This window comes from Pseudomonas sp. R4-15, assembly GCF_055768815.1.
Map to the genome: position 1 here is coordinate 3244967 of NZ_CM147293.1, position 115343 is coordinate 3360309.

Sequence of the window (115343 nt, forward strand, 5' to 3'; positions counted from 1 at the left end):
AGCGCCTCGGCCAGGCGCGGACTGTCCGGGAACAGCGACGCGGTATGGCCGTCGTCGCCCATGCCCAGCACCAGCACGTCGATCGGCAGCGGGAGCTCGCCGAGCGCCTGATCGGCGAGGGTCGCCGCCTCTTCCAGACTGTCGGCAGGTCGATAGAGGCCGAGGAAGCGGGCATTGGCCGCCGCGTTCTGCAACAGGTGGCGGCGCACCAATCCTTCGTTGCTCTGTGCGTCCTCGACCGCCACCCAACGCTCATCGGCCAGACCGACGAGCACTTTCGGCCAGTCCAGCGCCTGACGTGAGAGGCACTCGAAGAACGGGATCGGGCTGCGCCCGCCGGAAACCACCAACTGAGCGTGACCGTGGCTATCGATCGCCGCACGCAGGGCCTGCGCCACCGCATCGGCCATGGCTTCGGCGTGGCGCGCGACGTCAGGCAGGCTGTAGGCGGTCACCCCCAGGGGTAATTCCAGTTCATAGATCGCCATACCAGGACCTCCCCTCTCGACTGATCAGCGCAATCGCCGCCACCGGCCCCCAGGAGCCCGCCACATAGGGACGTGGCAGATCGCCCAGACGGGTCCAGCCTTCGACGAGTTGGTCGCACCACTTCCAGGCGTACTCCACCTCGTCACGCCGGACGAAGAGGTTCTGGTTGCCCTGCATCACTTCCAGCAGCAGACGCTCGTAGGCATCGGGGTTGCGTGCGCTCTTGTAGGTATCGGAAAAATTCAGTTGCAGCGGACCGCTGCGCAGGTGCATGCCCTTGTCCAGCCCCGGCTCCTTGGTCATCACCTGCAGCGAGATGCCCTCGTCCGGCTGCACGCGGATGATCAGGCGGTTGCTGATCAGCGAGCGCTGCTCGGGGGCGAAGATGTAGAACGGTGGCTCGCGGAAATGGATGACGATCTGCGAGACCTTCTGCGCCAGGCGCTTGCCCGTGCGCAGGTAGAACGGCACGCCGGCCCAGCGCCAGTTGCGGATCTCCGCACGCAGCGCGACGAAGGTCTCGGTGGTGCTCTCCGGGTTCGCGCCATTTTCCTCCAGGTAGCCAGGCACCGCCTTGCTGCCAACGTTGCCTGCGATGTACTGGCCGCGCACCACCTGTTGGGAAATCTGTTCGGGCCCCAGCGGCGCGAGCGCCTTGAGCACCTTTACCTTCTCGTCGCGGATATTGTCGGCGGTGAGTTCGCTGGGCGGGTCCATGGCGATCAGACAGAGCAGTTGCAGCAGATGGTTCTGAATCATGTCGCGCAGTTGCCCGGCCTGGTCGAAGTACTCCCAGCGCCCTTCGATGCCAACCGTTTCGGCGACGGTGATCTCCACGTGGGAGATATGGCTGTAATCCCACTGGGTTTCGAACAGGCTGTTGGCGAAGCGCAGCGCAATGAGGTTCTGCACCGTCTCCTTGCCCAGATAATGGTCGATGCGATAGATGCTCGACTCGGGGAAGTAGCGCGCCACCTCGTCATTGATCAGGCGCGAGGACGCCAGGTCGTGACCGATGGGTTTCTCCAGCACCACCCGGGTGTTCTCCACCCGGTTCACCGCAGCGAGGTTCTCGCAGATCGAGCCGAACAGGCTGGCGGCGGTGGCGAAGTAGCCAATCAGGCAATCGCTTTCGCGAACCCGCTCGGCCAGCGCCGGATAGTCCCCGGGATCGCGGAAATCCATGCGCAATGGCTCGATGCGCGCGAGAAAGCGCCGCAATGCAGCGTCCTCGATCTCCTTCTCCGGCACCCGATGCCGCAGTGCCTGCTCGATGCGCTCCACGGCACCCTCGTCGACGTCCCGGGACAACGCCAGCAGGCGTGTGTCGTCATGTACCAGGCCGGCACGATCGAGCTGGTAAAGCGCTGGAAACAGCTTGCGCAGAGCGAGGTCACCCAGGGCGCCGAACAGCGCCAGGACGCAGGGATTCACCTGGATAGCGGGCATGCACGGAACCTCTCTGGACAGGACTCTTGCGGACCAGCATAGCGACTCGGCCCGGTCCACGACAGCATCCGACCGCAGTCTCTGTGCAAGGTGCCCCGCCCGCGCGTTGCGAAGCATAGGTCTAGTCGCGGAGCTTGAGCGCAGCGACGCCCTGCGATTCGCCACGTCAGGGGCCCGCTGGCACGGCCTATAGCCGGGACCCGAGCAGGCGTTACGCAAGGGGAACTCCAGCCGTGCGGCAGCGGCTTAGAGCAGGTGCACCGGGCCTTCAGTGCCAAAGGACAGTTGTCGGTGTTCCTCCGATACGCCCTGTTTCGCCCTCCTGGGCGACACACTTTTGTCATGCCTCGCCGGCCACGACAAAAGTGTGCAAAACCGTTGCCCCGGCGATCCGGCCCCGCCCGCTAGCGCGGACGGGGTTCGTTCACTCCATCGCCGCTCCGGGGGTCGCCGCCAAGGGGCGTCCTGCCCCTTCGCGGCTTTCGCGGCCGTCCTGGCCGCTCAACCCCCTACTCGACGATTCCGTTCACCCGGATCAACGTGTAGTGGTCTACTAACCCCGGACACCTTTTTAGGCGAAGATGATCGCCAGACAGAGGTGTTTGATGAGCAGACCAAGACGTACCTTCACCCCCGAGTTCAAACATGAGGCAGCCTGCCTAGTACTCGATCAGGGCTACAGCTGTGCCGAGGCAGCCCGATCGCTTGATGTGGGCGAAACGGCACTCAGGCGCTGGGTGAGTCAGTTGCAACAGGAGCGTGGCGGTATTACCCCGACAGCCAAGGCTCTCACGGCTGAGCAGCAAACCATTCAGCAGCTCCAGGCGCGGATTAACCGGCTGGAGCTTGAGAAGAAAATCTTAAAGGAGGCTACTGCGCTCTTGATGGCCGAGGAACACGGGCGCAGACGTTGAGTTCGATTCGGCGGCTGACCGCACGCTATCCGGTACATCTGCTGTGCTCGGTGTTTGAGCTCCCTCGATCCTGCTATTACGCCCACCAGGCCCGTCGCCGTCACATCGATGTCCGGCAGGTAGGTTTGCGTAGTCGCATCCATGAACTGTTCAGCCAAAGCCGTCGTTCGGCGGGTAGCCGCAGCATCGTGGCCATGTTGAAGGACGAAGGCACGGAAGTGGGCCGTTTCAAGGTTCGAGGCGTGATGAAAGCGCTGGGATTGGTCAGCAAGCAGCCCGGTGTTCACGTCTATAAGCACGCCAACGTTGAGCGCCCCGACATTCCCAATCGTCTTGCACGCCAATTCACGGTTGCAGCGCCCAACCGCGTCTGGTGCGGCGATATCACCTACATCTGGACACAGGGACGATGGCATTACCTAGCGGTCGTGATGGATTTGTACAGCCGCCGAGCCGTGGGTTGGGCACTTTCGGAGAAGCCAGACGCCGAACTGGTGATCAAGGCACTCGACAAGGCCTATGCCGTGCGTGGACGGCCAAGTGGCGTGCTGTTTCATAGCGACCAAGGTAGCCAATACGCTAGCCGCAGCTTCCGCCAGCGCCTATGGCGCTATCGCATGACACAGAGCATGAGTCGCCGCGGAAACTGCCACGACAACGCACCGATGGAGCGACTGTTTCGCAGCTTGAAAACCGAGTGGGTACCTGCGACGGGGTACCTGAACCAGGCCATGGCTGAGCAGGATATTGGCCGTTACCTCACGCGCTACAACTGGATCAGACCGCATCAACACAACGGCTTTGTGCCGCCTGCGGTTGCAGAGGAACAACTCAATTCTGTGTCCGGGAATTGTTGACCACTACAACGGGGCGCTTCGGCGCCGTCTGCCAGTCCGAGTAAATTGAGTAGGATGGGTTGAGCGCAGCGATACCCATCACGCTGCCACGATGGGTATCGTCGCTACGCTCCTCCACCCATCCTACGGGGCCGAGCCAGAGCAACGCGACCACCGACGGTGCAGCTTGCACCCGGGGCCCCTTCAGTAGGCCGAGTGGAGGCGTTGCGCAGGGGAGTGAGCCGCCAGGAAGGCGGCGAAAGGCCTGTGCGGTCCAGGGATGGACCGTACGGGCCGACCCCCGGAGCAATGCCGGAGCGAGGGAACCCCAGCCGCATAGCGGTTGGGGCCGGATGGTGGGGTCGCCTTCTCTTTGGTTACTTTCTCTTGGCGACTCAAGAGAAAGTGACTCGCCGTGCAAGGCGAAATCGGTAGTCTCACCCGAGGAAAGCGTCGCGCTCCCACGCCCAAGCACAAAACCACAAACCACTCAGCGGCTGGGGCCAGGTGCTGGGGTGCCCTTCTCTTTGGTTACTTTCGCTTGGCCGGGGCGGCCATCCGTACCCAAGAGAAAGTGATTCGCCGTGCCGGGCGAAACCTGTAGTCCCACCCGAGGAAGGCGCCACGCCCCCCCCCCCTCCCAAGCCCAAAACCGCATGCAGCAGCCCCGAAAAACGTGCTGTGGCTCAGGTCACCGGAGCCGGATTGAACAGCACCAGGTCATTGTGCAGGTGATGACGCTCGGCCCAGGTGTGCTTGCGGCCGCTGGCGACGTCCAGATACAGCTGGAAGATCTCCCAACCCATCTGCTCCAGACTGAAGCGGCCGCTGGTGATCTGTCCGGCATCGACGTCGATCAGATCCGGCCAGCGCTCGGCCAGTTGGGTGCGCGTGGCGACCTTGATCACCGGCACCATGGACAACCCATAGGGCGTACCACGGCCGGTGGTGAAGATGTGCAGGTTCATTCCCGCAGCCAGTTGCAAGGTGCCGCAGATGAAGTCGCTGGCCGGTGTGGCGCAGAACCACAGGCCCTTGCCGCGGACCCGCTCGCCCGGCGAGACCACCCCGGCGATCGGGCTGGAGCCGGACTTGGCGATCGAACCCATGGCCTTTTCGACGATGTTGTTCAACCCGCCCTTCTTGTTGCCCGGCGTGGTGTTGGCACTGCGATCGGCCATGCCGCGCGCCAGGTAGGCGTCGTACCAGGCCATTTCGCGAATCAGCGCGTCCGCGATCTCCGGGGTGGCCGCACGCGGCGTGAGCAGGTGGATGCCGTCACGCACTTCGGTGTTCTCGGAGAACATCACCGTGGCGCCGGCGCGAACCAGCAGGTCCGCCGCCACGCCCAGCGCGGGGTTGGCGGTGATGCCGGAGAAGGCATCGCTGCCGCCGCACTGCATGCCCACCACCAGCTCGCTGGCCGGCAGCGTTTCCCGTCGCCGCGTATCGAGCACCTTCAGGCGATCCTCGATCATCTGCATGATCTGCTCGACCATGCCGGCGAAGCCGCTGCCCGAATCCTGCAGACGGAACAGCCAGTCTTCCTCGTCCTGGTTCTGGGTGAGGATGTCGCCATCCATCAGTTGGCTGGCCTGCAGTTTTTCGCACCCCAGGCTGATGACCAGCGCCTGACCACCCAGGTTGGGGTTGCGGCTGATGTTGTAGAGGGTGCGGATCGGCACCACCGCGTCCGGCGCATTGATCGCCACGCCACAGCCATAGCTGTGCGACAGCGGCACCACGTCGTCGACGTTCGGATACCGGGGCAGCAGTTCCTTGCGCACCCGTTCGACCACATGATCGAGCACGCCGACCACGCACTGCACGGTGGTGGTCACGCCGAGGATATTGCGCGTACCGACACTGCCGTCGGCATTGCGGTAACCCTCGAAGGTGTAGCCCTCCAGGGGCTCGCCCGCGCTGGCCTTTACGGTTGCCTTGGGCAGATTGTCCAGTGTCGGCGGCTCGGGCATGCGCAGATGCGCTTCGGTCACCCAGCTACCGGCGGCGATGGCCTTGAGCGCATAACCGATCACCTGGCCGTAGCGCACCACCTCGGCGCCCTCGGGCAGGTCGACCAGCGCCACCTTGTGACTCTGCGGAATTCCCTCGACGGTCGTCAGGCCGTCCTCGAAATGACTGCCAGCCGCCACACCCTGCTCGTTGACCACCACGCCGACGTTGTCGGCCGGATGCAAGCGGATGTAGCGCGGCGAGTCCTGATGGGCGATGAGCTCCAAGATCCACCTCTTGTCTTTCTTGTATCAGGCCAGGCCCGCCACCCTCGCCTGCGCGCAAACGCTGGCGAGCATGGGGGCGAAGGTCACGCGATTATCAGCGCACCATGCACGGACGTTTGTTATCGAAGGTCCAGTTGGGCACCAGGTACTGCATGGCCATGGCGTCGTCACGGGCACCCAGGCCTTTGCTCAAGTACAGCTGGTGGGCGCGCTCGAGGGCATCCCAGTCCAGTTCGACGCCCAGCCCCGGGGTTTTCGGCACCTGTACCAGGCCACCCTCGATGCGCAGCGGGTTGCGGGTGAGGAACTGTCCGTCCTGCCAGATCCAATGGGTATCGATGGCCGTGATCTTACCCGGCGCGGCGGCGGCAACGTGGGTGAACATGGCCAGGGAAATGTCGAAGTGGTTGTTCGAGTGCGAACCCCAGGTCAGACCCCAGTCGTTGCACATCTGCGCGACACGCACCGAGCCGGCCATGGTCCAGAAGTGCGGGTCGGCCAGCGGGATGTCCACCGAGTGCAGCTGAATCGCATGGCCCATCTGCCGCCAGTCGGTGGCGATCATGTTGGTCGCGGTCGGCAGGCCGGTGGCGCGACGGAACTCGGCCATCACCTCACGCCCGGAGTAGCCGTTCTCGGCCCCACAGGGGTCTTCGGCGTAGGCGAGGATGCCGTGCATGTCACGGCACAGGCGAATGGCGTCGGCGAGCAGCCAGCCACCGTTAGGGTCGAGGGTGATGCGTGCCTCGGGGAAGCGTTCGGCGAGGGCGCGGATCGCTTCGATCTCTTCGTCGCCGCGCAATACGCCGCCCTTGAGCTTGAAGTCGTTGAAACCGTAGCGCGCATGCGCGGCCTCGGCCAGACGCACCACGCCCTCGGGGGTCATGGCTTCTTCGTTGCGGACACGGAACCAGGCGTCGTCGGCGTCCAGCTCCTGGCGATAGTCCAGGTCGGTACGCTGGCGATCGCCGACGTAGAACAGGTAGCCGAGCATTTCCACGGCATCGCGCTGCTGGCCTTCGCCGAGCAGTGCGGCGACCGGCACGCCCAGGTGCTGGCCAAGCAGGTCGAGCAGCGCGGCTTCCAGCGCGGTCACCGCGTGGATGGCGATGCGCAGGTCGAACGTCTGCAGACCACGGCCGCCCGAGTCGCGGTCGGCGAAGGCCTTGCGCACGCGATTGAGCAGGTTGTTGTAGTCGCCAATGCATTCGCCGACGAGCAGTGCGCGGGCATCGTCCAGGGTCTGGCGGATGGCTTCGCCACCGGGAACCTCGCCAACGCCGACATGGCCGGCGTCATCCTTGAGGATGAGGATGTTGCGAGTGAAATACGGAGCGTGGGCGCCAGACAGGTTGAGCAGCATGCTGTCCTGGCCAGCGACGGGCACGACGCGCAGTTCGGTGATGCGCGGCGCGCCGGAATAAGCGGTTTGGTTCATCTGTTCCACCTGAATTTGTTATTGGCGTGAAACCGGGTTTGGAGCCTACGCGAACGACAGGCGCTGGCAGAGGCGACGGGCCGACCCGCCGCCTCGACAGGAATCAGCGGACGCCGCTGCGCTTCATCAGCTGAGCGAGCATCGCGTACTCGTCTTCCTTCAGGTCGGTCAGCGGGGCGCGCACCGGGCCTGCGTCGTAGCCGGCGATCTTCGCACCCGCCTTGACGATGGATACCGCGTAACCCTTGCAGCGGTTGCGGATGTCCAGGTACGGCAGGAAGAAGTCGTCGATCAGCTTGCCAACGGTGGCGTGATCCTCCGCGCGGATCGCGCGGTAGAAGTCCATCGCCGTCTGCGGGATGAAGTTGAACACCGCCGAGCTGTACACCGGCACGCCCAGGGCCTTGTAGGCCGCGGCATAGACTTCCGCGGTCGGCAGGCCGCCGAGGTAGGTGAAGCGCTCGCCCAGGCGCCGGCGGACCGACACCATCAGCTCGATGTCGCCCAGGCCGTCCTTGTAGCCGATCAGGTTCGGGCAGCGCTCGGCCAGCGGCTCCAGCAGGTCCGGCGTCAGGCGGCAGACGTTGCGGTTGTACACCACTACGCCAATCTTCACCGATTTGCAGACCTGCTCGACGTGGGCAGCCACGCCTTCCTGGCTCGCTTCGGTCAGGTAGTGCGGCAGCAGCAGCAGGCCCTTGGCGCCCAGGCGCTCGGCTTCCTGCGCCATCTGGATGGCGACGCGGGTCGGGCCGCCGACGCCGGCGAGGATCGGTACGCTGCCGGCGCAGGTGTCCACGGCGGTCTTGATGACCGCGGAATATTCGTCCGGCGCCAGGGAGAAGAATTCACCGGTGCCACCGGCGGCGAACAGCGCGGAGGCACCGAACGGTGCCAGCCATTCGAGACGATTCGCGTAACCGGCCGCGTTGAAATCACCGGCCGCATCGAAGTCGGTCAGCGGGAACGACAGCAGGCCGTCGGAGAGGATGGTCTTGAGTTCTTGTGGGGTCATTGTAAAAGCATCCTAGAAAGGGCACAGGGCAGAAATAATGCGCGCTCACATACGTTATCGTACAACGACATCAGTGCCAAATCCTTTCAATCACTCTCGTCCTCCTCCACTCAGACAGGCCATAGAGCACCAAATGCTCGCAAAGACGACTCACCCAGAGAGTTGACAACCCGCAGACGAGCTGCATAATCGGCCGACGTCATACGACGACATATAAGTATAAGAAGAACCACAGAGACGCCCATGCCGAGACCATCCGCACGCCCTGGCCGCCCCCGTCTGCTGGCCTTCCAGGCACGACTACACGACCATCCCGCGGCCCCCTGTTCCTCGTAAGCCCGTCTCAACACGGACTAGCGAATCGCTGCAGCGCAACACCGAAAATCCCCTCCAAAAACAATATTCAGGAGATTCGACATGGCCTTCACACGCCTACGCCGCGCCCTCGGCGCACTCGCTCTGAGCAGCCTCGCCCTCTCGCCGCTGGCCGCGCACGCCGCGGACTACCCCAGCAAACCCATCCAGGTGATCCTGCCCATCGCCCCCGGTGGGGACACCGACACCAACGCGCGCCTGTTCAACAAATACCTGGAGAAGGAACTGGGTCAGTCGCTGGTCGCGGTCAACGTCGACGGCGGAGGCGGCACCCTCGGCATGCGCCGGGTGATGTCGGCCAAGCCCGATGGCTATACCGCGATGTTCTTCCATGGCGAGGCGATGGTGCCCAAGCTCGCCGGCCTGGTGGATTTCGGCATCGACTCGCTGCAGATGGTGGCGATCGCCCTGGTCGACAACACCACCGTGCTGGCGACCCACAAGGATGCGCCGTTCAAGACCATGCAAGAGCTGGTCGACTATGCCAAGGCCAACCCCGGCAAGGTCGACTTCGGCATGCTCACCGGCGGCTATCCGCACCTGGTCGGCGTCGCCCTGCAGAAGCAGCTGGGCGTGGAGATGAACCTGGTCGACGTCGGCGGTAACGCGGCGAAGATCGTTGCCCTGCGCGGCCACAAGATCAACCTGATCAACGTGCAGTACGGCATCACCAAGGATTACTTCGCGTCCGGCGACTTCATCAACCTGGGCCTGCTCTCGCCCCAACGCAACCCGTTGATCCCGGACGTACCGACCACCGCCGAGGCCGGCTATCCGATGGAGTTCAACAAGTTCTTCTTCTTCGCCATGCCCAAGGGCACGCCGCAGCCGATCGTGGACACCTTCTCCGCCGCGGTCAAACGCGTCGTGGAAAACCCCGAGTACCAGGCAGAAGCCTCCAAGTTCTTCCTCACGCCCACCTACATGGGGCCGAAGGAAGCCTCCGAGTATGCGGACAAGCAATACCACTACTTCGAGCAGTACAAGCAACTGTTCACCGGTCAGTGATCTGCCGACCGCCCCGGTGCGTCCGCGCCCCGGGGCGGTACTCGCGAGGAAGAAATCATGTCCACCCGCAATCGATCGATTCATCCCGATCTGATCACCGGCGCCCTGCTCCTGCTGCTGTCCATCGGCCTGTTCTGGGCCTGCATGAGCGTCAAGGACTTCGCCGCCATCGGTGTCGGTTCCGCCTTCGTGCCTCGCCTGACCGCCGCGTTGCTGGTCATCGTCAGCCTGGTGCTGCTGGCCAATGGCGTGCGCAGCAAGGAAGCCCCCGCCACGACTGACGAACGCCCTGGCGACGAGCAGGTCTTCGGTGGCCTGCCCGCGGTGTTCACCAGCATCGTGCTGATGGCCGGCTATCTGGTGATGCTCGAGCCGCTCGGCTTCGTGCTCGCCTCGATCATCTACGTGTTCCTGCAGATGCTCGTACTGCGCAAGCACGCCGCGCGCCGCTACGTGCTGTTCGCCGCCGCTTCGGTGCTGCCGGCGATCGCCTGCAACTACCTGTTCGTCCATCTTTTCGAAATCAGCCTGCCAGCCGGAATCCTGGGCTGAGGGAGCGCTGCACCCATGCTTACCGAAGGCATTCTCTCCGTACTCAACCTGCAGACGTTGCTGCTGATCACCGGCGGCACCCTGCTGGGCATCATCATCGGCGCCATCCCGGGCCTCACCGTCACCATGGGCGTGGCCCTGTTCCTGCCGGTGACCTTCGCCATGGCCCCAGTGGATGGTCTGTCGCTGCTCATGGGCCTCTATATAGGGGGTACCTCAGGCGGCCTGATCTCGGCGGTGTTGCTGAAGATCCCCGGCACGCCCTCGTCGATCGCCACCACCTTCGACGGCCACCCGATGGCCGCTCGCGGCGAGGCCGGCAAGGCGCTCTCGGTGTCGATCCTGGCATCCTTCCTCGGCGGTATGTTCAGCCTGCTCGTACTGTTCTTCATCGCCCCGCGCCTGGCCGAGGTGGCACTCCAGTTCGGCCCCTACGAATACTTCGCGGTAGCGCTGTTCTCGTTGACGCTGGTGGCCGGCCTGAGTGGCGGCTCGCTGGCACGCGGCATGGGCGCGGCGGCCATCGGCCTCACCGTCGCCTTCGTCGGCATGGCGCCGATCACCGCCTTTCCGCGCTTCACCTTCGGCTGGTCCGAGCTCGATGGCGGCATCGCCCTGCTGCCCGCGCTGATCGGCCTGTTCGCCGTCGCCCAGGTGCTCGAATCCGCCGAGGAGCGCAAGCCCGAGGACAGCGGCCAGGCCGTCTCCTTCAGCCTGCGGCAGATGGGCTTCTCGCTGCGCGCCGGCATGCGCCACTTCGGCAACTGGCTGCGCTCGTCGGTGATCGGCACCGGTATCGGCATCCTTCCGGGCCTGGGTGGCGCGGTGTGCAACATCCTCGCCTACGGCGCGGCGAAGAAGTACTCCAAGCACCCGGAGAAATTCGGCACCGGCATCACCGACGGCCTGGTCGCCAGCGAATCCTCCAACAACGCCTCCACCGGCGGCGCGCTGGTGCCGCTGATGACCCTCGGCATCCCCGGCGACAACACCTCGGCGATCCTCCTGGCCGGCTTCATGATCCACGGCATCACCCCCGGCCCGCTGCTGTTCGAGACCCAGGGCGTGCTGGTCTACGGCATCTTCACCGCCCTGGTGATTTCCAACCTGGTGATGCTCGGCGGCCTGTTCGCCTTCATGCGCGGCTTCGTGCGTATTCTCTCGGTGCCCAAGCACATCCTCCTGCCGCTGATCATGATGCTCTGCGTGGTGGGCGCCTATGGCATCAACAACCGCCTGTTCGACGTGGGCTGCATGCTCGCCTTCGGCGTACTCGGCTGGCTGATGAAGAAGGCGCGGATGCCCACTACCCCGCTGCTCCTGGGTTTCATCCTCGGCCCGATCATCGAGGTCAACCTGCGTCGCGGACTGATGAGCAGCCGCGGCGATTTCCTGCCCTTCATCACCGAACCGATTTCCGGCGTGGTCCTGGCCGCCACGCTGGCCGTGGTGCTGGTGACCGCCTGGCGCGCACTGCGCAAGCCTGCCCCCCGCAAGACCGGCGCCGCGCTCACCCCCGGCAACTGACCCCACCTCAACGGCCCGGCCGCTCCGGGCCTACGCAAGGAGCATTGCGATGAAAGCCAAGATCCTGCAGATGTGCCCGCTCTCCCCCGAACTCGACGCCTCGCTCGCCGCCGAATACGACGTGGTGCACTGGCAAGGCGAGCTGTCCGCAGTGGCCGCGCACGCCGAGCACATCAGCGGCATCGCCACCGCCGCCCCGGTAGGCGTCCCGCGCGACCTGATGGACGCGCTGCCGGCGCTCCAGGTGATTTCCTGCCGTGGCGTCGGCCTCGACAAGATCGACTTGAATCAAGCCCGGCAACGCGGCATCCAGGTCGCCGGCACCTTCGGCACCCTCGCCGACTGCGTCGCGGATACGGCCTTCGCCCTGCTGCTCGACGTCGCCCGTCGTATCACCGACGCGGACCGCTATCTGCGAAGCGGAAAATGGCTCGAGGCCCGCTACCCGCTGACCCATCGCGTCAGTGGCAAGCGCCTGGGCATCCTCGGTCTCGGTCAGATCGGCGAACAGATAGCCCGCCGCGCCAGCGGCTTCGACATGCAGATCGCCTATACCAACCGCAAGCCGGTGACCGGCAGTCACTATCGCTTCGAGCCGTCCCTTCCGGCACTGGCCGAATGGTGCGATTTCCTGGTGGTCTGCGTCAGCGGCTCGCAACAACTGATCACCCGCGAGATCCTCGATGCCCTCGGCCCGAACGGCTACCTGGTGAACGTCGCGCGCGGTGCGGTCGTCGATGAACCGGCGCTGATCGCCGCACTGGCAGAAGACCGCATCGCCGGTGCCGGACTCGACGTGTTCGCGAACGAGCCCCAGGTGCCCGCCGAGCTCATTGCCCTGGACAATGTCGTATTGACGCCACATCTGGCCAGCGGCACCGTGGAAACTCGCAAGGCCATGGAGGATCTGGTGCTGGATAACCTCAAGGCCTTCTTCGCCGAAGGAGCAGTACGCACCCCAGCATAACCTGTTGGCCACCGCCAATCATCGCGGCGGTGGTCACACAATGCTCAAGGACGCGAGCTTCAGGCAACACGCCCCATTCCAGAGCCCTTACGGACGAGAAAAGGGCGAGCATTACGCATTGACAAGGCTATTTCACGGCCCTAACCTGCGCATGTCGTACGACGACATATGACGCTATAAAAACAAGAGCGCAGCCCATGATCGAAACGTCCGTAACCCCGGTTCGTCGGCATGCCATCACCCTCTTGGGAGTGGAGTGCCAGGCATGATCGAACAGAATTTCTCCACCCCGCGGGTCACCCGCATGCGCGTCATCCCGGTCGCCGGCCATGACAGCATGCTGCTCAACCTGTGCGGCGCCCACGCTCCCTACTTCACCCGCAACCTGGTCCTGCTGGACGACGAAACCGGCCGTATCGGCATCGGTGAGGTTCCCGGCGGCGAAGGCATTCGCAAAGCGCTCGAACGCAGCATCCCCCTGGTCGAAGGCCAGCCCATCGGCAGCTTCCAGCGCGTGCTGGAAAAGGTTCGCCGTGGTCTCTCCGGCAGCCAGGCGGGCCCCGCCCACCAGGTCACCAACGAAGCCGAAGCCGCCGTCCTGCGCCAGCCGCACGAAATCAACCTGCGCCTGGACAACGTCATCACCGCCGTCGAAGCCGCACTGCTCGACCTGCTCGGCCAGCACCTGCAGGTTCCGGTAGCCGATCTGCTGGGCAGCGGTCAGCAACGCGACAGCGTGCCGATGCTCGCCTACCTCTTCTACATTGGTGATCGCCAGCGTACCGACCTGCCCTACCTGGCTGGCGAGGGCGACGACTGGTACCGCCTGCGTCACGAGGCGGCAATGACCCCGGATGCCATCGCCCGCCTCGCCGAAGGCGCCCACGCGCGCTATGGCTTCGCCGACTTCAAGCTCAAGGGCGGCGTGATGCACGGCGAGGAAGAGATGCAGGCGATCGCCGCCATCAAGGCCCGCTTCCCCCAGGCCCGCGTCACCCTCGATCCGAACGGTGCCTGGTCGCTCGACGAGTCCATCGCCCTGTGCAAGGGCCAGGGTCACCTGCTGGCCTACGCCGAGGACCCGTGCGGCGCCGAACAAGGCTTTTCCGGCCGCGAGATCATGGCCGAGTTCAAGCGCGCCACCGGCATTCCCACCGCGACCAACATGATCGCCACCGACTGGCGCCAGATGGGCCATGCCCTGCGCCTGGAAGCCGTGGACATCCCCCTCGCCGATCCGCATTTCTGGACCATGCAGGGCGCCGTGCGCCTGGGCCAGGTCTGCGCAGAGTTCGGCCTGACCTGGGGTTCGCATTCCAACAACCATTTCGACGTTTCGCTGGCGATGTTCACCCATGCCGCTGCCGCGGTACCGGGTCGCGTCACCGCCATCGATACGCACTGGATCTGGCAGGAGGGCCAGGAACGCCTGACCCGCGAGCCGCTACAGATCGTCGACGGCCACGTGCGCGTACCCCAGCGCCCCGGCCTGGGCATCGAGCCCGACCTGGACCGCATCCAGTCCGCCCATGAGCTGTACCGACGCGTTGCTGGCGGAGCCCGCGACGATGCCATGGCCATGCAGTATCTCGTTCCGGGTTGGCGTTATGACCCGAAACGACCCAGCCTGGGCCGCTCGCACTGACGCGAGCACCCATAAACCCGGAGACCTCCAATGAAAAGAATGATCCGCGCCTCCCTCCTCTCTGTTTTCATGGGTGCCGCCACCTTCGGCGCCGCCTCCTCTGCTTCAGCTGACGCCAGCAACTGGCCCAACCGCCCGATCCAGGTCGTGGTCATCGCCAACCCGGGCGGCGACACCGACTTCAACGCGCGCATGATGGCCAAGTACTTCAACAAGATTACCGGCAAGACCATGGTGGTCACCAACGTCGCCGGCGGCGGCGGCACCCTGGCTGCCGAGCAGGTCAAAGGCTCCGCGGCCGACGGCAACACCATCCTTTTCACCCACACCGGCCAGTTGATCGTCAACGAGGTGGCGGGCCTGACCAAGGATGGCTATGACGCCTTCGACATTTCATGCATCGCCGGGGTCGACAAGGGCGCCGTGTTCGTCACCTCCAAGCAGTCCGGCATCGACTCGCTGAAAGGGCTCATCGACAAGGCCAAGGCCAAGCCGGAAAGCGTCACCTACGGCACCGAGATGGGCAGCTTCTCGCACATCCAGGGCCTGATGTTCGAAAAACTCGCGGGCGTGAAACTGAAGATGGTCGACGCCGGTACCGTGTCCGAGAAAGTCGTCGCTCTGCTGGGTGGCCGTATCGACATGGGTGCCATCAGCTACGGTTCGGTGCAGGACTACGTCAACGGCGGCCAGATGTTCGCCCTGGGCCAGCCCAACGCCGAGCGCAACGCCCTGCTGGGTGATATCCCCACCTTCAAGGAACAGGGCGTCGACTTCACCATCGACAAGCCCTACGTGGTGGCCTTCCCGAAAGGCACCGATCCGCAGATCGTCTCCAAGATGGCCGACATCATGAAGCAGATCACCGAGGATCCGGAATATGCCGCGGAACTGAAGAAGTCCTTCAAGCAGCCGGTCGCCTACTACGGCACCAAGGATGCGATCGCGGTGCTCGAGAAGACGCGCGAAGACTTCATGCAGTTCAAAGACGAGCTGCGTCAGTCCAAGTAACGCTTCGTCGGCCGGCCCCGGAGGGGTCGGCCGACGTTCGGACCATCACGTGAGGTTTCATGATGGCTACCAGCAAGAACCGGGAATTGTTCATCGGCGTGGTCATGCTCGGCATCGGCCTGGCCTATCTGGCGATGACGTTCCAACTGCCCCAGCATGACGGCATCGACGCATCCTTCCTGCCCTACCTGCTGTCGGTGACCCTGTGCCTGCTCGGTGCAGTGCACCTGCTGACCGTCTTCAAGGCCCCGCAGGCCCTCGAAGGCGCCGGCGAAGAAAGCGAGACGGGCGCCCGCCCCGACCTCAAGACCGTACTCAAGACCCTCGCCCTGGTGGTGGTCTACATCGCCCTGATGCCCTATGTGGGCTTCCCGATCATGACCGTGGTCTACCTCTATCTGCAGTTCCTGGTGCTGACACCCGCCGACCAGCGTCCCCGCCACCTGCTCTACGCGGTGATCGCCGTGGCGACCGCGGCGGTGATCTACGTACTGTTCCGTGAAGCCTTCGACCTCATGCTGCCGTCCGGCCTGCTGGACTTCTAGGAGCGCAGACCATGCTCGACCTCTTGCAAGCAGGCTTCGGGGCGGTCTTTTCCGTCCAGATCCTCATCCTCATCTTCGTCGGCGTCGCTGTCGGTATCGTCTTCGGCGCCGTTCCCGGCCTCTCCGCCACCATGGCGGTGGCCCTGTGCCTGCCGCTGACCTTCACCATGGGCCCGCACGCCGGCCTGGCGCTGCTGGTGGCTCTGTTCATCGGTGCCACCTCCGGTGGCCTGATCTCGGCGATCCTGCTGAAGATTCCCGGCACGCCCTCCTCGATCGCCACGGTGTTCGACGGCGGCCCGCTGATGGAACAAGGCCAGGGAGTCAAAGCCCTCGGCATCGGTATTGTGTTCTCCTTCCTGGGCACCATTTTCAGTATCGGCGCGCTGATGTTCATCGCCCCGCAGTTGGCCAAGGTCGCTCTGAGCTTCGGCCCCCACGAGTACTTCGCCATCGCGGTGTTCTCGCTGACGCTGATCGCCACCCTCTCGACCGGCTCGATGGTCAAGGGCCTGTTCGCCGGCGCCTTGGGCGTGGCCGTCTCCACCGTCGGCATCGCCCCGGTGGAAGCGGTGCGACGCTTCACCTTCGACTTCGCCGAACTCAACGGCGGCTTCGCCATGCTCACCGTGATGATCGGCATGTTCGCCGTCGCCGAGGTGATCAAGGTCGCCGAGAGTGGACGGCATGCCAATCAGGGTCCGGTGGGCTCGGTGAGCATGAAGAACATCAAGGGCTTCGGCTTCTCGATGCGCGAATTCCGCGAGCAGATCCCCAACGCCACCCGCTCGGCCTTCATCGGGCTGGGTATCGGCATCCTTCCGGGGATCGGCGCCGGCACCTCCAACCTGGTGTCGTACATCATCTCCAAGAAGCGCGCGAAGAATCCCGAGACCTACGGCAAGGGCAACATCGGTGGCGTGGTTGCCAGCGAAACCGCCAACAACGCCGGTATCGGTGGCGCCATGCTGCCGCTGATGACCCTCGGCATCCCGGGCGACACCACCACCGCGATCATGCTCGGCGGCTTCCTGATCCACGGCATCCAGCCGGGTCCGCTGCTGTTCATCACCCAGGGCCCGCTGGTGTACACCATCTTCGCGGCACTGATCGTCGCCACCGTGGTGATGCTGTTCCTGGAGTTCTACGGCCTGCGCATCTTCATCAAGCTGCTCGACGTGCCCAAGCACATCCTGCTGCCGATCATCCTGGTGCTCTGCGTCGTCGGCGCCTTCGGCCTCTCCAGCCGCATGTTCGACGTCTGGTCGATCCTGATCTTCGGTCTGCTCGGCTATGCCTTCGTCAAAGGCGGCATTCCCCCGGCACCCTTCATCATCGGCTTCATCCTCGGGCCGATGGCGGAGACCAACCTGCGTCGCGGGCTGATGCTGTCGGACGGCAACTTCGGTGCCTTCCTGACCAACCCCATCGCCGCGGTGTTCCTCGGCATGGCGGTGCTGTTCATCCTCTGGCACGTGTACAGCGCGCTGAAGACCCGCAAGGGCGAAATGGACCAGTTGTTGCGGACCTGATCTGCAGAGCCTGCAGGACTCGTGGGAAGCCCCGGCCATTGGTCGGGGCTTTTTCGTTGGGCCTGCTTGCCCTGGGATTGGCGCAGGAGCGCCAGGCCGTCGGGCCGCAAAGGTTGAGCACAGCGATACCGTCACGTTCGCCACGATGGGTATCGTCGCTGCGCTTCTCTTCCTACGGGTTGGGCGGAGCCCAGTGCCGATGGCAACGTGAGAACGCAAGAGCCATGCGTGTAACGTTTTCTTTACAGCGCAACGATTTCCTTACGCAATCACGACAACACCCGTCGTTATTGGCTTAGCGCCCCGCTAACCACCCTCAACACGCCCTACTGTAACGATAACGTTCCACATGCGAGCAGCAGGCATCGCCCGAATAAATGCCAAGCTATTGATTTATAAAGATAATTAAATCATGGCAACGCTTTTGCAATCCCTGCGCATCCGCGTTCATAGCGAACGCATGGCTGTCATAACGATCCACCAGGAGTACCCATGAGCGAGTTGCGCTTCACCGCCGAACATGAATGGCTGCGTCAGGACGAGGACGGTCTGATCACCGTCGGCATCACCGACCACGCCCAGGACGCCCTCGGCGATGTGGTCTACGTGCAACTGCCGGAGCTGCGCGCCTATGCCGCCGAGGAAGAAGTCGCGGTGATCGAATCGGTGAAAGCCGCCAGCAACATTGTCATGCCGCTGGAAGGTGAAATCGTCGAAGTGAACGGCGAGCTGGAAGGCCAGCCGGAGCTGGTCAATCAGTCGCCGGAAGACACCGCCTGGTTCTTCCGCTTCCGTCCGGTCGACGCCGGCGCGCTGGCTACACTGCTGGATGCCGACGCCTACCAGAAACTGCTCGCATCCCACTGAGGAGCCGTCATGACCGAACGCACCGCACTGGGCACCACCAACGAATTCATCGCCCGCCACATCGGCCCGCGCGAGGCGGATATCGCCGCCATGCTGGACACCCTCGGCCAGCCTTCCCTGGAAGCGCTGATCGATGCCGTGATCCCCTCCAGCATCAAAGGCAGCAGCGTCCTCGACCTGCCCGCCGGCCTCGGTGAGGCCGAAGCACTGGCCAAGCTCAAGGCCATCGCTGGGCAGAACCGTACCCTGCGCACCTTCATCGGCCAGGGCTACTACGGCACCCACACGCCGGCGCCGATCCTGCGCAACCTGCTGGAAAACCCCGCCTGGTACACCGCCTACACGCCCTACCAGCCGGAAATTTCCCAGGGTCGCCTGGAAGCGCTGCTGAACTTCCAGACGCTGATCGCCGACCTCACCGCTCTGCCGATCTCCAATGCCTCGCTGCTCGACGAAGCCACCGCCGCCGCCGAGGCGATGACCTTCTGCAAGCGCCTGTCGAAGAACAAGGGCGCCTTCCGCTTCTTCGCCTCCGAGCGCTGCCTGCCGCAGACCCTCGACGTGCTGCGCACCCGTGCCGAGCCGCTGGGCATCGCCGTGGTGGTGGGTGACGAGTTCGCCATCAGCGAAAGCGACGCCGCCGACTACTTCGGCGCACTGCTGCAGTACCCCGCCGCCGACGGCGAGGTTTGCGAACTGGCCCAGGTGGTCGAACGCTTCCACGGCGCCAACGCGCTGGTGGCTGTCGCCGCCGACCTGCTGGCGCTGACCCTGCTGACCCCGCCCGGCGAATTCGGTGCCGACGTGGTCATCGGTACCGCGCAGCGCTTCGGCGTACCGCTGGGCTTCGGTGGCCCGCACGCCGCCTACTTCGCCACCCGCGACGCCTACAAGCGTGACATGCCCGGCCGCCTGGTCGGCCTGTCGATCGACCGTCACGGCAAGCCGGCCCTGCGCCTGGCCATGCAGACCCGCGAGCAGCACATCCGCCGCGAGAAGGCCACCAGCAACATCTGCACCGCGCAGGTCCTGCTGGCCAACATCGCCAGCATGTACGCCGTCTACCACGGCCCGCAGGGGCTGACCCAGATTGCCAAGCGCGTACACCGGCTGACCGCCATCCTCGCCGCCGGCCTGGCCAAGCTGGGCGTCGCCGCCGAGCAGTCGAGCTTCTTCGACACCCTGACCTTCGCCACCGGCGCGCGCACCAGCGAGCTGCATGCCAAGGCCGAAGCCGCCGGCATCAATCTGCGCGCGATCAGCACCGAGCGCCTGGGCCTGTCGCTGGACGAGACCAGCACCGTCGCCGACGTCGAAGCCCTCTGGGCGCTGTTTGCCAGCGACGGCCAGGCGCTGCCGAGCGTCGATGCGCTGGCTGACGTGGCCGACGCCCTGCCCGCCGCGCTGCGCCGGCAGAGCGCCTTCCTCGCCCACGAAGTGTTCAACCGCTACCACTCCGAGACCGAGCTGATGCGCTACCTGCGCAAGCTCGCCGACAAGGACCTGGCGCTGGACCGCAGCATGATCCCGCTGGGCTCCTGCACCATGAAGCTGAACGCCGCTAGCGAGATGATCCCGATCACCTGGGCGGAATTCGGCAACCTGCACCCGTTCGCCCCGAAAGCCCAGGCAGCCGGCTACCAGCAACTGTGCGATGAGCTGGAAGCCATGCTCTGCTCGGCCACCGGCTACGACGCCGTGTCGCTGCAGCCGAACGCCGGCTCCCAGGGCGAATACGCAGGCCTGCTGGCGATCCGCGCCTACCACATCAGCCGTGGTGACAAGGATCGCGACATCTGCCTGATTCCCGCCTCCGCCCACGGCACCAACCCGGCGACCGCCAGCATGGCCGGCATGCGTGTGGTGGTGGTGGCCTGTGACGCCCGTGGCAACGTGGACGTGGCCGACCTGCGCGCCAAGGCCGAACAGCACGCCGACAAGCTGGCCGCGCTGATGATCACCTATCCGTCCACCCACGGGGTGTTCGAGGAAGCGATCCGCGACATCTGCGCCATCATCCACCAGCACGGCGGCCAGGTGTACATCGACGGCGCCAACATGAACGCCATGGTCGGCCTCTGCGCCCCGGGCAAGTTCGGCGGCGACGTGTCCCACCTGAACCTGCACAAGACCTTCTGCATCCCCCATGGCGGCGGCGGCCCCGGCGTCGGCCCGATCGGCGTGAAGTCGCACCTGGTGCCCTTCCTGCCTGGCCACGGCGCCATGGAGAAAAAGACCGGCGCGGTCAGCGCGGCGCCGTTCGGCAGCGCAAGCATCCTGCCGATCTCCTGGATGTACATGCAGATGATGGGCGGCGAAGGCCTCAAGCGTGCCTCGCAGCTGGCCATCCTCAACGCCAACTACATCGCCCGTCGCCTGGAAGAGCACTACCCGGTGCTCTACAGCGGCCACAACGGCCTGGTCGCGCACGAGTGCATCCTCGACCTGCGTCCGCTCAAGGACAGCAGCGGCATCAGCGTCGACGACGTCGCCAAGCGCCTGATCGACTTCGGCTTCCACGCGCCGACCATGTCCTTCCCGGTGCCCGGCACACTGATGATCGAGCCGACCGAGAGCGAATCCCGCGAAGAGCTGGATCGCTTCTGTGAGGCGATGATCGCCATCCGCGAGGAAATCCGCGCCATCGAGCGTGGCGAGGCCGATGCCAACGACAACCCACTGAAGAACGCCCCGCACACCGCGGCGGAGCTGGTCGGCGAGTGGAACCACGGCTACGGCCGCGAGCAGGCGGTGTACCCGGTCGCCAGCCTGGTGGACGGCAAGTACTGGCCGCCGGTCGGTCGCGTGGACAACGTCTACGGTGACCGTAACCTGGTCTGCGCCTGCCCCTCCATCGAGGCGTACCAGGAAGCCTGAGTGCCTGGCGGGCCGCCTGCGGCCCGCTTCCCACCGACTGCCGGCGAGTGCCCTTCATGTCCCTGAGCGTCTTCGACCTGTTCAAGATCGGTATCGGTCCTTCCAGTTCGCACACCGTCGGCCCGATGCTCGCTGCGGCGCGCTTCGCCGAAGGCTTGCGCCGTGAAGGGCTGCTCGACGCCACGTCCAGCGTACGGGTCGAGCTCTATGGCTCGCTCGGCGCCACCGGCAAGGGTCACGGCAGCGACACCGCCGTGCTGCTCGGCCTGGAAGGCGAACATCCCGATCAGGTGGATACCCGCAGCATTCCCGCGCAGCTCGCACGCATCCGCAGCGAAAAGCGCCTGAACCTGCTGGGCAGCCACGCCATCGGCTTCTGCGAGCGCGAGCACCTGGCGCTGATCCGCAAGCCGCTGCCCTACCATCCCAACGGCATGATCTTCCGCGCCTTCGACGCGGCGGGCCTGCAGATTCGCAGCCGCGAGTACTACTCGGTGGGCGGCGGCTTCGTGGTCGACGACGATGCGGCCGGCGCCGACCGTCTCAAGGAAGACCGCACGCCCCTGGCCCTGCCCTTCACCACCGCCGCCGAACTGCTTGGCCATTGTCGGGCCGAAGGCTTGTCGATCAGCCAGGTGATGCTCACCAACGAGCGCGCCTGGCGACCGGAAGCCGAGACCCGCGAAGGCCTGCTGCGCATCTGGCAGGTGATGCAGGACTGCGTCGAGGCCGGCTGCCACAACGAAGGCACCATGCCCGGCGGGCTCAAGGTCAAGCGGCGCGCCGCCGGCCTCTACCGGCAGTTGTGCCGGCACCCCGAAGCCAACCTGCGTGATTCGCTGAACGTGCTCGACTGGGTCAACCTCTACGCCCTCGCGGTGAACGAGGAAAACGCCAGCGGCGGCCGCGTGGTGACCGCACCGACCAATGGCGCCGCCGGCATCGTCCCGGCGGTGCTGCACTACTACAGCCGCTTCATCAACGGCGCCAACGAAGACGGCGTGGTGCGCTTCCTGCTCACCGCCGCCGCCATCGGCATTCTCTACAAGGAGAACGCCTCGATCTCCGGCGCCGAAGTCGGCTGCCAGGGCGAAGTCGGCGTGGCCTGCTCGATGGCCGCCGGGGCGCTCTGCGAAGTGCTCGGCGGCAGCGCCGAGCAGGTGGAGAACGCCGCCGAGATCGGCATGGAACACAACCTAGGACTGACCTGCGATCCCATCGGCGGCCTGGTGCAGGTGCCCTGCATCGAGCGCAACGCGATGGGCTCGGTGAAGGCCATCAACGCCGCGCGCATGGCGCTGCGTGGCGACGGCCAGCACTTCGTGTCGCTCGACAAGGTGATCCGCACCATGCGCCAGACCGGCGCCGACATGAAGAGCAAATACAAGGAAACCGCCCGCGGTGGGCTGGCGGTGAACATCATCGAATGCTGACAGAGCCGGCCACCGGCCGTCTCGCAAGGAGACCCAATGAGCGACGAAACCCTTCTGCAAACGCCCCTGCACGCCCTGCATCTGGAACTGGGCGCGAAGATGGTGCCCTTCGCCGGCTACGCGATGCCGGTGCAGTACCCGCTGGGGGTGATGAAGGAACACCTGCACACCCGCGAGCAGGCCGGCCTGTTCGACGTCTCGCACATGGGCCAGATCATCCTGCGCGGCAGCGATGCAGGCGCGACGCTGGAAACCCTGGTGCCGGTGGACATCATCGACCTGCCCATCGGCATGCAGCGCTACGCGCTGTTCACCGACGCCAACGGCGGCATCCTCGACGACCTGATGGTCGCCCGCCTGGCCGACGACACGCTGTTCCTGGTGGTCAACGCCGCCTGCAAGGAACAGGACCTGGCACACCTCGAGGCGCAGATCGGCGAGCGCTGCCAGATCGAAAGCCTGTTCGAATCCCGCGCGCTGCTCGCCCTGCAGGGTCCGAAGGCGGTCGACGCCCTGACGCGCCTGGCGCCGGACGTTGCCGGCATGACCTTCATGCAGTTCCGCGCCGTCAGCATCGACGGCATCGACTGCTACGTCAGCCGCTCCGGCTACACCGGCGAGGACGGCTTCGAGATCTCCGTGCCGACCGACAAGGCCGAGCAACTGGCGCGCGCCCTGCTGGCGCAGCCGGAAGTTCAGCCCATCGGCCTCGGCGCCCGTGACTCGCTGCGCCTGGAAGCCGGCCTGTGCCTCTACGGCCACGACATGAGTACCGCCACCACCCCGGTGGAGGCGAGCCTGCTGTGGGCCATCTCCAAGGTGCGCCGGCAGGGCGGCGCCCGCGAAGGCGGCTTCCCCGGCGCGGCCCAGGTGTTCGCCCAGCAGGCCGCAGGCGTCGCGCGCAAACGCGTCGGCCTGCTGCCGCAGGAACGCGTGCCGGTGCGTGAAGGCGCCGAGATCGTCGACGCCGACGGTCAGGTGATCGGCCTGGTCGGCAGCGGCGGCTTCGGTCCGAGCCTCGGCGGCCCGGTCGCCATGGGTTACCTCGACAGCGCCCACGCCGCAGTGGACAGCGAAGTCTGGGCCATCGTGCGCGGCAAGCGCGTGCCGATGAAGGTCGCCAAGACCCCCTTCGTGCCGCAGCGCTACTACCGCGGTTGAGCCCTCCCCCCGACGCCGCCCCGCCGCGGGCGGCGTCACAGCGCCTCGCCGGCGTCCAGCCGGGCCAGCAGGCGCTCTCCCCAATCCCACAGCGCACTACGCTTTTCCTCGCTCATGCGCTGCAGCGAGCGATAGATCAGCGTCATGCGCGGGTTGTGCTCGAGTTCGGCGCGCTGGCGCATGACGAAGTGCCAGTACAAGGCATTGAACGGGCAGGCGCGGGCGCCGGTGGACTCCTTCACCCGGTAGTGGCAACCGTCGCAGTAATCGGACATCCGCTTGATGTAGCTGCCGCTGGCGCAATACGGCTTGGAGCCCAGGTAACCGCCATCGGCGTGCATCACCATGCCTAGCGTGTTGGGCAGTTCGACCCAGTCGTAGGCATCGGTGTAGACCGCCAGGTACCAACTGCAGATCTGCTCCGGAACGATGCCCGCAAGCAGCGCGAAGTTGCCGGTAATCATCAGCCGCTGGATATGGTGGGCGTAACCCAATTGCAGCGTCTGGCCAATGCTTTCGGCCATGCAGCGCATGCGCGTCTGCCCGGTCCAGTAGAACGCCGGTAGCGCACGGCGGTTACCGAAGCCGTTGAGCTGGGCATATTCCGGCATGCGCAGCCAGTAGATGCCACGCACGTATTCGCGCCAGCCGAGCAGTTGGCGGATGAACCCTTCGGCGGCGTTGAGCGGAACCTCACCCTGCAGGCAGGCGGCCTCGACGTCTGCGCAGAGCTGGCGAACGTCAAGCAGGCCGAGGTTCAGCGCAGCGCTGATCCGCGCATGGAACAGGTAGGGCTCTCCCGTGGCCATGGCGTCCTGGTAGTCGCCGAAGTCCACCAGCCCGTGCGCGAGGAAATACCTCCAGAGCCGCTGCGCCTGCTCGGCGGTCACCGGCAGGTCGAACGCCTCCAGCGAACCGTAGTGATCGGCGAAGCGCCGGGCGACCAACGCCAGCACCTGCTCGGTAATGGCATCCGCTGCGAATCCCAGGGGCTCGGGTAGCGCCTGACCGGCCGGCAGCGGTTTGCGATTCTGCGCATCGAGGTTCCACTGGCCACCTCGCGGACTACCGTCAGCCTCCAACAGCAATCCGCTGCGTCGGCGCATTTCCCGGTAGAAGAATTCCATGCGCAACTGATTGCGCTCGTCGGCCCAGCGCACGAAGGCCTCGCGGCTGCAGAAGAAGCGTGTGTCCGCGTACCACACCTGTGCCAGCGACATCTGCCGCAAGGCCTGTTCCAGACGCCACTCGCCACACTCGCACAGATGCACCTCGCGGACGTCCAGCTCGCTGGCGACTGCCTCGATCTGCGCCGCCAGGCTGCCCTGGTTGTCCGCATCCTCGAGTTCGACATAGCGCACCCGCCACCCCTGCTCGCGCAGTTGCTCGGCAAAGTGACGCATGGCGCTGAACACCAGCGCCAGCTTGCGCGGATGATGCGGTACGTAGGTGGCCTCTTCCTGCACTTCGGCCATCAGCAACCAGTCCTGGTTTTTATCCAGGCCCTGAAGACTGGCCAGGTCCAGACTCAGTTGGTCACCGAGCACCACGCCCAGGCGCGGCGCCCTGCTCACCAGGTTTCATCCTGGCCGAACGGTAGCCGTAGCGACGCCACCGGGTGCTCGCGATGGCCACACATCTCGTCGTGCGCCACCTGCTGAACCAGTACGCAGGGCACTCGCGGCAAGTCCTTGAGCAACGCCCGCGCCTCGGTGCTCGAACGCAGGCGCAGCGACTCGCCACGAGCATCGGTGACGCCCTGCAAACGCTCGCCGCGGCGTACCTGGAGGATGTACAGACCACCCTCCAGCGAATGCAGCTGCAACTCATCGACCTCACCCTGCTGCAGTAGGCGAGTCAGTTCTTCGAGACTGGGCATGGGCTGACTCCAGATAGTTTCTGCAGCCAATGATAGTTATACAAGATTATTTATTTGTATAGGTTTTAAAGCGCCTGCGGACACGAGGATGCGACCACCGGCCGGATGAAATCCCGGCATCCCATTCGCCCACGCGTAGATTGCTCGACGATTATCCACTCACATCCAAAACGCACCATAAACGCGCATATTCTCGCTTGAAGAACCCTTGCTACCCTTGGAAAACGGCCAGTAAAGGCAGCAGAGCGCTCAGGCCCGTTCCTTGCTTTAAATTTATTGACCTGAAAGTCAGAAAATATTGACTAGAAAGTCAGCCAACCCTAGATTGGCGACCGTTTGCCGCAGCCCGATGACCTGGAGATCGCGCTTGATCGAATTCCTCCTCAACCAGACCCTCCGCCAGGAGCGCGATCTGGATCCGAACCTGACCGTGCTGGAATACCTGCGCAGCCACCAGGGCAAGACCGGCACCAAGGAAGGCTGCGCCTCCGGCGATTGCGGCGCCTGCACCGTGGTGCTCGGCGAGCTCGACGGCGAGCGCATTCGCTATCGCAGCATCAACTCCTGCCTGACCTTCGTCGCCGCGCTGCACGGCAAGCAGCTGATCAGCGTCGAGGACCTCAAGCACCAGGGTCGCCTGCACAGCGTGCAGCAGGCGATGGTCGACCAGCACGGCTCGCAGTGCGGCTTCTGCACCCCCGGTTTCGTCATGAGCCTGTTCGCCCTGCAGAAGAACGCGCCCTTCCATGACGCCGCCAAGACCCACGAGGCGCTGGCCGGCAACCTCTGCCGCTGCACCGGCTACCGGCCGATCCTCGCCGCCGCCGAGCAGGCGTGCTGTGGTGGCGCGAGCGATCAGTTCGATGCCACCGAGGCGCGCACCGTGGCCCAGCTCAAGGCCATCGCCAGCGGCCCGCGCGAGATCGCCGCCGGCGACAAGCGCTGCCTGATTCCTGAATCCATCGACGAACTGGCCACACTCTACGCCGCCAATCCGGAAGCCCGGCTGTTCGCCGGCGGCACCGACCTGGCGCTGGAAGTCACCCAGTTCCACCGGCCGCTGCCGCTGACTATCTACCTGGGCCGCGTCGAGGCCCTCAAGCGCATCACGCTGACCGACGAAGCGCTGGAAATCGGCGCCGCCGCCTCGCTGGCCGACTGCCACGCGGCGCTGGCTGCCGAGTACGCGGACTTCGGCGAATTGCTGGAGCGCTTCGCCTCGTTGCAAATCCGCAACCAGGGCACCCTGGGCGGCAACATCGGCAACGCCTCGCCGATCGGCGACACCCCGCCGCTACTGATCGCCCTCGGCGCACGCCTGGTGATGCGCCAGGGCGAGCGGCGCCGCGAGCTGCCGGTGCAGGACTACTTCATCGACTACAAGGTCACCGCCCGCGAGCCCGGCGAGTTCATCGAGAAGATCATCGTGCCGCGTGCGACCAATGGCGCGCTGTTCCGCGCCTACAAGGTGTCGAAACGACTGGACGACGACATTTCCGCGGTGTGCATGGCCATCGCCCTGCGCCTGGACGCCGGCAAGGTCGCTGAGGTCCGCGTGGCCTTCGGCGGCATGGCGGCGATTCCCAAGCGCGCCGCCGGCTGCGAGGCGGCGCTGCTCGGTGCCCAATGGAGCGCCGCCGGCATCGAAGCCGCCTGCGCCGCGTTGGCCGAGGACTTCACCCCGCTCTCGGATTTTCGCGCCAGTCGCGAATACCGCCTGCTGGTGGCGCAGAACCTGCTGCGCAAGTGCCTCGTCGAAACCACCACCCCAGCCATCGAAACCCGGGTGACCCAGCATGCATAAGCCGCAAGCCTCCCAGGCCGAAATGGCCGCCCGCTTCGCCGAAGGCCTGGTCTCCGGCGTTGGCCGCAGCGTCAAGCACGAGAGCGCGCCCAAGCACGTCTCCGGCGAGGCGCAATACATCGACGACCGCCTGGAATTCCCCAACCAGTTGCACGTCTATGCCCGCACCAGCGAGCGCGCCCACGCACGGGTGACACGCATCGACACGACGCCCTGCTACGCCTTTCCCGGCGTGACCATCGCCATCACCGCCCAGGACGTGCCCGGCCAATTGGACATCGGCCCGCTGGTGGGTGGCGATCCGCTGCTCTGCGACGGTTTGGTGGAGTTCGTCGGCCAGCCGGTGCTGGCGGTGGCCGCCGACAGCCTGGAAACCGCCCGCGCCGCGGCCATGGCGGCGATCGTCGAGTACGAGGACCTGGAGCCGGTGCTCGACGTGGTGCAGGCGTTCCGCAACAAGCACTTCGTGCGTGACAGCCACACCCAGCGCATCGGCGATGCCGATGCCGCCCTGGCCGGCGCCAGCCACCGTCTGCAGGGCAACCTGCACATCGGCGGCCAGGAGCACTTCTACCTGGAGACGCAGGTCGCCTCGGTGATGCCCACCGAAGACGGCGGGATGATCGTCTACAGCTCCACGCAGAACCCCACCGAGGTGCAGAAGCTGGTCGCCGAGGTGCTCGGCGTGCCGATGAACAAGGTGCTGGTGGACATGCGCCGGATGGGCGGCGGCTTCGGCGGCAAGGAAACCCAGGCGGCCAGCCCGGCGTGCCTCTGCGCGGTGGTCGCGCACCTCACCGGGCGTCCGACCAAGATGCGTCTGCCGCGCAACGAAGACATGCAGATGACCGGCAAGCGCCACCCGTTCTACGTCGAGTACGACGTCGGCTTCGACGACGACGGCCGCCTGCAGGGCATCCGCCTGGAGCTCGCCGGCAACTGCGGCTACTCGCCAGACCTCTCGGACTCCATCGTCGACCGTGCGATGTTCCATGCCGACAACGCCTATTTCCTCGGCAACGCCGAGGTCAACGGCCACCGCTGCAAGACCAACACCGCGTCGAACACCGCCTATCGCGGCTTCGGCGGCCCGCAGGGCATGGTCGCCATCGAGGAAGTGATGGACGTCATCGCCCGCCACCTGGGCAAGGACCCGCTGGCGGTGCGCAAGGCCAACTACTACGGCGCCACCGAGCGCAACGTCACCCACTACCACCAGACCGTGGAGCACAACCTGCTCGACGAGATGACCGCCGAGCTGGAACAGAGCGCCGAATACGCCCGCCGTCGCGAGGAAATCCGCGCCTTCAACGCGCAAAGCCCGGTGTTGAAGAAAGGCCTGGCGCTGACCCCGGTGAAATTCGGCATCAGCTTCACCGCCAGCTTCCTCAACCAGGCCGGCGCGCTGATCCACCTCTACACCGACGGCAGCATCCACCTGAACCACGGCGGCACCGAGATGGGCCAGGGCCTCAACACCAAGGTCGCCCAGGTGGTCGCCGAGGTATTCAGCGTCGACATCGAGCGCATCCAGATCACCGCGACCAACACCGAGAAGGTGCCGAACACCTCGCCGACCGCCGCCAGCAGCGGCGCGGACCTCAACGGCATGGCCGCGCGCAACGCCGCGCAGACGCTCAAGGACCGGCTGATCGAATTCGCCGCCCGGCACTACGGCGTGTACGCCGAGGACATCGCCTTCGGCAACGGCCAGGTGCGTGTGCGCGAGCGCTACCTGAGCTTCGACGAACTGGTGCAGCAGGCCTATTTCGGCCAGGTCTCGCTGTCCGCCACCGGCTTCTACCGCACGCCGAAGATCTTCTACGACCGCAGCCAGGCGCGCGGCCGGCCGTTCTACTACTTCGCCTTCGGTGCCGCCTGCTGTGAAGTGCTGGTGGACACCCTGACCGGCGAATACAAGATGCTGCGTACCGACATCCTCCACGACGTCGGCGACTCGCTGAACCCGGCCATCGACATCGGCCAGGTGGAAGGCGGCTTCGTCCAGGGGCTGGGCTGGCTGACCTGCGAGGAACTGGTGTGGAACGACAAGGGCCGGCTGATGACCGCCGGTCCGGCCAGCTACAAGATCCCGGCGGTCGCCGACATGCCGGCGGACCTGCGGGTGAAGCTGGTGGAGAAACGCAAGAACCCCGAAGACACGGTGTTCCACTCCAAGGCCGTGGGCGAGCCGCCGTTCATGCTCGGCATCGCCGCCTGGTGCGCGATCAAGGACGCCGTGGCGAGCCTGGCCGACTACCGCGTACAGCCGAACATCGACGCACCGGCCACCCCCGAGCGCGTGCTCTGGGGTGTCGAGCAGATGCGCGCGGCCCGGCGCGAGCAGAGCGCGGCCAGCGCCAGCCCCGCCGTGACGGAAGCCTGAGGGAGGATCGCCCATGAGCAACACCGGCTGGATCAACGCCCTCGCCGACCTGCAGCAGCAGGGCGAGCCCTGTGTGCTGGTGACCATCGTCGAGGAAAAGGGCTCCACTCCGCGCAATGCCGGCTCGAAGATGGTGGTCACCCGCGAGCGCCTGTTCGAGACCATCGGCGGCGGCCATCTGGAATACAAGGCAATGCAGATCGCCCGCGAGATGCTCGCCGAGCGCAGCCAGCAGACGCGCCTGGAACGCTTCTCCCTCGGCGCCAGCCTCGGCCAGTGCTGTGGCGGCGCCACCGTGCTGCTGTTCGAGCCGATGGGCCAGCCGCAGGCGCATATCGCGGTGTTCGGCGCCGGTCACGTGGGCCGCGCGCTGGTACCGCTGCTCGCCGCGCTACCGTGCAAGGTGCGCTGGATAGATTCGCGCGAGGCGGAGTTTCCCGAGATCATTCCCGCCGGCGTCGAGCGTGTGCTGGAGGAAGAACCGGTGGACCAGGTCGGTGAAATGCCGCCGGGCAGCTACTTCATCGTGATGACCCACAACCATGCGCTGGACCTGGAGCTAACCGCAGCGATCCTCGCCCGTGACGACCACGCCTACTTCGGCCTGATCGGCTCGAAGACCAAGCGCGCCAAGTTCGAACACCGCCTGCGCGATCGTGGCGTCAGCGGCGAAAGCCTGGCGCGCATGCGCTGCCCCATGGGCCTGCCAGAGGTGAAGGGCAAGCTGCCGATGGAGATCGCGCTGTCCATTGCCGGCGAAATCGTCGCCCACTACAACGCCCACTTCGGCGAGCAGGCCGAGCCGGTCACCCGACTGCTGCCTGCCTCGCGTCGCAACCACGCCTGACGAGAACCCCGATGCTCCACGCCTACCGTGCCGCCCTGCTCCACTGCCTCGCCGACCCCGCCCAGGTTCCCGCCGAAGAGGCCTATGCGTATTTCGAAGACGGCCTGCTGGTGGTCGAGGACGGCAAGGTCCTCGCCGCCGGAGACGCCGCCGAGCTGCTGCCGCGCTACCCCGAGCTCGCCGTCAGCGAGTACCCCGACGCGCTGATCACCCCCGGCTTCATCGACACCCACATCCACTACCCGCAGCTGGGCGTGATCGGTTCCTACGGCACCCAGTTGCTGGAGTGGCTGGAGACCTACACCTTCCCCGCCGAAGGCCGCTTCGCCGATGCCGAGCACGCCCGCGAGATCGCCGAGCGCTTCCTTGACGAACTGCTGCGCAACGGCACCACCACCGCACTGGTGTTCGGCACCGTGCACCCGCAATCGGTCGACGCCTTCTTCGAAGCCGCGCTCGCGCGCGACCTGCGGATGATCGCCGGCAAGGTGCTGATGGACCGCAACGCCCCGGACTACCTCACCGACACCCCGGAATCCGGCTACGCCGACAGCCGTGCACTGATCGAGCGTTGGCACGGCAAAGGCCGCCTGCACTACGCCGTCACCCCGCGCTTCGCGCCCACCAGCAGCCCCGAGCAACTGGAACTGGCCGGCAAACTGTTCGGCGAGTTCCCCGACCTGTACATGCACACCCACCTCTCCGAAAACCTCAAGGAGATCGAGTGGGTCAAGGCGTTGTTCCCCGAGCGCAAGGGCTACCTGGACGTCTACGACCACCACAAGCTGATCGGCCCGCGCGCGGTGTTCGCCCACGGCGTGCACCTGTGCGACGAGGAATGCGCACGCCTGGGCGAGACCGGCTCTGCGGTGGCCTTCTGCCCAACCTCGAACCTGTTCATCGGCAGCGGCCTGTTCGACCTGCCGCGCGTGGAAGGCTTCGGCGTACGGGTCGGCCTGGGCACCGACGTTGGCGGCGGCACCAGCTTCTCCCAGCTGACCACCCTGTCCGAGGCCTACAAGGTGCTGCAGCTGCAGGGCAAGAACCTCGATCCGTTCAAGGCGCTCTATCTCGCCACCTTAGGCGGCGCCCGCGCGCTCTACCTGGACGAACGCATCGGCAACTTCGAAGCGGGCAAGGACGCGGACTTCGTGGTCCTCGACTACCAGGCCACGCCGCTGATGAAGTACCGCCTGGGCCAGGCGCGCAGCCTCAAGGAACGACTCTTCGCCCTGATGATGCTCGGCGACGACCGCGCGGTGAAGGAAACCTTCGCCGCCGGCCGTTCGGTGCATCGTCGCGACGCCTGAGGGTTACCGGGGACTGACTGACGTGTTGTAGCGCCCCCTCTCCCCAACCCCTCTCCCGCAAGGGGCGAGGGGCTATTCGTGCGGGACTTCCTAGCCACGCTCGACGTAGCGCCGGGAGAGATCTGGGGAGAGAGTGGGCCTCGCCGTGCCTGTACCGAGTCGATGCTATCCATATGCCACACCATCAACGCCACCGTGAGCTCCCGCGAGGGGATAGGGGCTGTTGCTGTCCAGACAGGTGCCACACGTCATGCCGACCGCGGACTGCCCCCTCTCCCTCGACGGGAGAGGGCCGGGGAGAGGGTGAGCCTCGTCCGCTCGTAGCGGCTGGGAATACAAAGGTGTGGCTAGTCGCCCGTCGGCAACAGGTGCGAAAACACCGCCGCCAGATCTGGCTGGCCCGACTCGCCTTCCAGTTCCAGCTTGCCGTCGATGCTATCCATATGCTGCATCATTAGCGCCACTGCGCGCTCGCGGTCATGTGCGGCGATCGCGTCGAGCAGTTGGCCGTGTTCGTCCTCCGAGCAATGGGCGCCGCCACGTTGCTCGAACAGGGCGATGATCAGCGAGCTCTGCGACACCAGGCTGCGCATGAAGCCGATCAGCGGCTGGTTGCCCGCGGCTTCGGCCAGCTTGATGTGGAACTCGCCGGACAGGCGAATCCCCGTGCCACGATCACCGCGTTCGAAGCAGGCGTGTTCGGCGTCGACCATGCGGCGCAAGTCCGCCAATTGCGTCGGGGTGGCGTTTTCGCAGGCCAGCTCGGTGATCGCGCGCTCGGCCATGCGCCGGGCATGGAAGATCTGCCGCGCCTCGGCGGCGCTCGGGCTGGCGACCATCGCACCCCGGTTGGGGCGCAGCTGCACCACGCCCTCGTGGGCCAGGCGCGACAGCGCGCGCCGGATCACCGTGCGACTGACGCCGAAGATGCCGCCCAGGGCTTCTTCGCTGAGCTTGGTTCCGGGCGCCAGGCGTTGTTCGAGGATGGCATCGAAGATATGGCCATAGACGGCCTCGTCGCCGTTGCCGGTGCGCTTGATCGGTTTGACGGGCTGCATCGCTAGGATCGATTGGTCGGGTGGTTGAAATAGTGTACACAGACGGCGTGCCGATCGTCCGCAAGCACGGGTTGATCCAGCGCAAGGCAGCAGCTATCGCACAGCGATCTGTATACACTTCCTTTTTTCTTCATCGAGCGCTTCATCATGCCCCTGGAAACCTGGCTACTGTTCGCCGGCACCGCCCTGGTCGTGATCCTGATTCCCGGCCCCCTGTCGCTGCTGATGGTCGCCAACAGCCTGGAGCATGGCGTCGCCCGCGCCTGGCCGGGGTTCCTGGGTGGGGTCAGCGCCTCGCTCTGCCTGCTCTGCGCCTCGGCGCTGGGCATGGGCGCGCTGCTGCTCGCCTCGGAACAATTGTTCGCCGGGCTCAAGCTGCTCGGCGCGCTCTACCTGTTCTATCTCGCCTGGCAGAGCTGGCGTCAGTCGCGACGCCCTTCCCTGCCGCCACGGGCGCCCAGCCAGGCGCTGCCACGGCGGCACGCGGCGATGTACTGGAAAGCCTTCGCGCTGGGCGCCAGCAACCCCAAGGACATCCTCTTCTTCGCTGCCCTACTGCCGCAGTTCATCAGCGCCCAGTTGCCCTTCCTTCCCCAACTGGGGCTGATGATTCTCACCTGGGTGGTGCTCGACCTGGCCTGCAAGCTGGCCTACGGCCTGGGCGCCCAGAGTGCGTCCGGCTGGCTACGCGCCGGCCGCGGGCAGACCTGGTTCCAGCGCATCAGCGCGGCGCTGTTCGGCGGAGCGGGCCTGGCGGCATTGCTCAGCCGCTGAGCGCCCCAGGGCTGGGCGTCTTCCACCCCAACGCCCCATCGCAGGGCAATAACCGGCGCTAGCTGCCACGATAGGTCGAGTAGCTGTAGGGCGAGATCAGCAGCGGCACGTGGTAGTGAGCCTGGTTTTCGTCGATGCCAAAGCGTAGAACCACGACGTCGAGAAAGGCCGGCTCGCCCAGCGTCACACCACTGGCGCGGAAGTAGTCGCCGGCGTGGAAGTGCAACTGGTAGGTCCCCGTACGATAGGCCTCCCCCTCCAGCAAGGGGGCGTCACAGCGGCCATCGGCGTTGGTCTGCGCCTGGATCAGCGGCAGCAGCGTATCGCCCTCGACACGAAACAGCTCGACGCGAATGTCGCGCCCCGGCTGCCCACGCGAAGCATCGAGGACGTGTGTGGTGAGTCGGCCCATGGGCTCTCCTGGTCGGGTTGGTTGGAACAGAAGCGGAAAAGCGCTTCTGGAATGAGCGACTTGAATGCAAAGTCCTGACCGTTCAGGCAGGTTTTTTGCTACACCCGGTCAGCATGAGGAGAAAGCCTGCTAGCCGCAACAAGTGTTCGCAAATCTTTTTTTGTTTTGTATACACTTTCACCTCCCCATCGTTCTGCCGAGGATCAGCCGTGACCGCCGAATACCCCCGCGACCTGATCGGTTACGCCGACCAGCCGCCCCATCCACACTGGCCGGGCGAAGCCAATATCGCGCTGTCCTTCGTACTCAACTACGAAGAAGGCGGCGAGCGTTGCATTCTCCACGGCGATCCGGAATCCGAGGCGTTCCTTTCGGAGATGGTCGCCGCCCAGCCGCTGCGTGGCGAGCGCAACATGAGCATGGAGTCGCTCTACGAATACGGTAGCCGCGCCGGCGTGTGGCGCCTGCTCAAGCTGTTCGAAAAGAGCGGCATTCCGCTGACCATCTTCGCCGTGGCGATGGCCGCGCAGCGTCACCCGCAGGTGATCCGCGCGATGGCCGCGGCCGGTCACGAGATCTGCAGCCATGGCCTGCGCTGGATCGACTACCAGTACGCCGACGAAGCCACCGAACGCGCGCACATGGCCGAAGCCGTGCGCATTCTCACCGAGATCGTCGGCGAGCGCCCGCTGGGCTGGTACACCGGTCGCACCGGGCCGAACACCCGCCGCCTGGCGCGCGAGGAAGGCGGCTTCCTCTACGACTCCGATACCTACGACGACGACCTGCCCTACTGGGACCCGCAAAGCAGCGCGGACAAGCCGCATCTGGTGATTCCCTACACCCTGGACACCAATGACATGCGCTTCACCCAGGTGCAGGGCTTCAACAGCGGCGACGACTTCTTCACCTACCTCAAAGACGCCTTCGACGTGCTCTATGCCGAAGGTGCCGAAGGCGCACCGAAGATGCTTTCCATCGGCATGCACTGCCGCCTGCTCGGTCGCCCGGCACGCCTGGCCGCGCTGGCACGCTTCATCGACTACGTGAAGGGCCACGACAAGGTCTGGTTCGCGCGCCGCGTGGACATCGCCCGCCACTGGCACGAGACCCATCCTTACCAGGGAGCCTCGGCATGAGCGAATTCCGCACCCTGCGCCCCTCGCAACTCGATCGGGACGCGTTCGTCGCCGCCTTCGCCGACGTCTACGAGCACTCGCCCTGGGTTGCCGAGCGCACCTTCGATCAGGGCGTGGAAGCCGGCTTCGACGAAGTCGAGGTGCTGCACGCACGCATGGCCGCGGTGCTCTTTGCCGCCCGTCGCGAGGAACAGCTGGCGCTGATCAACGCCCACCCGGACCTCGCCGGCAAGGCGGCCGTACGCGGTGAGTTGACCGCCGCCTCCACGTCGGAGCAGGCCGGCGCGGGCATCCATGAGTGCACCCCGGAAGAGTTCGCTCGCTTCACCGAACTCAACGACGCCTACAAGGCGAAGTTCGGTTTCCCCTTCATCATGGCGGTGAAGGGCAGCAACCGGCACCAGATCCTCGCCGCCTTCGAAGAACGCATCCACCACACGCCCGAACAGGAATTCGATCGGGCGCTCAACGAAATCAACAAGATCGCGCTGTTCCGCCTGCAGGCGCTGTAACCGCCGGAGACCCCGATGAAAGCCTACGCTGCTCCCTTCGAGAAATACGTCAACCTGGCCGACGCCCGCCTGGGCACCAAGGCCATCTACGTCACCGATGACTGGTTCGCCGCCGTCGACCGCATGCTGCAACCCGAAGAACCGGTGTTCAAGGAAGGCGTGTTCGACGACAACGGCAAATGGATGGACGGCTGGGAATCGCGCCGCAAGCGCTTCGAGGGCTACGACCACGCGGTGCTGCGCCTGGGCGTGCCGGGCTCGATCAAGGGCGTGGACATCGACACCCGCCACTTCACCGGCAACTTCCCACCGTCCGCCTCGCTGGAGGCCTGCTTCGTCGCCGACGGCCAGGACCCGAGCGACGTCACCGAATGGATCGAAGTGCTGCCAGCCGTGACGCTGCAGGGCAACAGCCATCACTACCACGAACTCGACGACGCGCGTCCCTGGACTCACCTGCGCTTCAACATCTACCCCGACGGCGGCGTGGCGCGCCTGCGCGTCTACGGCATTCCGTTCCGTGACTGGAGCGCGGTGCCGTCCGGCGAGACCCTGGACCTGGCCGCCGCCCTCAACGGCGGTCGCGCACTGGCCTGCTCGAACGAACACTTCGGCCGCATGAGCAACATCCTCAACCCGAACCGTGGCGTGAACATGGGCGACGGCTGGGAAACCGCGCGCCGTCGCACGCCCGGCAACGACTGGGTGATCGTCGCCCTCGGCCATCCGGGCGAGATCGAGCGCATCGTCGTCGACACCCTGCACTTCAAGGGCAACTACCCGGACAGCTGCTCGATCCAGGCGGCCTTCGTCAAGGGCGGCACCGACGCGCAGATCGAGACCCAGAGCCTGTTCTGGCGCGAACTGCTGCCGAGCCAGAAGCTGTCGATGAGCCAGGAGCACGCGTTCTCCGAGCAGATCGCCCAACTCGGCCCGATCACCCACGTGCGCCTGAACATCTTCCCCGACGGCGGCGTCAGTCGCCTGCGCCTGTTCGGCAAGCCGGCCCGCTGAAATCGAGACAAGAGCATGCGCAAACTGACCATCGAGCCGTTGAGCAAGGCCGCCTTCGCCCCCTTCGGCGACGTCATCGAGACCGCGGGCAGCGACTACTTCATGATCAACAACGGCTCTACCCGGCGCTATCACAAGCTCGCGGCGGTGCAGACCGCGCAGCCGGAGGACCAGGCGATCATCAGCATCTTCGCCGCCGCAAAGCTGGAGATGCCGCTGACCGTGCGCATGCTCGAACGTCATCCGCTGGGCAGCCAGGCGTTCGTGCCGCTGCTCGGCAACCCGTTCCTGATCGTGGTCGCCCCCTTGGGTGAGACCCCCGATCCGGAGCACGTCCGCGCCTTCGTCAGCGACGGCAGGCAGGGCGTCAATTACCACCGCGGCGTCTGGCACCACCCGGTGCTGACGATCGAAAAGCGGGATGAATTCCTGGTGGTCGATCGCAGCGGTTCTGGCAACAACTGCGACGAATACTTCTTTGCGGAGGATGCCCTGCTGCTCCTCGACCCCAGTGACCTAGAAGCGGCCAAAACAGGCCGACAGGAGTAACACTACGTGGAAGCCCACTTGATCGAATGGCTGAACCTGGCCGTTCGCTGGACGCACATGATCGTCGGGATCGCCTGGATCGGCGCATCCTTCTACTTCGTCTGGCTGGAAAACCACCTCGACCGCCGCGACCCCCGCGAAGGTCTCTCCGGAGACCTCTGGGCGATCCACGGCGGCGGCATCTACCACCTGGAAAAGTACAAGCTCGCCCCACCGAAAATGCCGGAGACGCTGCACTGGTTCAAATGGGAGGCCTACAGCACCTGGCTTTCCGGCGTAGCGCTGCTCACGGTGGTCTACTACCTCAACCCCAGCCTCTACCTGATCGCCCCGGGCAGCGGCCTGACACCCGCCACCGCGGTGGCGACCGGCCTGGCCTCGCTGGTCGTCGGCTGGTTCGTCTACGACGGCCTCTGCAATTCGCCGCTGGGCCGTCGCCCGACCTTACTGGCGGTGATACTCTTCGCCCTGATCGTGCTCGCCTCCTGGGGCTACACCCAGGTGTTCAGCGGTCGTGGCGCCTACATCCATGTCGGCGCGCTGATCGGCAGCATCATGGTCGGCAACGTGTTCCGCGTGATCATGCCGGCGCAGCGCGCGCTGGTCGCTGCCATCGAGGCCGGCCGGGAACCCGATCCGGCGCTGCCGGCCAAGGGCCTGCTGCGCTCGCGGCACAACAACTACTTCACCCTGCCGGTGCTGTTCATCATGATCAGCAACCACTTCCCGAGCACCTACGGTAGCCAGTGGAACTGGGCGATCCTCGCCGCGCTGGCCGCGCTGTCGCTGCTGGTGCGCCACTACTTCAACACCCGCCATGCCACCAGCCGCTTCACCTGGGCACTGCCGGTAGCCGCGCTGGGCCTGCTCTGCCTGGCCTTCGTCACCGCGCCCAAGGCACCCGCTCCGGCACCCCAGCCGGTAGCGACCGAAGCCCCGGCACAGACCGCTGCCGGCGCGGCCGCCGCAACGGCCCCCAGCGTACCCGCCAGCGGCAACGGCGCGCCGGACTTCGCGACGATCAACCGCATCATTCATGATCGCTGCACCGCCTGCCATGCCGCCAAGCCCACCGGCAACCTGTTCGCCACGGCACCCGCCGGCGTGATGTTCGACACACCGGAGCAGATCAAGGCCCTGGCGCCCAAGATCCACGCCCAGGCCGTCGCCGCACCGATCATGCCGCTCGGCAACATCACCGGCATGACCCAGGAAGAGCGTGACCAGCTCGGCGCCTGGATCGACGCGGGTGCGCAGATCCCCTGAGGTCCAGCGCCTGCCCGGCAGGACCGGGCAGGCGCCAAGCGGCACTCCCAGGGATTGCAAAAGGCCACTACACTGGCCAGCAGACAGGCTCCCGGACTGCCGCGATGTTCGACCTCACCAGCAAACTGATGCGCAACGTCATCGGCCAGCAGAACGGCGTGTTTCAGCTGCGCCAGCAAACTGCGCAGCGCAGTGCCAGCAGCAGTCAGGGAAGCAGTGACGGCGACGCCAAGATCGAGGCGTTGCGCGAATTGATCAGCGACCTGCAGGAGCAACTGCGCCAGGCACGCATGGAATTGCGTCGCGCAAAGAACGGCCAGCAGAACGACGCGTCCCAATCGCGTGTACAGAATGCCCTGGCCCGCATCAACGGACTGAATGCCTCGCTGCAAATGGCCTACGGGCAGATGCTCATGGCGCTCCGCAAGGGGGGCTCTAGCGGCGCTCTCCTGGACACCAGGGCCTGAATCGGACCCACGGCCTTCCCCCCTGCGCGCAACAATCCCCCACGACTGGATTCCCCTCGAACGGCCAGCAGCGCTGCGCGCCTGGATCGACGCCGGCGCGCAGATTCCGTAACCAGTCGGTGACAATCGGGTAACCAGCCGGCTACCCGATCGCGTGCGCTGGAGTCGCCACGCGGTGCATGCTATCGGCACCCCGAAGGAGAGCCACGATGATCAGCCTCAACACCAGCGTCGCGAGCAGCACGGTCAGCACTGCCAGCACCACCAGCAGCGCCACGTCCACGGACGAAAGCAGCGATACCTCGACCGACGCGACCAGCACCGCCGCGACCGCCAGCAGCAGCGAGCAGAGTGCTTCCGCCAGCGCCGCCGGGGGCGCTGGTGGCAGTTCATCGTCCAGCAGCGATGACAGCGACGAAACCGTCGAAGAGCTGCGCAAGCAGATCGCCGAACTGCAGAAAGAACTGCAGAAGGCCCAGCAGGAACTCAAGGCCGCGCAGCAGCAGGCCGATTCCGACGACAAGGCCGCCCAGGCCCGCGTACAGTCCGCCTCCGCCCAGGTTTCGAGCATCAGCGCGGCCCTGCAGACCGCCAGTTCGCAACTCGTCGAAGCCCTGTCCGAGTCCGGCAGCAGCACCAGCGGCAGCCTGGTCAGCACCTCGGCCTGATTTGTGCCAGGCGCGCCCGCTGGCGCGCCGTCATTCCGCGCTCAGCAATCCCACCACCTGGGCCTCGTCGAACGGCCAGCAGAGTTCGGCGCCGGTATCGCAACGGCGCAACACCGGAATCGACAGGCCATACTGCTCCACCCACTCCTCGCGCTCGGCGATATCCACCAGTTCCACCAGCAGGCCATGCTCGACGAAGGGCATGAGCAGCGCCTCGGCCTGTTCGCAGAGATGGCAACCAAGGGTGCCGAGTAGCTGGCATTCGGGCAGCGAGGTGTTCACGACGATTCTTCTTTCAGGGCGGTGGACTGGCTGAATTCTAGTCCAGGCGAGCAGCCTGCGGCGATTGAACCTTGCCTGGGGCCAGGGTTCGTAATAATCATTGTCCAGACCTATCAAGGAGCCATCGTATGCCCACCAAGACCAAGAGCGCCGACCTGGAACTCGACCCCGCCGCACAGGTGGATGTCGAGGCGCACAAGCGCAATCTCGCCGAGGCCCGCGAAGCCCTGGCGGCGGAATTCAACACCCTGATCGCCGACACCGAGCGCCTTTTGCAGCACACCAAGGACGTCGCCGATGCCGGAGCGGACGAACTGCGCCTGCGCATCAACGACAACATCGCCCGCGCCAAGGTCATGCTCGCCGAAGGCCAGAACAGCTGCGCCGAGAAAGGCCAGGCAGCGATCCAGGCCACCGAAGACTACGTGCACGCCAAGCCTTGGCAGGCCCTGGGCATCGCCGCAGGCGTCGGCTTCCTGCTGGGCATGCTTTCCGGGCGTCGCTGACGCCCATTTGGGAGATTTCATGGATTCGAACCAGGACAACCGTCCGCCCAAGCCCTCCATTTCCAAGCTCGGCGGCGCTGCCATGGGGCTGCTGCAGGGCCATATCGAGCTGATCGGCATCGAGTTCCAGGAAGAGAAGTCACGCACCTTCCGCCTGTTCATCTGCTGCGCCGTGGCGCTGTTCTTCGGGCTGCTGCTGCTGATCTGCCTGTCGGCGACGATCATGATCCTCTGCTGGGAAAACCATCGCATGAGCGCAGCGATAGGCCTCTGTCTGTTCTACGGGTTGGGCCTGCTGCTCGCCGCGCTGCAGGCTGGCAAGCTCGCCGGACAGATGCGCTCGCCGTTCGAGGCGACCCTCGAGGAACTCAACCGTAATCGGGAGCGCCTGCTACCATGAGCGAACCCTTGTCCAATGCCGCGCGCCTGGCGACACGCAAGGAACTGGTGCGCCTACGCATGGAAATGCACCGACAACAGCTGCATTACCATGCACAGCCGGTAGTGCGCCCGCTGGCCCGCGTGACCGGCTGGTTCTCCCATGACGACAACGACGAGTCCTCGCACAGCAGTACCCCGATGCTGCTGGCGGCAGGTGTGCTTCTGGGGCTGTTCGGCAAACGCCTGGGAAAAGTCGGCAAGTTGGCACGATTGGCGCTGACGGCCTATCCACTGCTCGTACGTCTCAGGGGTCATCGCGGTCACTGAAACGTAAGCGTCATGTAGTGTTACCGACAGGCATGGCCGGCTTCTTGCTTGCCCTTTTGGGAACCATCTAGGAGTCGTCCATGACGTGCCAGATCCCCGGTCGGTCGACCCTCGAGTCGTCCACGGAAGCACTCTTGACGGATGGAGAAACCGTAGCGGTCTTTCAGCCTTTCATCGATACCGCCACTGGATTGATCGCAGGCGTCGAAGTACTCGGCCGCCTGCGTGACCCATTCGGCAACCTGCATTCGGTGGGACCGCTCTTCACCGATCCACGGCTATCGCCCAGCAAACTGCGCCGCCTCGATCGGGAAATCCGTGAATGCGCCCTCGCCCGCATCGGCGAGACGCATCCCGACTGGTTCATCAGCCTGAACATTTCGCCACGCTGGATCAGCCGCCTGCGCCCCGAACAGCCGCTGCCGAGCCTCAAGCAACTCAAGCGTTTCGGCGTTCCGCCGCAGCGCATCGTCTTCGAAATCACCGAACTGGGCGGCGCCAGCGGGCGCCTGCCGGGTGTGGTACGACGTTACCGCGAAGCCGGCGCGCGCATCGCCATCGACGACTTCGGCGCCGGCTATTCCCAGCTGGACCGGGTACTCGCCCTGCAGCCGGACATCCTCAAGCTGGACATGCAGCTGTTCAAGGCCGCGGCCCGTGGCGGGCCGAGCGGCGAGGTGGTGAAGGCCCTCGCGCAGATGGCCGAGAAGACCGGCTGCTGGATCATCGCCGAAGGCGTGGAAACCGAGGCCGAGCTCGACTTCGCCCTGGAGTGTGGCGCGCGCTACGTGCAGGGCTTCCTGTTCGCCCGCCCCAGCGAGCAGTTCTACCCGGTGGATGCCTTCGTCGAACGCTTCGCGCGTTTGCGTGATCGCTACGTGCAGACCAAGCTCAGCGAGCGCGCAGGACTCATCGAACTACGCCGCCAGCTCGGCGAACTGATCCGCCAGGCCCGCAGCCTGATCGACGCCGGACGTTCGCTCAGGGAAATGCCGGCGCCCTACAAGTATCCCTGGCTGCTGCGCCTCTACCAGTGCGACCGCCATGGCACCCAGATCACCCCCAACCTGGAGTGGCGCAACGGCGCCTGGCGCGAGGATGACCGCTTCCTCAACCACAACTGGTCCTGGCGCCCGTACTTCTACCAGTTGCTCGCCGAGGGCTGGGAAGAGCGGCGCCTGAGCCTTTCCGGTCAGTATCGCGACGCCAGCACCAACCAGTACTGCATGACCGCAGGGCAATTCGTCGATGCCGGCAATCGCCTGCTGCTGCTGGATATCGACACGATGCAACTGTAGCCCCCCCTCTCCCCAACCCCTCTCCCACGAGGGGCGACGGGCTATTCCGGGAAGCCCGGGAACCCGGCTAACGCCCAGTCCGAGTCACGCGCCCTGACCGCCTGCCCATCATGAACGCCCGCACCAACACCCCCTCTCCCCTCGCGGGAGAGGGGGTTCCCCCGAATTATGCGGCATCCACTCAGCAGACTTGATCGCACCCCAACAAAGCGGGGAAGCTAGCCCTCCCTCCCGGCAATTCAGCGAGAGCCGACTTGGACTGGCATACCCTCCTTACCCGTGAACGTCTCGGCAAGCCGCTGCATAGCACCGACGAACTCGGTCGCAGCCCGTTCCACAAGGACCACGACAGGGTCATCTTCTCCGGCGCCTTCCGCCGCCTCGGGCGCAAGACGCAGGTCCATCCGGTCAGCAGCAACGATCACATCCACACGCGCCTGACCCACTCGCTGGAGGTCAGTTGCGTCGGCCGTTCGCTGGGCATGCGTGTCGGCGAGATGCTGCGTGGCGAGTTGCCCGACTGGTGCGGCGCCGAAGACTTGGGCATGGTCGTGCAGTCCGCCTGCCTGGCCCACGACATCGGCAACCCGCCGTTCGGCCATTACGGTGAAGACGCCATCCGCCACTGGTTCCGCCAGGCTGCCGGACGTGGCTGGCTGGACGACATGAGCGATGCCGAACGCGCCGACCTGCTCAACTTCGAGGGCAACGCCCAGGGTTTTCGCGTACTCACCCAGCTCGAATACCACCAATTCGACGGCGGCATGCGGCTGACCTACGCCACCCTCGGTGCCTACCTCAAATACCCGTGGACCGCGCGACACGCCGAGGGCCCCGGCTACAAGAAGCACAAGTTCGGCTGCTACCAGCACGAACTGCCGGTGCTCGAGCAGGTCGCCAGCCGCCTCGGCCTACCGCAACTGGACAGCGATCGCTGGGCACGCCATCCGCTGGTCTACCTGATGGAGGCCGCCGATGACATCTGCTACGGGCTGATCGACCTGGAAGACGGTGTCGAAATGGAGTTGCTCGACTACGCGGAAGTCGAGGCCCTGCTGTTCGACCTGGTCGGCGACGACATTCCCGAGACCTATCGCCTGCTCGGCCCGCGGGATTCGCGCCGACGCAAGTTGGCGATCCTGCGCGGCAAGGCCATCGAACACCTGACCAACGCCGCAGCCTCCGCCTTCTACGCTCAGCGCGAAACCCTGCTGCGGGGCGAGCTGAGCGGCGATCTGGTGGCGCACATGCACGGCCCGGCGCAGCGTTGCGTGCAGCAGGCCAAGGCCCTGGCGCGGGAGAAGATCTTCCACGACAAGCGCAAGACGCTGCATGAAATCGGCGCCTACACCACGCTGGAAGTGCTGCTCAACGCCTTTTGCGGCGCCGCACTGGAGCAACGTCGCGGCGGCGAGCTATCGTTCAAGAACCGGCGCATCCTCGACCTGCTGGCGCATTACGCGCCGGAGCCGGACTGGTCCACCTACCGTTCGATCCTGCGCACCATCGACTTCATCGCCGGGATGACCGACAGCTACGCCACGCAAATGGCCAGGGAGATGACCGGCGGTTAAGAAACCATAGGCGCCTACGCCGGTCCCATTGGGCAGCAATAGAAAAGGAAGCCGTAGATGTCTAGGGTCTGTTGTCGTTTCGTTCACGGCCGCGCCGGCGCCTGTTTTGGCGCGAGACAAGGCGCGAGTCGCAGGGCTTACCGGGGTAAGTCCAAGACGAGCAACGCCGTATCGCGCCAAAACAGGCACCGGCCCGTAGGGTTGTGCCAGAAATGGCCTGCGCCGTCGTTACAGGCTTTGCCAAGGGAATGACCATTGGCTGCAGCCTGCGCCTAACCGCAGGCCATTTCTGGCGACAACGCGGCTCGCGAACGAAACGACAACAGACCCTAGGGAATCGCACGCATGCCATCAGCGTTAAGACGCCTGTCCGGCTGGACGCCCGGCGCACCGGCCTGGGGCCCGGCGGCGATCGCCGGACTGGGCTGCGCACTGCCGCTGCTGCTGGGCCTGTTCAGCGGCCATCCGGGATTCCTCTGGGCCACCGTCGGCGCCTTCCAGGCCTCGCTGGGCAATCCGCTGCATCGCTTCGGCATGCTGCGCATGCTGCTGATCACCGCATTGGGCGCCGCGGCCGCCGGCATCGGCTTCTGGGCGGCCAGCCACCAGGCCTGGACCAGCCTGCTCGCCTTCGCCGCCGCCGGCCTGCTGCTCGCCTGGCTGCAACGCTTCGGCAAGGAGGCCGGCAAGCTCGGCCTGGGCATCGCGGTCTGCCTATGCCTCGGCCAGGGCCAGTACGGTGTCGCCAGCCTGCGTAATCCAGCCGCGGTCACCACGCTGTTCGCCCTAGGCGGCCTTTGGGTCTGCCTGCTCGCCTTCGGCCTGCGCGGCCTGCATGGCCTGCGCATGTGGCCACGGATGCCTCGCACGCTTGGCCTTCTGCGCGCGCTGGGACGCCACGCGCGGCGCCTGCCACAGCGCCAGTGGCAGTTGCACGCCCTCGGTTGCCTGATCGGTTGCGGCCTGGGTGGCCTGATCGTGCACCTCGCTGAGTTGCCGCGTGGTTACTGGCTGACCCTCACCGTGTTCACCACGCTGCAGGCGGAATGGCGCAACAGTCTCTCGCGCACGCTGCAGGCGGCGCTGGCCAGTCTGGTCGCCGCGGCGCTCCTAGTCGCGCTGGGCAACGCCCTGGGTGAACCGCATCTGCTGGTGATGGTGATGCTGCCGCTGATCTACCTGGCGCGCGCCTTCCAGGCCAACCATTACGGGCTGTTCGTCGCCCAGAGCACCTGCTGCTTCCTGCTCCTCGCCGAGAGCCTCGCCCATGACTGGCAGCTCCCCGGGGAACGCCTGCTCAACGCCCTCTACGGCGCCGCCGTGGCGCTGCTGGTCGCGGCGCTGATTCGCCTCGCCAAGCGCCGCCTGGAGCGGCGCTCGGTACCACTGGCGGGCGAATGAAGGGCAGCAACCCCGGCGCGTTTGCGGCATAATCCAAAGCCTCGCTCGACCCCGCGTGCGGCACCATCGACGGCCCCGCGAGTCGAACGTCTCCATACTTTGCGCCAGTCATCGGAGTCCGGATGTCCAGCCGCAACCCCCGCTTCAGCTCGTCCCTGTCCCGCCTGCTCTGCCACGCCCTGCTCGCCCTGCCCCTGACCTTCGCCAGCCTGCCGTCGTTTGCCGACGACCCGCTGCCGGCGAGCGTGCAGAAAGCGCTGAAGGCCGCGAAGATCGAAGAGAGCGCACTCTCGGTCGCGGCCATCCCGCTGACCGGGCCCGGCAAGCCGCTATTCCACAACGCCGACGTCTCGGTTAACCCCGCCTCGACCATGAAGCTGGTGACCACCTACGCCGCGCTGGAGAACCTCGGCCCCAACTACCAGTGGCGCACCGAGTTCTATGGCGACGGTCCGGTGGAGGACGGCACCCTGCACGGCAACCTCTACCTCGAGGGCGGCGGCGATCCCAAGTTGAACATGGAGAAGCTCTGGCTGCTGCTGCGCGATCTGCGCGCCAACGGCGTGCTGCATGTCACCGGCGACCTGGTGCTGGATCGTAGCTACTTCCATCAGCCGAGCCTGCCGGAGTTCGACGACGATGGCGACGACGACAACAAGCCCTACCTGGTCAAGCCCGACTCGCTGCTGGTCAATCTCAAGGCCCTGCGCTTCGTCGCCCGCAACGACGCCGGCAAGCTCAGCGTGGTGGTCGAACCGCCGATCGCCAGCGTTCGCATCGACAACCAGCTGCAACCGGCGCCACGCGGCAAATGCCCGGCCTACCCCGAAGTGGTCTACAACCCGGTCAAGGAGCCCGGCGGCTACCGCGTCGCGGTGACCGGCAAGCTGGCCCCAGGCTGCAGCTCGCAAACCTATCTCTCGCTGCTCGACCCGGCGAGCTACGCCGCCGGCGCCGTCCGCGCGATCTTCCAGGAGCTGGGCGGCAGCATCGCCGGTGGCGACCGCGCCGGCAGCGTACCCAAGGACGCCAACCTGCTGGTAAGGGCCTTCTCCCCCGATCTCGCGGAGATCATTCGCGACATCAACAAGTACAGCAACAACACCATGGCCCGGCAGCTGTTCCTCAGCCTGGGCGCCGCCCAGCGCAACGATGCCGATCCGGACGACGGCAAGGCCGCCCAGCGCGTCGTGCGCCAGTGGCTGGCACAGAAAGGCATCACCGCGCCACACCTGGTCATGGAGAACGGCTCCGGACTGTCCCGCGATGAACGCGTCAGCACGCGGGAAATGGCTACCTTGCTGCGCGCCGCCTGGCACAGCCGCTACGCCGCCGAGTTCATCTCGTCGCTGCCGATCGTCGCCATCGATGGCACCATGCGCAAACGCCTGCACGGCACGCCGATGGTCGGCGAAGCGCACATCAAGACCGGCACGCTGAACAACGTGCGCGCCATCGCCGGCTTCACCCGCGACCGCAACGGCGACACCTGGGCGGTGGTCGCGATCCTCAACCATCCGCGCCCCTGGGGCGCCTCGGCGCTGCTCGACCAGATGCTGCTGGCGCTCTACCAGCAGCCCAAGCGCACGCAATGACCGATCAGCAGAGGAGCGCCACATGAACGCACTGGCCGCGCTACGCGAACGCCTGAAGGCCCGGCAACTCGACGCCTGCCTGGTGCTCAGCGCCGATCCGCACCTGAGCGAATACCTGCCGGAGCACTGGCAGGTGCGGCGCTTTCTTTCCGGTTTCGATGGCTCCGCTGGCGAGCTGCTGGTGACCGCCGACTTCGCCGGCTTGTGGGTCGACAGCCGCTACTGGAGCGCCGCCGAACGCCAGCTCGAAGGCAGCGGCATCCGCATGATGAAGCTGCAGCCCGGCAGCACCCCGGTCGCCTGGGCCGCCGAGCACCTGTCCGAGGGCACCCGGCTGGCGGTGGACGGCCGCACGCTGTCACTGGACACCGCCCGGCGCCTGGGCGACACGCTGCGGCCCAAGGGTATCGAACTGCTGGAAGACTTCGACCCCGCCGAAGGGCTGTGGAACGACCGGCCACCCTTGCCGGAAGCGCCGGTCTACGCCCACGATGCGCCCTTCGCCAGCGAGTCCCGCGCCCAGAAGCTCGCGCGCCTGCGCGCACGCATGGCCGAGAAAGGCTGCCAGTGGCACCTGATCTCGGCACTGGACGATCTCGCCTGGCTGCTCAACCTGCGTGGCAGCGACGTCGAGTTCAACCCAGTATTCCTCGCCCATGCCCTGGTTGGCCAGGACGAGTTTCGCCTCTTCGCCAACCCGAGCAAATTCGATCTCGCCCTGCGCCAGCAATTGGCCGAGGACGGCGTGCAGTTGCTGCCCTACGAAGCCGCTGCCGACAGCCTCGCCTCGCTGCCCGCCGGTAGCCGTCTGCTGGTCGATCCGCTGCGCGTCACCCGCGCCCTGCTCGCCGGCCTGGGCGAAGGCGTGGAGCGCGTCGACGCGCACAGCCCCTGCCAACTGTTCAAGGCAAGCAAGAGCGACGCCGATGCCGCTCACATGCGTCAGGCGATGGAACAGGACGGCGCTGCGCTCTGCGAATTCTTCACCTGGTTCGACGAGACCATCGCCCAACGCCCGATCAGCGAGTTGGAAGTCGCCGAACGCCTGCGCGAACTGCGCGCCAGGCGCCCGGACTTCGTCGGCCTGAGCTTCGCCACCATCGCCGGCTTCAACGCCAACGGCGCCCTGCCGCACTACCGCGCCACCGAAGCCAGCCACTCGCAGATCGAAGGCGACGGCCTGCTGCTGATCGACTCCGGCGGCCAGTACCTCGGTGGCACCACCGACATCACCCGCATGGTCCCGGTGGGCCACCCCAGCGCCGCGCAAAAGCGCGATTGCACGTTGGTGCTCAAGGGCGTCATCGGCCTGTCCCGCGCGCGCTACCCCGAAGGTATTTCCGCACCGTTGCTCGACGCCCTCGCCCGCGCGCCCCTGTGGGCCGAAGGACTGGATTTCGGGCACGGTACCGGACATGGCGTGGGCTATTTCCTCAACGTCCACGAAGGCCCGCAGAGCATCGCCTTCCGCGCGCCGGTCACCCCCGAGCGGGCCATGCGCAAGGGCATGATCACCTCCATCGAGCCCGGACTGTATCGCGAAGGGGAATGGGGGGTGCGCATCGAGAACCTGGTGCTCAACGTCGAGGCCGCCGAGGGCTTCCTCGCCTTCGAGACCCTGACCCTCTGCCCGATCGACACCCGCTGCCTGGAACCGGCACTGCTCGAACCCCACGAGCGCGCCTGGCTGGATGCCTACCACCGCGAGGTTCGCCAACGCCTCAGCCCGCTGCTGGAAGGCGCGGCGCTGGCCTGGCTGACTGAACGCACGCAAGCGCTGGGCTGAGCGATACGGCGACGGGGCGGGCTCACGGGCTTGCCTTTCTTCACGGCTCCCCCTCTCCCGCGAGGGGAGAGGGAGCGTTCGTGTCCAGACCGGCGACATGGGTAACAGCGCAGCGGCCGAACTTCACGCCGAAAAAACCTCGGGGGTATGAAGACCGCGTGCTGGGGTTCATCACGGGGCTCCCCCTCTCCCCGGCCCTCTCCCGCGAGGGGAGAGGGAGAGTTCGTGTCCAGACCGGCGAGATCGGTAACAGCGCCGTGGCCGAACTTCACGCCGAAAAAACCTCGGGGGTATGAAGACCGCGTGCTGGGGTTCATCACGGGGCTCCCCCCTCTCCCCGGCCCTCTCCCGCGAGGGGAGAGGGAGCGTTTGTGCCCAGACCGGCGACATGGGTAACAGCGCAGTGGCCGAACTTCACGCCGAAAAAACCTCGGGGGTATGAAGGCCGCGTGCTGGGGTTCATCACGGGCTCCCCCCTCTCCCCGGTCCTCTCCCGCGAGGGGAGAGGGAGAGTTTGTGCCCAGACCGGCGAGATTGGTAACAGCGCCGTCGCCGAATATCACCCGAAAAGCCCTCGGGGGCATGAAGGCCGCGTGCTGTGGTTCATCACGGGCTCCCCCTCTCCCCAGCCCTCTCCCGCGAGGGGAGAGGGAGCGTTCGTGCGGTATTGATTGGCAGCGTGCGCTCGGGCGCTACTCTGCATCAACCTCGATTGATGCCCGCATACCCATTCTGCCGGTGTGATTTGTGGTTGCATACCGTGCTGGATTGCTTGGCAGCGCAGCAGCTGGGGCGGTCTGGTCTGCCATCTATCGCAACGGCTTGCACGGTTAGCCCCTCTCCCCCCGCGGGAGAGGGGTTGGGGAGAGGGGGAGCCCGGCCTATTGCCTCACCAACCGCCGGTTTTCCCAAACCATCGGCGCACTGCTGCGACAGGGATTGATGTCCAGCCCGCCGCGACGCACGTAGCGCGCCGACACGCTCAGGTGCTCGGGCTCCAGCAGTGCCAGCAGATCGAGATAGATGCGCTCGACGCACTGCTCATGGAAGTCCTGATGCTGGCGAAAGCCGATCAGATAACGCAGGAAACTAGCGTGGTCCAACTGCTTGCCCCGGTAGCTCACCGCCAGGGAGCCCCAGTCAGGCTGGCCGGTCACCGGGCAGTTGGATTTGAGCAGGTGACTATGGAAGGCGTCGTCGACGACCTCGAGCGAGGCCAGGCTCAGCAGCTCGGCGCGCGGTGCGGCGTGTTCATCGATCGTCACGTCCAGGTCGTCGATGCAGACACCCGGCAAGCCCACGAACCCTTCCGCCGCCACCTCGTCGAGGGCACGCAGGCGTACTCCGACCGGAGCGCCCGCGGCGTTCGACAAGTCCTTGGCAAGGGTGCGTTCCAGCTCCTCGCTCGTTGCGTACACCGTCTGGTTCAGCGAGTTCAGGTAGAGCTTGAACGACTTGGACTCGATGATGTTCGGCGAGTCGGCCGGGATCGCGAACTCACCGATCGCCACCACCGGCTTGCCCGAAGGCAGCAGCCAGGAGAGTTCGTAGCAGTTCCAGAAGTCCACGCCATGGTAGGGCAGGTTTCCGACCTGCAGTCCCAGCTCGGTCCATTTCGGCAGCCGCGCGATGGGGAACAACAGTTCGGGGCTGTAGTGGGCGACGTATTCGCTGGACTTGCCCAGCGGCGAATGGACGGCAGGATGGGACATGGGCGGACTCTGTTGCAAAAACGGCGGCGCAGTATAAAGGACGTCGAGGCCCGCTGCCGCCTCACCCGCCCGACGTACACAGCGAGCGACCGGGCTAGCTCGGCAGCTCGGCGATCAGACGCCGGACCAGTTGCCGCGCCGCGCGATAGTCGAGCGCCGCGATGCGTGCGGTGAGCTCGGCGTAAAGCGTGCTGTAGGCGGCCGGCAAACGCTCGCGCAACGTCCGTGCAGTATCGCTGGCCGCTAGATTGGCGCTCTCCAGCTCGCTGGCAAGACGCTGCAACAGCACCTGCAGGTCCTCGTCTGAGACTTCCGCGGAGGGCTTGGGAGTCTGCGCCTCAGCCCCGGCGAAACGCTGCGACAGCAAAACCAGGCTCTGCTGCAACAGGTCCATCAGCTCGCCTTTCCAGTCGGCCACGCCCAGCTCGGCGAGAACGGCCTTGTCATGTCGGCGCAGGCCTTGCTCCAGCACACCGGCGCGGCGCGACAAGGCTACCGCGCCCGCAGTCGCGGCACTGCCCTTGATTGCATGCAGCGCAGCACGTGCAGGCTCGGCCTCTCCGGCGGAGCAGGCTTCCTCGAGACGTTCGAGCAGCAGTTTCACATCGTGCCCGAGGCTCGGCAGGGCCGACGCGATCAATCCGCGATCACCGCCGAAGCGCGCCAGCATCGCATCCTGGGGTTCCAGCAGATCGTCAGCCGTATCGTCCTGAACCGCAGCCACAGGCGCCGGAGCCTCACTGGGCGCAGCGACGTGACCAGTCCAGCGCAGGATCTTCTCGACCATTTTTTCCAGGTCAACCGGCTTGCCCAGGTGATCATCCATGCCCGCGGCCAGACATGCCTGGCGATCGCTTTCGGAAACGTTGGCGGTCATCGCCACGATCGGCAGGGTCGCGTAGCGCTTCTGCTCGCGAATCCTGCGCGTCGCCTGCAAGCCATCGATGTCCGGCATCTGCATGTCCATCAACACCAGGTCGAAGGGATCCGCATTGCTTTGCAGTACCTTGCGAACACCAATCTCGCCCCCTTCGGCGAGCTCGACTCGCGCTCCCTCACCGGCGAGCAGGGCCTGGGCGACCTGGCGATTGAGCTGGTTATCCTCGACCAGCAACAGGTGCAGCCCCTGCAAACGGCGCTTGGCCGGTGCCTGCTCGGCTTCGCTCGGCAGATTGCCGGTGAGCGCGCGCTCCACGCAGTCACGCAACTGCTCCGGAGTCACCGGCTTGCTGAGAAACGCCGAGAAGGCAGGTTCAGTCTCGAACTGCGCATCGGCCAGTACCTCACGACCGAACGCGCTGACCATCACCACCACCGGCGGCTTGTCATGACCGGGCAGGCTACGCAGGCGCCGCGCGGTCGCCAGGCCGTCGAGGCCGGGCATCTGCCAGTCCATCAGCAACACGTCGTAGGGGCGCCCCGCCTGGCGCGCGCGCTCGACCATCTCCAGGGCGGCCAGCCCGGAGTCGCAGCTGTCCACCCGCCAACCGAGCGCGGCGGCGGTACGGCAGAGCACGTCGGCGGAGGCTGCATTGTCCTCCACCACCATCAACCGCAAGACCTGTTCGGAGGGCTCGCAAAGCAGTTCGTCGGGAGTCTCGCAGCCCAGCTCGATATCGAACCAGAAGCGGCTGCCCTCCCCCGGCCGGCTCCGCAGCTCCAGGCTTCCCCCCATCAGCTCGACGAGGCGCTGGCAGATCACCAGCCCCAACCCGGTACCGCCAAAACGGCGGCGGGTCGAGGCTTCGGCCTGGGTGAAGCCCTCGAAGATGCGCTGGCGTTGTTCGGGATCGATACCGATCCCCGAGTCGGTTACCGAGAAACGCAGGCGCACACGGTTTCCCTCCAGTTCGAGACGCTGTACGGCGACCACCACCTGACCGCGTAGGGTGAACTTCAGCGCATTGCCGGCGAGATTCACCAAGACCTGCTTCAGGCGCAGGCCATCGCCGAGCAGGGTGCGCGGCACCCGCGGATCCAGGTCGAACATCACCTCGACCGGCTTCTCGCCCTGGTTGCCGGAGAGAATCACGCCGAGCTGGCGCATCAGGTCTTCTAGCTCGAAGGCATGCACGTCGAGTTGCAGCTTGCCGGCCTCGATCTTGGAGTAGTCGAGGATGTCGTTGAGCAGCTCCAGCAAGGCCCAGGCCGCCTGTCGCGACTTGTCCACGTAGTCGCGCTGCAGCGTATCCAGGCGCGTGCGCTGCAGCAGTTGCAGCATGCCCAGCACGGCGTTCATCGGCGTGCGAATCTCGTGGCTCATGTTGGCGAGGAACGACGACTTCGCCGCACTCGCCTCGTCCGCCGCCTGGCGCGCGCGCTGCAGGTAGCGGGCCTGCTCCTGCTGCTCGCTGACGTCCAGGTTGATGCCGGTCAGGCGCACCGCCTTGCCGTGTTCATCACGCTCCACACGGGCGCCGGCCTTGACGTAGCGAACCTCGTCGTCGTCGGGCAGCAGAATGCGGAAGGTCGGCGTGAAGGGCAGATCGTGCTCGATCAGCCCTTGCAGGGCCGCCTCAGTGCTCGCGACGTCATCCGGATGCAGCCGCTCGCGCCAATGCTCGTAGCGCAGTTGCGGAGCCAGCGCCGGATCCAGCCGGTACAGCTCGAACATCCGCGCATTGAATACCAGCGCGCCATCCGCCAGTTCCCAGGCCCAGATCCCCAGCTCCGCCGCCTCGGCTGCCAGCAACAGGTGGTCTCGAACCTCCAGCAGCTCGCGGCGCTGATGCTCCTGCTCCGTGATGTCGATGACCACGCAGACGAAGAGGCGCTCGCCCGCTTCGTCCATCGCACCGATGGAAACCCGTGCAGGGAAATCACTGCCGTCTCGCCGACGCCCGGTCAGCGCCCAACTGTCGCTATCCCCAGGACGGGCATGGGCGACGAAGTGCCCTGGCCCGCTCTCCGCTTCGCTCCAGGCGGACGGCAATAACCGTTCGATGGGCTGGCCGATGGCTTCCTCGCGGGCATAGCCGAAAACCCGGCTGCCGGCGGGGTTGATCGACTGAACCACGCCTGCCGCGTCCAGGCTGAGCACCGGATCGACCACGGTGTCGAGGATCGCCCGCGTCAACGCCAGGCTGGTCGCCAGGCGCTGCTCGTAAACCTGGCGTTCGGAAAGATCGACGATGATGCCGAGGATACCCAGCGGGCGCCCCTGGCCATCGGCGATGGGCGACTCCACCAGGCTCACCGTCACCAGGCTGCCATCCTTGCGCCGCAGCAGGCGCTGGTCGGCAGAGGCGCCCGCATCGCTGGCGATGAAATCACTGGCGCGTAGGCGCCCCACCGCCTCTTCCGCGCTATAACCCAGCATCCGCTCGGCGCCCGGGTTGAAGATGTGCACGAGGCCTTGCGCATCGGTGCTGTAGATACCCAACTCACGGGTCGACTGCAGGACGCCGGAAAGCAGCTGGTCCAGCTGCGTCAGCTCCTCGGTCCGGCGAGTGACCTCCTGCTCCAGACTCGATGCCAGCGCGCGCATCTGCTCGGATTCGGCCTTCTGCTCGGTGATGTCGCGCACCGTGCTGGACATGCCGACGATGCCCCCGTGCTCGTCGTGGATCGGCGAGCCACTGAGTGAAACCGCAAACACCCGGCCATCGCGGGTACGTGCTCGGCCCTCGACCTCGGCGAGTGTTTCTCCTGCTGCAACCCGCTGACGCAAGCGTGCCTCGGCCGCCTGCTCTTCCGGCGGCAGGATCAGATCCGCCAACGCTCGCCCGACCGCCTCATCGGCGGAATAGCCGAACAGCAACTCGGCGCCACGGTTCCAGCCGATGACACGACCTTCCAGATCCTCACCGATGATGCAATCCGAGGAATGCTCGACCAGGCTGCCCAGTTGCAGTCGCGCGCGCTGTATCTGCCGCTGCTGCGCCCGACTGACAGTGAGCGTGCCAGCCAACAGCGCCAGCAGCAGGCTGGCCAGCGCACCGCCACCCGCCAGCAGCATCGGCGGCACGAGATTGAGTTGCGCGATGAACGCCGGCGTCGCTTCCATCTGCAGGCGCCAGCGCCTGCCGAGTACATCGATATCCTGGCTGTGATCACTGCGGAAGCTGCCCTGCTCGCCGCCGCCACTGGTATAGAAAGGCTGCTCGCTGGCGGGATTGGTGATGTCGCTGATCGCCACGTGCACGCGGCGCTGGCTGAGCTGCAGGCTGTCCAGCACCTCGCCCATCATCAGGGCCGCATAGGTCCAGCCGAACAGTGCCTGGCGCCGCCCGGCAATGCTGTCCGGGACTTCGATGGTGCGATACACCGGCAACAGGATGAGGAACGACTGGTGCATCGCCCCCTTGGCCTGGACCAGCGTGATCGGCCCACTCAGACGTACCTCGCCACTGTCCATCGCGGACTGGGCGGCATTGCGCCGATTAGCCTCGGAGGCAATGTCCAACCCCAGCGCCGGCGCATTGACCGTCAGCGGCTCGACATACTGGATGACGAAATGCTCATCGGCGGAGGGCCCCAGGCCATGCACGTTGAAGTCCGGCGCATCGTCACGGCGCACGCGCTCGATGAAGGCCGCCAGATCCTCGGGCATCACCCGGCGAATGAAGCCGAAGCCGCGCGCGCCCGGAAACTCCCGCGCCAGATCGCGGGTACGGCTGTAGCGGCGAAACAGATCGCGGGTGATCTCCTCCTCACCGGCAACGAGGACCGCTCCCCGGGCGCCCCGCAGGCCATACTGGTAGAGCGTCACCCGCTCGGCGATAGCCGCAGCCAGGCGCTCGCCAGTCAAGTCCAGCGCGTCGGAGAGCTGGCGTTTGTTGAAGCCGGCCAAGCCCCAGGTCGCGATGGCGGTACACAACAACCCGACGATCAAGAACAATCCCGCGCTGCGCCGGAATCCGGGCGCAGAGATCGGCAGCTTCATTCCCCTGCTCCATCCAGGCTGAAGCGCTGCAGGAAGCGCCCCATGTCATCGAAGGTCATTGGCCGGCAGTAAAGGAAGCCCTGCATCACCTCGCATCCCTTACGCAGCAATTCATCGGCCTCGGCCTGCAATTCCACACCCTCCGCGACGGCCTCCATCCCCAACGCCTTCGCCAAACCGATGATCGCGTCGATGATTGCGCTTTCGCGCGGACCGTCGAGCATGTCGGTGACGAAGCTGCGGTCGATCTTCAGCACGTCCACGGGGAAGCGCTTGAGGTAGGCCAGGCTCGAATAGCCGGTGCCAAAATCGTCGATGGACAGGCGCACGCCCAGCTGCTTGAGCTCCAGCAGCATGCCCATGGTCAACTCCACGTCCTGCGCCAGCACGCCTTCGGTGATCTCCAACTCGAGGCATTCGGCCGGCAACGAGGTGTCCGCCAGAACCTGGCGAATCGCCGTCAGCAGGCTGTTGTCGCGGAACTGCACGGCGGAGATGTTCACGCTAACCTTCTGCTCCACGCCCTGTCCGCGCCAGCGCATCAGGTCCTCGCAGGCGCGGCGCAACACGAACTGACCGATCGGCAGGATCAGCCCACTCGCCTCGGCCTGCGGAATGAACTCGCCGGGGCTGACCAATTCGCCCTGCAGGTCGCGCCAGCGCACCAGGGCTTCCAGACCATTCACGCAACCGTTCCGCACATCGACCTTGGCCTGGTAGAAGACCTCGAAGCGCTTGCTGTCCAACGCCTCGCGCAATTGCTGCTCCAGGCGATAGCGATCACGAATATCGCGCTCGATGGACTGGCAGAAGAAGCCATAGCTGAAGCGCCCGCGCTCCTTGCTCTTGTACATTGCCGCCTCGGCATGCCGGTAGAGCGAGGACAGGTCCTGGCTGTCATCCGGAAACACACCGACGCCGATGCTTGCGGTGAGGTCGTAGCGGTTCTCGCCAACCTGGTAAGGCTTGCCGATTTCCTCGAGCAGGTTCTCCGCACAGCGATGCAGGAACTCGAAGTCCTCCACCTCCGGCAGCAATACGACGAACTCGTCGCCGCCCAGACGGCTCACGGTATCCACCGGCCGCACCGCGTGGCGCAGGCGCCAGGCCACGGTCTTGAGCAGGGCATCGCCGACCGCGTGGCCGAGGCTGTCGTTGAGCGCCTTGAAGTTGTCCATGTCGACCAGCAGCATGGCCACGCGGTGCCCATGTTCGAGCGCCTGCCGCGTCGCCTGCTCGGTGCGGTCCTGCAGCAGGACCTTGTTCGGCAACTGGGTCAGAGAATCGTAGTGCGCCAGGCGCGTGGCTTCACGACGCAAGGCCACGTGAGTCTTCACCCGCTCGCGGATGATCGGCAGGTTGAGCGGCTTCTGCAGGAAGTCCACCGCGCCATGTTGCAACGCCTTGAGCTCGTATTCGGGGCCCTGGTGGACGGTGACGAAGATCACCGCGGTATCGCAAATATTCGGATCACGCTTGATGCTGCGGCATACCCAGTAGCCATCCAGGCCGGGGAGTTCGACATCGAGCAGCACGACGTCCGAACGACACTGCCGTGCCAGCGTGAGCGCCGACTGCGCATCGGTAGCGAAATGCACCGAGCCCAACCCCGCCACCGCCTCGCGGAGGATCTGGATATCGGCGGTTATGTCATCGACGATCAGGATGGAGGGCGTGTAGTTGAACATCTAAACCCCAGGCACAAACGCGAATGACAGTGGAATTCGCGCTCCTGCGGTATCTGCGCATCCTGCGCGACCGATGCCCGGAGGCCCGCAATTCCGAAAGCGGACGGCATCGTGCCATCCCCCACCTATTTCATAGTCGCTGATATGCAGGAGCGTCAAGGCAACCTGCCTGCCGAATGCGTGGGGCGCGGGGAATGACCAGCGATAGCGGATCCCCCTCTCCCCAACCCCTCTCCCGCGAGGGGAAAGGGGCTTTTGGGTGTCGCTCCGAATTTCGAGCGCTTCGCCTGCACCGCGGCCACAAACGCCCGTCTCTCGGGACGAGTGCCTTACGGGAATCCGGAGATGAATGTGATGGTCCTTGCGCGATGACAGCGAAAACGTCCCTTTCCCTTCACGGGAGAGGGCGGGTTCATGCACGGCAGTCTCGGCAAACCGCCCCCTCTCCCTTCACGGGAGAGGGACGGGGAGAGGGTGATCCACGTCTGTGCCCCGCCATCGCGGCACAGGCGTCTGAGGACCGAGCCCATCACTCGCGGGCAATGCCAAGCCAATAGGCAGCTAGCGCCGCGAGCCTGCGTAATGCACCTGCTCAGGCTCCGCCCTCAACGCAGCGCTAACGCGCTCGCGCTGGGGTTGGGTAAGCGCCATGCCGAGCTTCTGCTGCAACGCACGCCGCGACACCTGCTCGGCGGGCGTGCCGAGTGCGCGGAAATAGCTATCGATAGCCTGAGCCAGGCGCGCGTCGGTGATGGTCTCCAAAAACATGCAGGCCTCCCGTGGCCAAGTGACTTCCTGTTTTTGGAATCTTAGCCAAGCAACCCGGTTCGCTCCATTCGTCGAGACGGGCGGCTGTCGAGACACCGTCAGTCGAGCACCTTGACCGGCATGCCCTCCTCCAGCACGCCCTCGCCGTCAGCGATCAGGTTCTGCCCGAAGTACACCTGGCCGTCCTGCTTGCGGAAGCGTGCGAGGGTGGTCAGCGGTTCCAGGTCGGGGCTGCGTTCGCCGCTGTCCGGGTCGAGGGTGACGATCGCGCAGCGCGAGCAGGGCTTGGCCACTCGGAACACCAGGTCACCGATCTGCAGACTCCGCCAGCCGTCCTCGGCGAACGCCTGGTCACCATCGATGACCAGGTTGGGACGAAAGCGCCGCATGTCCAGTTCACGTCCGACCCGCGCATTGAGGTCGGCCAGCGACGCCTGGCTGGCGAGCAGCAGCGGGAAGCCATCGGCGAAGGCGACCCGATCCTCCGGCCGTGCATAGTCTGGGTCCACCGGGCGCTGGCTGGGCAACGGCATGTGTACCAGGCGACAGCTACGCCCCAGCCAGTCGCTCAGCCACTGGGCCGCGGCATCGCCGGCATCCGGGACCTGCAGGAGATCGCGCCAGACACTTACGCCGCGTGCCTCGGCGCCCACTTCCGGCACCGCCACCTGCACCTCGCCAGCCGCTTCAGCGAACAGCCGCAGGGCGCCATCGGCCTGCTCCTGGACCTTCAGGCCCGTCATCTTCGACAGCTGCCGCTGCGTCAGGAAGCGCCCGCTGGCGGCGTCCACAACCATCCATCGGCGGTCCCCCGTCAGCCCCAGGGCGCCCACCGGCGAACGCGACAAGCGCTCACCAGCGGCCGATTTGACGGGATAACGGTAGAGGGCGACGAGCTTCATCGAGAGCACTTCCAGCTGATTGAAGAGCCGGCAGCATAGCGGTCCCAACGCCGGGGTGCACCCGTGAGACGCTAACCCGCGAGTAGCGGCGATTCCGCCGGCAGGTGCATGCGCAGCGCACCCGGGCGGACTTCGATACGCAGCTTGCGGGTGGTCAGCGGCTCACCGTCGAGGTTCAGGTGCAGATCGTCGGGGGTTTCCACCTCGACCCACGGCAGCCGCGCGGAGAGGGTTACCGCTTCCATCCCACGCATCCCGCCGTTCACCAGGGTCGCCAGGGTCTCCACCGCGTCCTTGGGTTCCGGGAGGATGCACAGGTCGAGCAGGCCATCGTCGATGTGTGCCCCTGGGCAGAGCATGTGTCCGCCGCCGGCCTGGCGGCCGTTACCGATGCCCAGCACCAGGAAATACCCTTCCCACTCGAAATCCGGGCCACGAAAGCGGCCGAATGCCGAAGTCATCTCCGAGAAGCGGGTAAGCCCGGTGAGCAGATAGGCGCCGCCACCGAGGGTGCGCTTGAGCTCCTCCGGCGTCTGCACGGTGATCTTGGTGCCGAAGCCGCCCGTGGCCATATTGACGAACAACTGGCCTTGGGCATCGCCCAGGTCCACCGCTACCGGCGGCTGTTCCACCAATGCGAGGGCCTTGTCCAGCTCCAGCGGCAGCCCCGCGGAATGGGCGAAATCGTTGGCGGCACCCAGCGGCAACACCGCCAGGCTCGCGTCATGGCCACTGTGATGCAGCGCGTTGGCGACTTCGCTGACGGTCCCGTCGCCGCCGCCGGCGATGACCACCGGATAATCTTCGCGCTGTGCCTCACGCACCAGGCGCTCGGCGTCACCCGGCTCCCAGGTCAGGCGTACCGCCAGATCCCAACCGGCCTTGCGCCGCTCGCCCACCAGCGCGCGCACGTCGTCGTTGCCGGCCTGCTTGCCGTTGAGGATGAGAAAAGCCCGGGGAGCGGTCATCGCAAGGTCTCTGTCTGAGCTGTCCATCGGATCGGACGGCCTGGCAAAAGTTCGCCCGCTCCCGGCCCAGGGTTTCGTCAGCGGGCGTTTGAATATATGATTCGCTTACATTTCATATACGGAGCCTCACAATGGGCATCGTCAAGATATCCGACGACATGCACGAGAGCCTGCGCGTAGCCAGCGTGGCGCTGAGCCGCTCGATCAACGCCCAGGCCGAGCACTGGCTGCGCATCGGCATGCTCGCCGAACTGCACCCGGATCTGGATCACCGCGCCCTTTCTCGCCTGCTGGTCGAAGAACAGCGGCAAGGCGGCCTGTCGCTCGAACGCCTGTGCCGCGATAGCGTGGCCGGAGGCGCGCATGCCTAAACGCATCACCCTGCACTCCCCGCAGCAGGTCGCCAAATCCCGCGAAGCGGGCAAGCTGGCCGCCGACGTGCTGGCGATGATCAGCGAATACGTGCAGCCGGGCGTGACCAGCGACGAGCTCGACCGTCGCTGCAACGAGTACATCGTCAAGGTGCAGAAGACCATTCCGGCGAACGTTGGCTACCACGGTTTTCCCAAGACCATCTGCGCCTCGGTCGACGAGGTGATCTGCCACGGCATTCCCTCCGCCAAACCGCTGGCCGAGGGCAGCATCCTCAACATCGACGTCGCGATCATCAAGGACGGCTGGTACGGCGACACCAGTCGCATGTATTACCTCGGCACGCCCTCGGACGAAGCGCGCAAACTGGTGGAAACCACCTACGCAGCGATGTGCGCCGGCATCCGCGCAGTGCGCCCGGACGCTACGCTCGGCGACATCGGCCATGCCATTCAGCAGGTCGCCGAGGGGGAAGGTTTCTCGGTGGTCCAGGAGTATTGCGGACACGGAATCGGCACCGTCTACCACGACGATCCTCAAGTGCTGCACTTCGGCCGTTCCGGCCTGGGCCTGCGCCTGAAGCCGGGGATGATCTTCACCATCGAACCCATGCTCAACGCCGGCGCCCGCCACAGCCGCACCCTCGCCGACGGCTGGACGGTGGTCACCCGCGACCGCTCGCTCTCGGCACAGTGGGAACACATGGTCACCGTGACCGACGACGGCTTCGAAGTCCTCACGCCCTGGCCAGACGAAATTCCCGGGCTCACCGCGATCCGCTGATCCGCTAGTCCAGACGCTTCTCGCCCGGGTCCTTGCCCTCGGGCGAGTAGTGTTCGATCACCGCGTTCATCTCGGCACCGAACAGCAACACCGCGGACGAGATGTAGAAGTACAGCATCAGCACGATCACCGCCCCGATGCCGCCGTACAGCGCGTTGTAGTTGGCGAAGTTCTGCACGTAGAAGCCAAAGCCGAGCGAGGCCGCCACCCAACCGATCCCGGCGAAGATCGAGCCCGGCGTAATGAAGCGAAACTCCTGTTCCACATCCGGCGCCACGTAGTACACCACCGCCAACGCCAGGATCAGCAGGAAAACCGCCAGCGGCCAGCGCAGCAGTGCCCAGAGCGTCACCATGAACTGCTCCACGCCCACCTGGCGCGCCAGCCAGTTCATCAACTCCGGCCCGATCACCATCAGCGCCGCCGCCGACAGCAGCATCCCGGTCAGGCCGATGGTGTAGAACACCGACAGCGGAAAACGCTTCCAAACGGGCCGTCCTTCGCGCACGTCATAGGCCTTGTTGGTCGCCTCCATCACTAGGCGCACCGCCGCCGAGGACGTCCACAGCGCCACCAGAATCCCGAGGGAAAACAGCCCACCGCGCTGCTCTTGGAAGCGGTCGATCACCGGATCGATCTGCGCCATCGCATCCATCGGCAGCAACAGCGCCGCTTGCTGGCGTAGCCAGTCGAAGAAGGGTTGCAGATCCAGATAGCCGATCAGCGCGACGAGGAAGATCAGGAACGGGAACAGCGAAAAGAACATCTGGTAGGCGAGCGCCGCCGCGTAGATCGCCAACGAATCCCGGTTGAACTCGACGACCGTGCGCTTGGCCAGCTCGAATACGCTCAAGCCCTTGGTTTCGATTGAAAACATGCCTTCCGACGCCCGCTCCGCTGGACAAAGCCTGAGAAAAACACGAAATACCTGAATAGGCCAAGCCTTGGGCATCGCCGTACCTCATGCGGTTCCCCCTCTCTGTGCAACCGGAGCATAGGTAACAAATTAAACCGGCAGCATGGGTTACACCTTTCCCCTCGCATGCCATTGGGATGCGGGCTCCAATCGTGAAGTCTGCAGGTTGATGTAACCCAGCAGGTGAAAGCTATAACGCACCTCCAGGCGTCCATCATCGACTTCACGTAACCCCACACGATGCTGGGCTAGCAGCTCGCTGATGTAGACGAGGCGGCCTTTGCACTTGATCTCACCGTTTTGTCGAACGTTGCGTACCTGCTGGTCCTCGTTGTACTCGACAGGCCGCTGCACTGGCGAATACCGGCGCAGCGAGGCTTGATATAGGCTCGCTGGCGTATATCTGTCCAAACCTTCATGGCTACGGTGCTCGTTGAACTCTTTGCGAAATGCGGCTAATGCTGCCTGTTGAGCGAGCGCCGACGTTCCACGCAGCTGATCACCGATAGCCCGATTGAGTGATCCATGCATGCGCTCATGACGAGCATTTTGCGTCGGCGTGCCCGGCCGGGTGCGATGCACTCGGATGCCTAATTCAACCCACCACTTCGACAAGCGCGTCAGGCCTCCCGCGCCTCGACTGGCAAAGGGGGAGCCGTTGTCGGTCAAGAGCCCCTCGGGCAAGCCATACTCATGGAAAACCCATTCGAAGATTGGCTTGGCCTGCGCGTAATCAGGGGCCTGCACGGCATGGCAGCCAAGCAGGAAACGGCTGGCGTTGTCCGTCACCGTCAAGGGATAGCACCAGTGCCCGCCCTGCGTAACGTACTGACCTTTGTAGTCCGCGCTCCACAACGCATTGTTGCTGCGGCCTAGCTCGAAGGGCTCGGACGCCGCTGGATAGGGCCTACGATAGCGCCGCTGTTTGACCAGCCCAGCAGACTTGAGCACCTCACCGGCGGTACTGTCCGCCGGCCAATCGTGGCCAGGCCGCTCGCGGCGCAACAGGTCCATCACCTTCTTGGGACCAAAGCTGGGATGCTCTTTCTTGACGGCTACGATCTGCTCAGCCACCTGCGGATTTACCGCATGCGGGCAGCTGTGAGGGGCTTTAGAGCGCTCCACCAAACCCTCGGCTCCCGCCCGCTGATAGCGCTCGATCCATTTATAGACGGTCTTGCGGCTCAGCCCATAGCCCACGGCAAGCTCACTAATCGAGTACCGGGCGCTTAGCCAGTCGGCAATCAGCTTTACCTTCAAATCCATTACACAAGTCTCTTTCCAGGGCATGGGCAGCACCTCCTGCTCACACCGTAACTTGTGTAACCCATCCTCCCGGTCTCGTTTGTTACCCATGTTGCCGGTTTGGACACCCCCGACCCCTCTCCCGCGAGGGGCGAGGGGAGCACAGCGGTGCAGTGCCTCGGGACGGAGATGCTGGCGCTTTCGAGCAGTGCAGTTGCGTAAAGCAGCTCTTCGAGCCACTGCACGGTGAAGCCGCTCACGACCAGGTCGGCGCGGCACCGTGTAGCCCCTCGTCCCTCGTGGAAGAGGGGTTGGGGAGAAAGGGAAACCCGCAGGCTTCTACAGCGCTACGCCCCCTTCTCGAACAACTGCAGCTGAGCCGCTCACGACCAGGTCGGAGCGGCACCGGATAGCCCCTCGCCCCTCGTGGGAGAGGGGTTGGGGAGAGGGGGAGCCACAGAAACAACGTCACCGGCCCCCTCTCCCCGGCCCTCTCCCACGAGGGGAGAGGGAGCGTTCGTCCAAACCGGCAGCATGGGTAACAGACGGGACCGGGCGTCGGGCTACACGCAGGACAGCGCAGGCACCGCGCCGTGACCGAGGACCACGCCGAAAGCCCCTCGCCCCGCGTGGGAGAGGGGTTGGGGAGAGGGGGAACGACAGAAACAACGTCACCGGCCCCCTCTCCCCGGCCCTCTCCCACGAGGGGAGAGGGAGCGTTCGTCCAAACCGGCAGCATGGGTAACAGACGGGACCGGGCGTCGGCCTACACGCAGGACAGCGCAGGCACCGCGCCGTGACCGAGGACCACGCCGAAAAAGCCCCTCGCCCCTCGTGGGAGAGGGGTTGGGGAGAGGGGGAACGACAGAAACAACGTCACCGGCCCCCTCTCCCCGGCCCTCTCCCACGAGGGGAGAGGGAGCGTTCGGCCAAACCGGCAGCATGGGTAACAGACGGGACCGGGCGTCGGGCTACACGCAGGACAGCGCAGGCACCGCGCCGTGACCGAGGACCACGCCGAAAGCCCCTCGCCCCTCGTGGGAGAGGGGTTGGGGAGAGGGGGAGCCACGTAAACAACGCCCAGGCCCCCAACCAACCGTCACCTCCCCCGAACGCTCCCCGCAACGCCACAGTCCATCCTCTACATCTCCCCCTGAGGCCATTCACATGCGCAAATCAAACAACGTCCACGGCTGGGAACGCGCCGCGTCGCTTGCAGGCGGCATCGCACTGATGGGCAAAGGAATACGCCAAGGCGGCGTGCTGGGACTGTTGGGAGTTGCCCTGGGCGGTGCGAGTTTGATGCGCGGCTTGAGCGGGCATTGCGCCGCCAAGCAGTGGCTTGAGGATTCCCACGCGCAGTTCGATGTCAGCGGCAGCGATCTGCAGGACCTCCGAGAGGTCGCAGGGCGCGCCACGCGGGGCACCACGGTCGCAGGAGAGTAGCGCGCTCAGCGCTTCTTGCGGCGGCCCCGCGCCTCCAGGCTCAGCAAGCGCATCTGCGCCTCCGCCGCGACCAGGCGCTGGTCCAGTGGGTCGAGCTTTTTCCAAGTGCGAATCTCGCGCTTGGTGCGCCCGCAACCCCGGCAGACATCACCGTCGAACTCGCACACTTTGATGCAGGGACTCTTCATCGGCTCTCGTCGTCGCGTGCCTGCGGCTCGCGCAAATCATCGAAGTCGCTCTTGAGGCCCTCTTCCATGCGGTCGAGTTCCATCAGCAGGCTACGGAAGCTGGCCTGCTCGGCGGGTGCAGGCGACTCATCGCCCGCCTCCTCCAATGCCATGTCCGCACGCACCTGCAGGCCGGCGGGTATCGGGGCGTCCTCTTCGTCCAGCGGCTGCGCCGCAGGCTCCAGCTCGCGCACGGCGGCCAGGGTCGGCAGTTCCTCCAGGCTGGCGAGGTTGAAGTAATCGAGAAACGCCCGCGTAGTGGCGAATAGCGCCGGCCGCCCCGGTACTTCGCGATGCCCCACCACGCGAATCCACTCGCGCTCCTGCAGGGTACGCACGATCTGGCTGCTCACCGCCACGCCACGAATGTCTTCGATCTCGCCACGGGTGATCGGCTGGCGGTAGGCGATCAGCGCCAGGGTCTCCAACAGTGCGCGGGAATACCGCTGCGGGCGCTCCTCCCACAGTCGCCCGACCCACGGCGCGTAGCGCTCGCGGATCTGCATGCGATAGCCGGATGCCACCTGCTTGAGCTCCACCGCCCGCCCCTGGCAGCTCTTGCCTAGCACCGCCAACGCCGCGCGCAGTTGCTCGGAAGATGGCCTCTCGGCTTCCTCGAACAGCTCTGCCAGGCGCTCCAGCGACAACGGCTTGCCGGCCGCGAGTAGAAAGGCCTCCAGCAGCCCCGCCAGCTCCTTGGGATCAGACAGGTTCAACGGCGGCCTCCTGAGCCTCGCTACGCAGGCGCACATGGATGGGTGCGAAAGGCGCGTTCTGTACCAGTTCCACCAACTGCTCCTTGATCAGTTCGAGCACCGCCATGAAGGTCACCACGGCCCCCAGGCGCCCTTCCTCCGCGCGAAACAACGCGACGAACGCCACGAACGCACCGCCTTGCAACGCCTCCAGCACCTGGGTCATGCGCTCGCGGGTAGACAACTGCTCGCGGGACACCTGGTGGCTTTCGAAGAGATCCGCACGACGCAGCACCTCCCCCATCGACAGCAGCAACTCCTCCAGCGAGACCTGCGGCAGCAAGCGGCGCGCCCGCGCCTCGGGCGCCGGCACCGTGGGTACGCTGATATCGCGGCCCACGCGGGGCAGCTCATCCAGGTCTTCCGCGGCCGCCTTGAAACGCTCGTACTCCTGCAGACGACGAATCAGTTCCGCCCGCGGGTCTTCTTCCTCATCCTCGGCGGTGCTGGAGCGCGGCAGAAGCATGCGCGACTTGATCTCCGCGAGCATCGCCGCCATCACCAGGTACTCGGCCGCCAGTTCCAGGCGCACCGCCTTCATCAGCTCGACATAAGCCATGTACTGACGCGTGATCTCCGCCACCGGGATGTCGAGCACGTCTATGTTCTGCTTGCGGATCAGATAAAGCAGCAAGTCCAGCGGACCCTCGAAGGCCTCCAGAAAGACCTCCAGCGCATCGGGCGGGATGTACAGATCCAGCGGCAACTGGGTAAACGCCTCGCCATAGACGAGGGCCAGCGGCAACTGGTCGTGGAGTTCTTCAGGGGTCGGAGTGGCTTGGCTCATGGGGCGCAATCCTACAGCGCTTCGGCATCGCTGCGCAGTGCCGGGTAGCAGTCACGGCGGGCGGATGACGCCATGCTGGCGACATGACCGCCAAGGGCTCACCCCACTGAGCGATATCACGGCGATATCAAGCTGGAAAAAACCGCGCCCTGCCACTCGCCAATCGGCAAAAACGCTGGACCTTCCCGCCAATGAATGAGAAATTCCCGCCCTACTCCAAGGGGTTAGCCGGCATACCGTTCCGCGATGGATCGCGTTATCGCGGCCACCCCTGTTTCATCGTCAAAGCGCCTACGGAAACCGCTCCTTGTTCAATCGGATCCTGATCGTCTGCGTCGGCAACATCTGCCGCAGCCCGACCGCCGAGCACTTGCTCCGCGAGGCCCTGTCCGACGACCGCTTCAACGTCTCCTCCGCGGGCCTCGGAGCCCTGGTCGACAAACCGCTGGAGCCCACCGCTCTGGCGCTGCTCGAGCGCAACGGCCACACGCCCCAAGAGCACCACGCCCGCCAGCTCACCGCCGCCATGCTGCGCGAGGCGGACCTGGTGCTTGCCATGGAAAACCGCCACCTGCGCGCCATCCACGAAATGGCCCCCGAAGCACGAGGCAAGGCCTTCCTGCTCGGCAAATGGCAGCAAGACCGGGAGATTCCCGACCCCTACCGTCAGGGCGAAGCCGCTTTCGTGCACGCACTGGCACTCATCGAGGAAGCGGTCGCCGCCTGGAAGGCCCGCATCGCCCCGCAAACCAAAGCCTGAAGAAGTCCGCCCATGCAACAGCAAAACGCCCCCGTCGTTCGCGACAAGGATGACGACGAAATCGACCTGCTCCAGCTCTTCGGCACGCTGCTGGACCAGAAATGGCTGATCGCCGGCATTACTGCCTTCTTCCTGATCGTCGGTGTTGCCTATGCGCTGCTGGCGACGCCGATCTACCGCTCCAACGCGATGATCCAGGTCGAGGCGAAGAAAGGCTCGATGACGATGAGCGCCGACATGAACGAACTGTTCGGCAGCGAATCGCAGGCGGTCACCGAGATCGCGCTGATCAAGTCCCGCGCGGTCCTCGGCAAGACCGTGGACAACCTCAAGCTGAATATCATCGCCGAGCCGCATCACCTGCCGATCCTCGGCGACTTCCTCGCCCGGCGCTTCCAGCCCGAACAGGAAGGCGACATCGCCGAGCCAGTTCTTGGCATGGACAGCTACGCCTGGGGCGGCGAAGAGCTGAAGATCTTCCAGCTCGACGTACCCAGCTACCTGCTCGGCAAGGAACTGACCCTGGTCGCCGGCGAGAGCGGCAGCTACGCGCTGTACGATGACGACGACAACCTGCTGGTCGAAGGCAAGGTGGGCGCCCCCGTCGAAGGCAACGGCGTCACCGTTCAGGTCGAAACCCTGAAGGCACGCCTCGGAACGCATTTCGACGTAATGCGCGAACGCCGCCTGACCACCATCCTGCGCTACCAGGATGCACTGGAAGTCAGCGAACAAGGCAAGGACTCGGGCATCATCTCCATGGCCCTGGAGTCGGACGACCCGCAGGCTGCGATCCAGATCCTCGACGAAATCGGCCAGCTCTACGTTCGCCAGAACGTAGAGCGCACCTCCGCCGAAGCGGCCTCCAGCCTCGAATTCCTCCGCGGCCAATTGCCCCAGGTGCGCAAGGACCTGGAGTCCGCCGAAAACAACCTCAGCAGCTACCAGACCCAAGCCAAGTCCGCCGACATCAGCCTTGAGACCAAGGCGCTGCTCGACCAGATCGTCGCGCTGGACACGAAGATCTCCGAACTCAAGCTGCAACAGGCGGAAATGGACCGCCGCTTCACCCGCCAGCACCCGGCCTACCAGGCCCTGCTCACCCAGCTGAGCGAGCTGCAGCAGAAGCAGAAGAGCCTGACCAATCGCGTGGAAAGCCTGCCGGAAACCCAGCAGGAGGTGCTGAGCCTGACCCGCGACGTCCAAGTGGGCACCGAGGTCTACACGCAATTGCTCAACCGTACCCAGGAGCTGGACGTCATGCGCGCCGGCACCGTGGGTAACGTGCGGGTCATCGACAACGCCGACGTCGACGTGACCAAACCGGTCAAACCGAAGAAGGCGCTGATCGTGCTGATCGCCACCCTGCTTGGCGGCTTCATCGGGGTTGCCGTGGCACTGCTGCGTCGTGCCCTGAACCGCGGCATCGAAGACCCGGCAGCCATCGAGCAGCTCGGCCTGCCCGTCTACGCCTCGGTCCCCCTCAGCCCCATCCAGAAGGCAGAGGACGAAAAACGCGGCGGCAAGGGTCGCCACAGCCGAGTGGCGTCCCTGCTCGCCACCTCGCAACCCACCGACCTGTCCATCGAGGCCTTGCGCAGCCTGCGCACCAGCCTGCACTTCGCCATGCTCGAAGCGCAGAACAATCGCCTGATGATCTCCGGCCCGAGCCCGGAAGTCGGCAAGACGTTCGTTTCCTCCAACCTCGCCGCCCTGGTCGCCCAGGCTGGGCAGCGCGTGCTGCTGGTCGACGTGGACATGCGCAAAGGCTACCTGCACAAAGTCTTCGGCCTGGACATGCAACACGGCCTCTCCGACGTCCTCGCCAAACGCGTGGACTTCGGTAGCGCCGTGAAGGAAACCAGCCAGGAAGGCCTGTATCTGTTGCCGCGCGGCCAGATTCCGCCGAACCCCTCGGAACTGCTCATGCACGCGAACTTCAGCGAACTGCTGGAACAGGCGAGCAATCTATTCGACATGGTCATCCTCGACACCCCGCCGCTGCTCGCCGTAACCGACGCCGCCATCGTGGGCCGCCAAGCCGGCACCAGCCTGATCGTCGCCCGCTTCGGCAAGAACCCCCTGCGCGAAATCGAACTGACCCAACGCCGCTTCGCACAGAACGGCATTGAAATCAAAGGCGCGATCCTCAACGGCGTGGAAAAACGCGCCTCCGCCGCCTACGGGTATGGCTACGGCTACTACCACTACGAATACAAGTCAGACAAAAGCTGACGCCCCTGCTGGGAGGCACAAAGCCAACCCTGCCCCCAAGAACCCCGCCGAAACACCCCCTCTCCCCTCGCGGGAGAGCAACCGTGTTCCCGGTCAAGCCTGACGACTGTCCCAGGCCGGATTCCAGGGCGTTCCTGTACGCAGGATCGCATTGAGGATCACGAGCAGTTTGCGCATGCAGGCTACGATGACGACCTTGGGTGGCTTGCCGACCGCCACCAGGCGGTCGCTCATGGCTTTGATTTGGGGGTTGTACCGACGAGCGCTTTGGGTCGCCATGTACAGCGCATGGCGAACGGCTGCACGTCCACCCCAGATCCTGCGCTTGCCGCGCATCTGGCCACTATCGTGGGCGAAGGGAGCCACACCGACCAGCGCGGCGATCTGTTTGCGCGTGAGCTGCCCCAGCTCCGGCAGGTCGGCGATCAGGGTCGACGCGTTGATATCTCCGATACCTTTGACGCTTTGCAGCAAGTCATCCTTGGCCTTCCAGGCTGGGCTGTCCTTGATCCGCTGGCGCATCTCGTCATCGAAATCACTGACGGCCTTTTCCAGCCAGCGGATGTGTTGCTTGAGGTGCTTGGAGACCCGAGCATCGCGCGCTTGGGCCAAGCGCTGGCGCTCCATGACCAGCATCTCGACGGTCTGCCGCCGTCGTGTCAGTACCTCATCGAGTGCACGCAGCGATTCGTCCTTGAGGGCTCTGGGCTCAACACCCGTCATCGCGCCGAAACGCGCCAAGACACCGGCATCGACCTGATCGGTCTTGGCCAAGATACCCAGCGCCTGGGCGAAACGATGCGTCTGCCGCGGATTGACCACAGCCACCGGGACACCCGCACGCGCCAACTCTGCGGCAAGCTCGGCCTCCAGGCCACCCGTGGCCTCGAGCACAACCAGCTTGAAGCGCTGTTCGAGGGCTTTGGCCACCAGCGCGTCAATGCCTTCCACCGTATTCTCATGCGCCCACGCGGTAGACGCCGGCCAGGTCGCACAGTCCAACCGAGCCTTAGAAACGTCTACACCCAATACCACTTCTGCGTCTTGCTGTTTCATGACGTTGACTCCCTGCCTTGCAATGCGAGCTTCGAGCTCAGGCAACCGTTCGGGTTCTCTAATCAAAACCGCCGTAGCGACCCTCGCTCTCCCACGGTCTTGTCACCAGAGGGCCTGCGGTCTGCTGCGGCGGGAACAGCAAAATCAACATACAAGGGCCGGGGAGAGGGGGAGCTTCACTCCCCGCGTCACCAGCCCCAGCTCCAAGCATCCCGCACGACTCTCCCAAACACCCCGCAATACCCAGGTAGCCCAATACCCACCCCAGCCAACAAGAGTGCTGCCCCCTGCAACGCAAACCGGGCCCAAAAACACCGCGCACCGGAAAACCTGCAATACCACCAAAGCCACAAAGGCAGCGCCGAAACACCCCCTCTCCCCTCGCGGGAGAGCAACCGTGTTCCCGGTCAAGCCTGACGACTGTCCCAGGCCGGATTCCAGGGCGTTCCTGTACGCAGGATCGCATTGAGGATCACGAGCAGTTTGCGCATGCAGGCTACGATGACGACCTTGGGTGGCTTGCCGACCGCCACCAGGCGGTCGCTCATGGCTTTGATTTGGGGGTTGTACCGACGAGCGCTTTGGGTCGCCATGTACAGCGCATGGCGAACGGCTGCACGTCCACCCCAGATCCTGCGCTTGCCTCGCATCTGGCCGCTGTCGTGGGCGAAGGGCGCTACACCAACCAACGCGGCGATCTGTTTGCGCGTGAGCTGGCCCAGCTCCGGCAGATCGGCGATCAGGGTCGACGCGTTGATATCTCCGATACCTTTGACGCTTTGCAGCAAGTCATCCTTGGCCTTCCAGGCTGGGCTGTCCTTGATCCGCTGGCGCATCTCGTCATCGAAATCACTGACGGCCTTCTCCAGCCAGCGGATGTGTTGCTTGAGGTGCTTGGAGACCCGAGCATCGCGCGCTTGAGCCAAGCGCTGGCGCTCCATGATCAGCATCTCGACGGTCTGCCGCCGCCGTGTCAGTACCTCATCGAGTGCTCGCAGCGATTCGTCCTTGAGGGCTCTGGGTTCAACACCGGTCATCGCGCCGAAACGCGCCAGGACACCGGCATCGACCTGATCGGTCTTGGCCAAAATACCCAACGCCTGGGCGAAACGATGCGTCTGCCGCGGATTGACCACGGCCACCGGTACACCCGCACGCGCCAACTCTGCGGCAAGCTCGGCCTCCAGGCCACCCGTGGCCTCGAGCACAACCAGCTTGAAGCGCTGTTCGAGGGCTTTGGCCACCAGCGCGTCAATGCCTTCCACCGTATTCTCATGCGCCCACGCGGTAGATGCCGGCCAGGTCGCACAGTCCAACCGAGCCTTAGAAACGTCCACACCCAATACCACTTCTGCGTCTTGCTGTTTCATGACGTTGACTCCCTGCCTTGCAATGCGAGCTTCGAGCTCAGGCAACCGTTCGGGTTCTCTAATCAAAACCGCCGTAGCGACCCTCGCTCTCCCACGGTCTTGTCACCAGAGGGCTTACGGTCTGCTGCGGCGGGAACAGCCAAAACAACATACAAGGGCTGGGGAGAGGGGGAACCCTGCTCATATCAATCTCCCAGAACCTCACTAGCCTCTCCCCGCCACATCCCGTACGATTCGCCAGAACACCCCGCAATACACCAGGTAGTCCAATGCCCACCCCGGCCAGCAAGAAGTGGTATCTCCTGCAATCCAAACCGGGCCAGACACAACGCGCACTGGAGAACCTGGAGCGCCAGCAATACGACTGTTACCTCCCCTTGCACAGCGTCGAGCGCATTCGGCGTGGCAAACGCCATACGCTCAGCGAACCCCTGTTCCCCGGCTACCTGTTCATCCACCTGGACAGTATTCAGGACAACTGGATGCCGATCCGCTCCACCCGTGGCGTGCAACGTCTGGTCGCCTTCGGCAAACAACTCCCCGCCACCCTGCCCGACGACCTCATCGAGAGCATCCGCAACCGCTGCGAAAGCATCCCGCACCAACCCCTGATCGCACCCGGTAGTCGCGTACGCATCTGCGAAGGCAGTTTCAAGGACATGGAAGCGATCTTTCTCTCCCAAGACGGCGATGAGCGCGTCATCCTGCTACTCACTCTTCTGCAACGTGAAGCCCGCATCACCCTCCCACTGACCCAAGTCACACTCTCCCACTGACGCCAACGTCAAGATCCCAGCAGCATATCCCGAAGCGGTCGTTATTCGTCAAAGATAAGTGCTTGCGAAGAAGCATAAATAACCCCCTGTTCTTAAAAGGTTTTTATTCAAGTCAAGGAACGGGCGATTAGCGCGCCCCGATGCTTGATGGGGGTGGCTTATTTACGTACATTCGACCCCTTACCCAAGTGACTATTAATTGGCGCAAAAGCCAGCCATGCGCCATTAGCTTTCGTCACAACCCAAAAGCCTTGCGTCTTCAGGAAATCGACCGTCAATCCTGGGGCGGTAGCGTGTTTGCACACCGCCAAAAGGTAGCCCGGCAGAGGCTTGGTCGATCAGGAAATCTGCCAACTCACGGACGAGACTCACATGTCACTACCGACTATCGAGCATCATGGCGCCATAGCAGGAGTCACCGGCTCATGCCACCAGTTGCACATGGATGAACAGCACAGCTTGCTGGTGGACTGCGGCCTGTTCCAAGGTGCCGAAGCCACGCAGCACCAAACTCAAGACGGTCGCCAACCGATCGAATTCAGTGTGGATGGCATCCGCGCCCTGGTGCTCACCCATGTACACATCGACCATGTCGGCCGAGTGCCCGATCTGCTCGCCGCAGGCTACAAAGGCCCAATACTCTGCAGCGAACCCTCCGCGCGCCTGTTGCCTCTCGTTTTGGAAGATGCGCTGCGTCTCGGCATCGGTGCAGCGCCGGAAACGCTTGAGCGCATGCTCGAACTCATCGAGCAACGCACCATCGCCCTCCCCTACGACCACTGGTTTACCGTGCTCGACACGCCCGAGCGCACGGCGAAGATACGCCTGCAACGCGCAGGGCATATCCTCGGCTCGGCCTATGTCGAATGCGATATCCAGGACCGCGATAGTGACGAGAGCACTCGAATCGTTTTCTCCGGCGACCTCGGCGCTCCACATGCGCCCCTGCTCGCGGCACCCCGCTCGCCAGAAAGGGCAGATATCCTCGTTCTGGAAAGCACCTACGGCGACCGTATCCACGAGCCCCGTGAAGAACGACGCCAACGCCTCCAGGCCGCCATCGAGCGCGCGCTCGCCGACGGCGGCACCGTGCTGATTCCAGCGTTCAGCATTGGCCGCACCCAAGAGTTGCTCTACGAACTCGAAGACATCATTCACCAGGCCACCCAGCAGAGCGATACACCTGCAGCGCCTGGACCAAATGACGAAACCTGGCCGCAACTCCCCATCCTGCTGGACTCTCCCCTGGCAAGCCGCTTCACCCAGGCCTATCGCGAACTCCAACCGTTCTGGAACGCCGAAGCCCATGAACGCCTGCGCGAAGGCCGCAAGCCCCTGGCCTTTGCCAATCTGCTCACCGTCGATAGCCACACCCAGCACCTGGCCATGGTGCGCCACCTCGCCACGACCCGCCGTCCGGCGGTAGTCATCGCCGCGAGCGGAATGTGTGCGGGCGGACGCATCGTCGATTACCTCAAGGCGATGCTCGGAGATCCCTGCCACAACGTCTTGTTCGTTGGTTATCAGGCCAAGGGCACGCCAGGAGCGGCCATCCAAAAATATGGGGCGAGAAATGGGTATGTAGAGCTCGATGGCGAGAAGTACGTCATACGGGCCGGCGTTGAAAGCCTTGGGGGCTACTCAGCACATGCGGATCAGAAGGGATTAGTGGACTTCCTGGCAACGATGCCGGAAGGCCCCGAAGAGGTACGCCTAGTTCATGGCGACCCGAGCGCAAAACAATCACTTGCGGCGAAACTCACCGCACACGATCAGGCCCGCCAGCGCCACACCAACATCCAGATTACGCCGCTTTAACGCGCACCTCATATCAGTAGACTCTAGCGCTCCACCCGCTTTGCAGATGGAGCTTCAGGAAGGAAACCTCAATGAACATCACCATCGTCGGCACGGGTTACGTCGGCCTATCTAACGCGGTGCTGCTAGCGCAACACAATAAAGTGATCGCACTAGACGTGGTGCCGGAAAAAGTCGAGCTGATAAACCAGCGAAAGTCGCCGATTATCGATGCTGAAATCGAGCTGTACCTACGGGAGAAATCTCTTGATCTATGGGCAACGCTCGATAAAGAAGAGGCCTATGCCCACGGACAGATCATCATCATCGCCACACCGACTGATTACGATCCAGTCAACAACTACTTTGACACTAGCAGCGTAGAGTCCGTCATCGAGCAAGTGCTGGCGATCAATCCAAGTGCACTGATGGTCATCAAGTCCACCGTCCCCGTCGGTTACACCAAGGGCATCCGCAAAAAATACGGCACTGAGAACATCATCTTCTCGCCGGAATTCCTGCGTGAAGGCAAAGCGCTGCATGACAACCTGCATCCCTCGCGAATCATCATCGGTGAACGCTCCAAGCGTGCCGAAGCCTTTGCCGACTTGCTCAAAAAAGGCGCCATCAAGCAGGAAATCCCTACCCTATTCACCGACAGCACCGAAGCCGAAGCCATCAAGCTGTTCGCCAATACCTACTTGGCCATGCGCGTGGCCTACTTCAACGAACTGGACACCTACGCGGAGACCCACGGACTGGATACCCGACAGATCATCGAAGGCGTAGGGCTGGATCCACGTATCGGCACCCACTACAACAACCCCAGCTTCGGCTACGGCGGCTATTGCCTGCCCAAGGACACCAAGCAACTGCTGGCCAACTACAACGACGTACCCCAGACCCTGATCAAAGCCATCGTCGACTCCAATCGAACCCGCAAAGACTTCATCGCCGATGAGATACTCAAGCGCAAGCCCAGCGTCGTTGGTATCTACCGCCTTACAATGAAAGCAGATAGTGACAACTTCCGCTCCTCCAGCGTTCAAGGAATCATGAAACGCTTAGGAGCCAATGGAATTAAAATAATAATTTACGAACCAGCTGCAAAAACACCCGAATTATTCGACAGTGCAGTAATTGAAAACCTAGCAGAATTCAAAAGAAACAGCGACATAATCGTCGCCAACCGCATAACCGACGAAATATCAGACTCAAGCACGATTATTTACAGTCGCGATTTATTTGGCGAAAACTAAGCAGTCCACCTATATACGAAAAGAAAATCTTTAAAATGAAAAAGATTTTAGTTGTACATGAAACCAATGGCAAAAAATACTTTTCCGCCTTAGATAGAATAGCAGAAACAGACGAAAGCATAGAAATAACGCACATAAAAGGGAGATGCGTAAGAAACTTTTTACGTGAAACAATAAAATTTAAAACCCCCATACCACAAGCAACAAAAAGCTTTCTAACTAGTTTAAAGGGTAGATTCTGGCTTATATTTAAAAAATATGATATTGCAATTATAGCCTTTGGCCCCTACGACTTCCGAATGCTCTATTATTTAAGCCTAGTACGCGCAAAAACAATCTATATTCATACCTCTTGGCCAAAATGGGATGAGCCGCCTGTCAGGTACCCATTGTTAACGCAACCGATAAAAATAGCTTGGAACTTTTGTCTTAAAGCCAAAAAGTCAAAATGTATCGCAGTCACTTCTACGGCAAAAAATTCCTTTAAGAAAGCACACGATAACATCCCAACAACCGTAATAAATCACGCATCAAGCGAGCACTTCCAATCACAAGAAGCACATAAAAAAAATGGAATATGCTTTGTAGGGGAATTAACAAAGCAGAAAGGAACACATATTCTCAAAGGCATAGCAAGCCAGACACAAAGCATCACCGTAATTGGCGAAGGGCCTGAGTCTGAATCTCTTCAAAAATCAAGAGGCATCACTTACCTTGGCAAGATAACCGACAGACATAAACTTGCCAAAATCGTATCTCAACATAAATATATATTAGTACCCAGCCAAAAAACAAAAAAATGGGAAGAGCTTTTTGGAATAGTCATTATAGAAGCCATGTCTGTAGGAACGATACCTATATGCTCTAATCATTGCGGTCCTAGAGAAATTCTAGCAGAGAAATGGCCCTTTCTTTTAATTAATGAAGAAGAAAATCCAGAAGCATATTCTAAAATAATTTCGCGACTAGAAGAGACCCCAAGCACTAGCGAAAGAGTATCGAAAGAGATGATTGAGCACTCAAAAAAATACTCTACAGAAAAAATTTCAGAAGCCTGGAAAAAACAACTGGGCGTAATCTCCGATGAATGAATTCTTAATTAACGGCAGGTCGTTGTTACAACCACTAACAGGAGTACAACGATACACCCAAGAGTTAACTCCCGGATTACTTGCAGCCGGAGGAAAGATAATATTACCCAAGCCCTTTTTTTCACATGCTTACGCTGGACATCTATGGGAGCAGACAAGTCTACCTTTAAAAGCAAAAAGCAAACTTTTATTTTGTCCAGCCAACAGTGGCCCCGTGCTCCAGAAAAGACAAATCATAACGATCCACGACATGAGCACCTTTGATTGCCCAGAGTTTTTTAGCAAGAAGTTCTCCGCTTGGTATCGATATATAATATCGAAGGTGGCGCATAGCTCAGAGCATATAATTGCCGTCTCAAACTTCACAAAAGAAAGAATAATACACTGGACCCACGTCAAAGAAGAAAAAATCTCAGTTATTCACAACGGAATATCAGACCTCTTCCTTTCTCCGCCGAACAAAAATTGCGACTCCATAAATCTAAAAAAACTAGATCTAGAAAATGGAAAGCGTTACATATTAAGTGTTGGGTCACTGGAACCAAGGAAAAACCTCAAAGAGCTAATTGATGTGTGGCACCAGGCAGAAAAATACTTGCCTGATGATTTTTATTTGGTTATAGCAGGAAGCCAAGGGGCAAGTTCAGTATTTAGCCAAGCCGAATATTCAAAAGAAAAAACAAAAAGGATAATATTCACGGGCCGCGTATCAGACGAGGAGTTGCTATCCCTCTATGATAACGCTCTTGCTTTCGTATGCTGCTCATCTTATGAAGGCTTTGGATTACCCGTTCTAGAGGCCATGGCGCGTGGAAAAATCTCAATAACTTCAGGAGCACCTGCGCTAATTGAGGCCTCGCAGAATACCGCACACATATATAAAACCACAGAAGAACTAACAGACATAGTTACAGCCATTGCCAACAACGAAATACAATACGACAAGTCTAATTTAATAAAGATTGCCCAGAAGCAAACGTGGTCCGCCTCCACTCAGAAAACGCTAGAGCTTATAAAGAGTAAGCTATGACCCCACCAACGCACATAATTCAGCTGGTAAGAGAGATTTCCCAAGGAAATGGTGTTTCAAATGTAGTCTTATCGCTTACCAAGGAATTCGAAGAAGCGAACATCATAACTCACACCATAAGCATTCATGAGATTGGAATTAAGAATGGGGCCCTAACCGAAAAAAACAGACTCCTTAAAAGATTAAAACTTATTAGAGATGTCTTAATATTTTCAATCGCCGGCACCATAAAAGCTTATCACCTAAAGAAAAAAATAATCTCAAAACACCCAGGCGGCAAATGCATCATAATATGTCACAACGACGCACTGGCAGGAGATCTTTATATCGCACACGGACTGCACTCAAAATATATAAAAGAAAATAAAATCAAGGCGGTAGTCAACCCCTTCCACGCATATATGTGGGCAATTGACTACTTCCGCTACCGATATGGGATACATGAAAAGTACATATTCTGGAGTGATCAAGAAAAGAATTACGCAATAGAAAAAAACAAATTAACAAAAACATCTGCAGTTATCACACAGGGCTGTCCAATAGAAAAGGAAACCACCCCGCTCAGAGAGCATTTGCTAAGAAAAATCGAACATAACGGGTTCTCTACAAACCAAGAGACTATAGTAATTTTATTTTGCGGGCATGAATTTGAACGAAAGGGTTTGAATCTAATTCTAGACGCCATAGAAGATGCCATCAAAAATAAAGGAGAGAAACTTGCATTAATTGTATGTGGGGCGGATTCAACTTCGACACTACATCTATCTAAAAGAAAAATCCCTGTGATCTTTGAAGGTGCAGTTAATAACATCCATGATTATTATGCTGCCGTGGATATTTTTCTAATAGCCAGCAGTTTCGAGACAGGTCCATTGGTGGTACTAGAGGCGCTGACTTATGGGACTCCCGTTGCAACTACGGATGTAGGATTTTGCTCCAAAGTTATTAAACCCGGCAAAAATGGCTATCTAATAAAAGAAAGAAGCGCAAACGCCATTTCTGAAGTTCTTACCACGTTCAGAAAAGACATGCAGCAAGGTATTTATATAAGAGAAGACATCAAGAAAACGGTCGAACAATACACATGGAAGAATGTGGCCAGGGCAATAATAGAATCCTAAAATGAAATTTCTCTCATTCTCTTTCTGGTTGTCTTTTTTTAATCTAGTCGGAAAATTCCTTGCGTACCTCAGAGAGGCCTTATTTGCTTATGCCTTTGGGACTACCTCGCTAGGAGATGTAGTCAGGCTATGCAGTGCCTTTTTATTGATGCCCGTATCTTTTTTTACTACAGAAATATTTAATGCAGGCTATGTAGTATCCGCCAAAAATAAGCAGGATAACCCAAAAGGCTTATCTTTATTAAACGCCACCTACTTTACCTTCTCCATATTCACTGGCCTGCTAATAACCACAAGCATCATATACGCCTCACCTTACGTATCCGATCTACTAGAAATCCCCTTCTCCAATACTGAATTATTTGTAAATTATCTCAGAATAATTTCAATATCAGCGCCTGCTATAACTATCTATACATTCCTTTCTTACAAGGGGTTGATACAGGAAAGCTCTACGCTATTCCTAATAAGATCGCCGCTACTAAATATAGGTTTTATATTTGGAGCTATATTTTTTATAGAATTTTCAAATCCATATATAATACCGATCGTCTATGTAATAGCCTGGTACCTGGCGCTATTTTTCTCGGTCAAGCACTCCAAGATACTTCATAACATAAGAAAGACAGATCTTTGGGGAGATAAAGAAACCAGAAACTCGATCTGGTCGACTTGGAAGACTATAGTTACCCTTCCCATTGCGACGCAATCTGTATTCTTTATAGAAAGATATTATGCATCCACATCAGGAACAGGAATAGTTTCAGCCGTCGAGATATCTCGCATAATTATAGATACCGTGATTTTACTTATAGCAACACCGCTTGCGTTCTCACTAATATCTCAGAGAAAACATGCTTCTAACTCGGTAATTGGAAAGGCTGCAAAGAAAAACATAAATATCTTTTTATGCATTTCAGTCCCAACCGTATCGTTACTTCTCACAAACACCCAATACATAATATCTGCTCTTTTCCAGAGAGGGATGTTTGGAGATGAGTCAGTAAAAATAACATCGAGCATATTGCAAAGCTTTCTCATTGGCTCTTTAGGATATGGAGTAACTTTAATATGGAGTCGTTACTACTTACTAACGGACCAAAAATCAAAATACGCTCTTATCCTAATTATCCCCAACCTAATACAAGTATTTTCCTTACCCATTCTTGCGGAATTCATCGGCCACATGGCTATCGGCTACAGCTTTAGCCTTGCATGGGGAGGGGCAGGAATCGCTGCAATATCGCTAATAACCTGCAACCGACTATATGCAATTAAAGACTTTACGCTACTTACAAACACTGCCGTCATATCAATAATTGGAGGCTTTTTTTGCATTGAAGCAAGCCGAACATTTGGTCCCATATTCGGAATATTAATATTAATTACAGTAGTACTACTCAGCTATGCATCAAACGCGAACATTAAGACCCACATATTATGGTTCTTCAAAAACAGATGAAGCACGAAAGCTCAAGATTGAATTAGGAATCGCCGCGCCAATACGCTAAAAAGGGACTAGATCAAATAAAGAGTTTATAAAGAATCAGATGACTCCAATTCAGATGAAAAAAGAAAGCTCCTCAGCATCACGATCTTCCATCCCCGGAAGCCAGGAAGTAATTCGTGCAGCCCCAACGACATTAAGCGACGGAATCCTTAAGCTACTGATGCTGATTGCTCCAAGTGGTATGTTTTTTATCCCGTTCCCGGCGACGGGCTCATTAAGACTCTTCTATATAATCCTCTCGACGTTTACCTTACTGACGATCTGGAAATTACCGAAAAAGAAATTCACTCAGCTCGCTTACTTGTTAATAATAACCACAATTTTCTTTGCAAGCTCTACATACTCTTTCTTAAACACTCACGAAAGCATTTCATCCATATCTGAAAACCCCCTAGTTCGTTCTTTAGTCATTGTGAATCTAATGATAGGCTTCTATGTTGCTGCATACCAGATTTCTCGACGCGGTACTGATTTCCTATTAGATTTATTAGGCAATAGCTTCAAAGGCTTTACTGTCGTATTTTTTTTAGGCTTAACTCTCTATCTGCTCTATATCACCGGAAAGATAGGGGTAGACTTCTATGCGCGCTTCACCACGCTTTATCAAGAAGCTTATGGATATGTTCGCTTTAGCCCTGGAACATATCCTAATGAATTCGGCGTAATGTGTTCCTTCTTCTCTATTTACGCGATACTCCTCCACAAGAAAGAGAAAAAAATTTACTTTCTAATAATGGCTGGGATATTCATGTTAGGGATATTACTAGCAACCACTCGCGCGGCTTATATAACCTTCTCTATAACCTTTATATACATATATATCACTCATTTTAATCACAGCGAAAAATTAAAGTACTTAATAATTATCACGGGCATACTTATAGGGTGCGTATCAGCGTTGGCTGCTCTTGGATTTGATATGGTCTCTGTATTCAAGACCGGTTACTCTTCAGTCACAGAGGGTGGTCTCGGAAGTACTGAAAAACGAAGCGAGATTTGGCTGGCTGCTCTGCAAGACTTCGATAAGAAAGTTTTTTGGGGCGTAGGTTTTGAATCTCCTCTCTCATCTGGACTGCATAACCTACCGTTGCAAGTTTCTTATGGGCTAGGCGTCATCCCTCTATCATTAGTGATCATATTATTTTTTCTTTTTTTTCACTCCATAATAATGCAACGCAAAGCTAACAGTTTAACGTTTGAAAAAGCCAAAGACCTTGCATTTGCAAAGAAACTTAGAGCAGCTCTCGGCCTACATGTTATTATATTTGGACTCACCAACCATAATCAGGCCCATTTCTTAACATGGCTACTATTCATGCTATGCTGCCTCTCCTTCAGTAGTAGACCGACAAACTTAAAAAACCCAACATAATGGCTCAAAGAAATAATAAATTCTTTTAAGTCACCACCCAATTCACAAATAAACAAACTTAATGCTACAGTTTAGCGCCATCTGGGAGCCTTCATGAAAGTTGCCATCGTACACTACTGGTTTGTAACTTGGCGTGGCGGCGAAAAAGTAGTGGAAGAAATTCTTAAAATTTACCCACACGCAGATGTTTTTACGCATGTGTTAGATCCGGCCATAAAAGACGCACATCTTTCTAATCAAAAAGTATTCCTTACCTTAATCAGCAAATTACCCAAATCTATCGCCCTATATCAGAAATACCTGCCCTTCATGCCTTACGCCTTGGAACAGTTAGATCTCTCTGAGTATGATCTGGTGATTTCCAGCGAATCCGGTCCAGCCAAGAACGTCATCACCAACCCTGACGCCTTGCATATCTGTTATTGTCATAGTCCTATGCGCTACGCTTGGGATATGTACCGGCTGTATCTAGACGGCGCGGGAAAGCTGACCCGATGGATAATGCGTCCATTAATGCATTACATGAGGCTGGTGGATACGATGTCTGCTAACCGAGTGGACTATTTCATTGCGAATTCTAAATTCATTGCCAAGCGCATTGCCAAATGTTATCGACGCGAATCTTCCGTTATTCATCCGCCGGTTCAGGTGGAAGACTTCCAATGTACAGCGGAAAAGCAGGACTATTACCTGATGCTGGGCCAATTGACCGCTTACAAGAAAGCTGATCTGGTCATTGAGTCTTTCCGCCACAATGGAAGAAAGCTCGTGGTCATTGGTGAAGGTGAACAATTTTCTCAACTTAAGGCATTAGAGACAGAAAATATTCATATCCTCGGGCGCCAACCCTTCGATATCGTTAAGAAGCACTTGGCGAATGCCAAGGCACTGGTTTTTCCTGGCGTAGAGGATTTTGGCATCGTGCCATTAGAGGCAATGGCGTCCGGCACGCCAGTGATCGCCTATGCCAAAGGCGGCGCACTTGAAACGGTAGTCGATAGTATGGATTCCGAAAAAGCGACCGGTATTCTTTTCGATGAGCAGACTGTGGAAGCAATTGACAAAGCTATAAATCGCTTCGAAGCGTTGCCCCAACCTATTTCCGCGCATGTATGCCGCAGCCACGCCGAAAAATTTTCCAGCCAGCGCTTTCGCGATGAATTTTCCGCATTCGTAGATGCACAACTGAACAAGGAATCCACATGACCTGTGCCGTTATTTTTGGTGGCAGCGGTTTTATCGGCTGTTTCTTCGCTGACTTTCTGTTGAACAAGCAGTTCTTTGGCAAGGTGTATCTGTACGATCTGGAATCGTATGAGGACAAGCCATTTCCTTACCGTACACAGCTGCTTGCCAAGCATGGAAGCCAGATTGAGTTTGTGCGTGGCGACGTGCGTGAGACGATCATTTGGAAGCCGGCCGAGCGCGTTGGCTTCATTGCCAATTTTGCCGCGGTACACCGCGAACCGGGCCATGAAGATTGGGAGTATTTCAAAACCAATTTGTACGGTGCTGAAAATGTCACAGCATGGGCCGAACACGTTGGCTGCGATAACATCGCCTTTACCTCGTCCATTTCACCCTACGGCATCAGTGAAGAGGTTAAGGACGAAACCACCTTGCCGGTGCCCGTGACGGCTTATGGTGCGTCCAAATTGACGGCAGAGAAAATCCATCAGACATGGCAGGCACGCGATGCGACCAATCGCAGGCTGGTCATTGCTCGCCCAGGGGTGGTGTTCGGTCCCGGCGAGGGTGGCAACGTCACCCGCCTGGTCAAGGCCGTGCGCAAGGGTTATTTCTTCTACATGGCCAATCGGGATACACGCAAGGCTGGCATTTATGTGAAAGAGCTGTGCAATGCCATCTGGTGGGTACATCAGTTGCAATTGCAACAGAACAAAGGTGTGCTGCTGTTCAACGGCTCTATGAATCCTGGTCCGTCTATCTCCGAATATGTGGCTGCCGTAGAAAGGGTTGCCGGCATCAAGCGATTTGTTCCAAACGTCCCGTTTTTGCTACTTCTTTCAGTCGCTTATGCCATTGATCTGATCGCCAAGCCCTTGGGTATTGCCCACCCTTTCAGTCCGGTACGCATCCGGAAGTTGGTCCGGTCCAATAACATTTTGCCGAATTTCCTAGTCAGCAACGGCTACCAGCACCTGTATACACTGGAGAGCGCAATGCTGGACTGGAAGAAAGATTGCCCGCAGGAGTGGCGCTAAGACATGAATATCTTCATCTGCGGCGGCGACGGCTCGAATATGGCCAAGTGTCGGTCTGTATCCGGCCATAGTGTCGATGTGCTCGCCATCGTGAAGCGGTGCAGTTGGACGTTTGATCGAAGCCAACCTGTTCGAACCGGAGTTTCTGCATGTTAATCCCCGTAATCATGGCCGGTGGCTCCGGTACTCGCCTCTGGCCGCTCTCCCGTCAGATGTATCCCAAGCAATTCCTACCACTGGCGGATAATCAAGCCACGCTCTTGCAAGCGACCGTACAACGACTGGAAGGGTTGGAGGTCGGCGCACCGCTACTCATCTGCAATGAGCAGCATCGCTTCCTCGCCGCCGAGCAGATGCGGCTAATCGGCAAGGAAGATGCTCGCATCATTCTGGAGCCTGTCGGTCGCAATACTGCGCCGGCCATCGCGTTGGCAGCGATACAGGCGATGTGCGACGGGGAAGATCCGCTCTTGCTGGTGTTGTCCGCCGATCACCTGATTCTCGATACGGCCGCCTTCCAGGCCGCAGTTCGACAGGCAGAGACGCTCTCCGAGTCCGGCAGCCTGGTGACCTTCGGTATCGTGCCGACCCACGCCGAAACCGGGTACGGCTACATCGAACAAGGCGATCACTTGGGTGCAGGTTTCGTGGTCAGCCGCTTCGTAGAGAAGCCCAGCAAGGAGCTTGCCGAGGAGTACCTGGCCAGCGGCCACTATCTGTGGAATAGCGGGATGTTCCTGTTTCGTGCCAGTCGCTATCTGGCAGAACTGGAGCGCTATCGGCCAGATATCCTCCAGGCTTGCCGAGCCTCACTGGCCGGGGCCAGCACTGACATGCACTTCATCAGGCTCGACGCTGCGGCCTTCGAGGCCTGCCCGGAGGACTCGATCGACTATGCGGTAATGGAAAAAACGGCGGATGCGGTCGTCATTCCGTTGGATGCGGGCTGGAGCGACATTGGTTCATGGTCAGCGCTATGGGATGTGTCCGAGAAGTGCCCGAAGGGTAATGTCGTTACCGGCGATGTACTGACGCATGCGACACAATCCAGCTATATCCACGCTTCCAGCAGGCTGGTTACGGCTCTAGGGGTATCGGATCTGGTTATCGTGGAAACCAAGGATGCCGTACTGGTTGCCCACAGGGATCAGGTGCAGGATGTGAAGAAGCTGGTGGAGCAGATCAAGGCTCGTAATCGAGATGAGCACTTGAATCATCGGGAGGTTTATCGTCCCTGGGGGGTTTATGACTCTGTCGACAACGGCCAACGCTACCAAGTCAAGCGAATCACCGTGAATCCGGGCGCCAAACTGTCCGTACAGATGCATCATCATCGCGCTGAACACTGGATCGTGGTCAGTGGTGTTGCCAAGGTGACTAACGGAGATCGGACCTACTTGGTGAGCGAGAACCAATCCACCTACATTCCCATCGGCCAGGTGCATGCCCTTGAAAATCCGGGTGTCATTCCGCTGGAGCTGATTGAGGTGCAGTCGGGCTCCTACCTGGGTGAGGATGATATCGTGCGCTTCGAAGATATTTACGGCAGGACCTAGCCGGCATCGTTTTAAGGGATTTGGAAAGAAATGCGCACGCAACACCGAGGTATTCTTCGCGCCAATCAGTCCACCCTCGCTCTAGCACAGCGGCTCTTGGACTCGGGCCTGATCGCCGTCAGTCTCTATTTGATTCTGCATCTGCATGACGGCGTGCTAACGCTGAAATTCACGCTGATCATTCTGATGGCGCTGTTCCTGTTCCATCTGTTCAGTGACTTCAACCAGCTCTACACCTCTTGGCGCGGCGAAAAAATCCGTAGCGAGCTGCTCAGAGCCTCAGGGAATTGGCTGCTGGTTTGCGGCTGCGTTGCGCTCACGGACTACTTGAAGCTGGATATCTGGCGCCTGCCGGACTACCTGCTGGTGAAGTGGTTCGTCAGTGTTCTGGTCTTGCTTTGCGCCTACCGGGTGCTGCTACGCAAGCTACTGAGGCACATGCGTAGCCTGGGCTATAACAGCCGCAGCGTGGCGATTGCGGGTGCCGGCCCCGTAGGCCAGCAGTTGGCGAATCACATCACGCGAGCGCCTTGGATGGGCCTTAACCTGGTGGGGTTCTACGACGACGAGCCCACCCAGCCCGTCCCCATCGCGGGTAGCTCGGTGAAACTACCGCCCAGCGGTGACCTGGAGCAGTTGGTGCAGGAGGTACGCAGCGGACAGATCGATCGGGTCTATATCAGCTTGCCGATGTCCTGCGAAGCCAGGATCCGCTGGCTTATCAAAGAACTCAGCGACTCCACGGCCTCCGTGTACCTGATCCCTGATGTGTTCACCTTTGAACTGCTGCACGCACGCATCCAGAACATCAATGGCCTACCGTCGATCAGCATCTTCGACTCCCCCATGGATGGTGCGAACCGCTATTTGAAACGTGCCAGTGACATGGTGATAGCGAGCGTCATTCTGTGCGCTATTGCCCTACCCATGCTGTTTATCGGGCTGGCGGTGAAGCTCACTTCGCCTGGGCCGGTGATTTTCAAGCAACGGCGCTATGGGATCGACGGACGGCCGATCCAGGTGTGGAAATTTCGCAGCATGACGGTGACGGAGAACGGTTCCGACGTGGTGCAGGCTACTCGCGGAGATGCGCGCGTTACCCCGCTGGGTGCGTTCCTGCGGCGTACGTCGCTGGATGAGCTGCCGCAGTTCATCAATGTGCTGCGCGGGGAGATGTCCATTGTCGGGCCGCGTCCGCATGCGGTGGCTCATAACGAGGAGTACCGGCGGCAGATTCCGGGGTACATGCTGCGACACAAGGTGAAGCCGGGAATCACCGGGTGGGCCCAGATCAACGGCTGGCGCGGAGAGACGGACACCTTGGACAAGATGCAGAAACGCATCGAGTTCGACCTGGACTATATTCAACAGTGGTCGCTTTGGCTCGATCTGAAGATCATCTTCTTGACGATTTTCAAAGGCTTCGTCAACAAGAATGCGTTTTGAGAATCTATGAACATCCTGCCGATGTAGCGCTCCCACCCCATGTTTACGAGCGCGTGACTTGTCCAAGGCAGGCAAGAGCCCTTTCGTGGGGTGTGGGATCGGAATTTGCTGACTTACCTTCTCCGTACCAGTTCTCCGGGTCAGGCCGAGAATGGCCAAGGGGATGGCAAGATGCTCCAGATGGCTTGCAACGGCATCTGTGGTTGTTTGTGGCGAGGTATTGCAATACTCTCGCCTCACTTGGGGTTTGGTTCAGGAGGCCATGACTATGAAGAGACTATTGTTGGCGGCAATGATTGCCGCAGTAAGCGGTACCGCTTTCGCCCAGGCGACCGGTTCTACCGGCGGTTCGGCACCGGCACCGGCACCGGCACCGACTGGTGCTGCGGGTGCCGCAAGCGCCGCAGGTAAATCGGGCGTCGCAGGCATGAGCAACGGTGCGCTCATCGGTATCGCTGCAGCCGGTGCTGCTGTCGGCGCCGTGGCGGCAGGTGGTGGCGGTGGTGGTGGCCACAACGGCACTAGCGGCACTACGGGTACTACCGGCACCACCGGCACTACCAACTAAGCATTACCGCCGTACCTGAACACCCGGGCTTGCCCGGGTGTTCTTTTGTCCGCCATATCGCCTGATCTCTCGCAAGAAGGACCTTCACCCGATGCGCATGCTCCCCCTCGTTCTGGCCCTGGGTATCTCCCTGCAAGGCTGTATGTTTTCGCCTGGCCAGCACATGGACACCGGCAACATGGTGCGGGAGGGTTCGCCCGAAAGTGCAGGCCTGGAGCTTATCCCGATCACGCCCAAGCTGATCGCCATCGAGTCTGCAATGCAGAGCGAGCGCCAGGGCATTCCCCAGGAACTGCTGAACTACACCCCCGGTGACTATCGTGTAGGCCCCGGTGACCTTCTCTACATTACTGTTTGGGACCATCCTGAACTTACCGCCCCTTCCGGCTCTCAGCAGCAATTGGAGAGTAACGGTCGACTGGTGCGTGCCGACGGCACGCTGTTCTACCCCTATGTCGGGGTAGTGGACGTGAATGACAAGACCGTAGAGGAGTTGCGTAGCCTTATCGCGGAGCGCTTGCGCACCTACATTCCCTCGCCCCAGGTAGACGTCGGCGTGCTGCGTTATGGCAGCCAGAAGGTGGTGCTGTCTGGCGCCTTCAAGACTCCCGAAGCGGTATCCGTGAGTTACACCCCGCTGACGCTGCTCGAAGCCGTCAGCCGAGGCGGCGTGGATTCGACAACGGCGAACCTGGCTAACCTTACCTTGCGCCGCGATGGCCACGAATACCCGTTGGACATGGATGCCCTGAACCGCAAGGGTTCCAAGCTGGGCAACATCTATCTCAAGGGCGGTGATCAGATCCACCTGGCCTATAACGATGCGAGCAAAATCTACGTGATGGGTGAGGTATACCTGCCCAAGGCACTGCCCTTCAAGACCACCAACATGAGCCTGACCGAAGCGCTCGGTACCGTTGGCGGACTTCGTCAGGAAACCTCTGCCGGCGGCGAGGTGTATGTGATTCGCGGCGTGGATGATCCCAACGGTGAGCCGGCACGTATCTTCCAATTGGATGCACGTTCGCCATCGGCCTTTGCGCTAGCCAACCACTTCAAGCTGGAGCCGCAGGATGTCGTTTATGTCGGCCCCGCTAACATCACCCGCTGGAACCGCTTCATCAGCCAGGTTTTCCCTTCGGCGAACCTGTTGCGTACCGGCGTCGCCATTCAGGACGACTACAGCGACAACTGAGGCGGCGTCGTGAGTATTTCTCTTCGAGCGACGCTGCTGCTCGCCTGCGCCACGCTCGGCGGCTGCAGCCCGCTGGCACGTTCCTCTCTGGATACCCTCGGCGCCGCCATTCGCGGCCCCGAGCCCCTGGTCATCAGTCGCGAACAGGTCGACGCACTCCCCTTCGATGCCTTGCGGATCGACTCCCCCCTCGGGAACACGTTGCTGGCTTTCGCCTATGAGCGTGAAGGTCGCCAGGTATGGGTGGCGTCGAGCAAGCAGGTGTTGATACTGGAGGACGGGCTTGTGGTCCGCACCCTGGGCCTGCCACAGGATGTGGATGAAACCCGCTTCGTCGGCCCCTCACCGTTTCGTACCGGTCTGCAACATCTGCAGGCTGGAGCCAGCTACGAGCGTCGTCTGGACGTCGCGTCACTGCAGCGTTTCGACGTTCCAGCGACCAGCCGCTTCCAGCCACGCGGTCTGGAGATGCTGGACGTGCTGGGCACGCCCCGCGCACTGCTGCGAGTGGATGAAGAGCTCAGAGCAGACGGGCTGGACCTGCGCGTCACCAATCGTTACTGGGTGGAACCAGACACGGGCTTCATAGTCGCCAGCCTGCAACATCTGGCACCGCAGATGGCTGTCTTTCTCACCCAGGTGCGTCCACCGCGCGCTCCCAGCGGGAGCACCTCGGCGCAATGAAAATGAACTACCTACTGTTCCCTCTCGCGTTGGCGAGCCTTCAGGCTATGGCCGACGTGCACGTAGAGGGTGACGTCACCTTTCCTCAGCACCGCCATTACATGCCAGGCCTGCGCCTGCACGACCTGCTTGAACCTGCTGCCGTTTCCTTGCGTGCCTATCGCTACGGTGCGGCCTGGCTGCATGTGCCCGCCCAGGAAGAGCAACGCCGCTTGAAACTCGGCGTGCTCTTCGATCTGCAGCAATTGAGCGGCGCAGCGCAGCAGGACGGACGCCTTGAACTGGCCGCACGAGCCACGCAGATGCATGCGTGGGTAAAGACACTGCCGGTTACCGGACGTAAGGTGGCGAAACTCGATCCGCTGGTCGTGGAGCTGGACGATACCCAGAACCTGGAGATTGCCGACGGCGACCGACTGCTATATCCGGCTCGCCCTGACAGCGTTCAGATCCTGGGCGCGATAAACGCATGCCGACTGCCCTTCCAGCCACTGCAGCGCGTGCGTGAGTACGTGGCCGAGTGTGCGGCCCGTCGCACGCTGGCCGACCCCGACTGGCTCTATCTGCTGCAACCCGATGGCAGCGTGCTCAAATTGGGCGCAGCCGCCTGGAATCGCTCCGAGCAGGGCCCTCTGCCCGCGCCTGGCGCACGTATCTACGTACCCTTGCGTACGCTGGGCAATACACCGGACCTCAACGACGAACTCGCGGCGCTGATCGCGACCCAGCCGCTGGCCCTGGATGACCATGAATAGCCGTTCGCTGATTTGCCTGCTGCTCGGCGCCAGCACCTTGAGCCAGGCCGAGCCCCGCCCGACCGCCGGAGACACTGGGGGTATTGGCCTGTTGCAGACTCCTACCGCACGCATGGCGCCAGCCGGGGAGCTGTCCTTCCATGCCGGGCACGTTTCACCCTACCGCCGCTATGCCTTCACCCTTACTCCCTTCGACTGGCTGGAAGGTACCTTTCGCTATACCGATATCAAGGACCGTGCCTACGGCTCGGAAGCACTCAGCGGCGACCAAACCTACAAGGACAAGGCCTTCGACGCGAAGCTGCGCCTTTGGCAGGAGTCGCGTTGGCTGCCGGAACTCGCCCTGGGCGGGCGAGACATCGGTGGTACCGGGCTGTTCTCCGGTGAGTACGTGGTAGGCAGCAAACGCTTCTACGACTTCGATTTCAGTCTGGGGGTAGGCTGGGGCTACCTCGGCCAACGGGGAGATTTCGATAACCCGTTCACCTGGCTCGACGACAAATTCGATACACGGCCGGATGGGGGCCGTACTACCGGCGAATTCAACGGCAATTCCTATTTCCGTGGCCCGGTAGCACTCTTCGGCGGCGTGCAATGGCAAACCCCGTGGGATCCCTTGACCCTCAAGCTGGAATACGAAGGCAACGACTACAGCAACGAACCGGCAACCGGCAATATCAAGCAGGACTCGCCGATCAACGTAGGCGTGGTCTACAAGCTCAACGACGCCGTCGATTTGCATGCCGGCTGGGAACGCGGCAATACCGGGATGGTTGGCATCACCCTGCACACCAACTTCGTCAGCCGCAAGGCGCCGCCCAAGGTGAACGACCCCAAGCCAGTCCCGGTCGCCACGCAGCGCCCAACACCAAGTGGCGCGGGCCCCGACTGGAAGGCCGTGGCTCGCCAGTTGAAGGACAACGCCGGCTACGATGTCACGCGCATTGCCGAACGCGAGCGCGAGCTGGTGGTGTACGGCGAACAAGGCCGCTACCTATATCGTCCCAAGGCGCTCGGCCGCGCCGCCCGCATCCTCGATGCCAACGCTTCCAGCGACACCGACTGGTTCACCGTCGTGGACAGCCAGTACGGCGTTGCCGTGCAGGAAAACAGCCTCAACCGAGAGGCCTTCCGCAAGGCCGTGCAACGACAGGGGGAGCTCGAACCGTTGCGGCGCAGCCTTTCGCAGACTGCGCCGACGCCGCGCCGCGAAACCACCCTGTATAGCCAAGCGCCCCAGCGCCTGAGCTATGGCCTGACCCCTGGCTACAAGCAGAACGTAGGTGGCCCCGATGATTTCATTCTCTATCAGTTCTCAGCAGACGCGTTCGCCGAGTACAGACTGCGTCCCGACCTTTGGTGGAGCAGTACGCTCAGCGTTTCCTTGCTGGATAACTTCGACAAGTTCACCTATGACGCACCGAGCAACCTGCCGCGTGTACGCACTTACTTGCGCGAGTACATGACCAGCTCGGACGTGACCATGCCCACGTTCCAGTTGAACAAGACGCTGCGCCTGGATCGCGACTGGTACGTGATGGGTTACGGCGGCTACCTGGAGTCGATGTTCGCCGGTGTCGGTGGCGAGCTGCTCTACCGGCCAATGGGTGAACGCTGGGCGGTGGGTGGCAATCTGAACTACGTGAAGCAACGAGGCTTCAAGCAGGACTTCAGCCTGCGCGACTACGACGTCATTACCGGACACGTCACCGGTTACTACCGCTGGCCATGGGAGGACATCGTCACAGGGGTGAGCGTTGGCCGCTACCTGGCGCGAGACCTCGGTGTGACGTTCGACGTCAGCCGCGAGTTCAGAAACGGAGCGCGCTTCGGCGCCTACGCAACTTTCACCAACGTGAGCGCCGAGGAATACGGCGAGGGTAGTTTCTCGAAGGGTTTCTATGTGTCCTTCCCGTTCGACGAGCTGATGACCTCCTCGACCACCCGCCGCGCCAACTTCGCGTTCTCGCCGTTGACCCGCGACGGTGGTGCCATGCTGGGCCGTGCCTACACGCTCTATGACATGACGGATGATCGTAACCACGACCTGTTCCATAACAACTTCGAGAAGGTACTCGAGTAACCCCGAGCTCCGAGCGCGATACGAACAACGCCTCGTGGGAAAAGGAGTGAGGCATCACTGCCGACACAATGTCCGGCACGCACCCGAGGCCCACACATAGCCCCTCGCGGGAGAGGGGTTGGGGAGAGGGGATCAAGCGCCCCCGGCCAACGCACCTCAGGCTACAAAGCAGACCCTCTCAAGCGACCTTCAGGTGCAAGGGGGGGACGAATACACCGCCACGTCACACCCGTGCAGCGAATAACTAACGCAGACGGAAGCGCCCAACCAGGCCCTGCAGATCGCCGGCAAGGTGAGAGAGCTCGCCACATGCCGCAGCGGTCTGGTCGGCGCTCGAGGCGCTTTGCAACGAAAGATCGCGAATGGTCACCAGGTTCTGATCGACCTCGCGGGCGACGTGAGCCTGCTCTTCGGACGCCGAGGCAATCTGCAAATTGCGTTCGTCGATATCGTTGACGCCTCGGACGATGTTTTCCAGCGACCGGCTGGCTTCATCAGCCATCTGCAACGTATGGTCGGCATCCTGGCTGCTGGCCTGCATCGCTTGCATCGCCGCTTCACTGCCGCCCTGGATGGACTGGATCATCTGTTCGATTTCCTGCGTGGAATTGGCGGTACGGTGCGCCAGCGCACGAACCTCATCCGCGACCACGGCAAATCCGCGCCCCTGCTCCCCGGCGCGTGCAGCTTCGATGGCCGCGTTCAGCGCCAGGAGATTGGTCTGCTCGGCAACGCCCCGGATGACGTCCAGTACCTTGCTGATATCGCGCGCCTGCCCGGCCAGGCCCTCTACTTGATCCGAAGTTTCGGCGATACGCACGGAAAGCTGCTGAATGGCCTGCACCGTGCGCGAGACGTGACCGCTGCCCGCCTTGGCGGAGGCATTCGAAGAACGCGCGGAATCGGACGCCGCGCTGGCATTGCGCGAGACCTCTTCGACGGCGGCGCTCATCTCGTTGACGGCGGTAGCAGCCTGCTCGATCTGTGCGTTCTGCGTCTGCATCGCCTGGGTGCTTTCGGTGGTTACCTCAACGATCTGCTGAGAGGCCGAAGCGAGACGTGTGGAAGCATCGGCGATGTCGTGCATCGCCTGGCGTAGGTTGTCCTGCATTTTCGAACCGGCGGCGAGCAGTCTGGCTGGTTCATCCTTGCCCTCGACGACGATGGGACGCGTGAGGTCGCCCGTGGAGATGGTTTCCAGCATCGAGACCGCGGTAGCCAGGGGGCGCACGATACTGCGCGTCAAGATCAGGGCCAGAATCACGGTGAGCAGTATGGCGACCAGAATGGTGCTGATGATTGCGATACGGCTGGACTGATAGGTCGACGCAGCGAACAAACCGGCCCTCCGGGCCCCTTCATCATTGAACAGGGTCAACGCTTCCAGCGCCTTGCCTGCGTTTTCAGCCGAACCACGGAGCTCACCATTGGCAAGTCTCAACGCCTCATTCATCTTGTTTTGCTGGATGAGCCCAGCAAACCGCTCCACCCCATCCAGGTAGACGCCCAACGCTGACTGCACCGCGCTGAAAACCTGTTTTTCATCGCCATCGGTCAAATAGCGCTTCTTGTATTGATCGAGCGCTTCGCGAAGTGCGCGCTGGCTGTTTTCGAATTCACTTGTCGAGGGCGCCGTAGAGCCGTTTTGCTCAGCCAGAAGACGCAGGCTCTCCAGACGGATGCGCATGAGCGTGCCCTGCATTTCTTCTACGGCTTTGACGCTCGGCATCCAGTTGATTTCGATGTTTTGCTCAGCTTGGTAAAGATCTCCAAGTCGTAACAGCGAGAAAACGCCGAGAATGAGGACGATCAGTGTCACGAGGGCGAAGCAGAACGCCGCCCGTGTTGCGATGGAGAGATTACGCAGGAACATGAGGTGACCTCGAGGGTTGGCACTACCGACCTTCCCTGTCGACCACGATTGGCTGGCGCGTCTGCTGGTGAAACGCGAGTGCCAGCATATCGACATCACTCTCTTTGCAGCAATAGGCCAGGGAAAATATTCGATTGCCGTCCTCGGCGAGTGCCCCGCGCGACCGAATTCTGAATAAAACCGGGCTGAACCCCGCTTGCTAGCTATACTTCGACAGGAATGGAGCGTAGAAAGCTCTCTGCGCACAGCTAACGACCCTCGACCCGAACGGGCGAGTTGGCAAAAGGAGGAGCGAGTAAGGCTGTCGTCTTTCCCTGTAGTAGGAGGTCGCCATGGTCTTTATCGTAGGTCTGCTAGTCGGTCTGATGTTGGGCGGAGCTTTGGGGGTCGGTGTAATGGCGATGGTTCGCCGCAACACCCTGCTTCCGAGCGAAGCCTGATTCCTTCGCCAATCCTTCGCGGGCCCGCCCTCACTCGATGGCGGGCCCTGTGATATTCATCTCCGACCTTTGTCATACTGCACCAACGCTTTCCTGCCTTTGTTCCGGATTTCTCTCCCATGATCGATCTGCTGCGACGCCTGGACCGCCGCATTCCCCGCCTGCTGCCCGTTTCCATCGTCTTCGTCGTCCTGCTGGTTGCCGGCCTGTCCCCACAGCCGGTACCGGAATTGGTGGAGAACGAAGACAAGCTCCATCACTTCCTCGGCTTTGCCGCCCTGGCGTTCACTGCACGCTGGGCCTTTCGCCAAACGAACGTTTTCTGGCTGGCCGCTGCCTGCCTGCTGCTGGCGCTGGGCATCGAGTACGGCCAGGAGTTCCTGCCCCGTCGCGAAGCCTCGGCCTACGACATGCTCGCCAACGTCCTGGGCGTGCTGAGCGGCCTGCTGCTGGCCCGCAGGCTGTGGCGTTAGGTGCTACGGAATGCCATCCGCGCATGGCTATAATGCCGCGCCCGAACAGACGCCTGGCGTCGGCCCCGCCCACCACTAGAAGAAGTATTTCGCGATGGACTGGCTGCAACTGATCGTCCTCTCCCTGCTGCAAGGCGTCACAGAGTTCCTCCCCGTTTCCTCTTCCGCCCACTTGATCCTTCCAGCTCAACTGTTCGGCTGGCAGGACCAAGGACAAGCCTTCGACGTTGCCGTGCATGTGGGTACCCTGCTGGCGGTTCTGATGGCCTTGCGCGCCCAGGTACTGACCATCGCGCAGGGCTGGGTACGCCAGGTGTTCCACCGGCAACCCAACAACGAGGCGCGGTTGGGTTGGCTGATCATCCTTGCCACGCTGCCCGCCGGTCTCATTGGCCTGGCCTGCGAAGACATGATCGAGGACTACACGCGCTCGACGCTGGTGATCGGCCTTTCCACCATCGTCTTCGGTCTGGTGCTGTGGTGGGCGGACGCGCGCGGACGCCGTGATCGCCCCGAACAGACACTGGGCTGGCGCGCGGCCCTGACCATCGGCCTGGCCCAGGCGCTGGCGCTGATCCCCGGCACGTCCCGCTCGGGCATCACCATGACCGCCGCCCTGATGCTCGGCTTCGATCGCCAGTTTTCAGCACGCTTCTCCTTTCTGCTGTCGATTCCGCTGATCCTTGCCGCCGGCCTGTTGAAGACCGTGGAACTGGCCGAGGTCGGCACCCAGGGACAGTGGACCGACATCCTGATCGGCACCCTGCTCTCCTTCCTCTCGGCGCTAGCCTGCATCAAGCTCTTCCTCGCCGCGCTGGACCGCATGGGCATGCTCCCCTTCGTCCTCTATCGCCTGGCGCTGGGCGTAGTGTTGCTGTTGTTCTTCGTTTGACGGGGGCAGCCAAGCCTTTGGCTCACCCTCTCCCCAACCCTCTCCCATCAAGGGAGAGGGGGCGGCACGGTGGTGGCCGTTAGCGAGTAGTCCCCTCTTCGGGCGGCGTGATGGTCGCCGAATAGCCCCTCTCCCCTCGTGGGAGAGGGGTTGGGGAGAGGGGGAGCTCACCGTCCCCGTGTAGCATCAAGAATCACCGCCAGCACCGCTTCGGTATCTCGCAGTATCTCGTCGTTCCAGAAACGCATGACTCTATACCCCTGGGCCTGCAGCCAGGCATCCCGCCGCTCATCGCTGGTGCTGCCGTTGTGCTGCCCCCCGTCGGCCTCGACGATCAGGCGCTTCCCGAAGTGCACGAAATCCACCGTGTAGGGACCGATCATCTGCTGCCTACGAAACTTGCCGCCCTCCAGGCGGTGGGCACGCAGGTGCTGCCATAAGCGCTGCTCCGCCTCGGTCATGTTCTGTCGCAGGGACTTGGCGAATGCGCGGCGATCCATGGGCGGGCAATCCGAGCGGGCAAAGGGACTCGGAATGTCGCAATAATGGTGAACGAAGGCTTTGCGGCAGTGCGCAGTTCATGACTCCGGCACGAATAGCCCCTCTCCCCGCGCGGGAGAGGGGTTGGGGAGAGGGGGAACCCTGTCCGGAAGAGCCAACCTTAAAAGTCGTCCACCACCTCGCCATCCTTGACCTTGAACTCGCGGTTCTGCAGGTAGGCGTTGCGGATGAAGGTGTACTTGTCGCCACGCACCAGCTTGTCGGCAGGCAGCAGGCTCGCGCGTTTGTCGACGATATCCAGCGCCATGGTCGCGTTACGCGCGGAGACGTCGTCCATGTAGTGATACAGGCCCACGTAGTTGTCCGGAATGCGCGCTGGCGCATCGCGCAGGGTGCTTGGACCGAGCAGCGGTAGCATCAGGTAGGGACCGCTACCCAGCCCCCAGGCGCCGAGGGTCTGGCCGAAGTCTTCGTCGTTGCGCTGCAGGCCCATGCGGGTGGCGACGTCGAACAAGCCGAGCACGCCGAAGGTGGTGTTGAACAGCAGGCGGCTGGTGTCGATGCCGGCATCGCGGAACTTGCCTTGCAGCAGGTCGTTGGCCAGGTTGCGGACGTCACCGATGTTGGCGAAGAAGTTGCTCACTCCATCCTCGACGGGCTGCGGTGTGATCTTCTGGTAACCCTGCGCCAACGGCTTGAGCGCGTAGGTATCGAGGGTGTCGTTGAAGCGAAAAACCCCGCGATTGAAGCCTTCCCAGGGATCTTCCTCGGCGGCCTGGGCGAGCGGCGCCGCCAGCGTCAGGCAAGCCAGGAAGGGAAGCCAGCGGACCTTGTGATGCATTGCAGATCTCCTCGATTCAGTGCGGCGGCGCTCCGAGGCCACCGAGGCAGACGCGCAGTATAGAGCCAAGCGACACGCAGGGCTAAACCCGTTCCAGGAAGGACACATCCTCGACCTGATGGGCCGCTTTGAACTGCGCCAGGCGCTGGGCGACCTTGTGCTCGGCGATCACCAAGTGGCGCTCCATCGCCTCGGCGGCGGCAGCCGGTTTGCCGTCGCGCAGGTGCTCGAACACTTCCAGGTGTTCCTGGAAAAAAGGCTCGTCCTCGGGGAAGTAGCGCTTGTCCAGCAGGATGTGCTTGCCCGACAGCAGCAACGAGTGGGTGCGTTGCAGCAGGTCGAGCAGTTGACGGTTGGGGCAGTAGCCCAGGGTGCGGATGTGCAGGTCGCTCTCCAGGTCGTCGAAGGCGCGGCTCTCCATGTCCGGGTACTGCGCGACCGCACGGTGCAGGCGCTCGATGAACAGCGCCAGGCGTTTGCCCGGCAGATGCTCGGCGGCACGCTGCAGCACGTAGGGCTCCAGGCGCCGACGAATCTCGTAGAGATCGGCCAGGCGATGCTCGTCCCACTCGGGCAGCAACCAGCGCTGGCGATCGTCCCGCTCCAGCAGGCCCATCAGTTGCAGACGCGTGAGCACCTGGTTGGAAACCGTACGGCTGATACCGAAGTGCCGTGATAACTCCAGCTCGTTGATGCGATGGGCACCGAACAGCGAGTGCTGCAGCAACTCGCGTTCGATGGCGTCGTAGACGCCCTGCCAGGATTGCGTGCGGGTCGGCCGGCGGGCGCCGGGCTGGTCGGCGAAGTCCTGCGCCTGCAACTTGCGCCGCAAGGGCGCATGACTGCCGTCGCCCACCAGGTAGCCACGGCCTTCGAAGGTGCTGATCAGTCCCTCCTCGTGCAAGCGCGCCAGGGCCTGGCGCACTGGCGAACGGCTCACCGCGAAGAGCGTCGCCAGCGGCCCTTCGAGCAGCAGGGTGCCGGGCTCGAGGCTACCCGCGGCGATGCTCGCGGCGATCAGCTCATAGAGTTGCCCGTTGAGATGCTTCTTTGCGCTCGCCTGTGCGAGGCCTTCGTTCCGGTCGTCCGTCACCGGCCCTTCCCCGAATGATCGAAGGGCCGATGATAGCCGAGCCTCGCCCGGGCGGCAGCAGGCGATCCTGCCAAGCTGCCCACCGGGCGACGACGGCAGAGGTGGTTGCCGTTACAATGCTGCCCTTTCCGATAACGATTGCGGCACCGGGCACGACCCGGCGCCCTGCCCCGTGCGAAGCCCGAACGCCATGTCCTTGCCCAAGCATCATCTGGAACTGCTCAGCCCCGCCCGCGACGCGGCCATTGCCCGCGAGGCGATCCTCCATGGTGCCGACGCCGTGTACATCGGCGGCCCGAGCTTCGGCGCCCGGCACAATGCCGAGAACAGCGTGGCGGACATCGCTGGCGTGGTGGAATTCGCCCACCGCTATCACGCGCGGGTGTTCACCACCCTCAACACCATCCTCCACGACGACGAGCTCGAAGGCGCGCGCCGGCTGATCCACCAGCTCTACGACGCAGGCGTCGATGCGCTGATCGTGCAGGACATGGGCGTGCTGGAACTGGACATCCCACCGATCGAGCTGCACGCCAGCACCCAGTGCGACATCCGCAGCCTGGAGAAGGCGCGCTTCCTCGACCAGGCCGGCTTTTCCCAACTGGTGCTGGCCCGCGAGCTGAATTTGGCGCAGGTGCGCGAGATCAGCGACGCCACCGACGCGACCATCGAGTTCTTCATCCACGGCGCGCTGTGCGTGGCCTTCTCCGGGCAGTGCAACATCTCCCACGCGCAGACCGGGCGCAGCGCCAACCGCGGCGACTGCTCGCAAGCCTGCCGCCTGCCCTACACGTTGAAAGACGACCAGGGCCGCGTGGTGGCCTTCGACAAGCACCTGCTGTCGATGAAGGACAACAACCAGAGCGCCAATCTGGCCGCGCTGGTGGACGCCGGCGTGCGCTCGTTCAAGATCGAGGGGCGCTACAAGGACGCCAGCTACGTCAAGAACATCACCGCCTACTACCGCCAGCGCCTCGACGCCGTACTCGCCGAGCGCCCGCACCTGGCGCGTGCTTCCAGCGGCCGCAGCGAACACTTCTTCCTGCCGGACCCGGAGCGCACCTTCCACCGCGGCAGCACCGACTACTTCGTCAACGACCGCAAGATCGACATCGGCGCCTTCGACTCGCCAACCTTCACCGGCCTGCCGGTGGGCCGCGTGGAGAAGGTCGGCAAGCGCGACCTGATCGCCGTGACCGAGTCACCGCTGTCCAACGGCGACGGCCTCAACGTGCTGGTCAAGCGCCAGGTGGTGGGCTTCCGCGCCAGCGTGGTGGAAGAGCGCGGCCGCTTCGAGGAAGACGGCCAGCCGCGCTGGCGCTACCGCGTCGAGCCCAACGACGCGCTGCCCGTCGAGTTGCGTAATGCAAAGCCAAACGCCGTGCTCAACCGCAATCTCGACCACGACTGGCAGCAGGCGCTGCTGCGCCCGTCCGCCGAACGCCGCGTCGGCCTGCGCTGGCAGGTGCGCATGGACGAGAGCCGCCTGAGCTTCGTCGCCACCAGCGAGGAAGGCCTGCGCGCCGAAGCCGAGCTGGCCGGCCCGTTCGGCGCGGCGAACAAGCCCGAGCAGGCGCTGGAACAGTTGCACGAACTGCTCGGCAAGCTGGGCGCCACGCTCTACCACGCCGAAGCCATCGAGATCGACGCCGCCCAGGTGGTGTTCGTGCCCAACTCGCAGCTCAAGGCGTTGCGCCGCGAGGTCATCGAGGCGCTGGATGCCGCGCGCGTTGCGGCCCATCCCCGTGGCGGGCGCAAGGCCGAGAGCACGCCGCCGCCGCTCTACCCGGAAACCCACCTGAGCTTCCTCGCCAACGTCTACAACGCCCCGGCCCGCGCCTTCTACAAGCGCCACGGCGTGGAACTGATCGACGCCGCCTTCGAGGCCCACGAGGAGACCGGCGAGGTGCCGGTGATGATCACCAAGCACTGCCTGCGCTTCTCCTTCAACCTCTGCCCGAAGCAGGCCAAGGGCGTCACCGGCGTGCGCACCAAGGTCGCGCCGATGCAGTTGGTGCACGGTGACGAAGTGCTGACCCTGAAGTTCGACTGCAAGCCCTGCGAGATGCACGTGATCGGCAAGATCAAGGGCCACATCCTGGCCCAGCCGACGCCAGGCAGCGGCAGCAACATCGTCGGCCAGATCACCCCGGAAGACCTGCTCAAGACCATCCGCCGCTGAGACCGGGCGGGCGCGCTGGCGCCCATCGCCCCGGCTCGGTAGCATCCATCGCCCATCCAACGGAGGAACATCCCATGGCACGAGCCACCGCCCGCCACATCTTGGTCGACAGCGAAGCCAAGTGCGTCGAACTGAAGACCGCCATCGAAGGCGGCGCCGATTTCGCCGAAATCGCCCGCCAGCACTCCACCTGCCCCTCCGGCCGCAGCGGCGGCGACCTGGGCTCCTTCGGCCCCGGCCAGATGGTTCGCGAATTCGACCAGGTGGTGTTCTCCGCCCCGGTGAACAGCGTCCAGGGCCCGGTGAAGACCCAGTTCGGCTACCACCTGGTGGAAGTCACCAGCCGCCAGGACTGATCCCGAAGTCCGCGCTAGAGCGGCCAGGTCGCGCTACTGGAGCTGCTGTTCAGTCGGCGCGGACGGCCGCGAGTCTTGGAGCCTGCCCACTTCTGCAGAGAAGGCGCTCGCTTCACGGCTTGCTGCCCTGCGGAAGATCGGGCGCCGATAGTGCTGCCGGCCTCGCGCCGCTGGCCACGTCCGTGGCCCGCACGCGTTCGATAAACCAGGACAACACGTCCGAAGCCTCGCCTTCTCTGTGCAGCAGATACGTCTTCAGCATCGGGAAGCGGCCCGCCAACGGCCGCGCCACCACAGCCGGCTCGCGGCTGGCCGCGATAGGTGCGCTCGCCAGTCCCAGCGCATAACCCGCCGAGACCGACTCTATCACCCCATCCCAGGACGCCACGCGCTCGGCAATCAACGGCTCCTTATCCAGGCAGCGCAGCATTCGCTCCACCTGACGGGCGTGTCCCTCGCACGCAGGCGGATCGCAGAGCACCAGGGGATAACGCATCACGTCTTCCAAGGCAATGCGCGCGTGCTTGAGCAACGGGTGGCGCGCGGGCACCGCTACCCTCAACGGATCAACCCCCACGGCGTGGGTAGCAATGCCTTCACCCACGTCATCGGACTGAGCAAAACCCACGTCGTAAAGCGCGTCACGCAGCCCCTTGATCTGCTGCGCCAACGGCACTTCGAACACGCGGATATCGACCTCGGTTTCTTCATCCCCGTAGATCCTGAGCAGCGCCGGCAGGCACGAGGGTGTCAGGCCATTGGACAGGGCAACGCGCAGCGGGCCGTGGGGGCCAGCGACCGCCGCCGTCACGCTATCGCGTGCCTGCTGCAAGGCCGCGAAGACTCGCGGAACCTCTTCCAGGAAACGCTTGCCTGCGTGGGTCAACCGTGTGCTGCACGGGGTACGGGCAAATAGCACTACACCCAATTCTCCCTCCAGCTCCTTGATGCTGCGGAGGGTTCGCGACAAGGGCGATTGCTCGATAGGCACCCCCTCTGTGTCACGGGCGAACGGGAGTGCTTCGGCCACAGCGAGGAAACAACGGAGATGACGTAGCTCCATCAAGCACCTTCTCTCCCTCGAAGAGGCATTGCAGCACCGTTAGGTTTGCAGGAGCGCATTAGTCGGATGCCAAGACCGCCGCCGTAGTCGGCCATCCCGCTCCAAGCGCCCTGTACAAGGCGATACCTCCCTGCAACTGCGCCAACTGACTCAGGGCCAGTGCATCGCGTGCCTGGTTCAGGCTGCGCTGCGCCACCAGCACCGGCAGGTAGGCGCTCAAACCTCGCGTGTACAACTGGGTGGCCTGTTCCGACGCCCGCTGGCTGTCTGCCACGGCCTTCAGCAACGCGGCTTGCCGTTGACCTTCGCGGGTCCAGGTGGTCAAGGCGTCCTCCACGTCGCGCAGCGCCGAATGCACGTCCCGCTCGTAGACGCGCCGCACCGCGTCGGCCTCGGCCTGCGCGGCGGTCACGCCCGCCCGCGAGCTGCCGCCGTCGTAGAGGCGCTGGCTGCCCTGCATGGCCGCCGACCACGCCAGGCTGGCGCCGGAGAACAGGTCGTGGATGACGCTGGCGCTGGTGCCGATCCCCAGGGGAATGCGGAAGCTGGGAAAGCGTTCGGCCTGGGCGACGCCGATCCGCGCCGTAGCGGCGGCCAGGCGGCGTTCGTCCGCGCGCAGGTCGGGGCGCTGGCGAATGACCTCGGACGGGAGTGACAAGGGCATGTCGGTCGGCATCGCCAAAGCGGGTGCCGGCGTGGACAGCGCCGCCTTCCAGTCGCCGGGAAAGCCACCCACCAACACCCCGATGGCATGGCTGAAACGGGCGATGTCCGCGTCCAGCAAGGGCGGCTGCGCCTCGGCCATTTCGCGCTCGGCACGCGCCTGGGTGAGGTCAGCCAGCGTGCCCAGGCCGCTGCGCTGCGCCCGTTCGGCCAAGCGCTCGGCTTCGGCCAGCGTGCGGATGTTGTCTTGTGCGATGGCCAGACGCCGCTGTGCGGTGCGTAGCCCGGCGTAGTCGGACACCAGTTCGGCTACCAGGCTCACCTGCAAGGCACGATGGTCCTCGCTCAGCGCCTCGATGCCGGCATCGGCGGCTTCGACCGCGCGGCGCGTGCCGCCGAACAGGTCCGGTTCCCAACTGGCATCGAAGCCCAGGTGCCAGGTTCGCGCCTGCCCACCGGGCTGGGCGCTGAGTGCCTTGCTGCCCCGTGCGGCTTCGCCCGAGCCGCCGACCGAGACCTCGGGCAAGGCGCCCGAGGCGATCTGCACGCGCTCCGCGCGAGCCTGGCGCAAGCGTGCCAGGGCGATCGCCAGGTCCTGATTGTTCGCCAGGGTCTGATCGATCAGGCGCTCGAGCAAGGGGTCCCGGAAGGCCCGCCCGCCGAAGCGCAGACCTCCGGGCAGAGCCGCCTCGGCCTCGCTCCATTGCGAGGGAACCTCCAGCGTCGGCGCGCGATAGTCCGGGCCCACGGCGGTACAGCCGCTCAGCACGAGCGACAGGCAGGTCAACAGTGTCCGCCGAAAGCGCGGCGGTGTGCGACGGAGGGAAGCATGCATCACGGTGTCCTCACAGCCAGCGGTGCAGCAAGGCGATCAGCCGGCCCTGGGGCACCGGCGTGCCTGCCGAAGGCAGGACTTCGATGCTGCCCGTCATGCCGGCCGCCAGGACGACGTCATCCGGGAAATGCGCGAACTCGATGCGCACGGGGATGCGCTGCGCCAGACGGACCCAACTGAAGCTGGGCTCGACGCTCGGCAACCCCTGCGCATCGGCCTGCTGGTTAGTGTCGGTGATGCCCCGCCCGATGCTCGCCACCCGCCCTGAAAGCACGCGGTCGAAGCCCATCAGGTGGATTCGCGCTGCCGCGCCGGGCCGGATGCCGTGCAGCTTGGTTTCCTCGAAATACCCGGTGATCCAGAAACTGTGGGCGTCGATCAGGGCAATGTTCGGCTGCCCCGCCATGGCGTAGTCGCCCTTGTTCAAGCGCAGGCGCGTGACGTAGCCAGCGGTCGGCGCCCGCAACTCGGTACGCGCCAGGTCCAGCTTCGCCCTGTCCACGGCCACCTGCGCACTGCGCAGTTCGGCTTGGGCGATGGTCACCGCCTGGTTCGCCCGCCGGATGTCTTCGGCGGGCACCAGGCTCTCCAGGCCGCGGCGGCGCTGCGCCTCCTCGCTCTTCTGGCGCAAGGACACCTCGGCCACGGCCCGTTGCGCCTCGGCCTGGGCCAAGGCCAGCGCGAAGCTGGCGCTGTCGATGCGATAGAGCAGCTCGCCCTGCTCGACGTATTGATCGTCTGCGACCGAGACCTCGGCGACGGTGCCCGAGACCTCGGGGGCGATGCGCACGATCTGCGCGCTGACACGACCATCGCGGGTCCAGGGCGCGACGACGTAGGCGCGCCACAGCGCATTGACCAGAAAGCCGGCAGCAATCACCGCTGCGAGGGTGAGCCCTGCCCGCAGCAGGCGCTGGGCGGGAAACGAGCGTTCAGACATAGAGCACCAACAGGGAAACGAGACTGAGGGAAAGGGCGAACTCGAACAGGCCCGGATGCCACACCCAGCGCAAGACACCGCACCGCGCGAGGACGAAGCGAAGGCCCAGATAGAGGGGTAGAGCCAGGCAGGCATAGACGAAGAACGGCGGCAGGTAGATGCCGGCCAAGGAGAACTCACTGAGCATGGGTATGGCCTCCATGGGCGTGCGGACCGTCGTTCGCGTGGTGTTCCAGCAGCGCGGCGATGTCGAGCAGCACGAGCGTCACGCGCCGGACCTCATGCGTCGTCGCGCCGGAGCGCGACGGCAAACGCGCCAACGAGGCCGCCGCACGCCGGGCATGGCGTGCCGCCCGCAGCGGATCGCCGGCCCGTTGGCGCATATGGCGCAGTGCGCGCGCCACCACGCCAGGCCATTCCGCGTCCTGCGGCGCCTCGCGCAGCCAGCGGCGCAGACGCAGGACTTCCCGGCCCAGATGCAGGCTGGTCAACCCCTCGGCGATGGCCCGATCCATCGCCTGCGGCTGCGTTCTGAGCAGGGCACCGAGATGCGCGATGCGGTGTTGTTGGCGCCATTGCCAGGCCTGCGCATCGGCCGGCTCGTCGCGCAAGGTACCCAGCGCCGCCTCGCGGATGCGTCGGCGAAAGCGCGTGACGTCGCGCGCCAGGTTGCGCGGCAGCACGATCCTGAAACCCAGTAGCGTGAAGCAGGTCGCCAGAATCCAGGCCACGGCGTCATTGAGGAACAGGGCGAAGTCGTAGCGCATCGGGTTGTCCGCTGCCGCCAACGTCGTGAACGCCACCAGATAGGCTACGCCCGCCAGGGCGTAGCGCGGCATCGTGGTGGCGTATACACCCGGCAGCCAGAACAGACTCAGGACCACCAGCAACAGCGGCAGGCCCGAGACGTGCGGCAACACGATAAAGGTGCACAGGAAGGCCATTGCCACGGCGATCGCCGTACCCTTGATGAATTCGACCGCCCCCAGCGCGGGATTGGGCGCGGTGGACAGCAGCGCGCAGGCCGCCGCCAGTCCCGCCAGCATCATGTTGCCGTCCGTCCAGCCGGTGACGATCCAGAAGGCGCCGCCCATCAGCACGGTCAACAGGGCCCGCGCACCATTCTCCAGAGCCGCCAGCGTGTCGCGGTGGAACGGCACGGACACCCGCGCCAGCGTCGGCCTGGGTTGGTGGAAGCGCTCGATGCCTTCGATGGCCTGCAGGTAGTCGTCGAGCTGCTCGATCAAGCGGTCGCCCGCGATCATCAGCGCGGCCTGCTCGGCGGCATCCTCCAGCGAGGTTGCGTTGAGCGCGGCCAGCAGCCGGGCGCGCAGCCCGGTCAGCCGCCGGATGGCAAGCGCCCTGCCGGCGGAGCCGGGCGCCTCCCCCAGCGCCTGCCCAACCTCCCGCCATGTCTGTTCCCAGTCCGGCTGCAACGCACTCAGCGCGGCGAGGCCGGCGCCGTGTTCACGTACGGGCGGCGCGCCACCCACCAGGGCGGAAAACAGCGACACCATCGTATGCCGCACCGTGCCGGCACGCTGGGCTAGGTCGGCGGACTCGGCCTTGCCCAGCGCGAGCAGATCGTCCACACCATAGACCTCGGCGATTAGCGAGCGCCGCCCGGCATCCAGGGGCTTGGCGCCCGGTTCCGCACCACCCTGAATGGCCTGGTGATGCGTCGCCAGCACGCCGGCCGTCGCGGCTGCCAGGCGTTCGAGCGATACAGCCAGGCGACTGTGCACGCTGCGGTTGCTGAACAAGGCGGATACCACAGCCAGGCAGACCACGCCGATCAGCACGGACGCGCCGCGCCCCGTCACCTGGTCGAAGGTGCGTTCCGGATGTTGCATCGCGCCGAAGGCCGCCAAACCGACGGTATAGCCTGCCAGCGAGGCACCGTAGGCCCGGAAATGACGCAGCAGCGTCATGCCCACCACGCACACCCCAAGCCATGCGCCAAAACCGAGCAGGAACAACCAGGGCATTTGCCCGAAGGCGCTCATCAGTACGAAGGCCGCCAGCATGCCGAGCAGCGTGCCCAGCACCCGCCACACCCCCTTGCCGATCACGCCGCCCTGGACGGGGTTGATGACGAGCAGGACGCTGGACGCCGCCGCGTAGGGCGCGTGCAGTTCCAGCAGATAGGCCAGCACCAGCGCCAGGCAGGCGGCCAGCAGCGAGCGCATCACATAGGTGGCGCGCGGCGTCGTCATATCGAGATAAGGCAGCCCCCGCGCCAACCCTTCGCGAATCCGCAAAAGGCCTGGAGAAACGCGTGAATCCGCGTCAGGTAGGTTCGCCGAAGGCACGCTGACACCCTTCTACAGTGGTCGACAGGCGCCACTGTAGGCAGGGTCGATCATTCCGAAAATTGAATTTATTGAAACCCTATGATTGCGTGTGACGCACTCATCCAGTTGCGCACGCCGCTAGGCTTGTGCCTGGCTCCCGTTGCAGAGCGCATGAATGGTTTGCCGCAGCCATTGGTGCGCCGGGTCGGCGTCCAGGCGAGGATGCCAGGCCTGTGTCAGGAGTACCGTTTCCAGCGGAGTCGGCAGGTCGAACAAGCGAATACGTAGGCCAGCGGCCAGTACGCTGCTGGCCAGATGCCGGGGCAAGGGCAGCAGCAGGTTCGAATCCTGCAATGCGAACAGCGCCGTGTAGGGGTTGGGCACCACCAGGGCGACGCGCCGCCGCAATCCCTGCGCCTCGAGGGCGGCATCGAGCGGCCCGACGGCCTTGCTGCGTCGCGACACGTTGATGTGCTCCCAACGGGTGAGGCGTTCGGGCGTGATCTCCTCGTCGAAAATCGGATGGTCGGCGCGCGCGACGCCCACGAACGTCGTGGTGAACAGCGACTGCACGCGAATCTCCGGCCCCAGCTTGCGCGAGGCGCTGATGAACAGGTCGATACGGCCCGTGCGCAGCGCCTCTTCGTCGACGTCGTCCGCCTCGGGCGAAAAGCGCAGCATCGCCCGCGGCATCTCCCGCTCCATGGCATCCAGCAACTGGCCCAGATGGATGCTCACGAACTCGTCGGTGGCGCGAACGTTGAAACGCCGGTCCAGCGTTTTCAGGTCGATGGCGGCATCGCCGGCGAACACCTGCGATGCCTGCTCGACCGCGACCCGCACCTGCTCGCGCAGGGCCAACGCCCTGGGGGTGGGTACGAGCTTGCGGCCGACCTGGACGAACACCGGATCGCCCAACGCCTCGCGGATGCGGCTCAAGGTGCGGCTCATCGCCGGCGCGCTCAGATGCATGCGGCGCGCAGCGCCGGTGACGCTTCCCTCGTCGAGCAGAGCGTCCAGCGCCAGCAGCAGATTGAGATCAGGACGAGACATGGCCGTCGCTCTTTGGATTTACCGTTACGCAATCATAGGTTCTTTCGAATAGCGGATTAAGCAATCAATGCAAAATCTGCCTGCCTGGCATTGCGTAGGTGACTGCGCAGGGACGAGGTCTTCACCGCGTCCGCCTGCGCGACGCAGGTAACGGGCAGCGGCGGATAATCCCCACGCGGGCGTTGCAACGGGCTGGCGCTACCCATCGTTTAGCGCAAGCGCAGCACGTCGGACAGCCACTGCCCCAGGTCTTCGATCTCGGCGTCGCAGAGTTGATGGCCCATGGGGTATTCATGGAAGGTGAAGGCTACGCCCAGCTCGCTCAGCCACTGCCGCGAACGCTCGGCCCAGGCGAAGCTCAGCTTGTCGTCGAAACGCCCGTGGGCAACGAATCCGCGCAACCTGGCAAGGGCTTCGGGCGAAGCGACTCTCGGCTCGATCTCCGGCAGGATGCGCCCGCTGAGCACGCCGAAGCCGACGAGCAGTTCGGGTTCGCTCAGGGCCACACTCGCACTCATGATGCCGCCCTGACTGAAGCCGGCCATCACCGTGGGCAACGGCGCCAGACCGCGCAGGAAGTTGGCCAGCAGCGTGCGTGAACGCTCCGCCTGGGCCGCGTCGATCTGCGGACCGCTGGCACCGAAGTGCACCGGGAACCAGGCGAAGGACTGCGCGCCCATGCCCAGCGGCGCCCGCACCAGGAGCAGTTCCAGACGCGGATCGAGTCGCTCGACGAGCACTTCCAGGTTGCGTTCGTTACCGCCCACACCGTGCAGTAACACCAGCCGAGCCTGCGGCGTGGCGCTGCCGAAGCGGCGGTAGTGCAGACCGGACGTAGCCTCGGCGAGCAGCGTACTGTCGCTCATCAGGCTGCCTCGGACGGATTGTCGAAAACGAAGGAGTCCATGGACAGCATGCCGTAGACGATGCCGCCGTCGATCAGGCGCGCCTGCGCCGACTCCCCGGCAGCCCCCATCGCTACCAGCAGCGGCAGCAGGTGCTCGTCGGTCGGGTGCGCACGTTCGGCATCGGGTGCCTGGGCACGATAGTCGAGCAGCGCCTCGCGGTCGCGCCGCGCCAGCGCCGCGCGAACCCAGCCGGCGAAGGCCTTGACGTAGGCCGCGTCACCGGACTGCGAGCCACGAAACTCGTAGAGGTTATGGGTCAGGCTGCCGGAGCCGACGATCAGCACGCCCTGCTCGCGCAGCGGCGCCAGCGCCTGTCCCAGCGCGTAGGCGCCAGCCGTATCCAGCGGATGTGGCAGGGACACCTGGAATACCGGCACGTCGGCCTGGGGGCGCAGGTACAGCAACGGGACCCAGGCGCCGTGGTCGAGGCCACGGGTTTCGTCCAGCCGCGCGGCCCAACCGGCCTTCTGCAAGACCTCCAGGGCACGGGCAGCCATCTGCGGCGCACCCGGCGCCGGGTACTGCAGCTCGTAGAGCGCCTGCGGGAAGCCGCCAAAGTCGTGGATGGTCTCCGGCTGCGCGGCGGCAGTGAGCATCGCGCCGCCACGGGTCATCCAGTGCGGCGAGATCATCAGGATGGCTTCGGGGCGCGGCAGTTGCCGGCCCAGTTCGGCCAGTTGCGGGCCGGCAAGGCCCGGTTCCATGGCGAAGGTGGGAGCTCCGTGGGAAACGAAGAGCACGGGTAGCATGGCGATTTCCTCGGATTCGGGCCGCGTTGTGGCGGCTGCAGACGCATCTGCGGTGAATTGACGCTACCTAGTCTATTGCTTCAATTTCATAGATAAACAGAGACTAGCGTGACTAATAATCTCGACTGGAGAAACAATCATGGATCGCGCGCTGGAGATGGAGATTTTTCTCGCCGTCGTCGACCAGGGCAGCTTCGTCGCCGCGGCCGAGGCACTGCGCCTGTCCAAGGCGGCGGTGTCACGGCATGTGGCGGCGCTGGAGGAGCGTCTGGGGGTGCGCCTGCTGCAGCGCACCACCCGGCGCCTGTCGCTGACCGAGGAAGGCCGTCTGTTTGCCCTGCGCGCGCGGGAAATCCTCGCCAGCCTCGAAGAGGCCGAAAGCGAGGTGGCCTCCCAAGTGCTCGAACCCCTTGGAGCGCTGCGGGTGAACGCGCCGGTGAGCTTCGGCATCCGCCATCTGGCGCCGCTGTGGGGAGAATTCCTGCAACAGTGCCCGCGCATCGAGTTGGACATCAACCTGGACGATCGCCTGGTCGACCTGCTCGAGGACGGCTACGACCTCGCCGTGCGCATCGGCCGCCTGGAGAGTTCCAGCCTGGTCAGCCGGCGCCTGGCGAGCACCCAGCTACAGGTCTGCGCCTCCCCCGAATACCTGGCGCGCCACGGCACGCCCAGCCATCCCCGCGAACTCGCCGAACACCGGGTCATCGCCTACAACCATCTGGCCAGCCGTGACGACTGGCCGTTCAGCGGCCCCGAAGGCGAACTGCGCGTACAGACCCGCGCCGCCCTACGCAGCAACAACGGCGACACCTGCCTGGCCTTGGGGCGCGCGGGCGCCGGCATCCTGCTGCAGCCGGATTTCATGCTCTACGAAGACCTGCGTAGCGGAACCCTGGTCGAGTTGATGCCTGAGTACCGTAGCCTGGAACTTGGCATCTACGCGGTCTATCCCTCGCGCAAGCAGTTGCCGTTGAAGGTGCGGCGCCTCGTGGAATTCCTGCTGCAGGCGCTTTCTCGGCCGCACTGGCGAGCCTAGGCATCCACAGGTGCCTGGGGCCGTTGCCGTTTCGTTCACGTACCGTGGATGGCCCACGCTATTGCTTGCCTCTGGACCACCCTCTCCCCTGTCCAAACCGGCAACATGGGTAACAAACGGGACCGGGAGGATGGGTTACACAAGTTACGGTGTGAGCAGCAGGTGCTGCCCTCCAGCTCAGCACTGAACGGTCCCGCTTCGAAAAGACGCAGCTTCCATCGAGCGCGAAGTCTGATTACCCCAGCGGGATAAATGATGTTAAATCATCGAAATAATCCAACCACACGCAACAATCGACCCCATGGATCGCCTCGATTCCCTGCAACTGTTCACCCGCATCGTGGAGCTGGGTAGCTTCAGCCGTGCAGCGGCCGTGCTGGAGATTCCACGCGCCACCGCCACCCATGCGATCAAGCAGCTGGAAGCCAGGTTGAGTACCCGACTGCTCGATCGCACTACGCGGCAGGTACGCCCGACACTCGACGGCCAGGCGTTCTATGAGCGATGCGTGCAGGTGCTGAGCGAACTGGACGACGCCGAAAGCTCGTTGCGCAACGTCATTTCCAATCCCCGCGGCACGCTGCGCGTGGACATGTCCAGCGTCCACGCTTCGCACATCGTGCTGCCCAGGATCGATGACTTCCGCCAGCGCTATCCCGACATCGACCTGATGGTCAGCAGCGGCGATCGGTTGATCGATCTGGTTCGCGAAGGGGTCGATTGCGTGATCCGCGCCGGCGAACCCAGGGATTCCACGCTGGTGGCGCGACGACTCGCACTGATGCCACAGGTGATCTGCGCCAGTCCCGAGTACCTGGCCCAGTTCGGCATGCCACGGCATCCGGATGATCTTTCAGCGCACCGAGCGGTGGGCTTCTTTTCCAGTGGGAACACGGTGGACTACGGGCTCGACCTGATCGTCGATGACCAACTCCGCACCTTCACGCTCGACGGCTGGATGGCGACCAACGACGCCGAGAGCTATGGCGTCTGTGCCTTGCGGGGCTGCGGCCTGGTCCAGTTGCCGCGCTACCACGTCGAGGAGGACCTGCGCACAGGCCGCCTAGTCGAGGTATTGAGCGCATGGGCCAGTCCCGAGATGCCCTTGTCAGCGCTGTATCCCTACCATCGGCAGTTGTCGCCGCGGGTACGCGTATTCATCGATTGGCTCGGCAAGCTCTACGAGGAACGGTTCGGTGCGTTCAGCATCGGAGCACCGCGCTGAACCGCCCCAGAGCCGACGTCGTGTCGTGGCGAGTCCCTCCCCTGCGCGGAGAGGAATCGCCCCTGGCTTCCCCTCTCAAGGGGATTCCTTTTGCGGACAGGGCGTCGGCATGCCTGATCGGATCAGGTACGGCGAAACACGCGCGAGTCCAATGAGTAGGCGCCGCCGCCTCGCGCGGTCATGTAGAGCGCGAGGAACGCCATGAGCACCGGAAACTCGATGCCACGGTCGATCCAGGGCCAGGTCGGCCCCAGCGCGTAGCAAATGCCCAGCATCTGCAGGGCCACCAGCACGGCGACGAAGCGGGTACACAAGCCGAGCGCGAGCAGGATGGCGCCACCGGTCTCCAGCAACATCACCAGGAACGCCAGTTGCGGCGCGAAAGGCAGCCCCATCACGTTCTGGATCAGGTTGATCGATCCCGCCATCGGATCGCTCATGGAACCATGCGAAATGCCGAGCGCCTTGGGAAGGCCGTGTGTGAACAGCACGATGCCGAACACCGCTCGCAACACGGCATAAAGGACCGGCTCGTAGCCTGAAGCGTACCGCCGCAGGCTCGAACGTCCCGCCGAGCTCGATGGCCCCGATGCTTTTGCCGTCGTTTCTGTCGTCATCATGAGTCCCTCCTCATGGGGCTTGGGATGCAACCGCGGCCACGCGCGCCTGCAGATTGCCGATGAAGTCGCTCAGCGCCGGCCGGATCTCAGCGAAAAGCCGGGTGCGGCTGGCCGCCCGAGGGGCGAAATGGCGACGGCCCCTAGGTTTGCGAATGGATGTGCGGCGACAGCAGGTCACCCAGTTGGAGGCGCCGCAGGAACTCGGCGCGGATACGCTCGGCGACCACCGCCACTACCTCGCACCCATCGTCGGACGGGTCGACATGCACCCGGAACGGCCGACGACCGAACGGCATGCCGACCACCTCGACGATGGCCCGGGCGACGCTCGCCGGATCGGCGTCCGCTGGCTCGCAGGCGGCCAGGTTCTTCAGCGCCTCCTCGGCCAGGCCGCGGGTGGGACCCTGGTCGTACTCGGCCTGGCGCGCCTCGTCGGCCGGCTTGCCAGCGTGGACGAAGTGATTGGTGCCCTGGGTGAAGGCGCCGGGCACGACGATGCTGGTCTCGATGCCCCAGCGCGCCAGTTCGCCGGCGTAGCTGACCGCCAACGCATCCATGGCGGCCTTGGCGGCGAAGTACGGCGCCAGGAACGGCGGGGTGCCGCCCCGGTGGCTGCTGCTGCCGACCCAAAGCAGCAGCCCCCTGCCCTGCCTGCGCAGGTGCGGCAGCGCGGCACGGTTGACCCGCTGCGTGCCGAGCACATTGATGTCATAGACCTGCGCGTACTGCTCCGGCGTGAACGCCTCGGCGGCACCGAACACCATGTGCCCGGCGTTGTGGATCAGCGCATCCAGGTGGCCCTGCTCGGCGACGATGCGTGCGACTGCCGCGTCGGCGGAGGACTGCGACTGCACGTCGAGCTCGATGGCGCGCAAGCGGACGCCGTGTTCCTGCGCATAGGCCTCGATGGCGGCGACCTGCGGCGCGTTACGCCCGGCGATATCGCGCATGCTGGCGTAGACCACATGCCCGGCGTCGGCCAGGGCACGGGCGCTCATCGCGCCAAACCCGCTGGAAGCGCCCGTAATCAGAATGACGTGTCTCATGCAATGGTCCTCGGCGCGATGAACTCAGGCGAAGCCGCCGTTGGCTCGGACGACCTGCGAATTGACCCAGCCGCCGTCCGGGCCGGCCAGGAACGACACGACGCCGGCAATATCTTCCGGCATGCCCAGCCGCTCCAGCGGCGCGGCCTTGGAGAGCTGGGCGATCTGCTCGTCCGTCTTGCCGGCGAGGAACAGCTCGGTGCCGACCGGCCCCGGGGCGACCGCGTTGACCGTGATGCCTCGGCCACGCAGCTCGTTGGCGAGCACGTGCACCAGGCCCTCGACGCCGGCCTTCGACGCGATGTAGGGGCCGTAGCCGGGGAACGACTTGGCGATCACGCTGGTGGACAGGGCGATGATCCGGCCGCCCTCGCCGAGGTTCTCGGCCGCCTGGGCCAAGACCAGGAACGCACCGCGCAGGTTGGTGGCGATCACCTTGTCGAAATCGGCCAGGTTGGCTTCATCGATGCTCGCCATCGGCATGATGCCGGCACTATTGACCACCACATCGATACGTCCGAAGGCCCGCCGGGCGCCTTCGAACAGGGCGCGCACGTCGGCCGGATTGCCGATGTCACCCTGGATCGCCACCGCCCGTCCACCGGCTGCCTCGATGGCGCTGACGGTTTCCTGCGCCTTGGCGGCATTACCGGCGTAGTTGACCGCGACGGCGAAGCCATCGGCGGCCAGGCGCTGGGCGATGGCCCGGCCGATGCCACGGGAAGCGCCGGTGACGATAGCGACGTTGGGTTGGGTCGTTGTGTTCATGGCAGGTGCTCCGAATCGAGTGAGGGGCAAGGCCCAGGAGCACAGTGTTCTTGTTCAAGCGACAGGGATAAATACCCCTGAATTGACATGTGAATTCAATCCAAGACAACAATCAGCACACCGTGGCGCCGTTTGTTTCACCTGCCTGTTCCGTGAAGGCCCGTCGACGTCCCTTCCTTGACGCGGGCGCGGCCAGGAGCCGGGGGTGGGGGTGCGGCGCTTCGGCGGGCGTGCGGGGCGCATCGCTCGCCTCAGCGGTGAGGCAGGACCGCTGGCGTACCTGCAAATCCTCGCGTCATCGAGCCCGCGAGTCGGGGCGGACCGTTAAACCGCCGCCGCGGCGGCCACCAGCACGCTGGTCTCGAGCAGCTCCAGCAGCGCGCCGGCGGTGTCGCCGGTGGTTCCGCCCAGGCGCGCGAGCATCGCGCGGCGCGCCAGCCAGAACACGACCACGGCCAGCAGCAGCGCAGGCAGACTGCCCCAGCCGCCGAGCAGGAGCAGACCGAGCGTCCAGGCCAGCAGCAGTCCGCGGGCGCGAGCGCGCGGCAGGTGCCGTGCCAGCGCTTCGCCCAGGCCGCCCTGGCGCACGTAGGGCGTAGCGAGGAACAGGCCGAGCAGCCCCAGGCGTCCGACCAGCGGCGCCAGCCACAGGGCCTGCAGGCTATCCACGGCGAGCAGCGTGGCCAGGGCGGCGAACTTGAGCAGCAGCACCACGACCAGCGCGACCACCGCCATCGGCCCGCAGCGCGGGTCCTTCATGATCGCCAGGGTGCGCTCGCGATCGCCGAAGCCTCCGACCCAGGCGTCGGTGCTGTCCGCCAGACCATCCAGATGCAACGCCCCCGTCGCCAGCGTCCACAGCGCCAGCAGCAGCGCGGCCGCCAGCCACGGCTGCACCCCCGCGAGCGCCAGCGCCGCCAGCAGCAGCACGCCGCCGAGCAGCAGCCCCACCAACGGGTAGTAGAGCAGCGAGTGCCCCACCGCCTGCGGTTCGGGCATGCCCGGCAGGCGAATCGGCAGGCGCGTG

Annotated in this window: 100 protein-coding genes and 1 pseudogene (2 of these 101 running past the window's edge); 61 read left to right on the plus strand and 40 right to left on the minus strand. The window is 63.2% G+C overall.

What is annotated here, in order from left to right; genetic code table 11:
• Positions 1-488, minus strand: partial view of a 6-phosphogluconolactonase gene (gene pgl, locus ACYRGX_RS15480; RefSeq protein WP_473053347.1) — the 5' portion only. Its footprint begins 229 nt before the window's first position; 488 of the gene's 717 nt are visible here — the first part of the coding sequence; its start codon is at positions 486-488; its stop codon lies off the left edge, out of view.
• Positions 475-1938, minus strand: coding sequence for a glucose-6-phosphate dehydrogenase (gene zwf, locus ACYRGX_RS15485; RefSeq protein WP_473053348.1), 1464 nt, complete (start codon positions 1936-1938; stop codon positions 475-477). The genes pgl and zwf overlap by 14 nt, the downstream gene beginning before the upstream one ends.
• 605 nt (positions 1939-2543) lie before the next feature.
• On the opposite strand from zwf, the gene ACYRGX_RS15490 reads away from it, so the two are divergent.
• Positions 2544-3709, plus strand: a protein-coding gene (locus ACYRGX_RS15490; RefSeq protein ID WP_473053033.1) for an IS3 family transposase whose coding sequence is annotated in 2 segments (ribosomal slippage) — positions 2544-2805 and positions 2805-3709 — 1167 coding nt in all. Because the reading frame shifts where the segments join, the coding sequence is not laid out codon by codon here.
• Between the two features lie 665 nt (positions 3710-4374).
• Here ACYRGX_RS15490 and garD read toward each other — a convergent pair.
• From garD to kdgD, 3 genes are all read right to left on the minus strand, one after another.
• Positions 4375-5931, minus strand: a complete 1557-nt coding sequence (gene garD / locus ACYRGX_RS15495) for a galactarate dehydratase (RefSeq protein WP_473053349.1) — start codon at positions 5929-5931, stop codon at positions 4375-4377.
• Between the two features lie 94 nt (positions 5932-6025).
• Complete coding sequence (gene gudD / locus ACYRGX_RS15500) at positions 6026-7369, minus strand: glucarate dehydratase (protein ID WP_473053350.1); 1344 nt, start codon at positions 7367-7369, stop codon at positions 6026-6028.
• A gap of 103 nt (positions 7370-7472) precedes the next feature.
• Positions 7473-8384: a 5-dehydro-4-deoxyglucarate dehydratase gene (gene kdgD, locus ACYRGX_RS15505; protein ID WP_473053351.1), complete on the minus strand. Its 912-nt coding sequence runs from the start codon at positions 8382-8384 to the stop codon at positions 7473-7475.
• Positions 8385-8801: 417 nt separating this feature from the next.
• Between kdgD and ACYRGX_RS15510 the strand changes: the two genes are divergently transcribed.
• The 12 genes from ACYRGX_RS15510 to gcvT all read left to right on the plus strand — a co-directional run bounded on the left by ACYRGX_RS15510 (position 8802) and on the right by gcvT (position 23884).
• Positions 8802-9767 (plus strand): tripartite tricarboxylate transporter substrate binding protein, encoded by a 966-nt coding sequence (locus ACYRGX_RS15510; RefSeq protein WP_473053352.1) that lies wholly within the window; start codon positions 8802-8804, stop codon positions 9765-9767.
• 57 nt (positions 9768-9824) lie between these two features.
• Complete coding sequence (locus ACYRGX_RS15515) at positions 9825-10319, plus strand: tripartite tricarboxylate transporter TctB family protein (RefSeq protein ID WP_473053353.1); 495 nt, start codon at positions 9825-9827, stop codon at positions 10317-10319.
• 15 nt (positions 10320-10334) lie between these two features.
• Positions 10335-11846, plus strand: coding sequence for a tripartite tricarboxylate transporter permease (locus ACYRGX_RS15520; RefSeq protein ID WP_473053354.1), 1512 nt, complete (start codon positions 10335-10337; stop codon positions 11844-11846).
• Positions 11847-11895: 49 nt separating this feature from the next.
• The gene (locus ACYRGX_RS15525; RefSeq protein WP_473053355.1) at positions 11896-12813 is read left to right on the plus strand and encodes a 2-hydroxyacid dehydrogenase; all 918 of its coding nucleotides are present in this window, start codon (positions 11896-11898) and stop codon (positions 12811-12813) included.
• A gap of 265 nt (positions 12814-13078) precedes the next feature.
• A complete protein-coding gene (locus ACYRGX_RS15530) occupies positions 13079-14458 on the plus strand; it encodes an enolase C-terminal domain-like protein (protein ID WP_473053356.1) in 1380 nt (459 codons plus the stop codon).
• A 30-nt stretch (positions 14459-14488) separates the two neighbouring features.
• A complete protein-coding gene (locus ACYRGX_RS15535) occupies positions 14489-15469 on the plus strand; it encodes a tripartite tricarboxylate transporter substrate binding protein (RefSeq protein WP_473053357.1) in 981 nt (326 codons plus the stop codon).
• A 59-nt stretch (positions 15470-15528) separates the two neighbouring features.
• A complete protein-coding gene (locus tag ACYRGX_RS15540) occupies positions 15529-16014 on the plus strand; it encodes a tripartite tricarboxylate transporter TctB family protein (RefSeq protein WP_473053358.1) in 486 nt (161 codons plus the stop codon).
• A gap of 11 nt (positions 16015-16025) precedes the next feature.
• A complete protein-coding gene (locus ACYRGX_RS15545) occupies positions 16026-17546 on the plus strand; it encodes a tripartite tricarboxylate transporter permease (RefSeq protein WP_473053359.1) in 1521 nt (506 codons plus the stop codon).
• Between the two features lie 492 nt (positions 17547-18038).
• Positions 18039-18413: a glycine cleavage system protein GcvH gene (gene gcvH / locus ACYRGX_RS15550; RefSeq protein WP_473053360.1), complete on the plus strand. Its 375-nt coding sequence runs from the start codon at positions 18039-18041 to the stop codon at positions 18411-18413.
• Positions 18414-18422: 9 nt separating this feature from the next.
• Positions 18423-21290, plus strand: a complete 2868-nt coding sequence (gene gcvP, locus ACYRGX_RS15555; protein ID WP_473053361.1) for an aminomethyl-transferring glycine dehydrogenase — start codon at positions 18423-18425, stop codon at positions 21288-21290.
• Between the two features lie 56 nt (positions 21291-21346).
• Positions 21347-22723: an L-serine ammonia-lyase gene (locus ACYRGX_RS15560; protein ID WP_473053362.1), complete on the plus strand. Its 1377-nt coding sequence runs from the start codon at positions 21347-21349 to the stop codon at positions 22721-22723.
• A gap of 36 nt (positions 22724-22759) precedes the next feature.
• Positions 22760-23884: a glycine cleavage system aminomethyltransferase GcvT gene (gcvT, locus tag ACYRGX_RS15565; RefSeq protein WP_473053363.1), complete on the plus strand. Its 1125-nt coding sequence runs from the start codon at positions 22760-22762 to the stop codon at positions 23882-23884.
• A gap of 35 nt (positions 23885-23919) precedes the next feature.
• Here gcvT and ACYRGX_RS15570 read toward each other — a convergent pair whose 3' ends face one another.
• On the minus strand, positions 23920-25461 hold the full coding sequence (locus ACYRGX_RS15570) for a cryptochrome/photolyase family protein (RefSeq protein ID WP_473056708.1): 1542 nt from the start codon (positions 25459-25461) through the stop codon (positions 23920-23922).
• The gene (locus ACYRGX_RS15575) at positions 25455-25763 is read right to left on the minus strand and encodes a DUF6482 family protein (protein ID WP_473053364.1); all 309 of its coding nucleotides are present in this window, start codon (positions 25761-25763) and stop codon (positions 25455-25457) included. The genes ACYRGX_RS15570 and ACYRGX_RS15575 overlap by 7 nt, the downstream gene beginning before the upstream one ends.
• Before the next feature lie 367 nt (positions 25764-26130).
• Here ACYRGX_RS15575 and xdhA point away from each other — a divergent pair, with 367 nt between their 5' ends.
• From xdhA to guaD, 4 genes are read left to right on the plus strand one after another with little or no spacing between them, the layout of a single operon-like run.
• A complete protein-coding gene (xdhA, locus tag ACYRGX_RS15580; RefSeq protein WP_473053365.1) occupies positions 26131-27567 on the plus strand; it encodes a xanthine dehydrogenase small subunit in 1437 nt (478 codons plus the stop codon).
• A complete protein-coding gene (gene xdhB, locus ACYRGX_RS15585; RefSeq protein ID WP_473053366.1) occupies positions 27560-29953 on the plus strand; it encodes a xanthine dehydrogenase molybdopterin binding subunit in 2394 nt (797 codons plus the stop codon). The genes xdhA and xdhB overlap by 8 nt, the downstream gene beginning before the upstream one ends.
• A gap of 13 nt (positions 29954-29966) precedes the next feature.
• Positions 29967-30800 carry a xanthine dehydrogenase accessory protein XdhC gene (gene xdhC / locus ACYRGX_RS15590; RefSeq protein ID WP_473053367.1) on the plus strand — a complete coding sequence of 278 codons (834 nt, stop codon included), beginning with the start codon at positions 29967-29969 and terminating at the stop codon, positions 30798-30800.
• Between the two features lie 11 nt (positions 30801-30811).
• Positions 30812-32110, plus strand: coding sequence for a guanine deaminase (gene guaD, locus ACYRGX_RS15595; protein WP_473053368.1), 1299 nt, complete (start codon positions 30812-30814; stop codon positions 32108-32110).
• 347 nt (positions 32111-32457) lie between these two features.
• Here guaD and ACYRGX_RS15600 read toward each other — a convergent pair whose 3' ends face one another.
• Positions 32458-33168, minus strand: coding sequence for a GntR family transcriptional regulator (locus ACYRGX_RS15600; protein WP_473053369.1), 711 nt, complete (start codon positions 33166-33168; stop codon positions 32458-32460).
• A gap of 147 nt (positions 33169-33315) precedes the next feature.
• Here ACYRGX_RS15600 and ACYRGX_RS15605 point away from each other — a divergent pair, with 147 nt between their 5' ends.
• A complete protein-coding gene (locus ACYRGX_RS15605) occupies positions 33316-33942 on the plus strand; it encodes a LysE family translocator (RefSeq protein WP_473053370.1) in 627 nt (208 codons plus the stop codon).
• 58 nt (positions 33943-34000) lie between these two features.
• On the opposite strand, the gene uraH is transcribed toward ACYRGX_RS15605, so the two are convergent.
• A complete protein-coding gene (gene uraH / locus ACYRGX_RS15610; protein ID WP_473053371.1) occupies positions 34001-34354 on the minus strand; it encodes a hydroxyisourate hydrolase in 354 nt (117 codons plus the stop codon).
• Positions 34355-34563: 209 nt separating this feature from the next.
• On the opposite strand from uraH, the gene puuE reads away from it, so the two are divergent.
• The 7 genes from puuE (at position 34564) to ACYRGX_RS15645 (ending at position 39969) form a co-directional block, all read left to right on the plus strand.
• On the plus strand, positions 34564-35493 hold the full coding sequence (gene puuE / locus ACYRGX_RS15615) for an allantoinase PuuE (protein WP_473053372.1): 930 nt from the start codon (positions 34564-34566) through the stop codon (positions 35491-35493).
• Positions 35490-36005, plus strand: a complete 516-nt coding sequence (gene uraD, locus ACYRGX_RS15620; RefSeq protein ID WP_473053373.1) for a 2-oxo-4-hydroxy-4-carboxy-5-ureidoimidazoline decarboxylase — start codon at positions 35490-35492, stop codon at positions 36003-36005. Before puuE ends, uraD begins: the two co-directional genes overlap by 4 nt.
• A 15-nt stretch (positions 36006-36020) precedes the next feature.
• Complete coding sequence (alc, locus tag ACYRGX_RS15625; RefSeq protein ID WP_473053374.1) at positions 36021-37019, plus strand: allantoicase; 999 nt, start codon at positions 36021-36023, stop codon at positions 37017-37019.
• Positions 37020-37034: 15 nt separating this feature from the next.
• Positions 37035-37568, plus strand: a complete 534-nt coding sequence (locus tag ACYRGX_RS15630) for an ureidoglycolate lyase (RefSeq protein ID WP_473053375.1) — start codon at positions 37035-37037, stop codon at positions 37566-37568.
• Positions 37569-37574: 6 nt separating this feature from the next.
• Positions 37575-38834 carry a urate hydroxylase PuuD gene (locus ACYRGX_RS15635; RefSeq protein ID WP_473053376.1) on the plus strand — a complete coding sequence of 420 codons (1260 nt, stop codon included), beginning with the start codon at positions 37575-37577 and terminating at the stop codon, positions 38832-38834.
• A gap of 128 nt (positions 38835-38962) precedes the next feature.
• Entirely contained in the window at positions 38963-39301 is a 339-nt protein-coding gene (locus tag ACYRGX_RS15640; RefSeq protein WP_473053377.1) for a hypothetical protein, read from the plus strand.
• A gap of 209 nt (positions 39302-39510) precedes the next feature.
• A complete protein-coding gene (locus ACYRGX_RS15645) occupies positions 39511-39969 on the plus strand; it encodes a hypothetical protein (RefSeq protein WP_473053378.1) in 459 nt (152 codons plus the stop codon).
• A 30-nt stretch (positions 39970-39999) separates the two neighbouring features.
• On the opposite strand, the gene ACYRGX_RS15650 is transcribed toward ACYRGX_RS15645, so the two are convergent.
• Complete coding sequence (locus ACYRGX_RS15650) at positions 40000-40251, minus strand: glutaredoxin family protein (protein ID WP_473053379.1); 252 nt, start codon at positions 40249-40251, stop codon at positions 40000-40002.
• Positions 40252-40379: 128 nt separating this feature from the next.
• Between ACYRGX_RS15650 and ACYRGX_RS15655 the strand changes: the two genes are divergently transcribed.
• The 8 genes from ACYRGX_RS15655 (at position 40380) to ACYRGX_RS15690 (ending at position 49119) form a co-directional block, all read left to right on the plus strand.
• Positions 40380-40757 (plus strand): ElaB/YgaM/YqjD family protein, encoded by a 378-nt coding sequence (locus tag ACYRGX_RS15655; RefSeq protein ID WP_473053380.1) that lies wholly within the window; start codon positions 40380-40382, stop codon positions 40755-40757.
• 19 nt (positions 40758-40776) lie between these two features.
• On the plus strand, positions 40777-41157 hold the full coding sequence (locus ACYRGX_RS15660; RefSeq protein ID WP_473053381.1) for a phage holin family protein: 381 nt from the start codon (positions 40777-40779) through the stop codon (positions 41155-41157).
• Positions 41154-41465 carry a hypothetical protein gene (locus ACYRGX_RS15665; RefSeq protein ID WP_473053382.1) on the plus strand — a complete coding sequence of 104 codons (312 nt, stop codon included), beginning with the start codon at positions 41154-41156 and terminating at the stop codon, positions 41463-41465. The genes ACYRGX_RS15660 and ACYRGX_RS15665 overlap by 4 nt, the downstream gene beginning before the upstream one ends.
• A gap of 80 nt (positions 41466-41545) precedes the next feature.
• The gene (locus ACYRGX_RS15670; RefSeq protein ID WP_473053383.1) at positions 41546-42763 is read left to right on the plus strand and encodes an EAL domain-containing protein; all 1218 of its coding nucleotides are present in this window, start codon (positions 41546-41548) and stop codon (positions 42761-42763) included.
• A 254-nt stretch (positions 42764-43017) separates the two neighbouring features.
• The gene (locus ACYRGX_RS15675; protein ID WP_473053384.1) at positions 43018-44337 is read left to right on the plus strand and encodes a deoxyguanosinetriphosphate triphosphohydrolase; all 1320 of its coding nucleotides are present in this window, start codon (positions 43018-43020) and stop codon (positions 44335-44337) included.
• A 345-nt stretch (positions 44338-44682) separates the two neighbouring features.
• Positions 44683-45738, plus strand: a complete 1056-nt coding sequence (locus ACYRGX_RS15680; protein ID WP_473053385.1) for an FUSC family protein — start codon at positions 44683-44685, stop codon at positions 45736-45738.
• 122 nt (positions 45739-45860) lie between these two features.
• On the plus strand, positions 45861-47333 hold the full coding sequence (dacB, locus tag ACYRGX_RS15685) for a D-alanyl-D-alanine carboxypeptidase/D-alanyl-D-alanine endopeptidase (protein ID WP_473053386.1): 1473 nt from the start codon (positions 45861-45863) through the stop codon (positions 47331-47333).
• Between the two features lie 22 nt (positions 47334-47355).
• Positions 47356-49119 (plus strand): aminopeptidase P family protein, encoded by a 1764-nt coding sequence (locus ACYRGX_RS15690; RefSeq protein WP_473053387.1) that lies wholly within the window; start codon positions 47356-47358, stop codon positions 49117-49119.
• An 881-nt stretch (positions 49120-50000) separates the two neighbouring features.
• On the opposite strand, the gene queF is transcribed toward ACYRGX_RS15690, so the two are convergent.
• The 6 genes from queF to yegS all read right to left on the minus strand — a co-directional run bounded on the left by queF (position 50001) and on the right by yegS (position 60042).
• Positions 50001-50831 carry an NADPH-dependent 7-cyano-7-deazaguanine reductase QueF gene (gene queF, locus ACYRGX_RS15695; RefSeq protein ID WP_473053388.1) on the minus strand — a complete coding sequence of 277 codons (831 nt, stop codon included), beginning with the start codon at positions 50829-50831 and terminating at the stop codon, positions 50001-50003.
• Positions 50832-50925: 94 nt separating this feature from the next.
• Positions 50926-55716 carry a PAS domain S-box protein gene (locus tag ACYRGX_RS15700; protein ID WP_473053389.1) on the minus strand — a complete coding sequence of 1597 codons (4791 nt, stop codon included), beginning with the start codon at positions 55714-55716 and terminating at the stop codon, positions 50926-50928.
• Entirely contained in the window at positions 55713-57404 is a 1692-nt protein-coding gene (locus ACYRGX_RS15705; RefSeq protein ID WP_473053390.1) for a two-component system response regulator, read from the minus strand. The genes ACYRGX_RS15700 and ACYRGX_RS15705 overlap by 4 nt, the downstream gene beginning before the upstream one ends.
• Before the next feature lie 561 nt (positions 57405-57965).
• The gene (locus ACYRGX_RS15710) at positions 57966-58172 is read right to left on the minus strand and encodes a hypothetical protein (RefSeq protein ID WP_473053391.1); all 207 of its coding nucleotides are present in this window, start codon (positions 58170-58172) and stop codon (positions 57966-57968) included.
• A gap of 98 nt (positions 58173-58270) precedes the next feature.
• Positions 58271-59074, minus strand: coding sequence for an MOSC domain-containing protein (locus ACYRGX_RS15715; RefSeq protein ID WP_473053392.1), 804 nt, complete (start codon positions 59072-59074; stop codon positions 58271-58273).
• A gap of 71 nt (positions 59075-59145) precedes the next feature.
• Entirely contained in the window at positions 59146-60042 is an 897-nt protein-coding gene (gene yegS, locus ACYRGX_RS15720; RefSeq protein ID WP_473053393.1) for a lipid kinase YegS, read from the minus strand.
• Positions 60043-60173: 131 nt separating this feature from the next.
• Here yegS and ACYRGX_RS15725 point away from each other — a divergent pair, with 131 nt between their 5' ends.
• Positions 60174-60413 (plus strand): ParD-like family protein, encoded by a 240-nt coding sequence (locus tag ACYRGX_RS15725; RefSeq protein WP_473053394.1) that lies wholly within the window; start codon positions 60174-60176, stop codon positions 60411-60413.
• A complete protein-coding gene (gene map / locus ACYRGX_RS15730) occupies positions 60406-61197 on the plus strand; it encodes a type I methionyl aminopeptidase (protein WP_473053395.1) in 792 nt (263 codons plus the stop codon). Before ACYRGX_RS15725 ends, map begins: the two co-directional genes overlap by 8 nt.
• A gap of 4 nt (positions 61198-61201) precedes the next feature.
• Here the strand turns inward: map and ACYRGX_RS15735 are convergent, their stop codons facing one another.
• Both ACYRGX_RS15735 and ACYRGX_RS15740 read right to left on the minus strand, forming a co-directional pair.
• Positions 61202-62074: a YihY/virulence factor BrkB family protein gene (locus tag ACYRGX_RS15735; protein WP_473053396.1), complete on the minus strand. Its 873-nt coding sequence runs from the start codon at positions 62072-62074 to the stop codon at positions 61202-61204.
• 147 nt (positions 62075-62221) lie between these two features.
• Positions 62222-63403 (minus strand): DDE-type integrase/transposase/recombinase, encoded by a 1182-nt coding sequence (locus tag ACYRGX_RS15740; protein ID WP_473053397.1) that lies wholly within the window; start codon positions 63401-63403, stop codon positions 62222-62224.
• Between the two features lie 1122 nt (positions 63404-64525).
• On the opposite strand from ACYRGX_RS15740, the gene ACYRGX_RS15745 reads away from it, so the two are divergent.
• Positions 64526-64804, plus strand: a complete 279-nt coding sequence (locus ACYRGX_RS15745; protein ID WP_473053398.1) for a DUF2892 domain-containing protein — start codon at positions 64526-64528, stop codon at positions 64802-64804.
• A 5-nt stretch (positions 64805-64809) separates the two neighbouring features.
• On the opposite strand, the gene ACYRGX_RS15750 is transcribed toward ACYRGX_RS15745, so the two are convergent.
• The 3 genes from ACYRGX_RS15750 to ACYRGX_RS15760 are packed head-to-tail and all read right to left on the minus strand — an operon-like array spanning position 64810 to position 66459.
• Positions 64810-64992, minus strand: coding sequence for a DUF1289 domain-containing protein (locus ACYRGX_RS15750; protein WP_473053399.1), 183 nt, complete (start codon positions 64990-64992; stop codon positions 64810-64812).
• The gene (gene scpB, locus ACYRGX_RS15755; protein ID WP_473053400.1) at positions 64989-65747 is read right to left on the minus strand and encodes an SMC-Scp complex subunit ScpB; all 759 of its coding nucleotides are present in this window, start codon (positions 65745-65747) and stop codon (positions 64989-64991) included. The genes ACYRGX_RS15750 and scpB overlap by 4 nt, the downstream gene beginning before the upstream one ends.
• On the minus strand, positions 65734-66459 hold the full coding sequence (locus ACYRGX_RS15760; protein ID WP_473056709.1) for a segregation and condensation protein A: 726 nt from the start codon (positions 66457-66459) through the stop codon (positions 65734-65736). The genes scpB and ACYRGX_RS15760 overlap by 14 nt, the downstream gene beginning before the upstream one ends.
• A gap of 421 nt (positions 66460-66880) precedes the next feature.
• On the opposite strand from ACYRGX_RS15760, the gene ACYRGX_RS15765 reads away from it, so the two are divergent.
• Positions 66881-67333 carry a low molecular weight protein-tyrosine-phosphatase gene (locus tag ACYRGX_RS15765; protein WP_473053401.1) on the plus strand — a complete coding sequence of 151 codons (453 nt, stop codon included), beginning with the start codon at positions 66881-66883 and terminating at the stop codon, positions 67331-67333.
• Positions 67334-67345: 12 nt separating this feature from the next.
• Entirely contained in the window at positions 67346-69568 is a 2223-nt protein-coding gene (locus ACYRGX_RS15770) for a polysaccharide biosynthesis tyrosine autokinase (RefSeq protein ID WP_473053402.1), read from the plus strand.
• Positions 69569-69661: 93 nt separating this feature from the next.
• Here the strand turns inward: ACYRGX_RS15770 and ACYRGX_RS15775 are convergent, their stop codons facing one another.
• Together ACYRGX_RS15775 and ACYRGX_RS15780 are read right to left on the minus strand one after the other, a co-directional pair.
• Positions 69662-70624, minus strand: coding sequence for an IS110 family RNA-guided transposase (locus ACYRGX_RS15775; protein WP_473056710.1), 963 nt, complete (start codon positions 70622-70624; stop codon positions 69662-69664).
• 407 nt (positions 70625-71031) lie between these two features.
• Positions 71032-71994 carry an IS110 family RNA-guided transposase gene (locus ACYRGX_RS15780; protein WP_473053403.1) on the minus strand — a complete coding sequence of 321 codons (963 nt, stop codon included), beginning with the start codon at positions 71992-71994 and terminating at the stop codon, positions 71032-71034.
• A 269-nt stretch (positions 71995-72263) separates the two neighbouring features.
• Here ACYRGX_RS15780 and rfaH point away from each other — a divergent pair, with 269 nt between their 5' ends.
• The 17 genes from rfaH to ACYRGX_RS15865 all read left to right on the plus strand — a co-directional run bounded on the left by rfaH (position 72264) and on the right by ACYRGX_RS15865 (position 92462).
• Complete coding sequence (gene rfaH / locus ACYRGX_RS15785) at positions 72264-72770, plus strand: transcription/translation regulatory transformer protein RfaH (protein ID WP_473053404.1); 507 nt, start codon at positions 72264-72266, stop codon at positions 72768-72770.
• A gap of 372 nt (positions 72771-73142) precedes the next feature.
• The gene (locus ACYRGX_RS15790) at positions 73143-74588 is read left to right on the plus strand and encodes an MBL fold metallo-hydrolase RNA specificity domain-containing protein (RefSeq protein WP_473053405.1); all 1446 of its coding nucleotides are present in this window, start codon (positions 73143-73145) and stop codon (positions 74586-74588) included.
• A 71-nt stretch (positions 74589-74659) separates the two neighbouring features.
• Positions 74660-75826 carry a nucleotide sugar dehydrogenase gene (locus ACYRGX_RS15795; RefSeq protein WP_473053406.1) on the plus strand — a complete coding sequence of 389 codons (1167 nt, stop codon included), beginning with the start codon at positions 74660-74662 and terminating at the stop codon, positions 75824-75826.
• Between the two features lie 35 nt (positions 75827-75861).
• Positions 75862-76917, plus strand: coding sequence for a glycosyltransferase (locus ACYRGX_RS15800; RefSeq protein WP_473053407.1), 1056 nt, complete (start codon positions 75862-75864; stop codon positions 76915-76917).
• The gene (locus tag ACYRGX_RS15805) at positions 76910-77947 is read left to right on the plus strand and encodes a glycosyltransferase family 4 protein (RefSeq protein WP_473053408.1); all 1038 of its coding nucleotides are present in this window, start codon (positions 76910-76912) and stop codon (positions 77945-77947) included. Before ACYRGX_RS15800 ends, ACYRGX_RS15805 begins: the two co-directional genes overlap by 8 nt.
• A complete protein-coding gene (locus ACYRGX_RS15810; protein WP_473053409.1) occupies positions 77944-79068 on the plus strand; it encodes a glycosyltransferase in 1125 nt (374 codons plus the stop codon). The genes ACYRGX_RS15805 and ACYRGX_RS15810 overlap by 4 nt, the downstream gene beginning before the upstream one ends.
• A gap of 1 nt (position 79069) precedes the next feature.
• A complete protein-coding gene (locus ACYRGX_RS15815) occupies positions 79070-80530 on the plus strand; it encodes a lipid II flippase MurJ (protein ID WP_473053410.1) in 1461 nt (486 codons plus the stop codon).
• Positions 80531-80618: 88 nt separating this feature from the next.
• Positions 80619-81950, plus strand: coding sequence for an O-antigen ligase family protein (locus ACYRGX_RS15820; protein WP_473053411.1), 1332 nt, complete (start codon positions 80619-80621; stop codon positions 81948-81950).
• A 93-nt stretch (positions 81951-82043) separates the two neighbouring features.
• Entirely contained in the window at positions 82044-83156 is a 1113-nt protein-coding gene (locus ACYRGX_RS15825) for a glycosyltransferase (RefSeq protein WP_473053412.1), read from the plus strand.
• Positions 83153-84175 (plus strand): NAD-dependent epimerase/dehydratase family protein, encoded by a 1023-nt coding sequence (locus ACYRGX_RS15830; RefSeq protein ID WP_473053413.1) that lies wholly within the window; start codon positions 83153-83155, stop codon positions 84173-84175. Before ACYRGX_RS15825 ends, ACYRGX_RS15830 begins: the two co-directional genes overlap by 4 nt.
• Before the next feature lie 149 nt (positions 84176-84324).
• Entirely contained in the window at positions 84325-85731 is a 1407-nt protein-coding gene (locus tag ACYRGX_RS15835) for a mannose-1-phosphate guanylyltransferase/mannose-6-phosphate isomerase (RefSeq protein ID WP_473053414.1), read from the plus strand.
• A gap of 30 nt (positions 85732-85761) precedes the next feature.
• Positions 85762-87177 (plus strand): undecaprenyl-phosphate glucose phosphotransferase, encoded by a 1416-nt coding sequence (locus ACYRGX_RS15840; RefSeq protein WP_473053415.1) that lies wholly within the window; start codon positions 85762-85764, stop codon positions 87175-87177.
• A 268-nt stretch (positions 87178-87445) separates the two neighbouring features.
• Positions 87446-87745, plus strand: coding sequence for a hypothetical protein (locus ACYRGX_RS15845; protein ID WP_473053416.1), 300 nt, complete (start codon positions 87446-87448; stop codon positions 87743-87745).
• 91 nt (positions 87746-87836) lie between these two features.
• On the plus strand, positions 87837-88940 hold the full coding sequence (locus ACYRGX_RS15850) for a polysaccharide biosynthesis/export family protein (RefSeq protein WP_473053417.1): 1104 nt from the start codon (positions 87837-87839) through the stop codon (positions 88938-88940).
• A 9-nt stretch (positions 88941-88949) separates the two neighbouring features.
• Positions 88950-89624, plus strand: coding sequence for a YjbF family lipoprotein (locus tag ACYRGX_RS15855; RefSeq protein ID WP_473053418.1), 675 nt, complete (start codon positions 88950-88952; stop codon positions 89622-89624).
• A gap of 47 nt (positions 89625-89671) precedes the next feature.
• Positions 89672-90379: a capsule biosynthesis GfcC family protein gene (locus tag ACYRGX_RS15860; RefSeq protein ID WP_473053419.1), complete on the plus strand. Its 708-nt coding sequence runs from the start codon at positions 89672-89674 to the stop codon at positions 90377-90379.
• Positions 90372-92462 carry a YjbH domain-containing protein gene (locus ACYRGX_RS15865; RefSeq protein ID WP_473053420.1) on the plus strand — a complete coding sequence of 697 codons (2091 nt, stop codon included), beginning with the start codon at positions 90372-90374 and terminating at the stop codon, positions 92460-92462. The genes ACYRGX_RS15860 and ACYRGX_RS15865 overlap by 8 nt, the downstream gene beginning before the upstream one ends.
• Positions 92463-92706: 244 nt before the next feature.
• On the opposite strand, the gene ACYRGX_RS15870 is transcribed toward ACYRGX_RS15865, so the two are convergent.
• Both ACYRGX_RS15870 and ACYRGX_RS15875 read right to left on the minus strand, forming a co-directional pair.
• Positions 92707-93666 carry a methyl-accepting chemotaxis protein gene (locus ACYRGX_RS15870; RefSeq protein WP_473056711.1) on the minus strand — a complete coding sequence of 320 codons (960 nt, stop codon included), beginning with the start codon at positions 93664-93666 and terminating at the stop codon, positions 92707-92709.
• Between the two features lie 150 nt (positions 93667-93816).
• Positions 93817-94431: pseudogene (locus ACYRGX_RS15875) on the minus strand (MCP four helix bundle domain-containing protein); the annotation flags it as partial.
• A gap of 463 nt (positions 94432-94894) precedes the next feature.
• Between ACYRGX_RS15875 and ACYRGX_RS15880 the strand changes: the two are divergent.
• Positions 94895-95248 carry a VanZ family protein gene (locus ACYRGX_RS15880; RefSeq protein ID WP_473053421.1) on the plus strand — a complete coding sequence of 118 codons (354 nt, stop codon included), beginning with the start codon at positions 94895-94897 and terminating at the stop codon, positions 95246-95248.
• Positions 95249-95342: 94 nt separating this feature from the next.
• The gene (locus ACYRGX_RS15885; protein ID WP_473053422.1) at positions 95343-96140 is read left to right on the plus strand and encodes an undecaprenyl-diphosphate phosphatase; all 798 of its coding nucleotides are present in this window, start codon (positions 95343-95345) and stop codon (positions 96138-96140) included.
• Between the two features lie 167 nt (positions 96141-96307).
• On the opposite strand, the gene ACYRGX_RS15890 is transcribed toward ACYRGX_RS15885, so the two are convergent.
• The 3 genes from ACYRGX_RS15890 to ACYRGX_RS15900 all read right to left on the minus strand — a co-directional run bounded on the left by ACYRGX_RS15890 (position 96308) and on the right by ACYRGX_RS15900 (position 98575).
• Positions 96308-96640: an endonuclease domain-containing protein gene (locus ACYRGX_RS15890; protein WP_473053423.1), complete on the minus strand. Its 333-nt coding sequence runs from the start codon at positions 96638-96640 to the stop codon at positions 96308-96310.
• Between the two features lie 161 nt (positions 96641-96801).
• Complete coding sequence (locus tag ACYRGX_RS15895; protein WP_473053424.1) at positions 96802-97482, minus strand: MlaA family lipoprotein; 681 nt, start codon at positions 97480-97482, stop codon at positions 96802-96804.
• 82 nt (positions 97483-97564) lie between these two features.
• Positions 97565-98575 (minus strand): GntR family transcriptional regulator, encoded by a 1011-nt coding sequence (locus ACYRGX_RS15900; RefSeq protein ID WP_473053425.1) that lies wholly within the window; start codon positions 98573-98575, stop codon positions 97565-97567.
• A gap of 190 nt (positions 98576-98765) precedes the next feature.
• Between ACYRGX_RS15900 and ACYRGX_RS15905 the strand changes: the two genes are divergently transcribed.
• Both ACYRGX_RS15905 and ACYRGX_RS15910 read left to right on the plus strand, forming a co-directional pair.
• The gene (locus tag ACYRGX_RS15905) at positions 98766-100757 is read left to right on the plus strand and encodes a peptidase U32 family protein (RefSeq protein ID WP_473053426.1); all 1992 of its coding nucleotides are present in this window, start codon (positions 98766-98768) and stop codon (positions 100755-100757) included.
• Between the two features lie 74 nt (positions 100758-100831).
• On the plus strand, positions 100832-101113 hold the full coding sequence (locus tag ACYRGX_RS15910; RefSeq protein WP_473053427.1) for a peptidylprolyl isomerase: 282 nt from the start codon (positions 100832-100834) through the stop codon (positions 101111-101113).
• A gap of 112 nt (positions 101114-101225) precedes the next feature.
• Here the strand turns inward: ACYRGX_RS15910 and ACYRGX_RS15915 are convergent, their stop codons facing one another.
• The 8 genes from ACYRGX_RS15915 to ACYRGX_RS15950 form a co-directional block, all read right to left on the minus strand.
• Positions 101226-102176, minus strand: coding sequence for a LysR family transcriptional regulator (locus ACYRGX_RS15915; RefSeq protein WP_473053428.1), 951 nt, complete (start codon positions 102174-102176; stop codon positions 101226-101228).
• A 58-nt stretch (positions 102177-102234) separates the two neighbouring features.
• Positions 102235-103674: an efflux transporter outer membrane subunit gene (locus ACYRGX_RS15920; protein WP_473053429.1), complete on the minus strand. Its 1440-nt coding sequence runs from the start codon at positions 103672-103674 to the stop codon at positions 102235-102237.
• Positions 103675-103684: 10 nt separating this feature from the next.
• A complete protein-coding gene (locus ACYRGX_RS15925; protein ID WP_473053430.1) occupies positions 103685-104614 on the minus strand; it encodes an efflux RND transporter periplasmic adaptor subunit in 930 nt (309 codons plus the stop codon).
• Positions 104607-104801 carry a DUF1656 domain-containing protein gene (locus ACYRGX_RS15930; protein WP_473053431.1) on the minus strand — a complete coding sequence of 65 codons (195 nt, stop codon included), beginning with the start codon at positions 104799-104801 and terminating at the stop codon, positions 104607-104609. Before ACYRGX_RS15930 ends, ACYRGX_RS15925 begins: the two co-directional genes overlap by 8 nt.
• The gene (locus tag ACYRGX_RS15935; protein ID WP_473053432.1) at positions 104791-106875 is read right to left on the minus strand and encodes an FUSC family protein; all 2085 of its coding nucleotides are present in this window, start codon (positions 106873-106875) and stop codon (positions 104791-104793) included. Before ACYRGX_RS15935 ends, ACYRGX_RS15930 begins: the two co-directional genes overlap by 11 nt.
• Positions 106876-107046: 171 nt before the next feature.
• Entirely contained in the window at positions 107047-107961 is a 915-nt protein-coding gene (locus tag ACYRGX_RS15940; protein ID WP_473053433.1) for a LysR family transcriptional regulator, read from the minus strand.
• Between the two features lie 209 nt (positions 107962-108170).
• Entirely contained in the window at positions 108171-108827 is a 657-nt protein-coding gene (locus ACYRGX_RS15945; protein ID WP_473053434.1) for an alpha/beta hydrolase, read from the minus strand.
• Positions 108827-109618, minus strand: coding sequence for a dioxygenase family protein (locus ACYRGX_RS15950; RefSeq protein ID WP_473053435.1), 792 nt, complete (start codon positions 109616-109618; stop codon positions 108827-108829). Before ACYRGX_RS15950 ends, ACYRGX_RS15945 begins: the two co-directional genes overlap by 1 nt.
• Before the next feature lie 139 nt (positions 109619-109757).
• Between ACYRGX_RS15950 and ACYRGX_RS15955 the strand changes: the two genes are divergently transcribed.
• Together ACYRGX_RS15955 and ACYRGX_RS15960 are read left to right on the plus strand one after the other, a co-directional pair.
• On the plus strand, positions 109758-110657 hold the full coding sequence (locus ACYRGX_RS15955) for a LysR family transcriptional regulator (protein WP_473053436.1): 900 nt from the start codon (positions 109758-109760) through the stop codon (positions 110655-110657).
• 301 nt (positions 110658-110958) lie between these two features.
• Positions 110959-111882, plus strand: coding sequence for a LysR family transcriptional regulator (locus ACYRGX_RS15960; protein ID WP_473053437.1), 924 nt, complete (start codon positions 110959-110961; stop codon positions 111880-111882).
• A gap of 122 nt (positions 111883-112004) precedes the next feature.
• On the opposite strand, the gene ACYRGX_RS15965 is transcribed toward ACYRGX_RS15960, so the two are convergent.
• From ACYRGX_RS15965 to ACYRGX_RS15980, 4 genes are all read right to left on the minus strand, one after another.
• On the minus strand, positions 112005-112502 hold the full coding sequence (locus ACYRGX_RS15965) for a DoxX family protein (RefSeq protein ID WP_473053438.1): 498 nt from the start codon (positions 112500-112502) through the stop codon (positions 112005-112007).
• Positions 112503-112642: 140 nt separating this feature from the next.
• Positions 112643-113548: an SDR family oxidoreductase gene (locus tag ACYRGX_RS15970; RefSeq protein ID WP_473053439.1), complete on the minus strand. Its 906-nt coding sequence runs from the start codon at positions 113546-113548 to the stop codon at positions 112643-112645.
• Between the two features lie 24 nt (positions 113549-113572).
• Complete coding sequence (locus ACYRGX_RS15975; protein ID WP_473053440.1) at positions 113573-114316, minus strand: SDR family oxidoreductase; 744 nt, start codon at positions 114314-114316, stop codon at positions 113573-113575.
• 324 nt (positions 114317-114640) lie between these two features.
• On the minus strand, positions 114641-115343 hold the 3' portion of the coding sequence (locus tag ACYRGX_RS15980) for an adenosylcobinamide-GDP ribazoletransferase (protein WP_473053441.1). It continues 32 nt past the right edge of the window; only the last 703 of its 735 coding nucleotides appear in the window; its start codon lies off the right edge, out of view — the gene reads right to left on this strand; the stop codon is at positions 114641-114643.

Bases quoted from the DNA above. Each gene is read 5' to 3' on its own strand.
- ACYRGX_RS15795 (WP_473053406.1), top strand. From the start codon at position 74,660: ATGAACATCACCATCGTCGGCACGGGTTACGTCGGCCTATCTAACGCG.
- ACYRGX_RS15745 (WP_473053398.1), top strand. From the start codon at position 64,526: ATGCGCAAATCAAACAACGTCCACGGCTGGGAACGCGCCGCGTCGCTT.
- alc (WP_473053374.1), top strand. From the start codon at position 36,021: ATGAAAGCCTACGCTGCTCCCTTCGAGAAATACGTCAACCTGGCCGAC.
- ACYRGX_RS15540 (WP_473053358.1), top strand. From the start codon at position 15,529: ATGATGGCTACCAGCAAGAACCGGGAATTGTTCATCGGCGTGGTCATG.
- ACYRGX_RS15520 (WP_473053354.1), top strand. From the start codon at position 10,335: ATGCTTACCGAAGGCATTCTCTCCGTACTCAACCTGCAGACGTTGCTG.
- ACYRGX_RS15725 (WP_473053394.1), top strand. From the start codon at position 60,174: ATGGGCATCGTCAAGATATCCGACGACATGCACGAGAGCCTGCGCGTA.
- ACYRGX_RS15605 (WP_473053370.1), top strand. From the start codon at position 33,316: ATGCCCCTGGAAACCTGGCTACTGTTCGCCGGCACCGCCCTGGTCGTG.
- ACYRGX_RS15665 (WP_473053382.1), top strand. From the start codon at position 41,154: ATGAGCGAACCCTTGTCCAATGCCGCGCGCCTGGCGACACGCAAGGAA.
- ACYRGX_RS15970 (WP_473053439.1), bottom strand. From the start codon at position 113,548: ATGAGACACGTCATTCTGATTACGGGCGCTTCCAGCGGGTTTGGCGCG.
- ACYRGX_RS15870 (WP_473056711.1), bottom strand. From the start codon at position 93,666: ATGCTGGAAACCATCTCCACGGGCGACCTCACGCGTCCCATCGTCGTC.
- ACYRGX_RS15775 (WP_473056710.1), bottom strand. From the start codon at position 70,624: ATGAAACAGCAAGACGCAGAAGTGGTATTGGGTGTAGACGTTTCTAAG.
- zwf (WP_473053348.1), bottom strand. From the start codon at position 1,938: ATGCCCGCTATCCAGGTGAATCCCTGCGTCCTGGCGCTGTTCGGCGCC.
- ACYRGX_RS15815 (WP_473053410.1), top strand. From the start codon at position 79,070: ATGAAATTTCTCTCATTCTCTTTCTGGTTGTCTTTTTTTAATCTAGTC.
- ACYRGX_RS15545 (WP_473053359.1), top strand. From the start codon at position 16,026: ATGCTCGACCTCTTGCAAGCAGGCTTCGGGGCGGTCTTTTCCGTCCAG.
- ACYRGX_RS15850 (WP_473053417.1), top strand. From the start codon at position 87,837: ATGCGCATGCTCCCCCTCGTTCTGGCCCTGGGTATCTCCCTGCAAGGC.
- xdhC (WP_473053367.1), top strand. From the start codon at position 29,967: ATGAGCAACACCGGCTGGATCAACGCCCTCGCCGACCTGCAGCAGCAG.
- xdhB (WP_473053366.1), top strand. From the start codon at position 27,560: ATGCATAAGCCGCAAGCCTCCCAGGCCGAAATGGCCGCCCGCTTCGCC.
- ACYRGX_RS15680 (WP_473053385.1), top strand. From the start codon at position 44,683: ATGCCATCAGCGTTAAGACGCCTGTCCGGCTGGACGCCCGGCGCACCG.
- ACYRGX_RS15600 (WP_473053369.1), bottom strand. From the start codon at position 33,168: ATGCAGCCCGTCAAACCGATCAAGCGCACCGGCAACGGCGACGAGGCC.
- ACYRGX_RS15735 (WP_473053396.1), bottom strand. From the start codon at position 62,074: ATGTTTTCAATCGAAACCAAGGGCTTGAGCGTATTCGAGCTGGCCAAG.
- ACYRGX_RS15645 (WP_473053378.1), top strand. From the start codon at position 39,511: ATGATCAGCCTCAACACCAGCGTCGCGAGCAGCACGGTCAGCACTGCC.
- ACYRGX_RS15705 (WP_473053390.1), bottom strand. From the start codon at position 57,404: ATGTTCAACTACACGCCCTCCATCCTGATCGTCGATGACATAACCGCC.
- ACYRGX_RS15740 (WP_473053397.1), bottom strand. From the start codon at position 63,403: ATGCCCTGGAAAGAGACTTGTGTAATGGATTTGAAGGTAAAGCTGATT.
- yegS (WP_473053393.1), bottom strand. From the start codon at position 60,042: ATGACCGCTCCCCGGGCTTTTCTCATCCTCAACGGCAAGCAGGCCGGC.
- ACYRGX_RS15530 (WP_473053356.1), top strand. From the start codon at position 13,079: ATGATCGAACAGAATTTCTCCACCCCGCGGGTCACCCGCATGCGCGTC.
- ACYRGX_RS15880 (WP_473053421.1), top strand. From the start codon at position 94,895: ATGATCGATCTGCTGCGACGCCTGGACCGCCGCATTCCCCGCCTGCTG.
- ACYRGX_RS15640 (WP_473053377.1), top strand. From the start codon at position 38,963: ATGCGCAACGTCATCGGCCAGCAGAACGGCGTGTTTCAGCTGCGCCAG.
- ACYRGX_RS15895 (WP_473053424.1), bottom strand. From the start codon at position 97,482: ATGCATCACAAGGTCCGCTGGCTTCCCTTCCTGGCTTGCCTGACGCTG.
- ACYRGX_RS15660 (WP_473053381.1), top strand. From the start codon at position 40,777: ATGGATTCGAACCAGGACAACCGTCCGCCCAAGCCCTCCATTTCCAAG.
- ACYRGX_RS15830 (WP_473053413.1), top strand. From the start codon at position 83,153: ATGACCTGTGCCGTTATTTTTGGTGGCAGCGGTTTTATCGGCTGTTTC.
- ACYRGX_RS15890 (WP_473053423.1), bottom strand. From the start codon at position 96,640: ATGGATCGCCGCGCATTCGCCAAGTCCCTGCGACAGAACATGACCGAG.
- ACYRGX_RS15790 (WP_473053405.1), top strand. From the start codon at position 73,143: ATGTCACTACCGACTATCGAGCATCATGGCGCCATAGCAGGAGTCACC.
- ACYRGX_RS15915 (WP_473053428.1), bottom strand. From the start codon at position 102,176: ATGGAGCTACGTCATCTCCGTTGTTTCCTCGCTGTGGCCGAAGCACTC.
- ACYRGX_RS15510 (WP_473053352.1), top strand. From the start codon at position 8,802: ATGGCCTTCACACGCCTACGCCGCGCCCTCGGCGCACTCGCTCTGAGC.
- ACYRGX_RS15865 (WP_473053420.1), top strand. From the start codon at position 90,372: ATGAATAGCCGTTCGCTGATTTGCCTGCTGCTCGGCGCCAGCACCTTG.
- ACYRGX_RS15800 (WP_473053407.1), top strand. From the start codon at position 75,862: ATGAAAAAGATTTTAGTTGTACATGAAACCAATGGCAAAAAATACTTT.
- ACYRGX_RS15930 (WP_473053431.1), bottom strand. From the start codon at position 104,801: ATGCTCAGTGAGTTCTCCTTGGCCGGCATCTACCTGCCGCCGTTCTTC.
- queF (WP_473053388.1), bottom strand. From the start codon at position 50,831: ATGTCCCATCCTGCCGTCCATTCGCCGCTGGGCAAGTCCAGCGAATAC.
- gcvT (WP_473053363.1), top strand. From the start codon at position 22,760: ATGAGCGACGAAACCCTTCTGCAAACGCCCCTGCACGCCCTGCATCTG.
- ACYRGX_RS15825 (WP_473053412.1), top strand. From the start codon at position 82,044: ATGAAAGTTGCCATCGTACACTACTGGTTTGTAACTTGGCGTGGCGGC.
- ACYRGX_RS15810 (WP_473053409.1), top strand. From the start codon at position 77,944: ATGACCCCACCAACGCACATAATTCAGCTGGTAAGAGAGATTTCCCAA.
- ACYRGX_RS15700 (WP_473053389.1), bottom strand. From the start codon at position 55,716: ATGAAGCTGCCGATCTCTGCGCCCGGATTCCGGCGCAGCGCGGGATTG.
- gcvH (WP_473053360.1), top strand. From the start codon at position 18,039: ATGAGCGAGTTGCGCTTCACCGCCGAACATGAATGGCTGCGTCAGGAC.
- ACYRGX_RS15630 (WP_473053375.1), top strand. From the start codon at position 37,035: ATGCGCAAACTGACCATCGAGCCGTTGAGCAAGGCCGCCTTCGCCCCC.
- ACYRGX_RS15670 (WP_473053383.1), top strand. From the start codon at position 41,546: ATGACGTGCCAGATCCCCGGTCGGTCGACCCTCGAGTCGTCCACGGAA.
- ACYRGX_RS15860 (WP_473053419.1), top strand. From the start codon at position 89,672: ATGGCCGACGTGCACGTAGAGGGTGACGTCACCTTTCCTCAGCACCGC.
- ACYRGX_RS15770 (WP_473053402.1), top strand. From the start codon at position 67,346: ATGCAACAGCAAAACGCCCCCGTCGTTCGCGACAAGGATGACGACGAA.
- ACYRGX_RS15845 (WP_473053416.1), top strand. From the start codon at position 87,446: ATGAAGAGACTATTGTTGGCGGCAATGATTGCCGCAGTAAGCGGTACC.
- gcvP (WP_473053361.1), top strand. From the start codon at position 18,423: ATGACCGAACGCACCGCACTGGGCACCACCAACGAATTCATCGCCCGC.
- gudD (WP_473053350.1), bottom strand. From the start codon at position 7,369: ATGAACCAAACCGCTTATTCCGGCGCGCCGCGCATCACCGAACTGCGC.
- ACYRGX_RS15805 (WP_473053408.1), top strand. From the start codon at position 76,910: ATGAATGAATTCTTAATTAACGGCAGGTCGTTGTTACAACCACTAACA.
- ACYRGX_RS15575 (WP_473053364.1), bottom strand. From the start codon at position 25,763: ATGCCCAGTCTCGAAGAACTGACTCGCCTACTGCAGCAGGGTGAGGTC.
- ACYRGX_RS15515 (WP_473053353.1), top strand. From the start codon at position 9,825: ATGTCCACCCGCAATCGATCGATTCATCCCGATCTGATCACCGGCGCC.
- ACYRGX_RS15710 (WP_473053391.1), bottom strand. From the start codon at position 58,172: ATGTTTTTGGAGACCATCACCGACGCGCGCCTGGCTCAGGCTATCGAT.
- ACYRGX_RS15960 (WP_473053437.1), top strand. From the start codon at position 110,959: ATGGATCGCCTCGATTCCCTGCAACTGTTCACCCGCATCGTGGAGCTG.
- ACYRGX_RS15750 (WP_473053399.1), bottom strand. From the start codon at position 64,992: ATGAAGAGTCCCTGCATCAAAGTGTGCGAGTTCGACGGTGATGTCTGC.
- ACYRGX_RS15950 (WP_473053435.1), bottom strand. From the start codon at position 109,618: ATGCTACCCGTGCTCTTCGTTTCCCACGGAGCTCCCACCTTCGCCATG.
- ACYRGX_RS15835 (WP_473053414.1), top strand. From the start codon at position 84,325: ATGTTAATCCCCGTAATCATGGCCGGTGGCTCCGGTACTCGCCTCTGG.
- kdgD (WP_473053351.1), bottom strand. From the start codon at position 8,384: ATGACCCCACAAGAACTCAAGACCATCCTCTCCGACGGCCTGCTGTCG.
- ACYRGX_RS15965 (WP_473053438.1), bottom strand. From the start codon at position 112,502: ATGATGACGACAGAAACGACGGCAAAAGCATCGGGGCCATCGAGCTCG.
- ACYRGX_RS15975 (WP_473053440.1), bottom strand. From the start codon at position 114,316: ATGAACACAACGACCCAACCCAACGTCGCTATCGTCACCGGCGCTTCC.
- ACYRGX_RS15690 (WP_473053387.1), top strand. From the start codon at position 47,356: ATGAACGCACTGGCCGCGCTACGCGAACGCCTGAAGGCCCGGCAACTC.
- ACYRGX_RS15925 (WP_473053430.1), bottom strand. From the start codon at position 104,614: ATGTCTGAACGCTCGTTTCCCGCCCAGCGCCTGCTGCGGGCAGGGCTC.
- ACYRGX_RS15655 (WP_473053380.1), top strand. From the start codon at position 40,380: ATGCCCACCAAGACCAAGAGCGCCGACCTGGAACTCGACCCCGCCGCA.
- ACYRGX_RS15840 (WP_473053415.1), top strand. From the start codon at position 85,762: ATGCGCACGCAACACCGAGGTATTCTTCGCGCCAATCAGTCCACCCTC.
- ACYRGX_RS15940 (WP_473053433.1), bottom strand. From the start codon at position 107,961: ATGTCTCGTCCTGATCTCAATCTGCTGCTGGCGCTGGACGCTCTGCTC.
- guaD (WP_473053368.1), top strand. From the start codon at position 30,812: ATGCTCCACGCCTACCGTGCCGCCCTGCTCCACTGCCTCGCCGACCCC.
- dacB (WP_473053386.1), top strand. From the start codon at position 45,861: ATGTCCAGCCGCAACCCCCGCTTCAGCTCGTCCCTGTCCCGCCTGCTC.
- ACYRGX_RS15715 (WP_473053392.1), bottom strand. From the start codon at position 59,074: ATGAAGCTCGTCGCCCTCTACCGTTATCCCGTCAAATCGGCCGCTGGT.
- ACYRGX_RS15905 (WP_473053426.1), top strand. From the start codon at position 98,766: ATGTCCTTGCCCAAGCATCATCTGGAACTGCTCAGCCCCGCCCGCGAC.
- ACYRGX_RS15955 (WP_473053436.1), top strand. From the start codon at position 109,758: ATGGATCGCGCGCTGGAGATGGAGATTTTTCTCGCCGTCGTCGACCAG.
- ACYRGX_RS15535 (WP_473053357.1), top strand. From the start codon at position 14,489: ATGAAAAGAATGATCCGCGCCTCCCTCCTCTCTGTTTTCATGGGTGCC.
- uraH (WP_473053371.1), bottom strand. From the start codon at position 34,354: ATGGGCCGACTCACCACACACGTCCTCGATGCTTCGCGTGGGCAGCCG.
- uraD (WP_473053373.1), top strand. From the start codon at position 35,490: ATGAGCGAATTCCGCACCCTGCGCCCCTCGCAACTCGATCGGGACGCG.
- ACYRGX_RS15525 (WP_473053355.1), top strand. From the start codon at position 11,896: ATGAAAGCCAAGATCCTGCAGATGTGCCCGCTCTCCCCCGAACTCGAC.
- ACYRGX_RS15910 (WP_473053427.1), top strand. From the start codon at position 100,832: ATGGCACGAGCCACCGCCCGCCACATCTTGGTCGACAGCGAAGCCAAG.
- ACYRGX_RS15780 (WP_473053403.1), bottom strand. From the start codon at position 71,994: ATGAAACAGCAAGACGCAGAAGTGGTATTGGGTGTGGACGTTTCTAAG.
- ACYRGX_RS15560 (WP_473053362.1), top strand. From the start codon at position 21,347: ATGTCCCTGAGCGTCTTCGACCTGTTCAAGATCGGTATCGGTCCTTCC.
- ACYRGX_RS15945 (WP_473053434.1), bottom strand. From the start codon at position 108,827: ATGAGCGACAGTACGCTGCTCGCCGAGGCTACGTCCGGTCTGCACTAC.
- rfaH (WP_473053404.1), top strand. From the start codon at position 72,264: ATGCCCACCCCGGCCAGCAAGAAGTGGTATCTCCTGCAATCCAAACCG.
- ACYRGX_RS15820 (WP_473053411.1), top strand. From the start codon at position 80,619: ATGACTCCAATTCAGATGAAAAAAGAAAGCTCCTCAGCATCACGATCT.
- map (WP_473053395.1), top strand. From the start codon at position 60,406: ATGCCTAAACGCATCACCCTGCACTCCCCGCAGCAGGTCGCCAAATCC.
- ACYRGX_RS15885 (WP_473053422.1), top strand. From the start codon at position 95,343: ATGGACTGGCTGCAACTGATCGTCCTCTCCCTGCTGCAAGGCGTCACA.
- ACYRGX_RS15920 (WP_473053429.1), bottom strand. From the start codon at position 103,674: ATGCATGCTTCCCTCCGTCGCACACCGCCGCGCTTTCGGCGGACACTG.